The organism is Paracidovorax sp. MALMAid1276 (genome assembly GCF_049198005.1).
GTDB lineage: Bacteria > Pseudomonadota > Gammaproteobacteria > Burkholderiales > Burkholderiaceae_C > Acidovorax.
The window spans coordinates 1-112,375 of the sequence record NZ_JBMIRS010000094.1 but is presented as its reverse complement, the minus strand read 5'-3'; the positions used below and the strand labels follow the sequence as shown (position 1 = coordinate 112,375).

Below are 112,375 nucleotides of genomic sequence, written 5' to 3'. Positions count from 1 at the left end.
GCTGGCGCCGACCGACGCCCGCGTGCTGCAGCGCATGGTCGAACCCGGCCAGATCGTGCAGCCCGGCAGGGCGCTGGTCAGCCTGGCGCTGGCAGGGCCGACCCAGCTGGTCGCGCCGGTGGACGAGCGCTTTCTCGACCAGCTGCGGCCCGGCCAGCAGGCGTCCGTCGTGGCCGACGCCTTCCCCGCACAGCGTTTTGCCGCCCGCGTGCTCAGCCTGGCGCCGGCGGTGGACGCGCAGCGTGGCGCCATCGAGGTCAAGCTGGCGCTTCAGGGCCCCGCGCCCGACTTCCTGCGCGAGGACATGACCCTGTCGGTGGCGGTCGAGACGGCCCGCCGAGCATCCGCACTGGCGCTGCCGCAGACGGCGCTGCGGCTCCCGGCCCCGCAGGGCACGCCGCGCGACGCAACGGCCCCCGCCGAGGACCAGGCCGAGGTGCTGGTCGTGCAGGGCGGGCGCACGGCCGCGCGCACCGTGCGCCTGGGCCTGCGCACGCTGGACGCGGTGGAGGTGCTGCAGGGCCTCGAAGCGGGCGCGCGGGTCGTGCGCGATGCCCGCTCGGTGGAGCCGGACACCCGGGTGCGCGCGCACACTGAGCCCTGGAGCAGCGGCATGGCGGGCCCCTCCAGCCTGCCACCGGCCGCGGGCGCGGGGGCGGGTGCAGCCGGAGCCGCAATGACCAACGCGATCGGGCGCTAGCCCGTCGATCTACGGTGAGCGGCGCTGCATGATGTTCTGGCCAGGCTTCGAGATGCGCGTGGCGCTGCGCTTCCTTCGCGAGGGCGGCATGCAGACTGCGCTGATCATCGTGGGCGTGGCGGCGGGTGTGGCCGTCGTGGCCTACATCTCGGCGCTGATCAGCGGCCTGCAAAGCAGCACGCTGGCCAAGACGCTGGGCACCCAGGCCCACATCAGCGTGCGTGTGCCCGATGACGAGGTCACGCCAGCCGCCGCACCAGCGCCCGGCACCACCGTGTTGACCGACATCCAGCCCCGTGCGCAGCGCGTGCGGTCCATCGCCAACTGGCAGGCGCTGTTGCCGCTGCTGGAGGCGGTGCCGGGCGTCGCCGGCGTGTCGCCGCTGGTGGCGGGCACCGGCCTGGCGCTGCGGGGCGAGGCTGCCCAGTCGGTCGCGCTGACCGGTGTGGACCTGGACCGCTATGACCGCATGGTGGGCCTGCGCGCGCGGGTGGTCAGCGGCGAGGCCCGGCTGGCGCCCGGCGAGGCCGTGATCGGGCGCGAACTGGCGCGCGACCTGGGCCTGCGCGTGGGCGACCGGCTCACGGTGCAGACCGGCAGCTCCAGCGATTCGTTGCGCGTGACGGCGCTGGTCGATCTGGGCGTCAAGGACCTGAACCGGCGCACCGTGATCGTGCCGCTGCGTGCCGCACAGAACCTGCTGGCCCTGCCCGGCGGCGTCACCGGCCTGGACCTGACGCTGCAGGACGTGTGGGCCGCGCAGGCGCTGGCCGAATCGCTGCGGGCGCGCTTTCCCGTCAAGGTCGAGAGCTGGCAGGAGAGCAATGCGCAGCTGGTGTCGGCGCTCAATGCGCAGTCGGTCAGCACCGGCATCATCCGCGGCGTGGTGCTGGCCGTGGTGGTGCTGGGCATTGCCAGCGTGCTGGTGGTGTCGGTCGTGCAGAAGCGCCGCGAGATCGGCATCCTGCGCGCCATGGGCGCCACGCGCGGACAGGTGCTGCGGCTGTTTCTGGTGCAGGGCGCCGTGGTGGGTGCGGTGGGCTCGGTGCTGGGCCTCTTGCTGGCGGTGGCGCTGATCGCGGCGTTCACCGCCTTCGTCCGCGGATCCGACGGCCTGCCGCTGTTCAACATCCACCTGCCGCTGGCCACCGCCGTGCGCGTGGCGGTGCTCGCCACCGTCTGCGGCGTGCTCGCGGCCATTGCACCGGCCCGCCGGGCCGCCCAGCTGAACCCGGCGCAGGCCATCCGCCTGTGACGCCACCCCGGTGAACGCCCCGCCCGCCACCCCCGCTGCGCCGGCCGGCAGTGCCGCTCTGATCGCACTGGACGGCGTGCGCAAGTGCTACAACGTTGGGCTGCCCAGCGAGGCCGAGGTGCTGCATGGCCTGGACCTGCAGGTGCAGTCCGGCGAGTTCATCGCGCTGATGGGGCCCTCGGGCTCGGGCAAGAGCACGCTGCTGAACATCCTCGGGCTGCTGGAGCCGATGACGGCAGGTCGCTACGTGCTCCAGGGCGAGCCGGTGCAGGGCCTGGACGACGCCGCGCTCACGCTGCGCCGGCGCCACACGCTGGGCTTCGTGTTCCAGTTCCACCACCTGCTGCCGGCCTTCTCGGCCCTGGAGAACGTGACGCTGCCGGCGCTGATGGGCGCCGGGCAGGTCAGCGCGGCCCGGCGCGAGCGCGCCCGCAGCCTGCTCGACGCCGTGGGCCTGGCCGCTGCCATGAACAAGCGGCCTGGCGAGTTGTCGGGCGGCATGCAGCAGCGGGTGGCGATTGCACGGGCGCTGATCATGGAGCCCGCGCTGGTGCTGGCCGACGAGCCCACCGGAAACCTCGACACGGCTTCGTCCGACGAGGCCTTCGCCCTGCTGCGCCGCATCCACCGCGAACACGGCACGACCTTCGTCGTGGTCACCCACGACTCCCGGCTTGCGGCGCGCTGCGACCGGCTGGTGGAGCTGGTGGATGGGCACATTGCGCGGGATGGGCCGGTGGGCGGCTGAGCCTGCGCGACCGCCGCACGCCATCCCTCCGGGAGCGCCTGGCTGCGCGGACGCGAGTCGTGCCCGCGCCGTGGTGCGTCCGTCCTGCACACCGTGGGAGCCAGACGGCCGGCGTTCGGGGCCGCGCGGATGGATGCAAGCCCCGGACCGCGGCCCTGGGGGCGAACCGGTGCCGGTCTTGCGATCGGCAACAGGTGCGACGGGGCGCGTGTGTCCCTGCGTGCCGAGGCGGGTGTAACTCTTTGAAAACGTCGCTGTTCTGTCATGCATTCTTGTGCAGCATGCGCGACGCAAGCCGGATATTCGGCTTCGAACGCTTCAACCTCCAGTCATTTCATTCATGCCAGAACACACACATTCCCGGTTCGTTGCGCTTCACCCCTCGACGCCTACGCGGCGGCAGTTTTCCGGGTACCTCGCCGGGTCCGGGCTGCTCGCGCTGGCCGGGTGTGGCGGGGGCGGCGGCGGCAATGCGGCGGTCGATCTGCCGCGCATCACGGAACAGCCTCAACCGCAAGCCGTCGCGGCCGGTGCGAGCGCGACCTTCCGCGTGCAAGCCGTGGGCGTGGACCTTCAGTACACCTGGCGCCGGAACAGCGTCGATATTCCCGGCGCGTCTGCCAGCGTGCTGCAATGGACGGCGAGCGCGGCGGATGACGGCGCTCGCTTCTCGGTCGTCGTCGGCAATGCGGCGGGCCGGGTGGAGTCGCAGCCCGCGCTGCTGGCCGTGTCCATCGGAGCAACGGCAGGCCTGTCGGTGGTGGCCGGGGCCATCGGGGGGGCCGGCTACCTGGACGCCACCGGTGCGGCCGCCCGACTGACGAATCCGTTGGCTATCGCGCGCGGGCTGGCGGGCGACGTGTACGTCGGGTGTGGCTATTCCCTGGCCAAAGCCTCTGCGGATGGCAGCGTCCGATTCCTGGGCGAACTCCCGTACGGTGCCATGGCCTGCAACAGCAAGGGCGAGTTGTTCACCTGCATTCCCTTTGACCATGGCGTGCACCGGCTGGTCGAAGCGGGCACGCCGACCTGGGTGCGGGTGGCAGGCGATCCGGCGGGCAACCCCGGATGGGTGGACGGGGGCGCGGCCGAATCGAGGCTCTCATTTCCCACCAGCCCCGTGTTTGACGAGCAGGACAACCTGTACCTGCTCGACTCCGGCAACCGGGCCATCCGCAAGATCTCGGCGACGGGCCAGATCAGCACCCTGGCGGGGCATCCCGGCAATACGGTCTCGTTAGACGGGCAGGGAACCGCTGCAGGGTTCGCGTTGCCCCTGGCGCTGGTCCGGCTGCGGGACGGCACCCTGCTGGTGGCGGATGGCAGCCGCTGGCGCAAGGTCACCCCGTCGGGCGCCGTCAGCACGCTGGCAGGCTCCGTGCCCGCCGGCATCGTGACCCGGTCATTGCGCGCAGGGCCGGACGACCGCCTGTTCGCTGTCGAAGGAGGGGGTACTCAGGGCACGCGCGTGGTTCAGGTCGAACTGCAGGGCACGGTGAAGCCCATTGCAGGAACCCTGGAGGCCGGATACGTCGAGGGCGCGGGCGCCGATGCGCGGTTCGGCGCCAATGCCTTGATCGATGTGCTCGGAGACGACCTGCTGGCGCTGGCGGACATGGACAACCATGTGGTGCGCAAGGTGCAGGTCTCGTCCGGTCAGACGTCTTCATGGATCGGTGCGGCATCCAATGCGGCTCAGCGCAATGGTGTCGGCGAGCAGGCGCGCCTGACCGACGTCTCGGCCGGCTGCAGGGATGCCGTCGGCAACGTGTACCTGCTGCAGCGCACCCGGCGCGAACTGCGCCGGGTGGAGCCCGGCGGCTCGGTCACGACGCATTTTGAAAATTTCCCGTCCGACGGCGCGGTGGTGATGGACGCTGCTGGCTATTTTTATGGTGTGCGCAACCGCGCCATCTACCGCGTGTCACCGTCGGGCGTGGAGCAACTGTGGGCCGGGCAACCGGGCCTTCTGGGCTATGCCGACGGAGTCGGTGCCGACGCGCAGTTTGCGAGTCCCCGCGGCCTTGCCCTCGACAGCCAGGGCAACCTGTGGGTGGGAGACGAGCCGGCCCCGCTAATGGGGAACCCATTGGCGCCCACGGTCGGCTACCAGTTCGGTGGCACCATCCGCAAGATTGCCCCGGACCGGCGCGTGACCACGGTGTGCGGCGTGCCGGGCAAGCAGTACGACTTTGCCGAGGCACGTCCGCTGATCGAGGCCCGGCGCACGGGCGTGCCGGCGGTTGATCTGTTCATCTCGCCGCGCAGCCTTGGTGTGGACGCGTCGGGTCGCGTCTGGATCGTGGACGATGGCGACGTGCTGTGCTACTCGGCAACCGGAACCTTCCAGTTCCGGCTGGCGCTGCAGCCCGCTGGTGCGGCGCCCGCCGCTGGGCCCGCCAGGATGCTGGCGCTCAGCCCGTCGGGCGAGGTCTACGTCGTGTGCGCGGGAATCGATCTGCGCAGCGGCTGGACGCTCTGGCGGGCGGTGCTGTCAGGCGCCGGGTGGGCCAGCACGCGCGTGGCTGGATCCTCCGAGCCCTATCGGCTGGGGATTCAGGCGGGGGCCTTGCCAGGTACGCTGGGGACCGTGCAGGCCCTGGTCTGGACCGGCCCGGCGACGGTGCACATCAGCTCGGAGAATGCGCTGCTGCGCCTGTCGCACCCGGTGTGAACGCTGGTTGGTCCGGCGCGGTGCGGAGGGCGGATGCCGTCAGCGATCCGCCCACGCACCCCCGCACGATCAGCACCTGCGCCGCGAAGTAGGTGCCCAGCACCCACACCTGCGCCATCGGCAGGGGCTGCACGAAGCGGTTCGTGGCCAGCAGGGCGTCGCTGAGCATGAACAGGCCGGCGCCGATGGCGACCATGCGGGACGCCGGGTCGCGCAGCACCGTGCTGCGGCCGATGGCCTGGGCGGCCATCAGCGCGATGACCAGCACATAGGCTGCGACCGGGCCGCGCAGGCCCGGCGGCAGGCCCCCGGTCCACAAAAAGGCCAGCATGGCCGCGCCGATCGTGAGCGTGGCCACCAGTGCACCGCGGTGCGGGAACCAGCGCTGCCCGCGCCGCAGCAGCGCCAGGTAGGCCAGATGCGCCAGCAGAAAGCTGACCAGGCCCGGCACGAAGAAGCCATTGAACATCAGCAGCACATCGCCCGCGAGCGACGCGGTCAGTCCGAGCAACAGCCAGCGCGGTGAAAAATGCGGGTCAAAACCGGCCTTTCCGCTGGTTGGTATTGATTTTGTTGCTACATAAATGATGGCAATAACCAGCGTCAGCGGCTTGAACACCCAATGCCACTGCAGCAGGCCCAGCGCGCTGGTGGCGGTGGCCAGTGCGGCGCTTTGCACCATCAGGGCCAGCAGCCAGTGCAGCCGCCCCTGCATCATCGCGCCCAGGGCCCACTGGGCCGCCAGCAGCGTGGCAAACCACACGGCGTTGTGCGCCAGCGGCGCGCGGTCGGCCTGCCACAGAAAGGCCGCCACGCCGGCCAGCATCAGCGCAAACTGCACGCCGGCCCACCACTGCAGGCCGCGGGCCAGGGGCGGCTCGTAGCGCTGCACGTCGGCCAGCGAAAACGCCGGCTTGGGAAAGCGCTCCGCCACGTCGGCAGGCCGCCAGCCCGGCGGCTTGACCCAGACCTTGAGCTTGTCGCCCCAGCGGCGCGCATGCCAGCTGTCGTGCGCCAGCCCTGCGTACACCTGGGCGTTGGCCCACAGCGGGTCCCAGCTGTTGAGCAGGCCGCGCGTGCCGTACACGCATTTTTCGGTCTCGTCCTCGTCCTTGAAGGTGCCGAAGATGCGGTCCCACACGATCAGGATGCCGCCGTAGTTCTTGTCCAGATACGCGTCGTTCACGGCATGGTGTACCCGGTGATTGCTGGGGCTGCAGAACCAGCGGTCGAACCAGCCCAGCCGGCCGACCTGCTCGGTGTGCACCCAGAACTGGTAGAGCAGGTCGATGAGGGCGACCGCGGCAAACACCAGCGGCGGCACGCCGGCCAGCGCCATGGGCACGTAGAAGATCCAGCCCAGCAGCGCGCCCGAGCTGGTCTGGCGCAGCGCGGTACTCAGGTTGTAGTCCTGGCTCTGGTGGTGCACCGCATGCGCGGCCCACAGCACGGCCACCTCGTGGCCCATGCGGTGCAGCCAGTAGTAGCAGAAGTCGTAGAGCAGCAGCGCCAGCAGCCAGCCGGGCAGACTGGTCCAGAACGCGTCGTTGCGCCACAGCGCCACATGCTCGAACAGCGCGGTGTAGATGCCGATGCGCAAGAGCCGCGTGAAGACGGCGCTGGTCTGGCTCAGCATTCCCAGGCTGATGCTGCTGATGGCATCCGCCAGCCGATAGGTGTTGCGCTGGCGCCGCCAGCCCACCGCCAGCTCGATGGCGATCAGCAGGAAGAACACGGGGGTGGCGAGGACGATGATTTGGCTGGGGCTCATGGCAGAGAACGAGAAAAGGCTCAGTGATTCTTGCCCTGATCGGTTCGGCGTCCCTATGGCATCAACCCTCATGGGCCGCTCTATCACCCTCCGTCCTCCCAGTGGAGATTCGGCTTGCTGATCTGCCAGCCCGCTAGCCGGTCAAGGCGACTTCCGCCTGCGCGGACCGTGCGACGTCCGCAAAACCTCGCCCGTTCAACCGATCAAACTCCGGCCGCCCATGGCGTGGCGAGAGCAGATGAGCGCATCGCGACAACCGTGCACCGCCTCAGGGGGGGGCTCTAGGGTAAGTACGGACTGCATTTGAATTGTCAACGTATACATTATTAAATTCAAAAGTGAATGCACTGATTGATACTTCGCCATGCTCTTTGATTCGCAGCCGATTTCTTCCTTAGGGCCTCTCGATGAGGTGGCCTGGACAGGCATGGATCTCCACCGTCCTGAGTGCGTGCTCACCAATGCGAAGGGCGACATTTACACAGCTGATTGGCGCGGCGGTGTGGCCCACATCCATCCCCATGGCGGCCAAAGCTTCTACCCTGCGCAAGCTGTGGATGGAGAAGTGCTCAAGCCCAACGGCATCGCCTTGCTGCGCGATGGCAGCTTCTTGTTGGCGCACCTGGGGGCGGAGCGCGGCGGCATTTTTCACCTGAAGCGCAACGGCATCACCGTGCCCTGGCTGCGGCAGGTGGGGGGCGTCGAGCTGCCGCCCTGCAACTTCGTGGTCGAGGACGCTTCAGGACGATTCTGGGTGACGGTCAGCACCCGCCAGTCACCGAGGGCGCTGGGCTACCGCAAGTCCTGCAATGACGGCTTTGTCGTGCTGGTGGATGCCAAGGGTGCACGCATTGTTGCGGACGGCCTTGGCTACACCAACGAATGTGTGGTGGATCGCACCGGCCAGTGGCTCTACGTGAATGAAACCTTCACGCGCCGCCTCTCGCGTTTTGCCATCCGGGCGGACGGCAGCCTGGGTGAAAAGGAAGTGTTTGCGGAGTTTGGCGCGGGCACGTTCCCCGATGGGGTGGTGCAAGACGCTGACGGAGGCTTTTGGGTGACAAGCATTGTCAGCAACCGCGTGATTCGCGTATCCCCCGAGGGGCGGCAGGAGGTATGGCTGGAGGACAGCGATCCGAACCACCTGGCTTGGGTGGAGGCAGCCTATCAGGCCAACGAAATGGGACGCCCTCATCTGGACGATGTGAAGTCCCGCCATTTGCGCAACATTTCCAGCCTGGCCTTCGGTGGCGCCGACATGCGCACCGCTTATCTGGGCTGCTTGCTGGGCGATGCCTTGCCCACATTTCGCATGCCGGTTGCCGGCCATCCTCCCATCCACTGGAGCTACCCATGACACGCGCCACCGCCGCTGATTCCGCAAGCCTTTCCATGGTCGATGCTGCCTACCGGGATATGCACCGCCGCATCCTGGACAACATTTGGGCCCCGGGCTACCAAGCACTGGAGCAGGAGATCGCACTGCAACTGGGCATGAGCCGCACCCCGGTGCGGGAGGCACTCATTCGGCTGGAGAAAGAGGGTCTGGTGGCCGTGATCCCGCGCAGAGGCATGCGCGTGTTGCCGGTATCACCGACGGACATGTGCGAGATCTATGAAATTCTTGGCGCTCTGGAGAGCGCCGCCGCCGAAAAGCTGGCTGCGCGCAAACCCACCGATGCGGAGCTGGAGCCTCTGCTGGTCGCTACGCGTGATATGGAGAAAGCGCTGGCTGCAGACGATCTGGATGCCTGGGCCAAAGCCGACGAAAGCTTCCACGAACAACTGGTCACCATGGCTGGCAACAAGCTGCTGGCGGATGCCGTGTTCAGCCACTGGGACCGCGCCCACCGGGCCCGGATGTTCACCCTGCGTCTGCGGCCAAAACCCGTCAACTCCACCCAGGAGCACATGGCGCTGGTAGAGCGCCTGCGCGAGGGTGACGCAGCTGGTGCGGCGGCCGTCAACCGTGAGCACCGCCAGCGCGCGAGCCGCGAACTGCTTTCCATCTTTGAACGCTTCCGCCTGCAGCAGATGTGAAGCGACCCCACGACATTCCTCATCCCACATCGACACCATGGAATCCAGTTACCACATTGCCGTGCTGCCCGGCGACGGAATAGGCACCGAAGTCATGCGCGCCGCCGAGCAACTGATCGTGGCACTCGAGTCGCGCATAGGCGTGCGTTTTGCCATGGAATACCAGCCTGCTGGCGCGCAGCATTACCTGGAGCGCGGCGTGGCTCTTCCTGAGTCCACCCTCAAGGTGTGCGACAAGGCCGACGCCATTCTGTTTGGTGCCATGGGCCTGCCGCATGTGCGCGGCACGGATGGCACTGAAATCATTCCTCAGCTTGATCTTCGTTTTCATTTCGATCTCTATGCAGGGGTACGGCCCATTCGAACCTTCAAGGGCCTGCCCACGCCCCTGAGCAACCCCAAGGCCCAAGACATCGACTTCGTGCTGGTGCGTGAAAGCACCGAGGGCCTGTTCTATGCCCGCGGCCGAGGCGACGTACGCCAAGCGGATGGAGTGACCAGCGAGGTGTACGACACCATGAAGATCACGCGCCAAGGCACCGCGCGCATCTGCGAATTCGCCTTCAAGCTTGCCCAGCGGCGGGCCGCCACCAAGGGCCGCAGCGCAAGAGTGACCAACGTCGACAAGGCCAATGTCTTCTCGTCCATGGCCTTCTGGCGCGGGGTGTTCAGCGAGGTAGCCCTCAAGTACCCGGACGTAGCCTCCGACCACGCCTACGTGGACGCCATGGCGCTCAATCTGGTCATGAAACCGTGGACGTACGACGTGATGGTCACGGAGAACATGTTTGGAGACATTCTCTCTGACCTGATTGCCGCCTTGGTGGGCGGCATGGGCATGGCGCCCTCGGGCGATATTGGCGACCGGCACGGGTTGTTCCAACCGGCGCACGGAACGGCGCCAGACATTGCCGGCCAGGGCAAGGCGAACCCCACGGCCATGATGCTTTCCGCCGCAATGATGCTCGATTGGCTTGCGGATCGTGCGGGAGACCCGCGTTTGGCGGACGGTGCAGCGCTGATTGAAAACGCCGTGGAACAGGTGTTTGCGGACGGCAGCGTGCGCCCCATGGAGTTCGGAGGCCCTCATGGCACGGCGGAGGTTACCCGCGCGGTGGTGGCCGCGCTGATGAAGACCTCGGCCAAGGTGTGATTCATGACATCGTTGAACTCCTCTGCCAGCGCGATGACCGTGCGCCGCCGCATTGCGGTGGTGGGGTCGGGCTTCTTCAGCCAGTTCCATCTGGAGGGTTGGACGGGCCTTGCAGACGCGCAGTTGGTAGGTCTGTGCGATGCCGATGTTCAGAAGGCTGAGTCCTTGGCGCGGCGATTTGGCATTCCACGCACTTTTACGCGCGTGGAGGACATGCTGAATGCGGTGGCGCCGGACGTGGTGGATGTCGTCACCCCTCCGGCGAGCCATGCCGAGGTGCTTGGGGCCGTGTTTGCGCACCGCCTGCCGGCCATCTGCCAAAAGCCGTTCGGATCCAACTATGCAGAAGCACTGGTGCTGACCGCGCGTGCGCGCGATGCGGGACAGCCTTTGGTGGTGCACGAGAACTTCCGCTTCATGCCCTGGTTCCGCGAAGCCCGTCGGCTCATTGACTCGGGCGCCCTGGGGGCGTTGCACAGCATCAGCTTCCGCTTGCGGCCTGGCGATGGCCAGGGGCCCCGCGCCTACCTGGATCGCCAGCCGTATTTTCAGACCATGCCCCGCTTGCTCGTGGTGGAGACCGCCATCCATCTCATTGACACCTTCCGCTTCCTGATGGGCGAAGTGACTGCCGTGTACGCCCGGCTGCGCCAGCTCAACCCCGTGATACAGGGCGAAGATGCAGGCCTCATCACCTTTGAGTTTGAAGGGGGGAGCGCCGGACTGTTTGATGGCAACCGCCTGAACGACCACGTGGCCTCCAACCCGCGCCGCACCATGGGCGAGATGTGGCTGGAAGGCTCGGCAGGCGTGCTGCGGTTGGATGGCGAGGCGCGCCTGTGGTGGAAGCCCCATTCAGGCCCCGAAACGGAGCACATCTATCACCGGGGCACCGAATTGAGCTTTGGCGGTGGAGCCTGCGCCGCTCTGCAGAGGCACGTGCTGGACTGCCTGGCCACCGGCACGACGCCCGAGAACACAGCCTCGGACTATCTCTACAACCTGCGCGTGCAGCAGGCGGTCTACGCCTCGCATTCTCGCGGTCAACGCATCGTTCTCAGCGAGTTCGATCCATTGGAGCCCATTCCGGCACCTTTCACACCATTCAAGCACAAGGAGACAGCATGACAGCCAAAAAAAATCTCGTTCGCTTTTCGTTTGTCCTGGTGGGCGCGGCCTTCGCTGCGTTTGCGCAGGCGCAAACGGTGCTGAAGTTCAGTCACACCGATCAGCAGCAGGGTGCTCGCCATGCGGCGGCTCAGGTATTCGCCAAAAAGGTGGAGGAATACACGCAGGGGCGCTACAAGGTTCAAGTGTTTTGTTGCAGCCAGCTGGGCAACGATCCCAAGAACATCGAACAAATGGCCTTGGGTGGCATTGACTTCACGGTGTCTTCCACGGGATCGTACGCGCCACACATTCCATCGCTCAACCTCACCATGCTGCCTTTCATTCTGGACAGCTATGAGCAGGGCTGGAAGTTCTACGACGAGTCCAAGTGGTTGAAGGAGCAGTTCGACAAAGCTCCTTCCAAAGGTTTTCGGTTTCTGGCCACCTGGGAGGCGGGTTTTCGCAGCATGACGACCAAGGACGCGCTCAGTAGTCCGGAAGACGCCAAAGGAAAAAAGCTGCGCACCTTCCCCAATGAAATGATGCGATGGACTCTGGAGGCCATGGGGTTCGGCATTCAGATCATGCCGTTGCCGGAGGTCTACCTGGCGATTCAGCAGGGAGCGGTGTCGGGGCAGGAGAACCCGATCGACACCATCTACTCCAACAAGTTCTACGAAGTGGCGCCCAACGTCACGCTGACCAATCACGTGTACAGCCCCATCCCGCTGGCCATCTCCGAGAAGACATGGCAAAAGCTGTCTCCGGCTGACCAACAGGCCATCTCCAGAGCCGCCACGGAGACCGCACCGTTCGCCCGCCAGATGATCAAGGAGAACGACGAGAAGATGCTGGCCGACATGTCGGCCAAGGGCGCCAAAGTCAACCGCAAGCCGAACGTTGACGCATTCCGCAAGGCCGTGGACCCCGTTTACGGCAAAGCGCGCGAAAAGTACGGCGCCGACGTAGACGCGGTGCTGGCGGATGCTGCGGCGATCCGCAAAGCCGTTAAATGACGGAGGAGCGCGCGTTATGAGTGACACCTCCCTGGACCATCTGTCCCACGAGGCGCCGCTGCGGCCTACCCCGGTACCTTTGCCCCTCCCGCTGTATTGGCTCGGCAAGGTGGTGGACGGCTCGGTGATCTGCATCGGCGCGTTCATGATTACTCTGGTTTTTGTCAACGTCGTGCTGCACGCATTCGGCAAAGACCTCGCGTGGGTCACTGAACTGGGTGAACTGCTGATGGTGTGGGTCACATTCTTGGGAGGTGCCTCCGCAGCCCAGCGTGGGGCACACATGACCATTACGGAATTCCTCGACAAACTTGACCCCGCTGGCCGTCGCCTGGCGGATATGGCAGTGCAACTGGTGTGCCTGGTGGTGCTGACCTTCTTGTTGTACTACGGCTGGCGGATCGTGGCCGAGAGCTGGAACAACACGCTCACGACCCTGCTGTGGCCCATGGCATGGCAGTACATGCCTTTGCCGCTGGGTGCAGGTCTGATGCTGGTCTTCACCGCATGGGACTTTGTGCTGACCCTGCGTGGCGTGCCACGCGACCATCGCTACCCCGCGGACGAGTAACCCTCAAGAGCATCCCAACATGTTGTCCCTCGTCATCTTCTCCTTGTTCTTCGTACTGGCGCTCGCGGGTATTCCGCTCATGTATGCGCTGTTGGCAACGACCTTGGGTGTCATCGCAACGTACGGCATGTCGCACCCGTTGGAGACCATTTTTCTCTCGTTCATTGGAGGGGTGGAGCCCTTCATTCTGATTGCGGTACCGCTGTTTGTCTTTACCGGCGAGCTGCTGGCGCAGGGCGGTGTAGGCGCCCGCATTGTGGACTTTGCCAAGGTACTTTTCGGCTGGCTGCCGGGCGGCCTGGGTGTGGTCACCGTGGTGTCGTGCTTGCTGTTTGGAGGGGTCTCGGGGTCGGCGATTGCCGACACCGCAGCCATTGGATCGCTGGTGATCCCTTCCATGGTGGCACGCGGCTATTCGCGCGGCTTTGCAGCGGCGCTGTTGTCGGTGGCAGGCACGCTGGCGCTGCTGATGCCTCTGTCCATCCCGTTTCTGGTCTACGCCTTCGTGTCAGGCGTGTCCATGCGCACCCTCTCCATGGCCGGGCTGCTGCCCGCACTCGTCTCGGCAGCGGCGCTGATTGCGGTGTGCATGTGGTACGGCAAGAAGACGGGCTGCGACAACGGCGACCGCCGCGCCTCGTTCAAGGAGATCTGGGCAGCGACGCTGTCCGCAGGTCCGGCGCTCATCATGCCTGTCTTCATCGTGGGCGGAATCTGGTCGGGCTATTTCACGCCCACCGAGTCAGCTGCGGTGGCTGTGGTGTACGGCTTGGTGGTCTCCATGTTTTTCTACAAGGATTTGAAGTGGGAGCAGATCCCGAAATTGCTGCTCAAGGCTTTCATGACCAGCGCCACGGTGATGCTGGTGATCGGAGCTACGGGCGCGCTGGCCTGGCTCATCACGGTAGAGCAGGTGGCCCAACAATTGGCGGACTGGGTGGGATCCGTGGCGCACCAGAAGTGGGTGTTCCTCATCATGCTCAATGTGGCTCTGGTGCTTTTAGGCATTTTCATTGAGCCGCTACCGGCATTGCTCATGGCGGCCCCCTTGTTTTTGCCGCTTGCCATGGCTTTCAAGATCGATTTGGTCCACATGGGCGTCATCATGACCGCCAATCTCGCCATCGCGCTGTACACCCCGCCCGTGGGGGGGACGCTTTTCGTAGCGGCAAAGTTGGCGAAAGCGGGAATCGGCGAAATTACAAAACACCTGTGGCCGCTGATGGCAGCAACCTTCATGGTCGTGCTGCTCATCACCTATGTGCCCTGGCTCACCTCATGGTTGCCGCGCCTGATTGCGAGCTTGGGTTGAGCCGCTTGACTTTCCGGGGGCGCAACGGGGCCCTCGGGCGCAAACCATCACTTTCCAGCATCGAATCAAGTAGCACCATGGTCATCGTCACTGTCACTTTCCATGTCAAGCCCCCGCACCTCGCGAAATTCCTGCCTGCCATGCAGGCCAACGCGCGAGACTCCCTGGCGAATGAGCCCGAATGCCACCAGTTCGACGTGTGCGTGGCGTTGCACGAACCCTCACACATCTTCCTCTATGAGGTCTATGAGTCTGCGGAGGCATTCCAGGCGCACTTGGCCATGCCGCACTTCAAAACATTTGACGCCTTGACTGCTCCTTGGGTGGAGAGCAAGACGGTTCAGATCTATGAACGCGTGTAGCGGGTTGCACTGCGAGTTACCGAGCATGCAGTCGTGTGCTCAAGCCCTTGTCGGGGCTGCAGCTTTGCTCCCACCTGCCAAAGGTTTTTTGTGAGCCCCATTTTCTTTGCACCAAAGGTATTTGCCATCGCCGAGCCGCCGATGGCCCTCCTGATCTGAGCCGTGAAAGACCTCTCACGACCTGCCCTGTTGACAGCGCGCTCGCTGGCGCGCCGTATTCAATCTGTGGAGACCCACGATGCCAAAACCACCTGCCGGCCCGCTGTTCTTGCGTTGCGTCATTCTGGCCACTTGGCTGGCTGCCATTCCGCTCCACACGCTGGCCAAGGACCTCGTCATTGGCCAGGTGGCTCCGTTTGGAGGCCCGCTGGCAGTGTCTGGGCGCGACTTCAACCTGGGAGCGATGATCGCGTTCGATGAGATCAACGCCGCCGGCGGTGTCTCTGGCAACCGGCTCCGGCTTGTTTCGCGCGATGACGGCTATCGAAGCGCCGAGACGGTGCGCTTGGTGGAAGAGTTGATCGAGCAAGAAGCGCCTGTCGCATTGATCGGAATGTGGGGCGCCGAAAACATCGAGGCAGTGCTTCAAAAAGACCTTCTGGAGAAGGCCGATTTGCCTGTGCTGGGTGTGCGTTCGGGCAACGCGGCCCTGCGCGCCAAAGGCGCACTGTTCCATGTGCGAGCCAGCTACCGTGACGAAGTACAGCGTATCTTGGACCAGATGCACACCATGGGCTCGGAGCGCGTGGCCGTGATCTACGAAGACACCGACTTCGGCCGCGAAGCCTGGGCCGACGCTCAGGCGGCCTTGGCCAAGCGCCAGATCACACCCGTGGCGGTGGCTATGCAGCCGCGCAATGATCTCAAGGTGGAAGCGACAGTAAAAAAAATAGTCGCTGCGGCGCCGCAGGCGGTGCTGTTGGTTAGCAACACGCCCGTGGCAGGGGCGATGGTCAAAGGTCTGCGCGCCAAGAATCTGCCCGCTTTCGTCTTCGCCACCTCTACCGTAGACGCGGAGCAACTGGTGGCCCAACTGGGCGCAGAAGCCTCCGGCGTCGCAGTTGCTCAGGGGGTACCCAACCCGTACAAGGCCACGGCGCCGATTGCCATGGACTTTCGCCGCCGCATAGCCTCGCTGGGAATCGACCCAGCCCGTGCCAACTTTGCTTCGCTGGAGGGCTACATCGTCGCTCGCATCTTGGTTGAGGGCCTGCGCCGCTCGGGCAAAAATCCGCAGCGCAAGGATCTGGTTCGTGGGCTGGAAAGTCTTCGCCGCACTGACCTGGGGGGCTTTGTCGTGGACTTCGGACCCGGCCAGCGTGAGGGGTCACGCTTTGTGGACCTCTCACTCATCGGCACCGATGGCCGCATTCGTCAGTAAACGCAGGAGGCAGGCATGATGCAGGTGACTCGCTCTTTGTTTTTGAGCCTGGGATTCGCTGGCGCGCTGTTGCTAGGCGGTCCAGCTTTCTCCCAGGCGGGGGCCGAGGCTCGCGTCCTCAAGCTCAACCACACCGACACACCTTCGGGAGCCCGCCATCAGGCCGCTGAGCTGTTTGCCAAGCGCGTGGAGGAGCTCACTCGCGGCAAATACCGCGTGCTGGTGTTCCATTCCGGCCAACTGGGCAACGATCCGCAAAGCATCAAGGCCGTGGCCGAGGGCCGGCTTGATTTCACCGCCAGTGCCACCGGCAGCTTTGCGAGCTTGGTGCCCGAGCTCAACCTCACGGCCCTGCCCTACCTGGTGGACAGCTATGAGCAGGGCTGGCGCCTCTATGACAGCTCGCCATGGCTGCATAAGCAGTTCGGCAAGATGGCGGCCAAAGGCGTACGCCACGTGGCCACCTGGGAGGCAGGCTTTCGCAGCTTCACCACACGCTCGCCCATGACGCGGCCTGCAGACGCTGCGGGCAAGAAAATGCGTGTCTTTCCCAACGACATGATCAAGTGGATCATGGAGTCCATAGGCTATGAGCCGGTGGTCATCCCTGTCACCGAGGTCTATGCCGCCATTCAGCAGGGCCAGGTTGAGGGGCAGGAAAATCCGATAGATACGATACGCGCCTTGCGTTTTCATGAGGTGGCACCCCATATCGTGCTCACCCAGCATGTGTATAGCCCATTGCCTTTTGTGGCTTCCGAGGCACTATGGACAAAGCTCAGTGCGGCCGAGCGCGACCAATTCAGCATTGCCGCACGCGAGGCTGCCACACTGTCGCGCAGGCTAGTGAAAGAGGCCGACGAGCGCAACCTGGAAGCCATGGGGCGTGCGGGAGCCAAGGTCATACGCCCCGACCTGGCAGCCTTTCGCAAAGTGATGTCTGGCGTGTATGCGCGGGCCGAGAAGGTGTATGGCGCAGACGTGCAGGCCATTCTGAAGGATGCCCGAAGCGATAGCGTTGCGGCAGGCCGGTGACAGTCACGGCCGCCAGCGAACGGGGGAAATTGCGATGACCGTGAATGATGAGCGACGTATGGACTAGCGTGGGTGGCGGGTCCTTTTTGGAGGGAGTGGCGCCACGCAGCATGCCGTGTTCATCGACGCTGTTGGCGTATCGCCGCGCAATGCCGGGGGAAGGGCAGCAGGGCCACGGCAGGCCGCAGACGGCGGGCTGGCCGGCGTGGCACATGGCACGCGCCCCATGCACAGATACCACGTGGATCCAGACAACACAGTGTGCACGAAAGCGAGCTGCGCCGACTCGCGCACGTCGCGCGCACGGCCAGCGTCCTTGGTCCGTCCGTCGGCCGATAGTGAGTTGCAAGGGTTCAGGAATGCGTCTCGTCGCGCGCGGCCTGGCTGTCCAGGTGCTGGGTGTCTGCCCAGCCCACCAGGCTCAGGCCGTCGGGCGTCCACAGCAGGCGGTTGATGGCCGCGTTGGCCAGTTGCCAGGTGCGGGGCGCCTGGATGTCCTGGCGCGTGGCCAGGCGGTACAGCACGTCCAGCACGCCGCCGTGGGCCACCATCACCACCTGCTCGCCCACATGGCGCTCGGCCAGCGCGCTCACCGTGCGCTCGATGCGTTCGCGCAGCGTGACCAGCGATTCGCCGCCCTCGGGGGTGTAGTGCGGGTCGCGCTTGCGCCAGCGGCGGGCATCTTCGGGCAGCTCGGCCTCGATCTCGGCAAAGGTGCGGCCCTGGAAGTGGCCGAAGCTGCGTTCGCGCAGGCCCGTGTGCGGCGTCAGCGGCGCCCCTGTGGCGCGGGCCACGGCCTGGGCCGTGGCGTGTGCGCGCTGCAGGTCGCTGGTGTAGATGGCGGCCACGGGCTCGTCGGCCAGCGCCCGGCCCACCTGTTCGGCCTGCCACAGGCCGGTGTCGTTCAGCGGAATGTCGAGGTGGCCCTGGATGCGGGTGTCCACGTTCCAGGCGGTCTCGCCGTGGCGGATGGCAACGATGCGGGTGGCTTGCATGCAGTGGGGGCTTTCAAGAGAACGGGCCGCGCGGTGCCACAACCCTGGCAGGGGTCAGCGCGGTGCTGCGGAGGGCGTGACGGTGCCGGGCACGGCGGGCACAGCGGGTGAGAGGGGCAGCCGCACCTGGCGGGCACCCTGCGGCGGTGTGGGAAAGCCTTGCAGTGCGGCGTCCAGCAGCACGCCGTACACGGCCGGGTCGCTGACCCAGACATCCTCGTGCACGGCCGAGGTCTCGTACACCACGGCCTGCGTGCGGGCGTCGCGCATCACCAGGCTCACGGCGCGGCGGTGCAGTGGCGTGGGGCCGCCCATGCGCCACAGGCCGCCCACCCCCCAGCCCCGCCCGTGCCAGCCGCCCCAGGCCCAGGGGCCGTGCATGCCGTAGGGTCCGTAGGGCGCGTCCCAGGGGTCGAGGCGCGGAACGGTGTCGGCCTGCAGGCCCAGCTGCACCAGCACACCGGGGGCCGCGTCGTCGCGGCGCAGGCCGGCACGCGCCAGCGCCTGATCCGCCAGAGCGGCGATGCTGTCGAAGGAGGGGGTTTGCTGGGAGGGCAGGCGCTCCAGCCGGTAGGTCGCAGGGCTGGGTACGGCGTTCAGGGTGGTAAAGCTCTGAACCCGCCCATCCACCACGCGGGGAGTGCTGCAGCCAGCCAGCAGCGCGGCGGCTGCCACGGCCAGGGCCACGCAGGCAAGCCGCAGAAATCGGGGCATGTGCACCTCGAAGGGCAGCAACGCCGTGGATGTAAGAGACGAGGGTGTCAGGGCGGTGTGTGTGAGCGATGTCATGGCAGGGGCTCCTCCGGGCTGCGGGGCGGGCTCAGCTTTGCAGCCGGTGTGGCTGCCGCCTGGGGCCCGCGCCGTGGTGTTGGGAGTGCCGCCACCTGCGCGAGGTTCACGTCAATTGCACCACCTGAACACCTGGTAACAACGACAGCGGCGCGGGCGCGGCGAACTCTTCCTTGTCGAATGCCTTGTCGCCGTTCTCGTTCGCCTCGCCGGTGGCCCGGGCGTTGCGGAAGTCGTAGAGCCCGCCGTCCAGCAGGTGCGACGGCACCACGTTCTGCAGCGCGGTGAACATGTTCTCGACGCGGCCGGGGAATTTCTTCTCCCACTCGCGCAGCATCTCGCCCACCTGCTTGCGCTGCAGGTTCTCCTGGCTGCCGCACAGGTTGCAGGGGATGATGGGGAAGTCGCGGTGCGCCGACCAGCGCGCGGTGTCCTTCTCGGCCACATAGGCCAGGGGGCGGATCACCACATGCTTGCCATCGTCGCTCACCAGCTTCGGGGGCATGCTCTTCATCTTGCCGCCAAAGAACATGTTGAGCAGCAAGGTCTGCAGGATGTCGTCGCGGTGGTGGCCCAGCGCGATCTTGGTGCAGTCCAGCTCATCGGCCACGCGGTAGAGAATGCCCCGGCGCAGGCGGCTGCACAGGCTGCAGGTGGTCTTGCCCTCGGGGATCAGCTTCTTGACGATGCTGTAGGTGTCTTCGTTCTCGATGTGGAAAGGCACACCGGTGCTGGCCAGGTATTCGGGCAGCACATGTTCGGGGAACCCGGGCTGCTTCTGGTCGAGGTTGACGGCCACCAGGTCGAAGTGGATGGGCGCCCGGGCTTTGAGCTTGAGCAAAATGTCCAGCAGCGTGTAGCTGTCCTTGCCGCCGGACATGCACACCATGACCTTGTCGCCCTCTTCGATCATGTTGAAGTCCACGATCGCCTTGCCGACCTCACGGCACAGGCGCTTTTCGAGCTTGTGGGTTTCACGCTCGATCTTCAGGTCGTGGCGCGGTGCGGCGGCGGAGGGGGCGGCGGCCACGGTGGGGGATTCGGCTTCTGTCCAGGCGGTACTCATCCGCCAATTGTCTCATTCCCGCCGTTTTGTCGGCAGCGGCGGGTGGGGCTCACCACTGCCCGGTTTCCATCCGGATGGCCACTTCGCAGTCGTCAAAAATTTCCAGCTTGGCAATCTTCACGCGCACGCCGAGCACGCCGGGCAGCTGCATCAGGCGGTGGGCCAGCTTGCCGATCAGGGTCTCCAGCAGGTTCACGTGCTCGGCCGTGCACTCGTCGATGATGATCTGGCGCACCTTGCGGTAGTCCAGCACATGGCTGATGTCGTCGTCGTGTGGCAGCAGGGGCTGCAGGCCCTGGTTCAGCTCGGCATCCACCTGGATGGGCTGGGGGGCGGTGCGCTCGTGGTCCAGGATGCCCAGGTTGGCGTCAAAGCGCAGGCCGGTGAGCGTGAGGATCTGGGTGCCGCCCGGAGTGTCGTCCATGGGTGAAGGTGCTTTCTGCTGGAGCCTGCGCTCACATCAAAGAAAAATCGCGGTCAAACTTCATCAGGTGCTGGCCACCGTCCACCAGCAGCGTGGTGCCGGTGATGGACCGGTTCTCCAGCGCGAACTTCACCGTGCTGGCCACATCGTCGGCGGTGGACGAGCGGCCCAGGGGCGAGAGCGCATGCAGCTGGGCGAACCGTTCGTCGCTGAGCATGTGGCTGGTGAGCGTGAGGCCCGGCGCCACACCCACCACGCGCACGCGCGGCGCCAGCGCCATGGCCAGCATGGTGCCTGCGGCTTCGAGCGCCGCCTTGGAGAGCGTGTAGCTCACAAAATCGGGGTTCTGGTTCCAGAGCTTCTGGTCCAGCAGGTTGACCACGGCGCCCTGCGCGCTGGCCTCGCCCGCCGCTGCGCGGTCGCTCAGGTGCCGGTGCAGGGCCTGGGCCAGCAGCACCGGCGCGGCCGTGTTGCTGCGCACGTGTTTCTCCAGCGCGGCAAAGCCGAAGGTCTCGGCGTTGTCGTGCTCGAACAGCGAGGCGCTGTTGACCACCGCATCCACGCGGCCGTAGTGCTCCACCACGCGGGGCAGCAGGCCGCGCACGGCGGCCTCGTCCTCAAAATCTGCATCAAAAAGGGCGCTACCGCTTGTCATTGCTGTGCAGGCAGCTACGGTATCCATAGCATCCTGCTGTGACGAGCGGTAGTGCACGGCCACCTGCCAGCCGCCCGCCGCCAGCGCCAGCGCGATGCTGCGGCCCAGGCGCCGGGCGGCGCCGGTGACCAGCACGGTGCGGGCAGGGGAGGGTGGGGGCGTGGAGACCATGTGGGGGACAATGCGGGCCGTGACCCAAAGACCCGACAGTTTAACGACCGCCCTGCACCGGCACATCGCCCAGGCCATCGCCGCCGAGGGCGGTTGGCTGGGGTTTGACCGCTTCATGGCCCTGGCCCTTTACACCCCCGGCCTGGGCTACTACGCCAACGACTCCACCAAGTTCGGCACCATGCCCGCATCGGGCAGCGACTTTGTGACCGCGCCCGAGCTGACCCCGCTGTTCGGCCAGACGCTGGCCGCGCAGGTGGGCGAAGCGCTGGCGCACACCGGGACCGACGAGGTGTGGGAGTTCGGCGCGGGCTCGGGCGCGCTGGCGCTGCAGTTGCTCGACACGCTGGGCGACCGCGTGCAGCGCTACACCATCGTCGACCTGTCGGGCAGCCTGCGCGCGCGCCAGCAGGCCCACCTGGTGGCCCACGCGCACAAGCTGCGCTGGGTGGATGCGCTGCCCGAACAGTTCAGCGGCGTGGTGGTGGGCAACGAGGTGCTGGACGCGATGCCGGTGCAGCTGCTCGCCCGCCATGGCGGGCGGCAGGGCGGCAACGACGGTGACGGGTGGCACGAGCGCGGCGTGGTGGTGGCCGAGGACGGCCGCTTTGTCTGGGCCGACCGTCCCACCCCCCTGCGCCCGCCGGTCGACATCGAGGGCCCGCACGACTACCTGACCGAGATCCATGCCCAGGGCGAGGGCTTCATGCGCATGCTGGCCGACCGGCTCGTGCGCGGCGCGGCCTTTCTGCTGGACTATGGCTTCGGCGAAGCCGAGTACTACCACCCGGAGCGCCACATGGGCACGGTGATGTGCCACCAGGGGCATCTCGCCGACGGCGACCCGCTGGTGGACGTGGGCCGCAAGGACATCACCGCCCACGTCAACTTCACCGCCATGGCGCTGGCGGCGCAGGAGGCCGGGCTGCACGTGCTGGGCTACACCACGCAGGCGCATTTCCTCATCAACTGCGGCCTGCTGCCCGCCATGGAGCGGCAGCCGCAGGCCGAGCGTGCAACGGCGGCCAAGCTGATCATGGAGCATGAAATGGGCGAGCTGTTCAAGGTGCTGGCCGTGGGCGCAGGCGATCCGTGGGAGCCCATGGGGTTTGCGCGGGGAGACCGGTCGCACCGCTTGTAGAGCGTGGGATTTTTTGCTATTGAAAAGTGAGCTGTCAGCGCTTTGTGGATAAGCGCTGAGGCCTGTTTTTGCTTGAATTTTCTGGGCTTGGCAGGCTCAGCCCGGGCGGTCGGACGGTGAGCGCGCCAGATCAATGCCCGCCGCCAGCGTCAGCTCTGCGCCAGCGTCAGCCCGTCGCTGCCGTCCTTGAGCCCTACCCCCGTCAGCGCAAGGCGCCGCGCCTCGCGGCACAGCCACCACAGCCGCGCGGCCGCGGCGGTGGGCGCCAGCCCTTCGGTCCGCACGTTGGAGATGCAGTTGCGCTCGGCATCGCTGCGCCCCACCTGCGGGTGCCAGGTCAGGTAGATGCCCAGGCTGTCGGGCGCGCTCAGGCCCGGCCGCTCGCCGATCAGCACCGCCACCAGGCGCGCGCCCAGCAGCGCGCCCACTTCGTCGCCCAGCGCTACCCGCGCCTGCCGGGCGATCACCACCGGGCCGATGCCCCAGTCCGCAGGCGCCTGTTCGCAGATGGCCGCCACCAGCGGCGGCGCATGCCGCGCCACGGCCAGCGACGACAGGCCGTCGGCCACCACCAGCAGCAGGTCGATGGGGGCGCGGGGCTCGGCAGCGCCCGCGCCCAGCGCGTGCGCATCGGCGTCGCACAGCCGCCGGCCCAGGTCCGGGCGCAGCAGATAGGTCGGGCGGTCGTGCGCGGCGCTGTGCACCTGCAGCGTGCTGCACCCCTGGGCCTGCAACTGCGCGGCCAGGCCTTCGGCGTCCAGCGGGATGTGCACGGCGTCGCGCGCCTGCGCATGGGCCAGCCCAAAGCGCAGCAGCTCGGCCGTGGGCAGGGCGGCGCCCGTACGGCCCAGGGCCAGGCGGGCCTGCGTGTGGGCGCGCAGGTCGCTCCAGGGGTCGGGTGGAATGGCAGGGGCGGGTGCGGGATTCATCGGCAGCCTCGGGGTGGTGTGGTGCGCTCGGGCGGCTGTTCAGGGCGACACCTTCAGCCGTCGCATCTGCGCCAGCGCCGGGTGGTGCTCGGTCGCCTGCAGCAGCCGCCCGTTCTCGTCCGTGATGTGCATGCGCTCCAGCCAGGCTGCGAACTCGGGCGCACAGCGCAGCCCCAGCAGGTCGCGCAGATAGAGTGCATCGTGGAACGAGGTGCTCTGGTAGTTGAGCATGATGTCGTCCGCCCCCGGCACGCCCATGATGAACGTCAGGCCCGCCGTGCCCAGCAGGGTCATCAGCGTGTCCATGTCGTCCGAGTCGGCCTCGGCATGGTTGGTGTAGCACACGTCGCAGCCCAGCGGCACGCCCAGCAGCTTGCCGCAGAAATGGTCTTCCAGCCCCGCGCGGATGATCTGCTTGCCGTCGTACAGGTATTCCGGCCCGATAAAGCCGACCACCGTGTTGGTCAGCAGCGGCGCAAACGCTCGGGCCACGCCGTAGGCCCGCGCCTCGCAGGTCTGCTGGTCCACGCCGTGGTGCGCGTTGGCCGAGAGGGCGCTGCCCTGGCCGGTCTCGAAATACATCACGTTGTCGCCGATGCCATCCTCCCCAAAATCTGCGCCCCGGCGCAGCGACAGGGCCGCTGCGCGCGCCTCCTGCAGCAGCGCCAGCGTGATGCCAAAGCCTCGGTTGGCCGCCTCGGTGCCCGCGATGGACTGGAACACCAGGTCCACCGGCGCGCCGTGCTCGACCATGCGCAGCGTGTTCGTCACATGCGTCAGCACGCAGCCTTGCGTGGGGATCTGCAGCGAGGCGATCACCTCGTCCAGCATCTGCACCAGTCCCGTGAGTGCGGCGACGCTGTCGGTGGCCGGGTTCACGCCGATCACCGCGTCGCCCGCGCCGTACAGCAGCCCGTCGATCATCGACGCCGCGATGCCGCGCAGGTCGTCCGTGGGGTGGTTGGGCTGCAGCCGCACGGCCAGGCGGCCGGGCAGGCCGATGGTGTTGCGAAAGCGCGTGACCACGCGGCACTTGCGCGCCACCGCGATCAAATCCTGGTTGCGCATGAGCTTGCTCACGGCGGCGGCCATCTCGGGGGTGATGCCGGGCGCCACGGCGGCGAGCGCGGCGCTGTCGGTCTCGTGCGCCAGCAGCCAGTTGCGGAAGTCGCCCACGGTGAGGTGGGCGATGGGCGCAAACGCCGCGGTGTCGTGCGTGTCGACGACGAGTCGGGTGACCTCATCGGTCTCGTAGGGAACGAGCGCCTCGCTCAGGAAGCGGCGCAAGGGCACGTCGGCCAGGCACAGGCGAGCGGCCATGCGCTCCACGGCCGTGGTGGCGGCCACGCCGGCCAGCACATCGCCCGAGCGCAGGGGCGTGGCCTTGGCCAGCATGTCGCGCAGGCCGCCGAACTGCCAGCGCTGGCCGCCCAGGATGACGTGATCGCTGCCTGCCATGGGTGGAAGAGGGTGTTCAGAAGTCGGGTGCGGAAATGAGCGATGGGCTGCAAGTGCCGTGCCACATTCTCGCGTGCCGCGAGATCCTGTGCACCTACACTTGCGCCACCATGCTCCGCTGGTTTCTCGTCATCTTTCTGGCCCTGATGCTGATCAGCTGGCTGTCGCCCCTGCTGCGTCGCATGGGGTTCGGGCGCCTGCCGGGCGATCTGCGGTTCCGGTGGCTGGGGCGCGACTGGGACGTGCCCCTGGCGTCCACGCTGCTGTTGAGCTTTGTGGTCAGCCTGCTGGCCAAGTGGCTTTAGGTTACCGGTTACCGGTTACCGGTTACCGGCTACCGGAGTCTGGTCACAAAGGCTGCAGCGCCGCAGCGCGAAGACGCTGCCCCCGCTGCTCAAGCGCCCGCAGATTGCAGTGCGCTGAGAAAGCTCTGGCGCCACCAGTGCACGTCGTGCTCGCGGATGCGCTCCATCAGTTTCTGGTGCCGCGCCTGGCGTTCGGCCAGCGGCATCTGCAAGGCCTGCTGGATGCTGTCTGCCATGCCCTGGGTGTCATAGGGGTTCACCAGAAGCGCTTCCTTGAGCTGCTCGGCCGCACCGGCAAAGCGCGACAGCACCAGCACGCCCGGGTCGTCCGGGTCTTGCGCCACCACATATTCCTTGGCCACCAGGTTCATGCCGTCGCGCAGCGGCGTCACCAGGCCCACCGAGGCCGCCCGGCACAGCCCGGGCACGCGCTTGCGCGCCACCATGCGGTGGATATAGCGCACCGGCATCCAGTCCAGCTCGCCATAGTCGCCATTGACGGACCCGCACAGCCCTTCCAGCTCCTGCCGCAGATCGGCATAGGCATTCACGTCATCGCGCGTGGGCGAGGCGATCATGATGAGGGTGGAGCTGCCGCGGTTCTCGGGATAGCGGTCGAGCAATTCGCGGAAGGCCCGCACGCGCTGCGGAATGCCCTTGGAGTAATCGAGCCGGTCGATGCCCATGAGCAGCCGGCGGCGCGAGTATTCCGCGCGCATGCTCTCGTAGGTTTCCACGGCTTCGCTGGCCTGGGTGAGCCGGGTGAACTCTTCCACGTCGATGCCGATGGGAAACGCCTGCACCGCCACCGTGGCGCCAAAGGCACGAACGCGGGTGTCGTCCACTTCTTCAGCGCTGCCCTCGTTGCGCACATAGCGCTTGAAGTGCGACACATCGGCCTCGCTTTGCAGGCCCACCAGGTCATAGGCGAACAACGAGCGCATGAGCCACTCATGCTGCGGGATGGCCGCCATGATGAGCGGCGGCGGCATGGGGATGTGCAGAAAGAAGCCCATGCGCTGCTTGCAGCCCATGGCGCGCAGCTCGGCCGCCAGCGGAATCAGGTGATAGTCGTGGATCCAGATCGTGTCGTCGTCGCGCAGCAGGGGCAGCAGCTTGCGCGCAAACAGCTTGTTCACCCGCCGGTAGCCCGCGATGTAGCTGGCGTCAAAGTCTGCCAGGTCGAGCCGGTAGTGAAACACCGGCCACAGCACGCTGTTGCTGTAGCCCTGGTAGTAACTGTGGTGGTCTTCGCTGCACAGATCCAGGGTGGCCAGCGTGACCGGGCCGGCCTGCCGCGTGTGCAGTTCGCCCTCGCCCGGCGTGCCGTTCTCGGCCACGGTGCCGCTCCATCCAAACCACAGGCCGCCGGTCTGGTTCAGCGCCTCCCCCAGTGCCACGGCCAGGCCGCCCGCTGCGGGCTTGCGAGGGTCTGCCAGGCGATTCGATACCACTACAAGTCTACTCATCCTGCCATCATCCTTGCAATTTGAAACAACCGGTGTCGGACGTGGGCTCAAATCACCGAGTCCCAGGGCTCCGAAAGTCGCACGGCGGCGTTGATCACGCCCACCATGGAATACGTTTGCGGGAAGTTGCCCCACATTTCGCGGGTCTCGGAATGCGTGTCTTCCGACAGCAGGCCGAGCGGGTTGCGTGCGGCCAGCATCGCCTCGAAGATGGCGCGCGCCTCGGCCTTGCGCCCGATGCGGGCCAGCGCATCAATGCGCCAGAAGGTGCAGATGTTGAAGGCTGTCTCGGGCTTGCCGAAGTCGTCTGCGGCCTCGTAGCGGCGCATGTAGGGGCCGTCGCACAGGCTCTTCTCCATGGCCTCCACGGTGCTCACGAAGCGCGGGTCCTTGGGGTCGATCAGGCCCACCTCGGCCATCAGCAGCACGCTGGCATCCAGCTCGTTGCCGCCAAAGCTCTCGGCAAACGCCTGCCGCTCGGGGCTCCACGACTTCTCCAGGATCTCGGTGCGCATGCGCTCGGCATGGGCGTGCCAGTAGGCCGCGCGGTCGGGCAGCTGCAGCGCCGCAGCCACCTTGGCCAGGCGGTCGCACGCGGCCCAGCTCATCAGGGCCGACGAGGTGTGCACGCGTGCACGCGTGCGCAGCTCCCACATGCCGGCGTCGGGCTGGCCATAGACGCGGATGGCCTGCTCGCCCACCCGTTCAAGCCGCGTGAATTCGGCCACGCCCGCGCGGTGCAGCAGCCGGTGGTCGTGGAAGGCCTGTGCGGAACCGAGCACGATGTTGCCGTACACATCGTGCTGGAAATGCTCTGCCGCCTGGTTGCCCACGCGCACGGGGCCCATGCCCCGATAGCCGGCCAGCTGCGGCATGATGGATTCGGGCAGGTCCTTCTCCAGCCCGATGCCGTACAGCGGCTGGATGTGGCCATCGCCGCCTTCCACCACCACGTTGCTCAGCCAGCGCAGGTAGTCCTCCATGGTGCCCACTTCGGAGATGCTGTTGAGCGCGCGCACCACGAAGAACGCATCGCGCAGCCAGCAATAGCGGTAGTCCCAGTTGCGCCCGCTGTGGGCCGATTCGGGGATGCTGGTGGTCATTGCGGCCACGATGGCGCCGGTCTCTTCGTACAGCGAGAGCTTGAGCGTGATGGCCGCACGGATCACGGCGTCCTGCCATTCGAGCGGCACGGCCAGCGAGCGGCTCCAGCTGCGCCAGTACGCGGTGGTCTCCTGCTCGAACCGCCGCGCGGTGTCGGCGATGCCCTCGGTCAGCGTTTCGTCTGCGCCCAGAAGGAAGTTGTGCTCGTGCGCCATCACGAACGGCTGGCCCGACAGCACGTGCGACACCGGCGCGTCGGTCGACAGGCGCAGCGTCATGTGCTCGCCCACATAGCGGATATGGTTGCTGCCCCGCGTGATGGCGGGTTCGCTGCGGCCCCAGTCGTAGCGCACATTGAGCACCACCCGGATGCGCGGCGCGCCCTCGATCACGCGCACGCGGCGCACCAGCGTCATCGGCCGGAAGTAGCGTGAGCGGCTGAAAAAGCGGGGCGCAAAGTCGGTGATCTCCACACCGTGGCCCGCCTTGTCGAACAGCTGGGTGCGCAGCACTGCGGTATTGGGCTCGTACCACTGGTGCGCCGACGCCAGGTCTTCGAGCTCGATGGCGAAATGGCTGCCTTCGTCGCCCGGCTGCAGCAGGGCGTTGAACACCGGGTCGCCGTCGAAGCGCGGCAGGCAGCACCACACCATGCGGCCCTGGCTGTCGATGAGCGCACTGATGGCGCAATTCCCGATCATGCCCAGCGCGAGAGAGGCGGGCGGGGTGGGGGTGGCTGCTTCGTTCATGCGGGTCGCTCCCATTGGGTTCTGGCGGAAGACAGCCAGCCGCGCAGTGCGGCCGGCGTCATGCATCGGTGCTGTGCGGCCGTGGGGCCCTCGCCCACCTTGATGCCGAAGCCGCCCAGCGAATGCACGGCGGCAAATCCGGCTTCGTCGGTGATGTCATCGCCCACGAACACGGGCGTGCGCCCTGCAAACGGCGGCTGGGTCATGAAGTCGATGATGGCCTGGCCCTTGTGGATGCCGCGGGGCTTGACCTCGAACACGCACTTGCCCCGCAGCAGCTCCACACCATCGAGGTGCTGGATGGCGAGCAGGAGTGCCTCGTGGCACAGATCTTCCAGGTGTGGCGCCAGCCGGTAGTGCAGCGCGACGCTCGCGCGCTTGGGCTCCACCAGCAGGCCGGCGTGCTGCTCGGCCAGCGCCTGTGCCGCGCACAGCACGGGGGCCAGGTCGGGCGGCTCGATGGAGGGGCGGGCGGGCGCATCGCCCAGGCGGTATTGCGCGCCGTGCTCGGAGGCAAGGGGCAGGCGCAGCGGCGCCAGAAAGGTGTCGATGTCGATCTCACGGCGGCCCGTGACGATGGCCAGCGCCCCGTCCAGGTGGCGGTGCAGCGCATCGAGGGTGGGCACCAGGCCGGACGCGATGCGCACCGCTTCGGGGCGCGGCGCCATCTCGGTGAGGGTGCCGTCAAAATCAAGGAACAGAGCGTGGGCAGGTGTCAGAAGGGGCAGCAGCTGCATGGGGCAAAACCATAGCAGATTGAAGGAAGGTGGAGCATGGGCCCTGGTTGTTTCAAGTCTGCTACTCGCACGTACGCACTCGCAAGCACTCGCACGCGCCACGGGCGCAATCAAACCCGGAACCAGGCGCCAGCAGCGCATGCTTGAAAACCACAGGGGAAGCCCACACCATACCTGCAGGCCACCGGGTGCCGCACAGGACCCCGCGCCGCCTGGGCGTAGTCCAAGCGCGCGATCTGGAGCATCTGTGCATCGGTGCACCCGGGGGCGTTGTTCTGTTCACTTCCATCCTCTGCCCGCTGGCCCGTGCCGCGTAAAGCCATGACCCAAGCCCTGCACATCGTCTGCCCCCACTGCCACACCACCAACCGCGTGCAGGCCGCCGACCTGGGCAAGGCGCCCGATTGCGGGCAGTGCCACCAGGGCCTGTTTGCTGGTGTGCCGCTTGAGCTGGATACCGCCAGCTTCGACAAGCATGTGGCGCGCAGCCATATTCCGGTGGTGGTGGACTTCTGGGCGCCCTGGTGCGGCCCCTGCCGCCAGATGGCCCCGGCGTTTGCCCAGGCCGCGCGCGAGCTGGAACCCCGGGTGCGCCTGGCAAAGCTCAACACCGAAGATCACCAGGCGGTGGCAGCGCGCCACGGCATTCGCAGCATCCCGACCATGATCGTCTTTCAGCAGGGGCGCGAGGTGGCGCGTGTCTCCGGCGCGCTGGCAGCGGCGGACATCGTGCGCTGGGTGCAGACGTCAGCGGGTTAAGCGGACCAGTGCCCGGTCCAGCGAGATGTTGCCCGCACCGCGCCCCACCAGGTACAGCATCAGGCCCGCCCACGACAGGTGGGTCGGCCAGGCGTCGGGGTAGACAAACAGCTGGATGACCAGGGTCATGCCCAGCAGCGACAGGGCGGCGAACCGGGTGAAAAGGCCCAGCACCAGCAGGATCGGAAACACGTGCTCCGCCACGGTGGCCATTTGTGCGGCCAGCTCGGGTGGCAGCAGGGGGACCTGGTACTCGTAGCGGAACAGCGCATACGCGCTGTCGGAGATGCTGAACCAGCCGTCGACCTTGGTGCGTCCGGACATCCAGAAAATCGCCGCCACGGCGATCCGGTTGACCAGCGCCAGCAGGCTGTGCGGTGTGAGCCACGCGGCGGTGTCGGTCAGCCGGGCCCACACGGCGCGCGGGCCATGGCTGTCGTCATGGTGGAGGTGGGTGGTGGTGTTCATGGTGTTCTCCTGAAACGATGGCCTGTGAAGCTCCCTGGTGCAAGTGCGGGCGATGCGTGCGTCACGCCTCGCCGGTCTGTGGCAACGGTGGCGCGGGCCCGGTCTGGGCCACCAGGCCCCGGTGGGTGAGCGCGCCGGCATCGAGCAGGTCGCCCAGCAGCAGGCCCAGGTCGATGCCAGGCTCTGCCGTCAGGGCGGCGGTGGCTGCGGCTTCGAGCGGCATGCCCGCAGCGCAGGCGTCCAGCAACGCGCAGCCCGCCCTGGGCAGCGACCGCCAGCCCACGGCGGCTTCTGGCCGCGTGAGGAGCCCGCCGTCTCCCTTCCATTCCAAGCCATCGGGCACGGGCAGGCCGTCCCGGTGGTGCTGCCACAGCGCATAGGCGGGGTGGTCGGCGCACCAAGCCCAGCGGGCGGCAGGGTGGGGGTGCAGGCGCAGCGCCGCCAGCGCTTGGGGTGGCTGGCGCGCCCACCAGGCGCGGTCTGCGGCGGGGGCGTCCGCCGCCAGGTGGCATTCGGTCCAGCACCGGTCCAGCGCCGCCACGCCACCCAGATAGGGCAGCCCGGCGGCGGGTGCGAAACCGGCCAGAAAGTCGGCAAACCCCGCGCCATAGTCCATCAGCCGCCCATCGCCCGGAGGCTGTGCGCGGGCGTACACCGCGGCAGCGGCACGAAACCAGTCATCGCCGACGAGCTGGCTCACCGTGGGGTAGCTCGCCTGCAAGGCGTCGACACAGGCCTTGAGCACGGTGTTGCGGTACACGGCGAAGCCGGGCTGCGCCTGCAGCGCCATCAGCCACGGCGCCGCCGGGGCCTGGCCCTGAAGTGCGCCCGAAAAGCCGTCCTGAAACGTGCTCAGCTGCATGGCACCTCCCCGGGCACCCTGGGCTGCTCGGCCTCCTCGGCCTCTTCGGCCCGTCCGGCGGCCGCAAGCACGCCGTGGGCCTGGTCGCGCTCGGCCAGCAGTTCGGCAAACGAGGGCAACTGGTCGTCACGCTCTATCAGCGTGGCGATGGGGCCGGTGCGTGCAATGACCTGTTCATACAGCTGCCAGACGGCGGGTGCCACGGGCGCGTCGTGGCTGTCGATGAGCAAGGCGATACCGTGTGCCGGGTCGGCGTGGTGGCCGGCCAGATGGATCTCGGCCACCGCGTGCAGCGGAAAGTCGGCCAGGTAGTCCTCGGCCGAGTAGCCCAGGTTGTTGGCGCTGACATGGACGTTGTTCACATCCAGCAGCAGGGCGCAGCCAGTGCGGCGCACCAGCTCGGCCAGAAATTCGGTTTCGGCCCAGTCGTGGCCGTCGATGTGCAGATAGTGCGAGGGGTTTTCCACCGCAATGGGCCGCTGCAGCGCTTCCTGCGTGCGCGCGATGTTGTCGGCTATGCGTTGCAGGGCCGCATGCGTGCGCGGAAACGGCAGCAGGTCGGGCAGATACTGCCCGCGCCAGGTCGACCAGGCCAGGTGTTCGGACACCAGCACGGGGTCCACGCGGCGCGCCAGGGCTGCGAGGCGGCCCAGATGGTCTGCGTCGGGCGGTGCATCGGCGGCCAGCGACAGCGAAACCCCGTGCAGCGCCACCGGGTGGCGCGCGCGGATGGCCTCCAGCCAGGCCAGGCGTGGGCCGCCGGCGGCCAGGTAGTTTTCGGGGTGCACCTCCCACCACAGGCCGGGCGCGCCGCAATGCAGCGCATCGCCGTAGTGCTGCGGCTTGAGGCCCAGGCCGGCGGTGAGAAGGTGCGGGGCCATGGTTCAGCGCCTGGTCGCGTTCTTGCCGGGCTCTCAGGCCTTGATGGGTGTCAGCGAGCCCATGCCCTTGGGTGTCTTGATGGTGGTGCAGGTGCCTGCAGGCACATACTTCCACGCGTTGCCTTGATAGTCCATCTTGGACGAGCCCGCGCAGGTGGTGCCGGGGCCGGCGGCGCAGTCGTTCTTGCCAGCCATCGAAACGCCGTAGCATTTCTCCATGGCGGGCTTGGCGCCTTCTGCGGGCTTGTTCTGTGCCAGGGCGGCGCCAGAGGCAGAGGCCAGGGTGGCGAGAGCGATGGCGCCGATGCTGAGGGTGCGTGATGTCATGAGCTTCTCCAATCAAAAAGAAAGACAGGGGGGACGACCGGGCCGTTTCGACCCGGTCTGCGTTGTAATTCGGGCGGCGCTCGGTGCCGGTTACAGCGCGTGTGCCACAAGCCTGTTTTTTTGCTGAGGCTGTAACCTGATGCCGCTTTCTTCCGAATTCCCAGGAGGGAGACACCATGGTGATTGTTGAAGAGCGCTTGCGGGGCCTGCTGCTGCAAGGGCTTGAGGCCGATGCGGCCGCCTACCAGTGCTTTTTGAAGGAGCTGGGTGCGCACCTGCGTGCCTTCTTGCGGCGCCGCCTGGCGCAGCGGCCCGACGAGGTCGAAGACCTGGTGCAGGAGACGCTGCTGGCCGTGCACAACCAGCGCCACACCTACCGGCCCGACATGCCGGTGACGGCCTGGGCGCACGCCATCGCGCGCTACAAGCTCATCGACTGGCTGCGCTCGCATGCCGCCAAGGAGGCGCGCAACGACCCGCTGGACGACGTGGGAGAGCTGTTTGCCCACAGCGACAGCGAGGCCATGGAAGCGCGGCGCGACCTGGCGCAGCTGCTGCAGACGCTGCCCGACAAGCAGCGCCTGCCGATCGAGTATGTCAAGGTAGAAGGGTTGTCGGTGGTCGAGACGGCGCGCCTCACGGGCCTGTCGGAGTCGGCCGTCAAAGTCGGCGTGCACCGGGGACTCAAGGCCCTGGCCGCCAAGATCAGAGGTATGGCATGAACACGGATGAATTGATCCACCTGCTGGCCGCAGACCAGCGCCCCGTGCAGACGGTTTCCATCGAGCAGCGTTTCGCGATGGCCGGCGCGCTGGGGGTTGCCGGGGCAGCGGCGCTGATGCTCGCACTGTTCGGACTGCGGACCGACCTGGCCGCAACCCTGGCGGTGCCGATGTTCTGGGGCAAGCTGGTGTTTGCGGCCGCCCTGGCCGCCGCCGGGCTCGCCCTGCTGCACCGCATGGCCCGCCCGGGCATGCCGCTGGGTCGCTCCGCGCTGTGGCTGGCCGTGCCGCCGCTGGTGCTGTGGGCCCTGGCCGTGATGGCGCTGGCGCAGGCGCCGGCCGCAGACCGGGTGCCCCTCATCCTGGGCAGCACCTGGCGCGGTTGCCCGTTCAACATCGCCGCGCTGTCGGTGCCCGCCTTTGCGGCGGGGTTCTGGGCGCTCAGGGGCGCGGCGCCCACCCGCCTGGCCTGGGCGGGCGCGGGCGCGGGCCTGCTGGCCGGGGCGCTGGGCGCGCTGGTGTATGCGCTGCACTGCCCCGAGATGGCTGCCCCCTTTCTGGCGGTGTGGTACGTCGCGGGCATCGCGATTCCCACTGCGGTGGGCGCGTTGCTGGGGCCGCGTTTGTTGCGCTGGTAAGGGGTGTGCCCGGCGGGCCCGGGTGTGTGCGGCGTTTGCAGCGTGCGCAGCTTCAGGGCGCGGCCTGCATGTCCAGCCACTGCGCCACCGCCGCCACCCGCGCCAGTTCGATCTGCTTGCCCACCTGCGGTCCGCTCAGCCCCTTGGCGGCGGCCTGCGCGACGATCTCGCGCGTGGACACCGCTTGCACGGCGCCCAGCACCGCCAGCAGGCGCGGCCGCTGCGGGTAGGCCGATTCTTCAAACCCCAGACGCCCGCGCGCATCGCATTCGCAGGCCAGCAGGATGTCGGCAAACCGCGCCGGCTTGCGGATCGCGTCGCAGCGCTCCAGCAGACGCACCAGCGCGGCGGCAGACAGGTCCTGGCTGCGGTGGATGTTGCCGTGCTCGCGCGCCACCACCTCCGCCGTTTCGCGGCACTCCACCGGCACGCGCAGGCGCTCGGCCACATCTTTCAAAAGGGCTACGCTGCGTTCCTCGTGGCCGATGTGGCGCGGCAGCACATCGGCCGGCGTAGTGCCCTTGCCCAGGTCGTGCGCCAGACAGGCAAAACGCACGGTGAGCGGCGCCGCCAGCCGCGCCGCCATGTCCAGCACCATCATCAGGTGCACGCCGGTGTCCACCTCGGGGTGGTACTCGGCGCGCTGGGGCACGCCCCACAGGCGCGCCACCTCGGGCAGCAGCACGGCCAGCGCACCACATTCGCGCAGCACCTCGAACATGCGCGAGGGTTTTTCTTCCATCAGCCCGCGCGCCAGCTCCTGCCACACGCGCTCGGGCACCAGGTGGTTCGCCTCGCCGTGTTCGACCATCTCGCGCATCAGCTGCATGGTTTCGGGCGCCACCGTGAAGTCGGTGAAGCGCGCCGCAAACCGCGCCACGCGCAGGATGCGCACCGGGTCTTCGCGGAAGGCGTCGGTCACGTGGCGCAGCACACGGGCTTCGAGGTCCTTGGCGCCGGAGTAAGGGTCAAAAATGGCCCCAGCGCTTATCCCATCTGGGGTTGCAGCTATCGCATTGATAGTAAGGTCGCGGCGGGACAGGTCTTCTTCCAGCGTCACATCCGGATCGCTGTGCACCACAAAGCCCCGGTAGCCCCGCCCGCTCTTGCGCTCGGTGCGGGCCAGCGCATATTCCTCGCGCGTCTGGGGGTGCAAAAACACCGGAAAGTCGCGCCCCACAGGCAGATAGCCCTGCGCCAGCATCTGCTCGGGCGTGGCACCCACCACCACCCAGTCGTGGTCATTCACCGGGCGGCCCAGCAGCTTGTCGCGGACGGCGCCGCCCACCATGTAGATTTGCATGGGGTGAGTTTAGAGGGGCTTGATTTCCGATAATCACAACCATGGAATCTATCGACCATGCCGAGCCCCCATATGCAGAGCCGCAACGCCAGGTACAGCGCTGGCTGGGACGTTGCATGTTGTCGTTGCAGCAGTCAGAACGCTTTTTGAAGGCAGTACTGCACGACGCAGAGGTCACTGCTGTCCATTCCGGGCGTGCAGGTGATGGAGCCGCCGTTTATGAAGAGAGCCGTGCATTTAAAAAGGAGCGCTTGGCTTCCATGACCTTAGGGGGCTTGGTCTCGGCGTTTTTTGGTGAGGTGGTCTCGGATACCGAGGCGCCTTCCGAGGGATTGAAAGAGCCCGCACTACCTGATGACCGCTTTTCAGTTCGTTTCAGCTTTCGAGTGTCGCTGTCGTCTCAAACATTTGAGAAACTGCAGGCATCGATGCGTGAGATGGTGTCGCTGCGCAATGAATGGGTGCACCACCTTGTCGATCGGTTTAACCTGACGAGTGTGGAAGGTTGTGCGCAAGCTCTGGAGCATCTGCAAACAGGCTACGAGACTGCTGAGCGCTTTCGGCTTGAGATTCAGGGAATTGCCAAAGTCATGGTCGAACACCGGCGAAGCGCGGCGGAGTTTTTTGCCAGCCCTGCGGGGCGCGCCGCTATTTTTGGAGAAAAAATCCCGCTGGAATCGACCTCGTTATTCCACGCGTTGCGCGGCGCGATGGATGGCGTGGTCTTGAACGATGACGGAACCGTGCCTCTCAGCGAGTTGCTCGAAAAGCTGCGTTCGTCGCACCCCGATGAAATGCCGGAGAACTACGGCTATGCCAGTTGGCAGCAGGTAATTCACGAATCCCGCATTTTTGGCATGGTGAGGCGCGATCCAGAGGGGCGAAAAATCACGCCGCGTGTGAGATTCAACGGGAGCTCTGCACAAGGCATGTGAAACGCAGAATTTCGCATTCTCAGGAATCACCATGTCCCCATCGTCTGACCTCACCCACCTCACGATTGCCCAGCTCAACCCCGACGGCAGCGTCCCCGTGCCGCCGGCGCCGGATGCCGAAGCCAACGCCGCCGCCGAGGCTTTGCAGCGCGAGGCGCAGTTCGAGGCGCTGAAGGCGCAGGTGGAAGCCTTGCAGGAGATTTTGGCCAAGCCGCTCAACGACATCCTGGCCGAGCACGACAAGTTCAAGGAGATGGCGGCCGCGTGGGATTCCTTCGGCGCCATGTGGATGCTGTCGCAGCGCGCCATGCGCCGCGTGGCGCTGGACCTGGCGGCCCCGCAGGGCGTGAGCGAAGCCGAGGTGGTGGCCCGCGCGCTGGCCTATGCCAACCAGGTGCTCAACACCGAGGACGAAGACCTGGGCGGCTCCATCGCCCCGGCCCAGCTGGCGCACATTGCGCGGCACAAGGCGTTTTTGCGCAAGCAGTTTCGGTGATGGAGGGGCGTGACGTCAGCGCTTGAAGCCCGCTTCCCGCTGATTGCGCACCGCCAGCACAAAAACGGTGTCGATTTGCGCCACGTAGTGGTACAGGGCCACATACCCGCGAGAGGCCCGACCAATCACCAGTTCGCGCTTGCCGCCTTGCACAGGCCGACCGATCTGTGGGCTGTGAGACAGGATCTGCAGGGCGTCCACGATGGCGCCGATGCGTTCGGGAGCACTGCCGGGGTCGTACTGCGCGATGTGATCGAAGAAGCGGTCGAATTCGTCCAGCACCTCCGGCGCCAGCTCGATGCGGGTCATGCCTTGGCGGCGGGTTTGCGAGGCTGCTGGCCGTCGGCTCGGGCCGTCAGATAGGTCTTGGCGTCGTCCCAGGCCACGGTCTTGCCGCCAGCGCGGATGCGCGCCCAGCGCTCGTCGGCCAGGGCGTGGAATGCGTTGTCCTGCTCCACTTGCTCCACCTTCTGGGCCAAGGCATCCAGGATGAAAGCGTGTGCCGTCTTGCCGACCTGCGCGGCAGCGGCATTGATGCGGCTTTTCATCTCTTCTTCAAGGCGGATGGTGGTGGTGGACATGGAGGACTCCTGCAGGCCTCGCAATGTAGCACATTCGTGCTACATGGGTTAACTGATCTTCAAGCAAACACCGGCCTGAAAAAACTCCGCTCATAGCTCACGATGCACCCCGTCTCCTCGGCGTAGCGGAACGCCGCCTGGCATTCCGCGTCCTGCACCGACGCCTCGCGGTAGCGCTCGTAGCTTGCAAGGCTCTCAAACGTGAACAGCGCCAGCGCGATGTTGTTGGCGCCCTCGCTGGGCATGAAGTAGCCGTGGTGCTGGCCGCCGAATTTCTCGACCAGCGGAATCCACAGTTTTCCGTAGTGCTCAAACTCCTTGAGCTTGCTCGTGTTGAGCACGTAGCGCAGGTAGATGGTGACGGCCATGGGGTGCTCAGTCCTCGGTGTGGCGCAGGCGGTAGGGCTCTTCGAAGTCCAGAAAATCCTTCTCTGCCAGGGCCTCGTCGATCCAGGCCTTCACACCCGGCAGGGCGCGCACGCGGTCCACATAGGCCTTGATGGGGGCGGGCACGGGCAGTGCGTAGGTGTGCAGGCGCATGCACACGGGCGCGAAGTAGGCATCGGCCACGCTGAATTCACCAAACAGCAGGGGGCCGCCGTGTTCCTGCAGCAGGGCGCTCCACATGTCCACCAGTCGCTGCACGTCGGCGCGCACGCCGGGCTTGTCGCGCCAGATCAGGGCGCCGGTGTCGGCCAGGTCGGCCTCGATGTTCATGGGGCAGTTGCCGCGCAGCGCGGTGAAGCCGCTGTGCATCTCGGCGCACACGCTGCGGGCGCGGGCGCGCGCCCGGGGGTTGGCGGGCCACAGCTGCTTGTCAGACCAGGTTTCAGCCACGTATTCGGCGATGGCCAGCGTGTCCCACACCACCAGGTCGCCGTCCACCAGCACCGGCACCTTGCCCGTGGGGCTCACGGGGCCCAGGGTGCGCTTGAATTCCGAGTCGGCCTCGAAGCTGTCGAAGCGCACCACCACTTCGTCAAACGCAATGCCGGCCTGCTTGAGCAGCACCCAGGGGCGCATGGACCAGGACGAGTAGTTCTTGTTGCCGATGTAGAGCTTGGGCATGAAAGGCACCTGAAAAAGTGAAAGGTCAGCCTGCCATGCTAGCCGCTCGGTGCTGCGCCAGCGATGCCAAAACGCGGCCCCAATGATGCGCAGCACGCATCACCGGCCCCGAAGCGCCGACCTGCGCAGAATCACACCGGCCAGACCACGCCGTTGTCGTTCAGGATGGCGTCCAGCGGCAGATCGAACTCTTCGGGCTCGAACTCGTCAATGAACCCATTGGTGAAACCGAGTCCGACGGTGAACGGTTGGGGCTGCAGCGTGGCCAGGGTGCGGTCATAGAAGCCACCGCCGTAGCCCAGCCGGTAGCCCCCGGCGGCATAGCCCACGCAAGGCACGAACAGCAGCGTGGGCACAATGACCTCGGTGTCCTTGGGCTTGGGGATGCCGTAGGCGTCTTCCTCCATGGGGCAGCCGGGGTACCAGGCGTGGAAGGTCAGGGTCTTGTGCTGCTTGTTGACCACGGGCAGGCCGATGCGGCGGCGCAGCGGTTCGTCCAGCAGCTCGCCGTCTTCCTTCCAGCGGTGCAGGGCCGGCAGGGGGTCAAATTCGCCCTTGATGGGCCAGTAGGCGCCGATCACGGTGTCAGGCCGGTTCACCAGCCAGATGCGCATCACCTGCTGCAGCAGGTCGGACCGCTGTAGGCGGTCGGGCAGGTTGAGGCGTTCTTCTACCAACGCGCGCCGAAGGGCTGCTTTGTCCATCACATAATTCCCCCATGCAATTGTTTCGAATTCTGACACCGCTTGTCGCCAGCGCCGTGCTTGCCACGGCGGCCCCTGTTGTCCACGCGCAGAACGGCAAGGGGGACGACACCCTGCTGGAGATGCAGCAGGCGTTCCGCAAGGGAGATCGCAACAAATTGGCCCAGCTGCTGCCCGCCGCACGCGGCCATGCGCTGGAGCCCTGGGCCGCCTACTGGGAGCTCAAGGCGCGCCTGCCCGAGGCCCAGCCCGCCGAGATCCAGGCCTTCATGCAGCGCTACGCCGGCAGCTACCAGGAAGACCGCATGCGCAACGACTGGCTGCTGCTGCTGGGCCAGCGGCGCAACTGGGCGCTGTTTGCCGAGCAGCACCCCCACTTTCGCATGTCGGACGACCGCGAAGTGCGCTGTTATGCCCTGCTGATCGATCAGATCAAAGGCACGGCGCCAGTCAACGTGGGCGAAGAGGTGCGCAGCAACTGGTATGCGCTGCGCGACGCCGACGACGGCTGCACCCACGCGGCCCGCGAGCTGTATGGCTACAAGAAGCTCAGCGACCTCGACATCTGGCGCAAGGCGCGCCTGGCGGCGGAGGCCAACCGGCCGCGCGCGGTGCGCAATGCGGTCGAAATCGTCTCGCCGGATTCGCTGCCCCAGCTCAAGGACGTGCTGGACGCGCCCACCAAGTATTTGCTCTCGCGCGCCACGGCGCAGGGCAATGCGCGGCAGGAGCTCGTGCTGCTGGCCCTCATCAAGCTGGCGGGCGGCGACCCCGACGGCGCCGCCCGCCAGCTGGACAGCAAGTGGAGCGTGCACCTGTCGCCCGAAGAGCGCAACTGGGCCTGGGGCGTGATCGGCAAGTCTGCGGCGCAAAAGCTCTCGCCCGGCGCCGCAGGCTACTTTGCCAACGTGACCAAGGACACCGACCTGAACGACGACCTGCTGGGCTGGAAGGTGCGCGCCGCGCTGCGCGCCAGCCAGTGGAAGGCCGTGGGCAAGGCGGTGGACGCGATGAGCCCCGATGCCCGCCAGGACAGCACCTGGGTGTACTGGAAGGCGCGCGCGCTGCTGGCGGGCAAGCCCGGCGACGCCGAACGCGCCGAGGCCCGCCAGTTGCTCGAAGGCATTGCCAGCACGCGCGGTTTTTATGAAATGCTGGCCATGGAAGAGCTGGGCCTGCGCATCACCACGCCGCCCGCGCCCGCGCCCCTCACGGCCGAAGAAAAAGCCGCAGCGCGCATGAACCCCGGCCTCAACCGCGGCCTGTACGCCATCCTGCTGGGCCTGCGCAGCGAAGGCGTGCGCGAATGGAACTACACCACCAACCTGCACCAGAGCGGCGGCATGGGCGACCGCGAACTGCTGGCCGCCGCCGACTTCGCCTGCCAGCGCGAGGTGTGGGACCGCTGCATCAACACCAGCGAACGCACCCGGAGCGTCGTCGACACGCAGCAGCGCTTTCCCACGCCGTTTCGCAGCGCGGTGGTGGAGCGTTCGAACGGCATCGGGCTGGACCCTGCCTACGTCTACGGCCTGATCCGCCAGGAGAGCCGCTTCATCATGGACGCGCGCTCGCACGTCGGCGCCTCGGGCCTGATGCAGGTCATGCCGGCCACGGCCCGCTGGACAGCCAAGAAGATCGGGTTGGCCGACTTCACCCCCGACCAGATCAATGACCGCGACACCAACATCACCATCGGCACGGCCTACCTCAAGCTCGCGCTGGATGACTTTGCGGGCTCCATGCCCCTGGCCGCCGCCGCCTACAACGCAGGCCCGGGCCGCCCGCGCAACTGGCGCAACGGCCCGGTGCTGGACGCCGCCATCTGGGCCGAAAACGTGCCCTTTGCCGAAACCCGCGACTACGTGAAGAAGGTGCTGGCCAACACCACCAACTACGCCGCCATGCTCACCGGCCAGCCCCAGTCGCTCAAGGGCCGCCTGGGCACCGTGGGCCCGCGCGATGCTGCGGCGCCCCAGGTGAACAAGGACCTGCCCTGACCCGGACCGCGCTTGCGGCCGCCTGCCGGCAGCGGGCAAACGTAAAACGGCCAGAACAGCGGGTTGCTATAAAAAAGATAGCTATTAGCGCTTTGTGGATAAGCGCTGAAGGCGATTTTGATGGATATTTTTTGGAGGGGTAACGATGCGCCGATGGACTGTGATGACGATGGCCGCTGCCGCAGCGGCGCTGTGGGTGGCGAGCGGGGCTGCCCAGGCGCAACCCGTCTACAAGTGGGTGGACGAAAACGGCAAGACCCATTACGGCTCGCAGCCCCCACCCGCCAAGCAGGACGCCGAGCCCCTCAAGCTGCACGGCAACAACGGCAGCACATCGTCATCGTCGTCATCGTCGTCATCGTCGGGCAAGGGCGGCGCGGGCGCGCGTGCCCAGCAGGAGTACAACCCCGACGGCACCAAGAAGATTCCCAAAGAAGTGGCGGAGTTCGGCGAGGCCCTCAAGGAATCGCTGGGCAAGGTGGATGGCAAGCAGGTGCCGCTGAACTGCGCCGCCGCCGTCGACAACATCCGCCACCAGGCCGACCAGATGCTGGAAGTGGGCCAGAAGAACGTGCGCGACGGCTACATGAAGCAGGCCGACTTCGACAAGACGGCCCCCAAGATCCGCGAGGCCCGCGGCAAATACAGCGTGTCAGACTGCCAGGCCTCGTCGGGCAACAAGAAATCGTTCTACCAGTGCATGTCGAGCAGCTACAACCATGTGACGGGGTGCGACAAGCAGTTCAAGCATTGATGGGGCGATGCGGGGCCGGGGGCTGGAAACACAAACCGGCGCCTGCTTGCGGCCAGGAGCTGCCACTCGAAACTTGGCTTGCCTTCAGCCTCACGATACGGGATTTACTAACATGACGAGACGTAGGCAGCTCCAGGGCATTGCCTTGGACTTACTTGGATCATTCATAAGTCGAAACAATTACGTGGCGGGATACTGGGGCATTGGTCGCCTGTGCCAGCTAGCCTATAGCTGTCAGACTGCGGAGGTCAGTCTCAATCTTGTCGCCGAGACCATCAATCCTGCAAATGCAGCCTTTGACAAACTCTTGGCAGGCTACGCCATGCGACTTAAACGTCATCTGGATGCGCGGCATATCACTCACACTCGGATTACGCGCACGACGATCCATCTTAACTTTGACCCGGCGCCTCCTCAGGATCGGACGATTCCGATCACCACGTGGGGCAAGCTCTACAGCGCGCTGGTTGTCATTGAGGACGACACGGGGAAGAGCTACGAGGCCATGGCCTATGGGTACTGCGCGCCGCATGATCGGGCGAGAGAATTAAGAAGTGGTGGCGAAGCGCGGTACTAGAGACATGCAGCGACCATGGATTTCCGAGCGACCGCAACGGGCCCAAAGCTGTCTCACCCCACCCCACCCCACCCCACCCCACCCACCCCACCCCACCCCACCCCACCCCACCCCACCCCACCCCGGCCAAGCCACATCACGCGTTGTGCAGCATCTCCCCCCGCCGCAACGCCGCCCCTGACCGCACCAGCTCATCCACCAGGCTCAACAGCCACTCGCCCTCGGCCTGATCGCCGAAATGCCGCTGGCGCAGCATGCCGAAATACGGCGTGCCCCGCGCCCAGGCCGTGAGGTCGGGCAGGGTGATCTGCTGCCATTCCAGCAGCTTGTATTTCAGCAGCACCTTGGCGGCATACAGCGCGTGTTTGCCGGGGTTGCGCACAAAGCCGTCCAGGCGGCGGCGGGCGCCGTCGAGGGCGCGGGGGGCGTCGGCAAACACGGGGCCGTGGCCGGGGATGACGACCTGGGGCGACAGCTTTTCGATCACGTCCAGCGTGGCGGCGACGTCGGCAAACGCGTCATCACCTTCCAGCTCGGGGAACACCACGCCAAAGCCGTTTTCCCACAGCGCGTCGGCCGAGATCAGCACCCGGCCCTGGGGCTCGAACAGCACCACCGAATGCGGGTCGTGCCCCGGCGCGGCATGCACCTGCCAGGGCTTGTCGCCCAGCAGCACGCACGAGTCGGGCATCAGCAGGGTGTCGGCCCGAAACGGCGGGCATTCCTGCCCCGTGGGGGTATAGCTGAGCGCGTAGGCGTCCCACTGGCGCACGTGGTCGGCCTGGCCGGGCGGGATGGCGGTGAGCGCACCGGGCCAGGCCTTTTGCAGCGCGGCGTTGCCGCCGCAGTGGTCGCTGTGCAGGTGGGTGTTGAGCACGCGGTCCAGCGCGCGGCCCGCGAGCGCACTGCGCACCAGCTCCACGGTCTGGTCGGCATGGCTGCAATAGCCGGTGTCCACGATGGCCGTGTCGTGGTGGCCGATAAAGAGGATGTTGTTGGCCGACAGCCAGCCGCGCTCCAGCACGGTGATTTCGGGGGGGAGCAGGTCGTGGGGCGCGGAGCTGGGCATGGGACGGCAAGTGGTGACGGCGCAGCGTACCGCAGTGCGCCGCGCGGCGCGTTCTCCAAAACCCGCAAAGGTGCGCGGCGCGGCACGCGCAGCGTGTCACAGGTTGTAGCGCCCCGGGGAGATGATTCCGTCCGGGTCCAGCAGCAGCTTGAGCCTTCGGGCCAGGTCCAGGCCGGGTTGCGGCTCGGAGCCCTGCAGCGTGTGAAAGGCCTGCGAGCCCACGCGATACGGCACGATGCCCAGCTTGCGTCCTTCTGCGAACAGGGTGTTGAAGCAGCGCCAGGCGCGCTCTGTGTCGGCGGGCGAGCGGCCGTCGAAGAGCAGCGGCACCGAGCTGTCGAAGCAGCGCTCCGACAGGCTGGTGAGGGTGATCAGTGGCTCGAAGCCGTGTGCCAGGCACACGCGGTGGACCATGGCCTCGAAGGCCAGCACGGTGTCGGGCAGCATGGGCACCAGGGGGGCGTACCAGATCAGGCCGCGTTCACCGGTTTGCAGGCCGCGCGTCAGGTCGGGCGGCAGGGGGGTGCCGGTCTTCCAGTAGGGCAGGCGCAGCGCCAGGTCGTCGGGCGTCCCCTCCATCAGGTCGAGCGCACTCAGCATGCGCGCAGCCTGGTCCTGGCCCAGGCCCAGCCATGCGCCCACGCGTGGAAATCGCTGCGCCAGGCCCTGCAGCAGCGCGGCCTTGCGCCGTGTGAGGCGCAGGCTGCGCCCGCTGCAGGGGGCAAATGCGCGCCGGATGGCCGCGATCGCCGCGCGGGCCACGGGGGCTTCGCTGTAGACGCTGCCCACGACCAGGTAGGCGCCCAGGCGGTGGGCCTGCAGCAGGGCCGCCACTTCCTGCGGCTGCAGGGGCTCGCCGCGTGCCAGCGCGTCTGCGGGGTAGGGGCAGGCCATCGACGCCAGGCGGTAGCCGTTGAGGATGTTGACGCCGCCCATGACGCCGCCCATGGAGCGCAGCAGGCCGCGCAGCGTGACGATGGCCGGTGCCAGCTGGTCCGGCCGGTCCAGAAAGATGTAGAAGGCTTCCACATGCGGCGGGCGCCGGGCCAGCGCAATCGTCATCTGCGTGACGACGCCGAAATTCGACTGCGAGAACAGCCCGTCCAGATAGGGGCCGATGCCCCACTTGTAGGCGGGCACCATGCGCTCGCCGCCCAGGCTGGCCAGCCGGGGCCGGTACAGGCTGCCGTCGGCCAGTACGGCTTCGAGGCCCATGACGGCGCCGAAGTGGTCCGCGTGCGGCGTGATGCCGTAGCCGCGTTCGAGCGCGTTGCCCACCAGGCTGGTGCTGGTGCCGGCGCCGGTGGTGGGCACCATGAGCGGCAGGCCGAGCTGGTCCAGGTGGGCGCGCAGCTGCCCCTGGGTGACCCCCGGCTCCAGGGTCACCGTGCCCAGTTCGCCGTCCACCGCCAGGATGCGGTTGAGCCGTGACAGATCCAGCACCACGCAGTGGTCTGAGGGCGGGCTGGCGCCGCCATAGCCCCAGTTGCGCCCGGTGCTGACCGGGTGCAGGCGAATGCGGTGGCGCGCCGCAATGCACACGGCGTGCGCCACGCCCGACGCGGCGGCGGGGCGCAGTGCGGCCGGGATGCTGCGGGTGCTGCCCGGGCCGTAGCGCTCGGCCGCTGCCGGGGCCGTTAGCACGGCGTCGTGGCCCAGCGTGGCGCGCCATTCGGCCAGCGCGCGGTCCAGGGCCTCGCCTTGCTGCGGCAGCGCGCTCAAGGCGCCACTCCCTGCTGCGCCAGCGCCGCGCGGATGCGCTCGCGGATGCCTTGCTCCTCGGCGTTCGAAAAGCTGTGCGAGAAGAACGGTGGCGGCTCGCCCGGCCCGCGGTGGCCGCGCGACCGCAGCTGACGCCCGAGCTGCGCGAAGTCGCCCACGAGCAGCACGCCGGGCGCCTTCACGCGCGGGTTCTCGGCCTTGGCGCCCTGGTCGGCAAAGCCCAGCACCCGCTTGTAGAACGCCACATGGCGGGGGTTGACCTCTACCACGGCATGCGTGGCGTGGTTGACCTGGTGCGCAAAGATGAACGCCACGTGGAACATGGACGCGAGCGTGGCGGGCATGGGCGCGTGGGGCGCGGTGGCCAGCTTGGTGAATTCGCACAGCAGCGCCCCCCGGGCGCGGAACACGTCCAGCGGCGCCTTGAAGCACTCGTCGGACAGCAGGCCCTGGCGGGTGTCGATCTGCACCGTCAGGGTGCCGATCACCTGCTGCTCCTCGTAGGCCACGATGGTCATGCGCTCTGGCGAAAGGGTGAGCGTCTGCGAGCCATAACCCCGCTGTTGATAGCGCCGGTTCAGCAGGCCCAGGGCATCCTGCAGCACCGATGAGCGCCGCGCGACGCGAATCTTGAAGCCCTGGCCGGGCGCGTACGGCACCAGATCAGGGTGCATGAACAGGGTGCTCGACGGCGCGTCGCGCTTCGCGCGCCCGGTCAGCGTCTGGACCAGGCGCTGAATCGCCGGGGCTGGGCCGTGATCACGCATGGCGCGCTCCTGCAAGGGCCAGCCTTTCGGCCACGGGCACCACAAAGCGGCGGCCCAGAATGCCCACCGACATCCACATCGTGAGCGACCAGAACGGGATCGGCACGGCGCCTGACGCCAACGCGGGGTAGTGCCACAGGCCCGTGGCCAGGCCCACGCCCTCCACCACCGCGCCCAGGGCCACGGCGCTCGCGGCGTAGGTCAGGTCAGCGCGGGTGTGGAACATCGCCAGCAATACTGCGCACGACACCGACGACGCCACGGTGAGGGCCTGCGTGTCGCTGCCGAACACGGAAAACGCCAGCACGGTCAGCAACAGGCCAAGCCAGGCGGCACGGCCCAGCGGAACGCTGTGCTGCGGCTCGCCCACAAAGCGCACGAGGTGCAGATACCACCCCATCCACAGCAGGGGTTCGTGCCAGGGCATGAGCAGGAAGTCCTGCTGGCGAAAGGCGAACGCGCCCGAGCGCAGGGCCATGTAGTTCTGGGCCACAAAGAAGGGGCCGACCAGGGCAAACATGGCCCATTCTCGCCGCTCAATGGGACGCAGCACCAGCGCCCACTGCAAGGGCAGCACGATGGCCAGCAGCCACGAGGCGTCGACAAAGCCGATCTGCAGCAGGGTGAGGGCGAGACTGGCGGCAATCACGGCGCGCTCGGGCGTGCGCCTCAACGCGGTGTCCATGGTGCGCGGCGGGGTGTTGAAGGTATGCGGAGCGCGGGACGAGGGCACGAAGGGCCGGGGGCCGGGCAGGAGAGAGCGGACATGGCCCGATTTCAGGCCAAAACGGGCGCCCGGGCCATAGCACTGAGCGGCTAAGACTTAAGTCTTAGTCGTAGTCGTCATCGCAGTTTCAGTTGCAGTTGCAGTTGCAGTCGCACTGCGGTCGAGCAGATGCAGCAGCAGGGCACGCAGCTTGCCCGGACGCACCGGCTTGTGCAGCACGGCATGCCCGCTGTCCTGGGCTTCGCGCAGGCGTTCGGGCGCGGTGTCGCCCGTCACGAGAATGCCGGGAACCGGGCGGCCGCAGAACTGCACCACCTTGGCGATGGCCTGCGCGCCGTTCTCTCCGCCGCGCAGGCGGTAGTCGCTGATCACCACCTCGGGCAGCGGCGCGCCCGCACGCAGCCGGTCCAGCAGCTCGTCGGCGCTGGCCGCTGCGGTCCAGGTGCAGCCCCAGTGCTCGAAAAGCTGGCGCATGCCCTCCAGCACGATGGGGTCGTCGTCGATGGCCGCAATCGATCGCCCGCGCAGCGACTGCAGCCCGGTGCCGGGCAAGGGGGCCGCCGCGCGTGCGTCCGGCGCAGCCGCCGGGGCGGCTGGGGCGGCCGGGCACACCGGAACCGTGACGGTGAAGGTGGAGCCGCAGCCCGGGGCCGAGCGCAGCGAGACGGGGTGGTCCAGCATGCGGCTCAGCCGGTCGACGATGGCCAGGCCCAGGCCCACGCCGTGGCTGCGGTCGCGCTCGGTGTTCTGCACCTGGTAGAACTCCTGGAAGATCTCGCGGTGCAGCGCTGGGGCGATGCCGGGCCCGCTGTCGCGCACCTCGATGCACACCGCGCCGGCGCGCGCGCGGCAGGCCACCAGCACCGTGCCGCGCTGTGTGTGCTGGATGGCGTTGCTCACCAGGTTGCGCAGCATGCGGTCGAGCAGCGCAGCATCGCTGCGCACGGTGGTGCCTGGCCCCGGGCCGTGCAGCGCAAAGCGCAGGCCCTTGCGCTCGGCCACGGGCGCAAACTCGGCCTCGATGCGCGCCAGCGTGCGCCACAGCGCCATGGGCTGCACCTCGCAGGGGATCACCCCGGCATCGAGCTTGGAGATGTCCAGCAAGGCGTTGAACTGCTCTTCCAGCGTGTGGATGGTGGCGGTGATGCTGAGCAGCAGGGGCTGCGAGGCGGCGTCGTCGATGCGCGGGCGCAGCGACTCGAACAGCAGGCCGAGGGCGTGCATGGGTTGGCGCAGGTCGTGGCTGGCTGCCGCCAGAAAGCGCGACTTGGACAGGTTGGTGTAGTCGGCCTGCTCCTTCTGCAGCCTCAGCGCATCGATCAGGTCCATGTTCTCGAAGCGCAGCGTGAGCGAGCGCTCGATCATGGCGTGCACGTTGTGCGCGAACGCCAGCGTGGCGAAGGCCAGCGCCAGGGTCAGGCTGACAAACAGCACCCGGGCGCCAGGCTCCATGCCCGCCACGCCCAGCAGGGTCAGGCCCAGCATGGGAACGATGTAGCCATAGAACAGCCGCCGGTCCGTGGACAGGAAGGCCGCCCCGCCAAAGGCCATGCCCGTGATCGCCGGAAACAGCACCTGCTGCACCTGGTTGGCGGGCACCAGAGAGGGGGCAAGCCCGGCCGCTCCCCAAAGGATTCCGGTGCCCCAGGCGATGAGGGCGAAGCGCTGCTGGGCCGCGTCGACGTCTTGCGGCGCGGGGGTGGAGACCAACAGGCGGTGGTGCAGGTAGTCCCACACGCCCTTGGCCGTGAGGGCGGCCCCCGCCGCGCACCACGCGATCAGGAAAGCCGGTGGCACGGTGCCCCGCAGCGCGGCGGCCACCAGCAGGCACAGGCCCAGGTTCGCACTCAGCGTGAAGGGGTAGTTGCGGTAGATCAGCCGCGCCTGCTCGGCGCGCATGCGGGCGGTCCAGGCGTCGTCGCGCATGGTGCGGGCCGCTCAGGACGGGCCGGTGCCGCGCTGGAACAGCGCCACGATGGCCTGCGCGCGCGAGCTGACCTGGAGTTCGCGCAGGATGGCCGTCACATGCACCTTGACGGTGTTCTCGGTCAGGTTCAGTGCGCGCGCGATCTGCTTGTTCGACTGGCCCTGCGCCATCAGCTGCATCACCTGCTGCTGCCGCTCGGTCAGGCCCAGGCCGGCGTCGCGGGGCGGCGGCGCAGGGGCAGGGGCAAAGGAATCGCCGTCCTGCAGCAGGTGCGACGGCAGGTAGGCGTCGCCCGCCAGCACCACGCGCAGCGCGTGCTCCATCACCTCGGCGGACGAGGCCTTGGGAATGAAGCCGAGAGCCCCCAGGCGCAGCGCCTCCTGGGCATCGTGCCGGTCTTCCGAGGCGGAGACCACCACCACGGGCAGGGCCGGAAACTGCGCGCGCAGCGTGGCCAGCACCTTCATGCCATCGAGCCCGGACAGGCGCAGGTCGAGCAGCACCAGGTCCAGGTCATCGCCCAGCAGCGGGCGGGCTTCGTCGAAAGAGGCGCATTCGAGCACCGTGGCGGCCGGGTCCAGCCGCGCCACGATGCCCTTGAGCGCCTGGCGAAACAGGGGGTGGTCTTCCAGGAGCAGGAACTTCACGGTTCTCGGTAAAGGGCAGCGTCGTGGGCGGCGGCAGGGCGCTGCGAGCGCAATGTAGCACCTGCGCCCGGGCCCTGGCCGCTCCCGCAGCCCCCTGCGCTCCCGTCCCGGGCTGCAGGGCGGCGAGCCCTGGGGGCTGCGCCCGGGGCCCTGCGGCTCAGGCCGTGGGCGCGCGCAGCTCGCGCCGCAGGATCTTGCCCACGTTGCTCTTGGGCAGTTCGTCGCGGAACTCGATGTACTTGGGGCGCTTGTAGCCGGTCAGGTTGTCCTGGCAGTAGCGCGCCACGTCTTCCTCGGTCAGCGCGGGGTCGTTCTTGATGATGAACACCTTGATCGCCTCGCCCTGCTTTTCGTCGGGGATGCCGATGGCCGCGCATTCCACCACGCCGGGGCACAGGCTGATGACCTGCTCCAGCTCGTTGGGGAACACGTTGAAGCCGCTGACCAGGATCATGTCCTTCTTGCGGTCGATGATGCGGGTGTAGCCCTTCTCGTCCATGATGCCGATGTCGCCCGTGCGCATGAAGCCGTCCGCGGTGAAGGCCTTGGCGTTTTCGTCGGGCTGGTTGTAGTAGCCCGTCATCACGTTGGGGCCGCGGATGCAGATCTCGCCCGATTCGCCCTGGGGCAGGCTGTTGCCTTCGTCGTCCTTGATGGCAATGTCGATGCCCGGCAGCGGCAGGCCGATGGTGCCGCTGAACTCGGTGTTGTTCACCGGATTGTTGGTGCCGATGGCGCAGGTCTCGCTCATGCCCCAGCCTTCGATCATCGTGCTGCCCGTCACCTTCTGCCATTGCTTGGCCGTGCCTTCACTGGCGGCCATGCCCCCGGCCTGCGAGACACACAGATGCGAGAAGTCCAGCGTCTTGAACTGTGGGTTCTGCAGCAGCGCGTTGAACAGCGTGTTCACGGCGGGCAGCATGTGGAAGGGGCGCTTCTTCAGCTCGGCCACAAACTTGGGGATGTCGCGCGGGTTGGGGATCAGCGTCATGCTGGAGCCCTGGCGGATGGCCAGCAGGCACAGGGTGAGTGCGAAGATGTGGTACAGCGGCAGCGCGGCAATGCTGTTGGCGCGGCTCAGGTCGCCCACCTTCGCCAGCGCCGGGCTGAACCAGGCCTCGGCCTGCAGGGTGGCGGCGACGATGTTGCGGTGGGTGAGCACGGCGCCCTTCGACAGGCCGGTGGTGCCGCCGGTGTATTGCAGAAAGGCGATGGAGTCGAGCGTGGCCTGGCTTGCGGCCAGCGACTTGTGCTCGCCCATCGACAGCGCCTTCTTGAATGGGACCACCTTGCGTCCGCCCGACAGCGGCAGCTCGTAGGCGGGCACCATCTTGGCCAGGTGGCGCACGGCAAAGGTGATCCAGTGCCCGAACCAGAAGCCCAGCAGGTCGCCCATGGAGGCCATCACCACATGCTGCACGGCGGTGCGGTCGATGACCTCGGCCAGCGTGTGGGCGAAGTTTTCGAGGATCACGATGGCCGTGGCGCCCGAGTCCTTGAGCTGGTGCTCCAGCTCGCGCGCGGTGTACAGCGGGTTCACGTTCACGCAGGTGTAGCCGGCGCGCAGCACGGCGGCCATGGTGACGCCAAATTGCGGGATGTTGGGCAGCATGATGGCCACGCGTGCGCCGGGCGCCAGGCCCAGGCCCTGCAGATAGGCCCCAAGGGCCGCCGAGCGGCGGTCCAGCTCTCCGTAGCTCATCCACTGGTCCATGCAGACCGAGAACGGGCTGTTGGCGTGCTTGCGGAACGACTCCTCCAGCATATGGGCTACAGAGCGGTATTGCTCGGGGTTCACGTCGTGCGGGACGCCCGGGGGGTAGCTCTTGAGCCAGATCTTTTCCATGCGCTAGTTTCCTTCCCTTGCTGCTGCTGCTTTGAGCTTGCTTGATGCCTGATGCCTGATGCATCCACGGCGCCTGATGCGCGGTGGGCACCGATTGTGGAAGGCGCCCGCGCGGCGGGCTATCGGGCTTGTCCTAGTGTGTTTTCGAGCTGCGTCCCGCAGGTGACAGGGTCGGCGTCAAACAGCAGGTCCATCAGCGCGCGCTCGCGCTGCTCGATGGCGGCCAGAAACTGCGCCACCCCGCCGCGCTGGCGCGCAAGCTGGCCGAAGGTGTCAAAGCCCGCTTCCAGAAACTTCTGCAGCGCACCCATGCCGGCGGCCTGGGCCGGGGCGCGCATCATGCGCAGCATCATCCTGAGGCCCGGTGTGCGGGTGAGGCGCGCCAGATCGGTGCCCATGGCCAGCACCCGCTGCAGCTGCTGCTGCCGCGCGGGGCGATCGCCCACGGCCCGCCAGGCGGCGGCATAGCGGGCGGCGTCGGACGGCGGCGTGGAGCCCTGGGAAGACGCCTGCTGCCAGGCACGGCCCATGGCGTGGTCCAGCGCCTCGGTCTGTGCATGCAGCACGGCCAGGTCCACGGCGGTGGCCACGACGGGCTGGGGGAACATGGTCTGCAGCGTGCCCGCAATGCGGCCGAACTGCTGGTCGCGCTCGGTGTAGTCGCTGTCGCTGTACAGCTCCACCAGAAAGAACCGCGCCGCCGGCCCGAACGCGGGCGAAGCCATCAGGTCGGCATAGGTGCCCCGAAAGCGCTGCGCCTGCACGGCCTTGACGCGGCCCACGGCGGCCCCGAGCGCCGGGTCGGCCGTGCGTTGCTCGCGCAGCGCGGTCACGTGGGCAATGGCGTCGCGGATGGTCTGGGCTGCGTCCATGGGGTGGGTCCTGGGTGGGCGGGGCTAGGGATGGCCTGCATAACTCCCTGCGGTCGGTGGTAACGCGGTCTCGGGCGGTCCGCCGCGTTGCTTTTCTTGCCAATAGCAGGGCTATTGGCTGCAAAAAGACGCCTTGCGACCCATCCCGATCCGCACTACCACCGACTCGCAAGGGTTACGCAGGACATCCCTAGCATTCCGATCCCCTACAGCGCCTGACGGCCCCGCCGCAGGTGCGCCCCAACAGCCCGCCTGCCATGTCTGACGCAAACCCCACAGCCGCTGCCCTCCACCCGTGCCTCAGCTGCGGTGCCTGCTGCGCGAGCTTTCGCGTGGACTTTGCCGTGTACGAGATGCAGGCCATGGGCGGCACCGTGCCCGACGATGCCGCGCTGGATGTGAACGGCAGCACCTGCCGCATGCGGGGCACGGAGCAGGTGCCCATCCGATGCGCCGCGCTCACCGGCCAGGTGGGCCGGCAGGTGGCCTGCAGCATCTATGACCTGCGCCCTGCCCCCTGCCGCGAATTTGCGGCGGGCGACTACGCCTGCCACAAGGCGCGGGCACGGCACGGACTGGCGCCGCTGGCGGAAGGCCCCAGCTTGTGAGGTGACACCCTCCAGCAGCCGGGCCACTGCCCGAATCAAATAGTTTAGACCTCAACAAAAATCGGCTGAGTGTTGGAAATAACCGACACCACGGGTTTTTCGGGACACGCAAACTTCGTCCCATGCCAACGCCTTCCACCCCCCATGCCGCCCGCAGGCTCTGGGACATCTCGCCGCCCGTGCACGCGGGCAGCCCCGTGTTTCCGGGCGACACGGCCTACAGCCAGCAGTGGTGCGCCACCATCGGCCCGGGCTGCCCGGTCAATGTCAGCGCCATCACGCTGTCGCCCCACGTGGGCGCGCATGCCGATGCACCGCTGCACTACGACGCAGCGGGCGCCACCATCGGCGACGTGCCGCTCGATGCGTTTCTCGGCCCCTGCCGCGTGATCCATGCCATCGGCTGCGGGCCGCTCATCACCTGGGATCACATCGCCCACGCGGTGGACGGCACCCTGCCCCAGCGCGTGCTGGTGCGCACCTATGAACGCATGCCCGTGGACCGCTGGGACGGTGAACTGGCCGCCTATGCGCCCAACACCATCGAGCGCCTGGCCGATCGGGGCGTGCTGCTGGTGGGCATCGACACCGCCAGCATCGACCCGGCCGACAGCAAGACGCTCGACAGCCACCAGGTCATCCGCCGCCGGGGCCTGCGCGTGCTCGAAAACCTGGTGCTCGACGCCGTGCCCGAGGGCGACTACGAACTCATCGCCCTGCCCCTGAAGCTGACCACGGCCGATGCGTCACCCGTGCGCGCCGTGCTGAGGGCGCTGTAGCTCGATTTCTTCAAGCATTTTTGGCCCCCAGCGCTTATCCAGTAAGCGCCAACAGCTATCAAAACAGAAGCAAACCCGTTCCAACATTATGACCACCACCCTGCAAGACTGCCGCGCGCTGGACGCGCAAGACCCCTTGGCGCCGCTGCGCGACCACTTCGCCCTGCCCCCGGGCGTGATCTACCTCGACGGCAATTCGCTGGGCGTGGCCCCCAAGGCCGCCGCCGCCCGCGTGGCCGATGTGGTGAACCGCGAATGGGCCACCGACCTCATCCAGTCGTGGAACACCGCCAGCTGGTTCGACCTGCCCCAGCGCCTGGGCAACCAGCTGGCCCCGCTGATCGGTGCGGGCAAGGATGAAGTGGTGTGCACCGACACCACGTCCATCAACCTCTACAAGGTGCTGAGCGCGGCGCTGAACATCGCCCGCCAGGACAGCCCGGCGCGCCGCCGCATCGTCAGCGAGCGCAGCAACTTCCCCACCGACCTCTACATTGCCGAAGGCCTGTGCAAGGAGCGCGGGCTGGAGCTGCTGCTGGTGGAGCCCGAGGAGATTGCCGCCGCACTCACCCCCGACGTTGCCGTGCTGATGCTCACGCACGTGAACTACCGCACCGGTGCCATGCACGACATGGCGGCCACCACCGCTGCGGCGCACGCCCAGGGCATCTTGTGCGTGTGGGACCTGGCGCACAGCGCGGGCGCGGTGCCGGTCGATCTGAACGGCGCGGGCGCGGATTTCTCGGTCGGCTGCGGCTACAAGTATTTGAACGGCGGCCCCGGCGCCCCGGCCTTTGTGTGGGTGCATCCGCGCCATGCCGACCGCTTCTGGCAGCCGCTGTCGGGCTGGTGGGGCCATGCCGCACCGTTTGCCTTCACGCCCGACTACCAGCCCGCGCCGGGCATCACGCGCTACCTGTGCGGCACGCAGCCCATCATCAGTTTGTCGGCCCTGCAGTGCGGGCTGGATGTGTTCACCGCCGCGCAATCCCTGGGCGGCATGGCCGCGCTGCGCACCAAGTCGCTGGCGCTGACCGACCTGTTCATAAAGCTGGTGGAAGAGCGATGCGCCGGCCACGGCCTGGGCCTGGCCACGCCGCGTGACCATGCCGAGCGCGGCTCGCAGGTGTGCCTGACGCGCGACGAAGGCGCGGGCGTGAACGGCCAGGGCAGCGGCGCCTACGCCATCGTGCAGGCGCTGATTGCGCGCGGCGTGATCGGGGACTTCCGAAAAGGGGACGGAGGCCAGGGCCGCCACAAGGACATCCTGCGCTTTGGCTTTACGCCGCTGTACCTGGGCTTCGAAGACGTGTGGAACGCGGTGGAGCACCTGCGCCAGGTGCTGGAAAGCGGCGAGTGGCAAAAGCCTGAGTTCAACCAGACCCACGCGGTGACCTGATCATGTGCCCCTTCTCCCACTCCAACACACCGGCCGAATCCAACGCCGGCGACAGGGCAGCGTCTGCCCTGCCCGAATCCATCGTGCACGAAGAGCGCGCCCAGCTCGACTTCAGCCAGAGCATGAGCTATGGCGACTACCTGCAGCTCGATGCCATCCTCACCGCGCAAAAGCCGCATTCGCCCGCGCACGACGAGATGCTGTTCATCGTGCAGCACCAGACCAGCGAACTGTGGATGAAGCTGATGCTGCACGAGCTGCGCGCGGCCATCGGCCACATTGCGCGCGACGAGCTGCCGCCCGCGTTCAAGATGCTGGCGCGCGTGAGCAAGATCATGGAGCAGCTGGTGCACGCCTGGGACGTGCTGGCCACCATGACCCCGCCCGAGTACAGCGCCATGCGGCCTTACCTGGGCCAGTCCAGCGGCTTCCAGAGCTACCAGTACCGCTGCATCGAGTTTGCGATGGGCAACAAGAACCGCGCCATGCTCAAGCCCCACGAGCACCGCGCCGACCTGCTGGCGCTGGTGCAGGCCGCGTACGAGGCGCCGTCGCTGTATGACGAAGCCCTGCGCCTGCTGGCCCGGCGCGGCCTGGCCGTGCCCGCCAGCCACACCGAGCGCGACTGGACCCAGCCGTATGTGGAGAACGATGCGGTGGAACAAGCCTGGCTCACGGTGTACCGCAACCCCGAGCAGCATTGGGACCTGTACCAGCTGGGCGAGGAGCTGACCGACCTGGAGGACGCCTTTCGCCTCTGGCGCTTCCGCCACGTGACCACGGTGGAGCGCGTGATCGGCTTCAAGCGCGGCACCGGCGGCACGGGCGGCGTGAGCTACCTGCGCAAGATGCTGGACGTGGTGCTGTTTCCCGAGATCTGGAAGCTGCGCACCGACCTGTGAGGGGTGCGGCGCGGGCACAGCCTGCCAAGTTGCACGGGTTCAGTCCCCCACCTTGTAGAACGTCTGCCCGCCCGAGATCTGGTACACCGCCGCGTCCACCTGCAGGCTACGCTCGTTGAACAGGTCGAACTGGGCGTTCCAGCCGCCGTCCGGCGGCGTTGAAAGCAGGGCGGATGTGACCAGCATCGACCGCTGCGTGAGCGTGCCCTGGGTGGTGTTCACCTCCCACCGCGCGGCGCCCTGCAGGCCGCGCAGCGGGGGCGGTGTGCCGATGCCGATGGGCAGCTGCATGGCCCGCGCCGGAAACGCCAGCAGCACGCGCGGCCCCGCCTGCTGCACGTTGAGCACGGGCCGCTCCGCGCCCAGCGCGGTGCTGCTGCCCTCGATGCCCAGCCGGTCGGTGGCCACGCGCCGGGTCTGCGCGGGGTTGCGCACATCAAACAGCGCCAGCGGAACCCCGGCCTCGGTGCCGCCGTCCGTCACATCGCGCCCCACGCCCAGCAGCCAGCCGCCCGGCAGCGCAAACAGGTGCCGGGTGTAGCCCTGCGCGGCGATCTCTCCCGCCATGGAGGGATTGCTCGCGTTGGCCAGGTCCAGCACATACACCGGGTCTGACGGGAGGAACGTGGCGGCATAGCCACGCGCGCCCGCAAAGTGCACGGTGTCGATCTGTTGCCCGGCCTGGCCCGTGGGCGAGAGCCGCTGGCGGATGGGCAGCTTGGCCAGCAAGGCCAGGCGGCTGTCGCCCGGCGGGTCGCGCAGCACCGACAGCACGGCCGTGGACACGGGCTTGGACTGGATGGTGACCGGCGGCGCACCGCTTTGCCCGGTCTGCCCGGTAAAGGTCACCACGCGCAGATCGCCCTGGTATTCGTTCATGCGCTCGCCCAGGCGGGTCATGTCCCAGCCCAGGTGGCCGTCCACCACACCCGATGCGCTGTAGTCCACCTGGCCACCGCGCAGCGCGAACTTGTGGATGTCGGTGCGGCTGCCGACCGGAAACACCATGTTGATCACGTCGCCGCCATAGCGGTACTGCCGCGAGCTGGCCACGTAGACGCTGCTGGCCCCCAGGTACAGGCCCTCGCTGCCGCCCGCAAAGCAGCGGCTGGTGCGCGCAAGGCCCGACGATGCGAGGTCGATGGCCGTGATGGTGGTGAGCTGCAGGTTGAGCGAGGCATTGCCCGGCTGCAGCAGGCAGTCGGCTTCGGTCACCAGCAACTGGGGCTGCCCGTTGTCCACCCGCAGCGTGGGCAGGATGTCGGTCGCCTTCAGGTCTTTCAGCGCGGCCTCCAGCTGCGGCGCAGTGGCACCTGCCGGCACGGTGAAGCGCGTGAGGTCTGGCGACCAGGTGGTGACGATGTACAGCGTGTTGCCCACCAGGCGGCTGCCCAGCACCAGGCCGTCAATGCGCATGCGCTTGAGCTGCGCAGGCACCACATCCTTGCCGATGGAAAACACGTCGAGCGACAGCGTGCGGCTGTATTCGGGCACCACCGTGGTGTCGGCCGCGCCCTCGGCGGCCGCCTGGCGGCCCGCAGCAGGCGCCGTGAACGGAACACCGGGCTGGCGGCCCACATAGGGGTCTTGCTGCGAGATCACGGCGGCGCGCGTGCCACCGCCCGCCACGTAAAAGCCATAGGGCACAAAAGTCTCGTCCAGCGCCACCCGGCCCACGCTGCGCAGGCTGTGGTCCGGCAGCCGCGCCATGGCGGAGAAGCGGGGCGGCTGCTGCTCCAGCGCCGCCCCCGAGCCCGTGGTGTGGGCGCGGTGCAGCGCATACAGCATGGTGCCGTCGGCCTTGACGAGCCCGTCCTCCTCCACCTGCGGCCCCACCAGCGGCGTGCCCGTGTTCACCACCACCGAGCCCGCGCGGCCCGGGTCGCTGACCGTGGGCAGCGTGATGACCGTGCCCGGCAACCCCGCAGCCACGCGCTGCGCCACCTTGGTCCTGAAAAAGCCCACCAGCTCGCCCGAGCGCACGGCCTGCAGCCGCGCCTCGTTCGGCGTCTGGGGGCCGCCGGGCTCGCCCGCCCCGCCGCCACAGCCCGCCACAAAGGCCGCAGCACACAGCGCGCCCCAGCCCATCCCCCATGCCATTCCACGTTGTTTCATTTGGTGATTTCTCCGTCCAGATAGGTATCTGTGGCGCGGCGTGCGCTCAGGCGCTCTCTCAATCCGGTGTTGCGTCGTCCGTAAGTACATGGTGCACACCCGCCACAGATAAGTGGGATAATATCCCACGTAATTTACAGCGGTCAACCACATCACAATGGCGGCTGTTTGCCCGCCTGCGCGGCGCCGCCTTTTTGTTGTCTTCGTGTTCGTTCACCATGCCTTCCCGTTCCGCCATTGTTCTCGCCTGCGCCCTGCACGTGCTGCGGCCGCTGGCGCGCCTGCTGCTGCGCAATGGCGTGGCCTACCCGGCGTTCGCCGCAGCGATGAAGAAGGTGTTTCTGGATGCCGCGCACGCCGAGCTGCAGGACAGCGGCAAGAAGCCCACGGACAGCGCGGTGAGCCTGATGTCGGGCGTGCACCGCCGCGACGTGCGCAACCTGGGCCGGCTGGCCGAGCCCGCCGATGCCGAGGACGCTGGCGAAACCCCGCTGAACATGGCCAGCCAGGTGGTGGCCCGCTGGCTGAGCCAGCCCGACTGCCTGGACGACGAGGGCCAGCCCCGCCCGCTGCCCCGCGCCGGTGGCGGCCCGCATTTCGACGCCCTGGTGGCCAGCATCAGCAGCGACGTGCGCCCCCGCGCGGTCCTGGACGAACTGCTGCGCCTGGGCATGGCCGAAGAAGACCTCGGCAGCGGCGAGGTGCGGCTGCTCATCACCGGATTTGTGCCGCGCCAGGGCTTTGCCGAAATGGCGCAACTGATGCAGCACAACGTGCACGACCACCTGGCCGCGGCCGCGCTGAACCTGCAGGGCGAACACAACTACCTGGAGCAGGCGGTGTTTGTGGACCAGCTCAGCGAGGAATCCACCCGCCGCCTGCACGCCGTGGCAGCGCGCGCCTGGCGCCAGGCCTTCAAGACCGTGATGACCGAGGCGCAGGCCCGGTTCGACCACGACCAGCAACACACTGCCCCCGGCAAGCGCATTCACCGCGCGCGCTTCGGCAGCTATTTTTATGCCGCAGACAACGATGAACACCCTTCTTCCTGAGCTGGCCCTGCGCGCCGTGCGCGCCTTCACCCTGCTGTTGGCACTGGCGCTGGCCGCCTGCGGGCCCGGCACGGGCGGCACCGGCACGGGCCCCGTCACGGGCGTCTATTCGTACGCGGGCCCCGGCTTCAGCGTGGGCGCGCCCTGCGCGGACGACTGCCCCCGGATCACCCTGCGCCTGGAGCCCGAACGCGTGGAGTTCACCGCGCTGTGCCTGCGCTTCGTGCATGAAGGCCCCTGGCAGCCGGACGCCGAGGGCGCGGTCACGTTGGAAGGCACGCTGGAAACCACGGAATGGCTGAACGGCCAGCCGCGCATCACCCGCAGCCCCGCCGTGCTGCGCCTGCAGTTCAGCAGCGCCACCGCCGCCGAACCCCGCGAGGTGTCCCTGACGCTGCGCGACGCCACCGGCGCCAACCTGGTGACGCCCATCACGCTGGAGCAAGGCACACAGGCCGCCGCCCCCAGCGGGTGCAGCGCGGGGCTATAGGCAGACAAGCCCCGGCTTAGCCACCGAGGGCGTTGCACCGGGGCAAAGCGGGATTGGGGCACAAAAAAAGCTGCCAGCGCTTGCTGGACAAGCGCTGGCAGCTATCGTTTTTGATTTTGTGCCCTGCAAAGCGGGCGATGGCCCCGGCTGCATCACCCACGCGGTGGGCAGCGCAGCACGCCGGGTGAAAAAGCGCCAGAAAGTCAGCGGCCCGAGACCAGCATGGGCCGGCCGCGGCACCAGATCGGGGTGAGGTAGCCGATCTGGATGGTCATCTCATTGCCGTCGCCACGCACCGTGGTGGGGCCGTTGCTATAGGCATAGCCGCTGTCGGTGGCCTGGGCAGGCAGGCCCACCGTCCAGCCGTTGCGCACCAGCACGCCCATGTTCTGCTCGGGGAAGAACTGCATCTCCACCTTGTCGCCATTGCCGCACGCAAACTGCATGCTGCCGGTTTCGTTGAACGACACCTTCTGCGCGGGGGCGGTGGCGCAACCTGTGGCCAGCAAGGCAACCAGCACGCTCGAACCCAGTGGTACCAACTTCTTCATCCGTCAAACTCCTTCACTGCCAACCCCGGCCGGGGGCCCGCCGACGGGCCCTGCACGGCGCACAAGCACAAAGCTTGCCAACTTCCACCAATGGGAACAAACGCCGCGCAGCGGCCGCGGGACACACCCCAAAGGGTGCCCCAGCCCACTGCCTGCGTCGATTGGGGTGATCCCTCCTAGGGATTGCCATAACCCGCTGCCCACCCCCTCCTTGAGCCTTCCAGGCCCTCCGGCCCCAGACAAACAAACGATGCCCAGGGAAGCCGGGGAGTCTGGCGAGCCGGTATTGCGCCCCCATGACACGCCAAAACCGCACCAGAACGCACGGGAATAGGCGCTGGGCTGGCAATGCGCCACAGCACCGCGAGCCCGTCTTCCGCGACGGGAGACCCCGGCGATGGAGATGTCGCCCTGGGGCAGACACCGGCCGCCGGAACACTTACGCTTGATGGTCCGGCCCCTGGCCCGCCTCCGACCGCTTGTTTTTCAGCTTTCTCCTTCTGTCTCTTCGCCTGCCCTCCCGCCCCGTGCCAGCGCCCTCCGCCCCTTCCTCCGCGTCGTCCCCACCACCCACAGCTGCCCACCCCGTGCAGGCCCCGCCCCTGCCTGGCCGCACGGCATGGGTCATGCTGCTGGCGCTGATCTCGGGCTTTGGCCTGAGCCAGGCGTTTCGCACCATCACGGCCATCATGGCCACAGGGCTGCAGGCCGAGTTCAGCCTCTCGGCCCAGGCGCTGGGCGTGTTTGCAGGGGCGTTCGCGTTTGCCTTCGGCACCATGCAGCTGTTCATGGGCGTGGGCATCGATCTGTATGGCGTGCGGCGCACGCTGCTCTCGGCGTTTCCGCTGGCCATTGCGGGCGCGCTGCTGTCCGCGCTGGCGCCGGGCTATGGCACGGTGCTGCTGGGCCAGGTGCTGATCGGCGTGGGCTGCGCGCCCGCGTTTTTGGTGTGCACCGTGTTCATTGCGCGGTACTTTCCGGCCACCCGCTTTGCCATGGTGTCGGGCGTGGCCATGGGCGTGGGCGGGCTGGGCATGCTGTTCACCGGCACGCCGCTGGCGTGGCTGGTGCAGCACTCGTCGTGGCGCGTGGGGTTTGCCGTGCTGGCGGGGCTTTCGGTGCTGGCCTGGCTGCTGATCTACTGGAAAGTGCACGAGCCCCCGCTGCCGGACCACAGCGGTGCAGCGCCGCGCGAATCGGTGGGCGCGGCGGTGCGCGGATTTGGCGCCCTGTTTCTGCTGCCGCACACGGCCGGCATCATGCTGTTGGCGCTGACGACGTATGCCTCGTTCCTCACGCTGCGCGGGCTGTGGCTGGGGCCGCTGCTGATCGAGCGGCACGGCTACAGCCTGGTGGCCAGCGGCAATGTGGCCATGCTGTCGTCGCTGGTGTCGCTGTTCACCCCGGCGTTGTTCGGCCGGCTGGACCCGGGCCCGGCACGGCGGCGGCGCTGGATCACCGGCTTCACCGTGCTGCTGGCCGCCCTGTTTGGCGCCGTGGGCCTGCTGCACGCCGAATGGCTGGACGTGTCGGGCTCCATCGCCGTGGGCCTGCTGTCGGGCTACATGGTGCTGCAGTACGCCGACGTGCGCTCGTCCTACGCCCCGGCCGTCACCGGCCGCGCCATGGCCGTGTTCACCATGGCGCTGTTCCTGGGCGTGGCGCTGATGCAGTGGGCCACCGGCCTGGCCGCGTCTGTGGCCGCCGCGAACGGAGCCGACCCCTATGTGGCCGTGATGCTCACGATTGCGGGCATGCTGGCCGCCGGTGTGCTGGCGTTTCGCTGCCTGCCCGCGCCACCGGCCACGCCTGCAGCAAACCAAACAACAACTCCATCACGGTAAAGCCCAGCACGATCACGTTGGCGCCGTGGGCCACGGCATAGATCTGCCAGGCCGCAAACAAAAAGCGCGCCACACCGTCCAGCCGCCCCAGGAGCAACGTGGGCGTGACGATGCGCGCCACCGACCACACCACCACCACCGAGCCCAGCAGGTTGGCCAGCAGCAAGTGCGTGCCGTCCAGCGGGTGCAGCGTGCCCGGAAGACCCAGCGCCTGCGCCAAGGCGCCCAGCTGCGCGTAGAGCCACACAAAGGTCCACGGCAGCGCAAACGGCCAGGTGACGAGCAGGTCGTACCACGCGCTGGCGCGCACGATGCGCGTGTAGCGGCGCAGAGACATGGCAGGAAATACGAAAAAAGTGGAAGCGATGGTGGTGGCAGACATGGTTGTGCAGTCGCGCAAGGTAATGAACAAGCTGCCAGCTTGCGGCCTGAAGTACGCTTCAGGGTCAAGCAGTTTGTGCCACCTTTGTTGAAAACGTGTTGTCATTCCGCCTGGAGCGCTTGCATGCACCTACCCCCACTCGCCACCTTGGTGCAGCCCGCAGGCACCCAACGCTGCGCACCCTCGCAAGTGCCACCAGAAGGCACCTACCCCACTCATCCCCAGGACCAATCCCCATGCTGATCGGTGAACTGGCCGCCGCCTCGGGCCTCAGCCGCGAGGCCCTGCGGTTTTACGAACAGCAGGGCCTGATCCGCGCCCGGCGCCTGGGCAACGGCTACCGCGACTACCCGCCCGAGGTGGTGGCGCTGGTGCAGTACATCCGCACGGCGCAGCAGCTGGGCTTCACACTGGCCGAGATCGGCGACCGACTGCCCGCCATCTGGGACGCCCCCGAGCCCGGCCCGCTGGTCAACCAGGTGCTCGCCAGCAAGCTGGGCGAGATCGACGCGCGCATCGCCGCACTGCAGGCCCTGCGCCAATCCCTGGCCGAACGCGTAGCCGCCGATTGCCCGTTGCAGGCGGCGCAGGGTTCATAGTGCCTCACCGGCCTTTTATTCCAAGCAAAATTAGCCTCCAGCGCTTATCCAGAAAGCGCCAAAAGCTATATTTTTTATAGCAAAATCTCTCAAACCGCAGGCGGCGGCACCTGGTGCAGCACCGTGGCGTTGTTGCCGTAGGCGTCCACGCCTTCGATCTGCACCCCAAAGCCCCACAGCCGGGCCACGTGCTTGAGCACCTCCTGCGTGTCGTCGCCCAGCGGGCGGCCCTGGTACTGGGTGTGGCGCAGGGTCAGGCTGCGGTCGCCGCGCAGGTTCACGTTCCAAACCTGGATGTTGGGCTCGCGCGTGCCCAGGTCGTATTGCTGCGACAGGGTCTGGCGCAGGTTGCGGTAGCCGTTTTCGTCGTGGATGTCGCTCACCAGCAGCTCGCTCTGGCGGGCGTCGTCGTGCACGGCGAACAGGCGCATCTCGCGCATGAGGTGCGGGCTGAGGTATTGGCCGATGAAGCTCTCGTCCTTGAAGTTGCGCATGGCGTGGTCCAGCGTGGGCAGCCAGGGGGTGCCCGCGATGTCGGGGAACCAGTGGCGGTCTTCCGCCGTGGGGTTCTGGCAGATGCGCTGGATGTCGCGGTACATCGCAAAACCCAGCGCATAGGGGTTGATGCCGCTGTAGGCGCGGTGCCCCACGGGCGGCTGGTAGACCACGTTGGTGTGCGAGCCCAGCCATTCGATCATCACGCCGTCGCTCAGGTGGCCCTCGTCATACAGCGTGGTCAGCAGCGTGTAGTGCCAGAAGGTGGCCCAGCCTTCGTTCATGACCTGGGTCTGGCGCTGCGGGTAGAAATACTGCGCAATCTTGCGCACGATGCGCACGATCTCGCGCTGCCAGGGTTCCAGCAGGGGGGCATGTTTTTCGATGAAGTACAGGATGTTTTCCTGCGGCTCCTGGGGGAAGCGCGTGTTCTCTTCCACGGCGCCTTCCTTGCCGGGGCGGGTGGGCAGGGTGCGCCACAGCTCGTTGACCTGCTGCTGCGCATAGGCCTCGCGCTGGGCGCGCTCCTGCCGCTCGCGCGCCAGGGTCTTGCGCGAGGGGCGGCGGTAGCGGTCCACCCCGAAGTTGGCAAGCGCGTGGCACGAGTCCATGAGCTGCTCCACCTCGGCCAGGCCATAGCGGTCTTCGCACTGCGCCACATAGTCCTTGGCGTACACCAGGTAGTCGATGATGCTGGACGCATCGGTCCACATGCGGAACAGGTAGTTGCCCTTGAAGAAGCTGTTGTGCCCATAGGCCGCATGCGCAATCACCAGCGCCTGCATCGCGGTGGTGTTTTCTTCCATGAGGTAGCTGATGCAGGGGTTGGAGTTGATGACGATTTCGTACGCCAGCCCCATGTGGCCGCGCCGGTAGCGCCGCTCGGTGGCCAAAAATTCTTTGCCGTAGCTCCAGTGCCGGTAGTTCACGGGCATGCCCACGCTGGAATAGGCGTCCATCATCTGCTCGGCGGTGATGATTTCGAGCTGGTTGGGGTAGGTGTCGAGGCCAAAGCGCTCGGCCGTGGCGGCGATGGCGGCGTGGTAGCGCTCGATGAGCTCAAACGTCCAATCACTTGGGTCGGGCAGCGGCTCGCTGGGTCGCTTGCCCGCAGGCAGCGGCTGGCCGGGCACGCTGCGGTGGCGGCGCTCGCCCACGGCGGCCGCCTTCCAGGGGTTGTCGCTCACGCGGCGCTCCAGCACCGGGTAATGCGCGATGCCGTGGGCCATGGGCCCGCCCGGGTCGCGGTCGCGGTCTTGGGGGTCGTCGTTCATGCCTGCACCCCTTCCTTCTTGAACAGCTCGCGGAACACCGGGTAGATGTCGCTGGGCTGGCCCACCTTGCGCATCGCAAAGTGCGGGTACAGCGGCAGCAGCTGGCTGTATTCCTCCCACAGGTTCTGCTCTTCCTGCGCCACCTGCACATAGGCAAAGTAGCGGGCCACGGGCAGGATGCGGTCGGCCAGCAGGTCGCGGCAATTGCCGCTGTCGTTGCTGAAGTTGTCGCCATCACTGGCCTGGGCCACGTAGATGTTCCAGTCGCCCACGGGGTAGCGCGCGCGGATAATCTGATCGAGCAGCACCAGCGCGCTGCTCACCACGGTGCCGCCGCTTTCGGTGGAGTGAAAGAACTGGTCTTCGGTCACCTCGGCCGCCTGCGTATGGTGGCGGATGAAGACGATGTCGATGGTTTCGTAATGCCTTGTGAGAAACAGGTACAGCAGGATGAAAAAGCGCTTGGCCAGGTCCTTGCGCGCCTCGTCCATGGACCCCGACACATCCATCAGGCAGAACATCACGGCCTGGCTGCTGGGCACGGGCACCGGCGTGCGCGCGCGAAAGCGCAGGTCGATGGGGTCGAGAAACGGAATGCGGCCCACGCGCTGTTGCAGCGCCGCAATGCGGCCCTGCAGCTCGGCCAGCACTTCGCTGGTGCCGTCGTCCTGCGCCAGCAGCGCATCCAGCTGGGCCTGCAGGCTGTGCAGCTCGCCCTGCGGCGCCTTGCCCAGCGCAATGCGCCGGCCCAAAGCACCGCGCATGGTGCGCACCACGGCCAGGTTGTTGGGCGTGCCGTCCTGGCTGTAGCCGGCGCGGCGCGACTTCCATTTCGGGTTCTCGCCAATGTGGGTGCGCAGCAGGTGGGGCAGCGCCAGGTCTTCAAAGAAGATCTGCATGAACTCTTCCTTGGTCAGCGTGAAGGTGAAGTCGTCTTCGCCCTCGCCGCTGTCGCTGGCCTGCGAGCCACGCCCCCCTGCCCCGCCCTGCGGCCGCTGTATGCGGTCGCCGCGCACATGGTCGGTGTTGCCGGGGTGCACCGTGTCGCGGATGCCGCCCTGGCCGTGGTGGAACAAGGGCTCGCTGATGTCCTTCTTGGGGATGGTGATGTTCTCGGCCTGCTCGATGTTGCGGATGTCGCGCTCGGAGACAGCACGGCGCACCGCGTCGGCGATCTGCTCCTTGTATCGCCGAACAAAACGCTCGCGGTTGCCCACCGATTTGTTCTTGCCTGCGAGCCGGCGGTCGATGATTTGCAATGGCATCTCCTTGCTCCTTGGCCCCCGGGCGCCGCACCCGCGGCGTTACCGGGCCTTCAGCTGCTCTTGCGCACGCGCAGGTACCACTCGCAGAGCAGGCGCACCTGCTTGGGCGTGTAGCCCTTGTCCACCATGCGGGTGACGAAGTCTTCGTGCTTGCGGGCCTCTTCGGCGCTGGCCTTGGCGTTGAAGCTGATCACGGGCAGCAGCTCTTCGGTGTTCGAGAACATCTTCTTCTCGATCACCAGGCGCAGTTTTTCGTAGCTGGTCCAGCTGGGGTTCTTGCCCTGGTTGTTGGCCCGGGCGCGCAGCACGAAGTTGACGATCTCGTTGCGGAAGTCCTTGGGGTTGGCGATGCCTGCGGGCTTCTCGATCTTTTCCAGCTCGGCGTTGAGTGCGCTGCGGTCGAAGACCTCGCCGGTGTCGGTGTCGCGGTACTCGTTGTCCTGGATCCAGTAGTCCGCATACGTGACGTAGCGGTCGAAGATGTTCTGGCCGTACTCGCTGTAGCTCTCCAGATACGCGGTCTGGATCTCCTTGCCGATGAATTCGGCGTAGCGCGGCGACAAAAACTCCTTGATGTAGCCGGTGTATTTGGTCTCCAGCTCGGCGGGGAACTGCTCACGCTCGATCTGCTGCTCCAGCACATACATGAGATGCACCGGGTTGGCCGCTACCTCGGCGCTGTCGAAGTTGAACACCTTCGAGAGAATCTTGAACGCAAAGCGCGTGGAGATGCCGGTCATGCCTTCGTCCACGCCGGCGTAGTCGCGGTATTCCTGGTAGCTCTTGGCGCGCGGGTCGGTGTCTTTCAGGCTCTCGCCGTCGTACACCTGCATCTTGCTGAAGATGCTGGAGTTCTCGGGCTCCTTCAGGCGTGTGAGGATGGCGAACTGCGACATCATCTTGAGCGTGCCGGGCGCGCACACGGCGTTGCCCAGCGACGACTCGCGGATGAGCTTTTCGTAGATGCGGGTTTCCTCGCTCACGCGCAGGCAGTACGGCACCTTGACGATGTAAATGCGGTCGAGAAACGCCTCGTTGTTCTTGTTGTTGCGAAAGGCCTTCCACTCGCTCTCATTGCTGTGGGCCAGCACCACGCCATCGAACGGAATCGCGCCAAAGCCTTCGGTGCCTTTGTAGTTGCCTTCCTGCGTGGCCGTGAGCAGCGGGTGCAGCACCTTGATGGGCGCCTTGAACATTTCCACAAATTCGAGCAACCCTTGGTTGGCCAGGCACAGACCACCGCTGTAGCTGTAGGCGTCGGTGTCGTCCTGCGCAAAGCTTTCCAGCTTGCGGATGTCGACCTTGCCCACCAGGCTGGAGATGTCCTGGTTGTTCTCGTCACCCGGCTCGGTCTTGGCGATGCCCACCTGCTTCAGGATGCTGGGGTAGCGCTTGACGACGCGGAACTGGCGGATATCGCCACCGTATTCTTCCAGCCGCTTCACGGCCCAGGGCGACAGCACGCGCTGCAGGTAGCGCCGGGGGATGCCGAACTGCTCTTCCAGCACGGGGCCGTCCTCCATCGCATCGAACAGGCCGAGCGGCGACTCATTGACCGGCGAGCCCTTGAGCGCATAGAAGGGCACCTTCTGCATGAGGTATTTGAGCCGCTCTGCGATGGAGCTTTTTCCGCCACCCACGGGGCCCAGCAGATACAGGATCTGCTTGCGTTCTTCGAGCCCCTGCGCAGCATGGCGGAAGAAGCTCACCACCTGCTCGATGGCATCTTCCATGCCATAGAACTCTGAAAACGCGGGGTAACGCTTGATGACCTTGTTGGCGAAGATGCGCGACAGGCGCGGGTCATTGCGCGTGTCCACCATCTCGGGCTCGCCGATGGCAGCCAGCATGCGCTGCGCAGCGGTGGCATACGCCATCGGGTCGCGCTTGCACTCGGCAAGGTACTCGTCGACGGACATTTCTTCTTCGCGGCCACGGGCGTAGCGCGCGGCGAAATTGCTGATGGCATCCATACGGCCTCCTGTGAGGGCATGGCCTGTGGGGCGCAGGCCGTGCCACGGGGTTGCACGGGAATTCGCTAACCGGCTTGGCTCTTTTTAGCACCACACACTGCGCTTGAACAGCGAATTCGTGGAGCCATCCGTTGCCTTTTCGGCGCATTGCACACACACCGGTAGAGCGTGGCACACTGCGCAAGTTCACCCCGAAATTGTTTCGCGTGCCCATGAATACCCTGACAACCGGGGCCGATTTTTGGGGTGCCTGCACCCATGCCTGCCCGCGTTGCGCGGGGCGTTGGGCAAGGCCTACAACGGTGGCTCGCCCACGCCTTCGCCCCGGTACAGCCAGGGCACATCCAGCACACGCTCGCCCAACAGGCGCAGCGACCAGTCCCGCCCCCAGCGCACCAGGCCCGTGGCATGAAAGACGCGCCCGTTGCGCACGGACCGGGCCTGCACGCGCGCGTTGCGCTGCCAGCGGTTGAGGGCATAGCGCCTCAGTTGCAGCGGCACCTCCAGATCGTGCATGGAGAGCGCGCGCTGCAGCTCCACCGCATCTTCAATGGCCATGCCCGCACCCTGTGCGAGATAGGGACGCATGGGGTGGGCCGCATCGCCCAGCAGGGCCACCAGGCCCCGGGCCATGTCGTCGGCGCTGCGCAGCGGGGGGCGGTCGCACAGCGGCCACAGGCGCCAGCCCGTACCACCCGCCTCACCGACGTCACCCACGTTGCGCACCAGGTCCTGCAGCGCGGTGCAGGTGCCCTGCAGCGCGTGGTCCAGCCCCTGGGCCTGTGCGGCATGGTCCCAGTCTTCCAGATCGCTGGGCACAGGCCCCTGCACGATGACCACCAGGTTCAGCAGCTCGCCCCGGCGCACGGGGTATTGCACGGCGTGCAGGCGCGGCCCCAGCCAGGCGGTGACCTGCGCGGTGCGCAGCGCGGCGGGCAGCGCCTGCTGCGGCACCAGCGCACGGTAGGCCAGGTGGCCGGTCACACGCGGCGCTGCCGCGCCCAGCAACTGGCTGCGCGTGCGGCTCCACAGGCCGTCCGCGCCGATGAGCGCGTCGCTCTCCACGGCCTTGCCCCGGCGGGTGCGCACGGTCACCACGCCGTCGGCATCGTCAAAGGCGTCGATGGCTTCGTCCAGATGAAGCTGGGTGGGGGTGGCCTGCTGGACGGCCGCATGCAGCAGGCCGTGCAGGTCCGCACGGTGGAGGGTGGCGTAGGCCGCGCCATAGCGCTCCACCGCCGTGGCGCCCAGCGCCAGCCGGGCCAGCTCCTGGCCGCTCACGGCGCTGCGCACCCGCAGGCTGTCCGGGAAGGCGGCCACCGCCTCCAGCGCGCCCTGCAGGCCCCACGCCTGCAGGCAGCGCACCACGTTCGGCCCGGCCTGCACGCCCGCCCCCACCTCGCTGAAGGCCGCCGCGCGCTCGAACAGCCGCACGTCCCAGCCGGCCTTCGATGCCGCAAGCGCCGCCGCCAAACCGCCAATGCCGCCCCCGGCCACCACCACCTGCTTTCTCATCGCCAGGCTGCTCCCTCATGCGAGAAACACGCCCGCTCGAAGGGCTGCAGCAACATCACGAAGGCGGGAGTGTGGAAGGCACAGGTCATGCGGCCATTGTGCGCCGCGCAGGCCGGCATGCGGGCCCGGCCGCCCCGGCCCGCGCAGCCGGTGGGGGTCATAGCGCTGGCCGCAGCGCGCGCTCCAGCACCTCGGGCGGCATGGGCCGGCCGAACAGGTAGCCCTGAAACGACTTGCAGCCGTGGCGCTGCAGAAACTCCAGCTGCCCTGTGGTTTCCACCCCTTCGGCCACCACAGCCAGGTCCAGGCTGTCGGCCAGGGCCAGGATGGTGCGCACGATGGCCGCATCGTTGGGGTCGGTCTGCAGGTCGCGCACAAAGCCCTGGTCGATCTTGAGCTGGTCCAGCGGCAGGCGCTTGAGATAGCTCAGGCTCGAATAGCCGGTGCCAAAGTCGTCCAGCGAGAAGCCCACGCCAAAGCGGCGCAGGTATTCCATGCGCGCAATGATGTCCTCCACGTCGGCCAGCAACAGGCTCTCGGTCAGCTCCAGCTTCAGCCGCTCGGGGTTGGCACCACTGGCATTCAGCGCACCCAGCACCTGCTCCACAAAATCGGGCTGGCGAAACTGCCGCACGCTCACGTTCACCGACAGGAAGAACTGCCGCGTGAGCGCGCTGTGCGACCAGGCCACCAGCTGGGCGCAGGCCGCCTCCAGCACCCACTGCCCCAGGGGCAGGATCAGGCCGGTCTGCTCGGCCAGCGGAATGAATTCGGCCGGCGACACCAGGCCCCGGCGTGGATGCTGCCAGCGCACCAGCGCCTCTGCGCCCTGCAGACGGCCCATTCCGTCGACCACGGGCTGGTAGTACAGCACCAGCTCGCCCTGCTGCAGGCCCCGGCGCAGGTCGGCCTCCAGCGCCGCGCGGTGGGTGGCGGCGGCCTGCATGTCAGGGTCAAAAAAGCGCTGGGTGTTGCGGCCCGCAGCCTTGGCCTGGTACATGGCCAGGTCGGCGTGCTTGAGCAGTTCGTCCACCGAGTGCGCCTGCACGCCAAACAGCGCGATGCCGATGCTGGGCGTGCTGTGGTGGCTGGTGTCGCCCAGCACATAGGGCTTGCCCAGGGAGTTGGCGATGTGGCTGGCCACCAGCGCGGCCTCGGCACTGGCATGGTGGGCATCCTCGCTCAGGCCCTCCACCAGCACCACGAATTCGTCGCCACCGAAGCGGGCCACGGTGTCGACCTCGCGCACGCAGCCCTTGAGGCGCTGCGCGGCCTGCACCAGCAACTGGTCGCCGGTATCGTGGCCCAGGGTGTCGTTCAGGTCCTTGAAGTTGTCGAGGTCGATGAACAGCAGCGCACCTTGCGCGTTGCTGCGCTGCACAGCCGCCAGCGCACGCTGCAGCCGGTCGACCAGCAGGCGGCGGTTGGGCAGGCCGGTGAGCGCGTCGTAAAACGCCAGTTGCTCGATCTGGCTTTCCACCCGCTTGCGCTCGGTGATGTCGCGGCCCACGCCCCGGTAGCCGCGCAGGGCGCCGTCGCTGCCAAACACGGGCACGCCGCTGACGGAAATCCAGTGCATGCTGCCGTCCGGGCGCTGGCGCTGCAGCTCCAGGTCGCGAAACGGCTGCTGCGCCTGCAGCACGGCGCGGTGTGCGGCCCAGTCGGTGTCGCTCATGTTGAGCGCGCCAATCTCCCAGCGCGTGCGGCCCATCACGCTGGACAGCGGGATGCCGTTGACGCTCAGGTCGCCAGCCAACTGCACGAAGCGGCCCTCGGCGTCGTGCTCCCAGTACCAGTCGGACGACAGGTCGGACAGCGAGCGGAACCGCGCCTCGCTTTCGCGCAGCTCGTTCTCCACGCGCACATAGTCGCTCACGTCGGTGAAGGTGCGCACCAGTCCCCCATCGGGCAGCGGCGATGTGCGCACCTCGAAGGTACGCCCGTCGCGCGTGGTGCGCCAGTACACGGCCGGGGCCGCATCCCTGGCGCCGCCCGCCACGTAGCCATGACCGCGCCGGTCCACCAGGCTGTAACCCTCGCCGAAGTCGCCGCGTTCGGCCTGCACGCTCGTCAGGTCGGCCAGCGTGGGGCGGGCGGCCATCAGCGATTCCGGCAGGTTCAGTAGCTCCAGCACGCGTTCGTTGTAGACCGTGATGCGCCCGTCGGGCCCGGTCTTGAAGATGCCCTGGCTCATGCTGGCCAGCGTGGCCTGCAAGGCCGAGCGCTGCTCCTGCAGCATGGTCAGCGCCTCCTGCCAGATGCGGGCGTCCACCATGCGCACGGGCTGGCCCTTGCCGTTGCCGCTGCTCTGGATGAGGGCCGCCAGGCGATGCAGCAGCTCGCCGAGATGGGCCACGCCGTCGGGCTCCGTGTCGCGCAGCACGTAGTCTCCGAGCCCGCAGCGGAAGGCGCGTGCTGCCAGGGCTTCCTGGGCGGCATCGATGCACATCAGCACGGGGCAACCGGCGCACAGCTCCAGCAGGCTGGGCAGCTCGTGCACCGTGGGACGCAGGCACAGCACCACGGCGGCCCACGACTGCGAGGCCAGGGGCGCCAGCGCGGTCTCCGGGGTGGGGCTGTTCACCACCCGCCAGTCGGGGTGGCGCGCGGCCATCATCCGGCGGGCGGCGGCGGCATGCTGGGTGTCGCTGTCCACCCAGAGGATGCCGGTGCCGTTCACGCCGCGTCCCCCGCGCCGCCCGGGGCGGGCGCGGCCGCCCGGGCCTGCGGGGTGCCATGGGTCGAAGCCGGTGCAACGGCCGGGTGGCCCAGGTCGTGTTCGCGCACGAACATCTCGATGGAGCTGGGCCGCCCGAACAGATACCCCTGGAACCCCTCGCACCCGTGCAGCCGGAGGAACCCCAGCTGCCCCGTGGTCTCCACCCCTTCGGCCACCACCTCCAGGTCCAGGCTCTTGGCCAGCGCCAATATCGTGCGCACGATCGCCGCGTCGTTCGGGTCCGTCAGCACGTCCCGCACGAAGCTCTGGTCGATCTTCACCTGGTCCAGCGGCAGCCGCTTGAGGTAGGACAGGCTGGAGTAGCCGGTGCCGAAGTCATCGAGCGCAAACCCCACCCCTTCGCTCTTGAGCTGCACCATGCGCGCGATGGTGTCTTCCACGTCGCCCAAGAGCAGGCTTTCGGTGAGTTCGAGCTTGAGTTTTTTCGGGTCGGCGTTGTGGCTGCGTAGCGCGTGCAGCACTTCGGCCACGAAGCCGGGCTGGCGGAATTGCCGGGCGCTGACGTTGACGGCGATGGACAGGTGGGCGGTGCTTTTGTGCTGGCCCCAGCGCGCGAGCTGTTCGCAGGCGGTCTGCAGCACGTATTGGCCCAGGGGCAGGATGAGGCCGGTCTGCTCGGCCAGGGGGATGAATGCTGCGGGGCTGATCATGCCGCGCTGGGGGTGGCGCCAGCGCACGAGGGCTTCGGCGCCCAGCAGCTGGGCGTGGTGGTCGACCACGGGCTGGTAGTGCACGAGCAGTTCGCCCCGGGCCAGGCCCTGGCGCAGGTCGGCTTCGAGGTTGGAGCGGGCGTTGACGGCGGCCTGCATGTCGGGGTCGAAGAATCTCTGGGTGTTGCGCCCTGCGGCTTTGGCCTGGTACATGGCCAGGTCTGCGCGTTTGAGGAGTTCGTCGACGGTGAGGCGGGTGTCGCCAAAGAGGGCGATGCCGATGCTGGGGGTGCTGTAGTGCTGGCCGCCGTCGAGTTCGAAGGGCTGGTTCAGGCTGGCCAGGAGTTTTTCTGCGACGGTTTCGGCCTGGCCGGCGGCGTCCTGCAGTTCGCTGCTGAGGTTGTCGAGCATGACGACGAATTCGTCGCCGCCAAAGCGCGCGACGGTGTCGGCCTCGCGCACGCTGCCCACCAGGCGGGCGGCCACCTGCGACAAAAGCTGGTCGCCCATGTCGTGGCCCAGGGTGTCGTTGAGGTCTTTGAAGTTGTCGAGGTCGATGAACAGCAGGGCGCCCTGGTTGCGGGTGCGCTGGCAGGCGGCGATGGAGCGCTGCAGGCGATCGAGCAGCAGGCGGCGGTTGGGCAGGCCGGTCAGGGCGTCGTAGAAGGCCAGGCGTTCGATCTCTTGCTCTGCACGCTTGCGGTCGGTGATGTCCATGGTGAACCCGTGCGACACCACCGAGCCGTCCGCCTCGCGGTGCGGGATCGCATTGGTCATGTGCCAGCGGGTGCTGCCGTCGGGCATGCGCACGCGGTATTCGCACTGCCAGGGCACCAGCTTGCGCACCGAGTTGATGGCCGAGCGCTGGACCTGGGGCAGGTCTTCGGGCTCCACCCGGTGCATGAGCACGCCATGGTCGGCCGTGACCTCGTGCGGCTCCACCCCCATGAACTCGCGCACGGCATCGCTGATGTACTGCACGCTGGTGCCGCCATCGGCGTGCAGGCGGTATTCGTAGATGAAACCCGGGATGCGGCTGGCGATGCGCTGGATGAACAGCAGCTGCTCGCGCAGCTGCTCGGCAGCGCGGTGCTCCTCGGTCACGTCCTGCACCACGCCCATGACCACCTGCACCCCGTCGCGCGGCAGCGTGCGCTGCACGCGCGAGCGCATCCAGCGCACCTCGCCATCGGGGCGCCGCCAGCGGTATTCCACATCCGCCCCATGGCCCCGCTGGCGCACGCGTTCGAACGCGGCGCGGTCTTCGGGCAGGATGCCGCTCACGGCGCGCTCGGGGTCCACCCATTCCTGCTGCTCGAAGCCAGCGATGTGGCACAGCCCGGGCGACCACAGCAGCACGGTCTCGCCCGGGTCTTCAATGCGCCGCCAGTGGCCGGCGCGGGCCAGACTCTCCATGGTGTTGAACACGTCGGTCTGCTCGCGCAGCTCGCGCCGCGCTTCTTCCAGCGCGCGTTCGGAGGTGTTCAAGGCCGCACGCAGTGTTTCGGCCTCGGTCGCGTCGCGCACCGTCACCACGATGCAATCGGGGGTGACACGGCGGGCCGACAGGTCCCACGCCACCAAGAGGCGGCCCGGCTCGCGCACCACCTGTCGGCATTCCAGCGGCGCACCCAGGTGCACCACGCCCTGCAGCTGCTCCACCAGCGACGTGTGGGCCAGTTGGTCGAACACCTCGCTGGCCAGCGCGCCGGGCGTGCGCACCGCGCCCAGGCCGGGCATGCGCCGCGCCGCACCGTTGGCGGCCAGCAACTGCAGCTGGCCCTGCTGCAGCCGAAACTCCATCAACGCCACCGGCAGGGCATCGACGAGGGCTTGCAGGCGCGCCTGCGCCAAGGGCTCAATGAGTCCCTCGCCCTCGGGAGCGAGGAGGTCGGCCAACAGTTCGGAGGAAATCACAGCTGCCCTGAAACCTTGGAATCCATGGGGTTGGGAGAGACGCCTTCACAACACAGGACGGCGCCTGCCATTGGCACCAGCTGCCAGCATACAGCCAAGAATATGTCCAAACGTAACAAAGCCGTGTAACCAGGGCCGCATGGACCCAGGGGAAACCCGATGACCGAACTGCTAAAGTCCTCGCCTCATTTTTGAGAAGCGCCCTGCATGTCCGACACGTTTGAGCATCACACGCCCATGATGGCCCAGTACCTCGCCCTCAAGGCGGGGCACCCCGAGACGCTGCTCTTCTACCGCATGGGCGACTTCTACGAGGTCTTCTGGAAGGACGCCGAGAAGGCCGCGCGCCTGCTGGACATCACGCTCACGCAGCGGGGCCAGTCGGGCGGGCAGCCGGTGGTGATGGCGGGCGTGCCCTTCCATGCGCTCGAGAACTACCTCGCACGCCTGATCAAGATGGGCGAGTCGGTGGCCATTGCCGAGCAGGTGGGCGAGGTGGGCGCCACCAAGGGGCCCGTGGAGCGCAAGGTGGTGCGCGTGGTCACGCCCGGCACGCTGACCGACACCGAACTGCTGTCCGACAAATCCGAATCGCTTTTGATGGCGGTGCACCAGGCGCCGCGCGCGCGCTGCGGCCTGGCCTGGCTGAGCGTGACGCAGGGCCGCGTGTTTCTGGCCGAATGCGCCCATGACGAACTCGGCGGCTGGCTGGCCCGCGTGGCGCCCAGCGAGCTGATCTACAGCGCCGGTGTGACCGACCGCTTCGAGCAGCAGCTGCAGGTGCTGCGCCAGGGCGGCGCCTTCCACTGCCCGATGAGCCCCAGGCCCGACTGGCAGTTCGACAGCGCCCTGGGCGAGCGCAAGCTGCTCGAAAACCTGGGCGCGGCCAGCCTGCAGGCCTGGGGCGCGCAGGACCTGGGCGAGGCGCACGCCGCCGCCGCCGGGCTGCTGGCGTATGCCGAACACACGCAGGGCCGCACGCTCACGCACGTGCACAGCGTGCAGGTGCAGCGCGGCGACGACCTGATCGACCTGCCCGCCACCACGCGCCGCAACCTCGAACTCGTCAAGACCCTGCGCGGCGACGATGCGCCCACCCTGTTCTCGCTGCTCGACACCTGCATGACCGGCATGGGCAGCCGCCTGCTCAAGACCTGGCTGCTGGAGCCGCGCCGCGACCGCACCGAGGCGCGCCAGCGCCTGTCGGCCACCACCGCCTTGCGGGGCGCGGGGGGTGCGGGCGGCGGCAGCGGCCCCTGGGCCACGCTGCGCGGCGAACTCAAGGGCGTGAGCGATGTGGAACGCATCACGGCGCGCATCGCGCTGCGCCAGGTGCGCCCGCGCGAGCTGGTGGCGCTGTGCAAGACGCTACAAAAATCAGAGCTATTAGCGCTTTCTGCGCAAGCGCCAGAGCCGTTTTTGGCTGAAATTTTTACCAACCTGCACCCGCCCGAGGGCTGCACCGCCCTGCTGTGCGCCGCCATTGCCGAAGAGCCCGCCGCCCTGGTGCGCGACGGCGGCGTGATCGCCAATGGCTTCGACACCGAGCTGGACGAGCTGCGCGCCATCCAGACGAACTGCGACGACTTCCTGCTGGAGCTGGAAACCCGCGAGAAGGCGCGCACCGGCATTCCCAACCTGCGCGTGCAGTTCAACAAGGTGCATGGCTTCTACATCGAGGTGACGAGCAGCCACGCCACCAAGGTGCCCGACGACTACCGCCGCCGCCAGACGCTGAAGAACGCCGAGCGCTTCATCACGCCCGAGCTCAAGGCCTTCGAGGACAAGGCCCTGTCGGCCAGCGAGCGCGCCCTGGCGCGCGAGAAGTGGCTGTACGAGCAGATCCTCGACCAGCTGCAGCCCCACGTGCCGCAACTCACGCGCCTGGCCCAGGCGCTCGCCACGCTCGACGTGCTGTGCACGCTGGCCGAGCGCTCGCTCACCCTGAACTGGTGCGCACCGCAGTTTGTGCCCGAGCCCTGCATCGAGATCGAAGGCGGCCGCCACCCGGTGGTGGAGGCGCGGCTGGCCGAGACATCGAGTGGCAGCTTCATCGCCAACCACACGCGGCTGAACGCCAACACGCGCATGCAGGTCATCACCGGCCCCAACATGGGCGGTAAGTCGACCTACATGCGCCAGGTGGCGCTGATCGTGCTGCTGGCCAGCATGGGCAGCCACGTGCCCGCCGCCAGCTGCCGCCTGGGGCCCATCGACGCCGTCCACACGCGCATCGGCGCAGCCGACGACCTGGCCAACGCGCAGTCGACCTTCATGCTGGAGATGACCGAGGCCGCGCAAATACTGCACGCCGCCACGCCGCACAGCCTGGTGCTGATGGACGAGATCGGCCGGGGCACCAGCACGTTCGACGGCCTGGCGCTGGCCAGCGGCATCGCCACGCACCTGCACGACAAGACCCGCGCCTTCGTGCTGTTCGCCACCCACTACTTCGAGCTGACCGAGCTGCCCGCCCGGGCGCGGCACGCCATCAACATGCACGTGAGCGCCGCCGAGAGCGGCACCGACATCGTCTTCTTGCACGAAATCCAGCCCGGCCCGGCCAGCCGCAGCTATGGCATCCAGGTGGCCAAGCTGGCGGGCATGCCCTCGCCCGTGCTGCACCACGCGCGCCACGCGCTCGCCGCCCTGGAAGAGCGCGCTGGCGAGGACGACCTGCAGGTGGACCTGTTTGCAGCGCCCCCGGCGCCAGAGGGCGCAGGCGCCAGCCCGCTCGAAGCCGCCCTGTCCGCCATCCACCCCGACCAGCTCAGCCCGCGCGAAGCGCTGGATGCGCTGTACCAGCTCAAGAAGATGGTGTCAGAGGGCTGACGGGCGTCGGGGCTTTGCAGCCCCGGCGGCGCGCCAGGCGCCAGGGGGCGGCAGCCGCCGGGGCCAGGGCAGGGCCGCCTGCACGCTCACAGATCCCGCGCCACCTGACCGAACTGCCCGAGCATGAAGAGGATGAAGGGCGGCACGCACTGCATGTGTCCGGCGGGCTGCGCACTGCAGTCCGTCAGGCTGACGCGATCGCCCGCGCCACGCTGGTGCATGGCGCGCACGGTGCTCACAGCGCTGGAATAGGGCACGGTGCGGTCGTCGCGCCCGTGGTAGAGCCGCACGGGCACGCCGGGGCTCCAGTCGTACACATTGCTGTGGTCGGAGAGGTAGCGCACGTCATCGGCCAGGAAGCGGTCGATGAAGCGGGTGTCGTAGGCCACATCGGCGTCGCCCGGTATCAGGGCGCGCAGCAGCAGCCTGCGCACCTCGCGCTGCACGCTGCCGCCCAAATACCGAAGCAGCCCCGGGTTGAGCAGCGCGCCCAGGGCAGGCTGTTCCTGGCGTACCAGGTCCACGAGTCCGTCCATGGTGGCCTGCACGTTGTAGGGCCCCGCCCCGACCACCGCCATGCGCAGTTGCTGCAGGTGGGGCGAGCCGCTCTCCTGCAAAGCGCGGTGCGCGGCCATGGTCACGTACCCACCTTCCGAATACCCCGTCAGAAAGAGCTGGCCGTTGTCGGCCACCTGCGCCTGGGCCCGCCAGGTGCGCGCCGCTGTCAGGAAATCTGCGGTGGCCGCCGCCGACGGGCGCGACAGCAGGTAGGGATGGGGGGTGTTGCGGGATGCGCCAAACCCCACGTAATCGGGCGCGAGCACGATATAGCCCTGCGATGCGAGCACCACGGCCACCTCGGACGCCACCGCGTTGTTGCTGGGCGCCTCGGCGTCGCGAAAGATGGTGCCGTGCTGGTAACTGAGCACCGGGCTTGCGGCGCCCGGGGGTTTCTGCGGCACGCTGACCAGTCCCGACGCACGCACCTCCTTGCCGTCGGCGTCCTGGGTGATGTATTCGATGCGGTAGGCGGCCACGCTGTAGCGCGGCACCACACCCTCGGCCAGCGATTCCTTGCCCGCCACGGCGGCGGATATGTCTGCCACCGGGATGCTGCGCAGCAGGGCTGAGGACTCCAGCTGGCCCGACCGCAACGGTGCCGGCACCGGCTCGGCCGGTGGTGCGGGGCTGTCGCCACCCCCGCCACAGGCCGCCAGCGCCGCTGCACACAGACCCGCCAGAACGCGGGGCACGTGCGCCCGCAACACGCTTGCCAACCCACCATCGCGCGCGGCACCTGACACACCCGGCGCGTTGCGGTCGGCGCAAGCGGGGCGTCCGAGCAGGCCCACCGACCGCGGGCGGCGGCGCCACAGAGCAAACGTACGAGTCGACACAGCAGATTCCCTTTGAGATGAACCGGCGGATGATAGGTCTGCCGTGCCGACGGCGCCGACGGGCACGGCAAAGCCCCTCGCACCGGGTGCCGGGAGCGGCCCGTGGATACATTCACCCCGCAAAATATTCATCAAAATACCTGCCTAACGCTTATCTACAAACGATTTATTGCTATCAATTTTTCATTGATGGTCTGCCACGGTGCCGCGCGTTGCAGCCCCCCGCCCGCAGTGCTTGGCAGCACATCGCACTAAACTCGCGGGTTCTCTCGTTTCAGTGATCCCACTTTTCCCATGACGTATTGCGTCGCCATCAAACTCAACGCCGGGCTGGTTTTTCTGTCCGACTCCCGCACCAATGCCGGTCTGGACCAGATCAGTTCGTTCCGCAAGATGATGGTGTACGAGCGGACCGGCGACCGCTTCATGGTGCTGCTGTCCGCAGGCAACCTGTCGATTTCGCAGTCGGTGCGCGAGATCCTTCAGACCGAGCAGATCAAGGACTCCGAAAGCGGCGAGGTCATCACGATCTGGAACGCCAGGAGCATGTTCGACGCGGCCCGCGTGCTGGGTGCGGCGGTGCGCCATGTGCACGAACGCGATGGTGCGGCGCTCAAGCGCTCAGGGGTGGACTTCAACGTGTCCATGGTGTTCGGCGGGCAGATCAAGGGCGAGGGCATGCGCCTGTTCCAGGTGTACTCGGCCGGCAACTTCATCGAGGCCACCACCGAGACGCCGTACTTCCAGGTGGGCGAGTCGAAATACGGCAAGCCCGTGCTCGACCGCGTGCTCACCCCCGAAACCCCGCTGGACGAGGCTGCCAAGTGCGCGCTGGTGTCCATGGACAGCACGCTCAAATCCAACCTGTCGGTGGGCCTGCCGCTGGACCTGGTGGTCTACGAGGCCGACCGTTTCGCCACCGACAAGATCGTCTGCATCGACGAGCACAACCCCTACTTCCGCATGCTGCACGACAACTGGGGGCTGAAGCTGCGCCAGGTGTTCGACAGCATCGAAGACCCGGCCTGGGCCGGCGGCTCGACCGATGTGCCCATCATGGTGAACCCCGCGCGCAGCAAGCCGCTCAAGAAGATCACCAACCAGACGGACCGGCTCATCTGAGACAGCGCGAACGGGCCCCGTCCGCCCGCCCGCCCGCCCGCGCCGGATTCATTCACTGCTTCGGAGCGATGGGGCAGCAGGCGCGGCGCACGGCGGCCGACCCTTCTGCCTCTGCCCACGCTTTTCCTGCGCCCTCCTCCATGCTCCCGATTGTTTTCTCGCACGCCAACAGCTTTCCTGCCAGCACCTACCGCGTTCTCTTCGGGCACCTGCAGGCCCGGGGCATTGCGGTCCATGCCGTGGAGCGCTACGGCCACGACCCCCGCTACCCCGTCACCAGCAACTGGCCCCATCTGGTGCAGCATCTGGCCGACTACGCCACCGAACAGGTCGAGCGCCTGGGCGAGCGGGTGTTCCTGGTGGGCCACTCGCTGGGCGGCTTTCTGAGCGTCATGGCGGCCGCCCGCCATCCCCATCTGGTGCGCGGCGTGCTGCTGATCGACTCCCCCCTGATCGGCGGCTGGAAGGCCAATGTGGTCGGCGTGGCCAAACGCGCCCAGGTCGTGGGCTCCATTTCACCGGGCCGTGTCAGCCGCCAGCGCCGCTTCAGCTGGGCCAGCAACGAGGAGGCGCTGGAACACTTCCGCAAGAAGAAGGCCTTTGCGCGCTGGGACGCGCAGGTGCTGCAGGACTACATCACCCACGGCCTGCAGGACCACGAGGGCAAGCGCGTGCTGGGGTTTGACCGGGCGGTGGAGACCGCCATCTACAACACGCTGCCCCACAACCTGGCGCGCCTGCTCGCGGCCCACCCCCTGCAGTGCCCCGCAGCCTTCATCGGCGGGCGCGGATCGGACGAGATGCGGCAGGTGGGCATGGCCATGACCATGCGCATCACCCAGGGCCGCATCACCATGCTGGACGGCAGCCACCTGTTCCCCATGGAACAGCCCCTGGCCACCGCAGCGGCCATCGAGGCGGCGCTGCTGAACCTGGCGGCCATCCACCCACCCCAAGGCTGAGGTGCCGCGTCGGCCATGGGCACGTGCGCGCTGGGCCGACAAACGCTGCTAACACGCAACAACCGGTGCTGATCGCCGGAAAAGTGCGGTCAATTCGCGTGCAGCCATGCGCAAACAGTGTTCGCCCTGCGGGGAGCAATCCCCTACACTGGCGGGTTGTTACAGCGTGATACACCCGCCATGTCCATTCCGTCCCGTTGGGCCTCGCGCCTGCCTGTGCTGAGCTATGTGCTGCTGGCCGCTTACCTGATCCTCATTGCGTTTCGCACCCACAACGACACCACCTTGGCGCTGGTGGTGGCGTCGGTGGTGATGTTCGCCTGCTGCTGGGCCAGTGCCACCCACTTGCTGGGCGCAAGGCCCACGCTGCAGTTCATGGCGATTGCCGTGTGTTTTGGCTGGTTTGCCGAACAGATGGGCTCGTCCCACGGCTGGTTCTTTGGCGAATACACCTACACCGACGTGCTGGGCCCGCGCCTGGGCGACGTGCCCATCGTGATTCCGCTGATGTGGTTCTCGCTGACCTATTCGTGCTACGTGATCGCCAACCTGATCGTCTGGCAAAGCCCCGTGGACGGGGCGCAGGGCCTGGGCCATGCCGCCGTGCTGTCATTTCTGGCGGCGATGATCGTCACGGCGTTCGACCTGGGCGCCGACCCCTACCTGGTCTACACCCTCAAGGCCTGGATCATGACCAAGACCGATGGCGCCTGGTTCGGGGAAACCGTGCAGGGCTTCGTGGGCTGGATGTTCGTTTCGTTCGTGATCATCATGGGCTTTCGCCTGTCGGTGCGCAAGCTGGCGCTGCAGCCGTCCAGCCCCTTTCTGCGCCGCCACGCGCTGGTGCCGCTGGCTCTGTATGGCAGCAACATGATCTTCCAGATGATCCTGGGCAACCCGGTGGAGATCCGCTCCATTGCGCCCTTTGCGATGGGCATTCCGCTGCTGTGTGCGCTGGCGGGCTACCAGCGCTGGACCGCGCCAGCCAGGGCCGCCGCATGACCGCGCACGGCACGGCCACCCCCGCCCGCCAGAGCGTGACGGACGCTGCGCTGGCGGCCATGCAGCACCAGGCCGACCCGCTGGCGGACCAGACCATGGCGGACATCCTGGGCGATTGGCCTGCGGCCGACGTGGGGCTTGATGCGCCGCAGTGGGACCGCATCGACACGGTGAACCAGCTGTTTGCGCAGTGGACGGACAACGCAGCGCTCAACGGCTGGACGGCCCAGGGCGCGGGCGTGGATGCCGCCATGGCCCAGGCACTGAACCACTATGTGCAGACCGCCCAGGTGCTGCGCCCATGGGCCGACGCGCGCAAGATCGAGCGGGCCGAAAAGATCTTCATGGAGCACGGCGCGCTCTCGTGCATCCTGCTGTTCTGCGCCAGCCTGCCGGAGTGCTATGTGGTGCCCGATCTCTCCAGCGTGCTGCACACCTCGGGCCAGCTCGAGCAGAACGCCGAGTACCGCATCCGCTCCACGGCCGCCATGATCTTCCCGGTGATGATGCACGGCGGCCTGTCGCAGCGCGGCGCCGGCGTGGCGCAGGTGCTCAAGGTCCGCCTGATCCACGCGACCATCCGCAACCTCATCCTGCACGGCAGCCCGCAAGACGCGGCCCGGCAAGTGCAGGCGGGCGGCGAGGCTCGCATCGCCCCGCAACCTCCGCTGGCCGTGGGCGGGCGCCCCGCGATGTTCCATACGCTGTTTGCACGCGGCTGGAACGTGAACGACCAGGGCCTGCCCTGCAACCAGGAAGAGCTGGCCTACACGCTGCTCACCTTCGGCTATGTGTTCCTGCGCAGCATGCGGCGTCTGGGTATCGGGCTGCCACGCGCCGACGAGGAAGCCTACCTGCACGCCTGGAACGTGGTGGGCCACATCCTGGGCATTGACGATTCGCTGATGGTGGACACCATGGACGCTGGCGAGCGGCTGCTGGCGCGCATGCAGGCGCGCGGCCGCGCCCAGCCGGTCACACCCGACCCGCGCCCCGCACTGGGCCGGGCGCTGATGCTGACGATGGAAAACAGCCTGCCCTGGGCGGTGGTCAAGCCTTTCCCCGAGCTCATGACCCGCTACCTGTGCGGGCGCGCCACCGCCGAAGACCTGGGCCTGACCCGGCCCGTGCCCTGGCTGTCTGCCCTGCTGTTCTGGTGCGTGCTGATACTGGCGCGTGCCGTCGATCGGGTGGTGCGGCTGGTGCTGCCGCGCTTTTCCATCGTGCGGGCACTCACCCGCGTGCTGGGCTACCACTTCATGAGCCGCGTGCTGATGAGCCAGACCCGCCCGCTGCAGCTGCCCACCGAGCTGCTCAGCCAGGTGGACGACGTGGTGCACACCTGGAGCGACGACCCCCACGCACCGCGCTGGCTGAACCGGCTGGAAGACCGGCTGACCACGCACGGCAGCTGGAGCCGGGGCCTGGCAGACGACAAGGCCCGCGCGACGCCGCCGGGCGCTGTGCAGCCCTCGCCCTAGCCGCAGCCCGCCACACCCATGCATTCCCGCTCACGGCCGTCGCTTTGGCCCTTGCTCAACGTGCAAGGGGCCGTGCGCCTGCATGGGCCCATGCGGTGGCTGCGTTGGCTGCGTTGGCTGCTGTGGCTGCTGCAGCCACTGCTTACGGCGCAGCATCGCCGTTGGGGACGCCGTCTGGCCCGTGGGGTGGGCGCGCTGCTCCTGTGGTTTGCACTGCCCGCTGCCGTGGCCGCAGCCTCGCCGCTGGTGCTGACGCAGGGCGGGGCGCAGGTCAACGCCTGGGAAGCCATCACGCTCCAGGCCGACCCCACCTTTGAGCGCACCGCCGAAGACATGCTGGCCCGGCTCGGCGAGTTCGAGGCGCCGACGCGGCGGGGCGGGTCGCTGGGCGTGCACCGGGCCGCGATGTGGCTGCACATTCCACTCATCGCGCCCGAAAAGCTGCGCACGCCCTGGATGGTGGACCTGGGCTACAGCTCGCTGCAGGCCGACATCTACCTGGCCAGCGGCGGCAAGGTGCTGCAGCAGGTGCGAAGCGGTCAGCCCGCGCAACGCCAGATCGCAAGCCGCACCCCGGCCATGGCGTTTCAGCTGGAGCCCGGACAGCCCTACGACCTGCTGATCCGGGTGCAGGCCAGCGGGCCGATGATCCTGCCCATCACCCTCGGAGAAATGCCCGACCAGATGCACCAGGCCCTGGGCGAGCAGATGCTGCAGGGCCTGCTCAACGGGCTGGCGTTCTTCCTATTCATGTACAGCCTGACGCAGTGGGCCACGCAGCGCGACCGCCTGTTTGCCTATTACGCGCTGGTGGTTCTGGGCAGCGCGGGGTTTTCCATCCAGTTCTTTGGCATAGGCGACCAGTTTCTGTGGCCCGGCAACACGTGGATGGCCCGGCGCGGCGGCCTGGTGGCCGGCCTGCTGGCGCTCGTGGGTTCGTTTCTGTTCCTGCGCGAGGCCCTGGCCCCAAGCCGCCACAGCCGGTACGCGCGGGCCATGCGGGCGGGTGCGTTCGCCACCGCTGCGGTGTGTGCAGGCGTTGTGGTCGGCGTGGTCAGTGCGCCTGCCGCCATCGCCTACATGAGCGTGGTGGGAATGCTCCCTTCGCTGCTCAGCCTGCCGGCCGCCCTGCGCAAGGTGCGCCAGAAAGACCCGATCGGTGCCACGCTGCTGGCGGCGTGGGTGGTTTATGGGGCCGCTGCCGCGCTGATGGTGTGCCTGGTGCAGGGCTGGGTGCCCGCCAACTTCTGGACCGTGCATTCGTTCCAGCTCGGTGCAACGGTGGACATGCTGCTCTTCCTGCGTGTGATGGGCCTGCGCGCCAACGCCCTGCGCGCGCAGGCGCAGGAGGCCCTGCGGGAGCGCGACCTCATGCACTCCCTCGCGCACAGCGACCCGCTGACCGGGCTGTGCAACCGCCGCGGCCTGCAGAGTGCGCTGAACCGGGCCCTGTCGGACTGCGGCCCCGCCAACCTGGTGGCGGTCTATCTCATGGATCTGGACGGGTTCAAGCCCGTCAACGACGTGCATGGGCACGACGTGGGCGATGACCTGCTGGTGGCGGTGGCCCACCGGCTGCAAGCGAACGTGCGTCAGGACACCGACCTGGTGGCCCGACTGGGGGGCGACGAATTCATCATCATGGCCCGCCACCTGCCCACCGCCGAGGATGCGGAAAACCTGGGCCGGGCACTGCTGCGTGCTTTCGAGGCTCCGTTCGTGCTCAGCCATCTGCGGCTGCGCGTGGGCCTGACCATCGGCTACGCGCTCGCCCCGGCCGACGCGCTGGAGCCCCAGGACCTGATCCGCCGGGCCGACGCCGCGATGTACGCAGGCAAGCAGGCCGGCAAGCGGTGCATTCGCCGCGACCCCAGCCCCTGGGCCCTGGCCCAATGAAGACGGCCGCCATGAGTCTCGCCCCCTCACGAGACGCCGCTCCACGTCAGGCCGTCCCACGTGCGGCAGCGGCGCGAAGCCTATACTGGACTGCCCCCGCCACCCTCTCGCCCCCCCTTTCCCCCATGCCAACCCGGCTCTGGCTGCGCTGTCTGACCTGCCTCATGCTGCTCTGGGCGCTCGTCGCCAGCCCCGGGGCGTTGGCCGGCGCCGCCCCGCTGGTGCTGAACGATGACAGGGGCTCCATCGACGCCTGGCCTGCCGCGACCCTGCTGGTGGACCCGAGCCGTGAACTGGCGGTGGAGGACGTGATGGCGCGGCGCCACCAGTTTGCGCTGCCACCCACCGTGGGCGCCACGCTGGGCATGCGCTCGGATGCGGTCTGGCTGCGCATCCCGTTTTCCGTGCCGACGGCGTCCCGGGGCGAATGGATCCTGGACTTCAACCATGCGGACCTGAACCACATCGACGTCTACCTGACCACCGGCGGCAGCGTGGCGCAGCGCGCCACCCTGGGCAGCCTGCAGCCCTATTCCGAGCGCCCGCTGCAAAGCCGCTCGCATGCCGCGCCGCTGCAGTTGCTGCCCGGGCTGGAGTACGAGCTGCTCGTGCGCATCGAGACCCGCGGCGCAATGATTCTGCCGATCGCCTTCCACACCCCCGCAGCCATGCTCAGCAAGGCCGTCAACGAGCAGATGCTGCAGGGCGTGCTCACCGGCCTGGCACTGTGCCTGCTGGTCTACAGCGTGGCACAGTGGATCAGCCTGCGCGAGCCTCTGTTCATCCAGTACGCGCTGCTCACCTCGGGCAGCCTGCTGTTCTCGCTGCACCTGTTCGGCGTGGGCCGGCAATACCTATGGAGCCACAGCCTGTGGTACGAGGTGCACGTCGCGGCGCTGGCGGCGCTGCTGGCCACCGGGGGTTCGTTCTTGTTCATCAGCCAGGCGCTGGCGGGAGACCGCCCCGGCAGCCGGTTCCTGCGGGCCATGCGCGCGGGCGCCGTGCTGTGCGCCGTGCTTGCGGTGGCCTATGCAGTGGATGCCATCTCCACCCGCGCCATCGCTGCCATCGTGAGTGTTCTGGGCCTGGTGCCGGCGCTGATGGGCATTCCCGGCGCCGCGCGCCGCGCCGCGCGGGGCGATGGCGTGGGCACGGCCCTGTTGTTGGCCTGGCTGATCTATTTTGTCTCCACCGCCACGGTGATCGGGGTCATCAACGGGTGGGTGCCGGTCAACTTCTGGACGCTGCACTCCTTCCAGTTCGGTGCCACGCTGGACATGCTGCTGTTCATGCGCGTGCTGGGCCTGCGCACCAAGGCGCTGCGCCGGGAGGCGCTCGATGCCAACCGCGAGCGCGACGTGATGCACTCGCTGGCGCACACCGACCCGCTGACCGGCCTGCCCAACCGGCGCGGGCTCAACATCGCACTGTCGTCCGCGCTCTCGCGGTGCGGCCCCGACAAGCTGCTCGCGGTGTACGTGATGGACCTCGATGGCTTCAAGCCCGTGAATGACCAGTATGGCCACGATGTGGGCGACGAGCTGCTGATCGCCGTGACGCGCCGGCTGCAGGGCCATGTGCGGCAAAGCGACGTGGTGGCGCGCCTGGGCGGCGATGAGTTCGTGGTGATGACCGGACAACTGAGCAGCGTGCAGCAGGCGCAGGAGCTGGGCAACAAGCTGCTGGATGCGTTCCGCTCGCCGTTCTCGCTGGGCAACAGCGTGCAGGTCGAAGTCGGCCTGACCATTGGCTACGCGATCGCACCCCACGACAGCAGCGATGCTGTGGGCCTGCTCAAGCTCGCGGATGCTGCCATGTACACGGGCAAGCAGGGTGGCAAGTTCTGCGTGCGCCGCAACACGGGCGACCTGGCGCTGTCCTCGGCCTGACCGCTGCGGCGCGCCGCCCGTTGCGGGCGATTGCGAACTGGTCAAACGCACAGGCTTCGGTTACACACGGGGCTCCGCGTTTTTCACAAAGGATCGCTTTCCATGGCCCATCGCAAAAGCCCTGCCCGTATCGCCAAGGATGCGCGCGTCGCGCACTTCCGCTCGCTCGCCGCGCAGAACACCGCCCCCACCGCCGCCAGCCATGCGCTGCCCTGGGACGCCGTGGCCCAGCTGGAAAGCCGGCTGGTCGGCCGCGTGGTGCTGCCCTCCAGCCCGGACTATGACAAGGCGCGGCAGGAATCCAACCCCGCATTCCAGGCCTACCCCGAGCTCATCGTGTACTGCGCCTGCGAGAGCGACGTGCTGGAATGCCTGGCGGTTGCGCGAAGGTTTGGCCTGTGGGTGGCGCTGCGCTCCGGCGGGCACAGCACGGCGGGCTACTCGGTCAACAACGGCATGGTGGTGGACCTGAGCGACATCCAGGGTGTGGTGCTCGACCCCTCCACACAGCGCGTGCACGTGCGGCCGGGCACGGACTTCGACCACTTCAACGGCGCCATGAACAGCACGGGCTGGCACGTGCCCACCGGGGCCTGCGGCAGCGTACGGGTGGGCGGGTTCGTGCAGGGCGGAGGCTATGGCTACACCTCGCGCGCCTTCGGCATCCAGAGCGACCTGGTGGAATCGTTTCGCGTGGCGCTGGCCGATGGCAGCATCGTGACGGCCAGCGCCCAGGAGCACGCCGACCTGTACTGGGCCATGCGCGGCGGCACCGGCGGCAACTTCGGCGTGCTGCTGCAGGTGACCTACCGCATGTTTGCGCTCGACCAGGTGTGGGCGTGGTCCATCAGCTGGGACGAGGCCCATGCCGCCGAAGTGCTCACGCTGATGCAAAAGAGTTTCATGAAGACCGGCGCCCCCGACGCACTGGGCTACATGATGAACCTGGGGTTCCAGAACGGCGTGCCGGTCTACATGGTGCAGGGCATGTTCTGCGGCCCGCGCGAGGCGGGGCTGCAGGCGATCGCGCCGCTGCTCGCCATTCCCAGCGCGCAGCTGCTGGTGGACAAGACCGGCACCTACCCGGAGATGAACACCTGGCTGGAAGACCACCCCTACACGCTGCCCGACAACCTGCCCGACAACGCGGCAGAGACCAAGGCCAGCGGCTACATCAGCGCCCCGCTCACCCCGGCCGACTGGCAGCGCATCATCAGCTTCTTCAAGACATCGCCCAACGCGTATTCGCTGGCCTACCTGGAGCCCTACGGCGGCGCCATCAACCGCTACCCGGTGCTGGGCAGCGCATTCGTGCACCGCAACGTGGACGCCGACCTGGTGGTGGACGTGTTCTGGACCAGCGCTGAGGAGCGCACGCAGATGGAGGCGTGGCTGGCGCAGTTCATGGCGCAGTTTGGCGGGTTCATGAACGGGCATGTGTACCAGAACTACCCCGACGCCAGCCTCAAGGACTTCGCCAACGCCTACTGGGGGCCTGCCTACCCCGGGCTGCAGGAGGTCAAGGCGCGCTACGACCCGACCAACTTCTTCCACTTCCAGCAGAGCGTCTCGCTGCCCTGAGCCCGCAGCCGCCGAGACGTCGGCGGCGCGCCGCGGCCTGCGGCTTCAGCTGCAGGCCAGCTGCGCGTAGTGCAGGCGACCCTTGCCGGCGCGCTTGGCCGCATACATGGCCTGGTCGGCGCGGCTCATGAGGTCGTCCATGTCGATCTGCAGGGGCGGGTTCAGCGCGATGCCGATGCTGGCGCCGATGTGCAGGTCGCGCCCGTCCACCGTCATGGTCTGGTGCAGCGCGTCGATGATGCGATGGGCGATGTGGTCCGTCACCTCACGCGAGACCTCTCGATCGAGCATGACGAGAAACTCGTCCCCGCCCAGCCGCGCCAGCGTGTCGCCGGCGCGCACCGTGCTGGCAATGCGCTGCGCAACGATGCGCAGCACTTCGTCCCCGGCCCGGTGGCCCTCGGTGTCGTTGACGCTCTTGAAGCCGTCGAGATCAATGAACAGCAGTGCCACCGCCCCGGCGGTGTGCTGCGCCTGGTGCAGCGACTTCTCCAGCCGGTTCTGGAAGGCCGCACGGTTCAGCAGTCCCGTGAGCGAGTCGTGGTTGGCCAGGTAATGTTGCTGGCGCGCGATCTGGATCTTGGCTGAAACGTCCTGCACCAGCGCCATGATCGACGTGACGTGGCCATCGGCATTGGTCAGCGCCGAGTTGAACCATTCGCAGTGCACCTCGGTGCCGTCATCGCGCACCAGGCAGGTCTCGGCCCTGTTTTGCGATTCTTCGCCCGACTGCAGCCGCCTGAGCGCCTGGCGCAGGCTGTCATCGCCGGGTGCGAGCGCGAGCAGCTCGGTCAGAAGCCGTCCTTCCAGGCCGGCCACATGCAGCCAACCCATCAGCTGCACGGCCCGCTGCGAGCAATGCAGCAGCTGCAGGTTGTGGTCCATCTCGATCACGGCGAGCGGGCTGTTTTCCATGTGCGACGACAGGCGCTGGTTGGCCGCGCGCAACGCATTCATGGTGACCTGCAGCTCGTGCACGTCGAGCGCCGTGGTGATGAAGCCGTCGATCTCGCCACGCGCGTTGTGCCAGGGGGTGAGGCAGATGGTGCGCCACTCGTCCGTGCCATACGGCGTGCGCAGCATGCGCTGGTACTGCACGCGCTCGCCGTTCAGCACGCGCTCTACAAAGGGCGTGAACCGCTCGACCTCCTGCGCTCCATACACCTGCACCAGGGTCTTGCCCACCAGCTGGTCCGGCACCGTGCCAAACCACCGCGCATACTCCTCGTTCGCGTAGATCATGACCAGATCCCGGTCCAGCACGGCCATGGTGGCGCCGGCACTGCGGGTGATCAGGTCCAGCAGCTCGTCCTTGGACCAAGCAGCCCTGCGCGGGGCGAGCAGGGTGGAAGGCGACAACTCCGGCGGGTCTGGCGTCATGCGGCGAATGCCCCTTGGGGGTCGGTCATCAACAGGGAAGCGGCCAGCGGGTTGGAGGGGCACCTGCGAAACACTGCAGCCATCCTTGCCGCGCATCCCGCTGACGCACCGGCGATCCGCCGGTTTCTTTGACACAGCGGGCCTCGGCAGCTTATCACCATCGGCCAGCCCGTCAGCCCGTCAGCCCGTCAGCCCGTCAGCGGCAGCAGCGATAGGCCAGGCCGACCGACACGGAATATCCGGTGGGATCGACCACGACCGGGCTGCGCCGGGCATCGCCCTGAAGCCGGGAGACCCGGGCCGCTCCATACACCACCCAGTGGCGGTTGATGGCCGACATCACTTCGACCCCGGCGTCGACGCTGTAGACCCCGCCGCCCGGACTGAAGGCGGGCAGGCCGGTGGCGCTGTTGGCAGGCACCCCGAAGTGCCCCCGCAGATAGGTCTTGTCGCCCATGCTCGCTCCGGCGCCGAAGGTCACTCGGGTCTGCTCGGTCACGGGCCAGGCGTAGCCCATGCTGACCGACGCCTGCGCTCCGCCGTCACGCCCGAGCAGGTCCTGGGAGACGCCCACCCCCACGGACAGGCGATCGGTGAGCGCATACCCGCCGCTGACCCGGGCCCGCAGCGTGGAGCGCACGGATGGCAGACCGACCAGAATGGAAGCGTCCGAGCCGTCGCGGCCCTTGTCGATGCGCAGCGAGGCGCTCACATGGAAACGGTCGCTTTCCGCCAGCGTGGCACTGGCACCCGATTCTCGCGGGCGCAGCCCGTGGCCCATGAAAGCGCTGCCGCGCGAGGTGCTGAGCCGGAACCGACCATACTCCACCGCCCAGGCCGGGCGCAGGCTGTTCTTGCGGCCCGCGCCGCCGGCGTAGTCGGGGCTGGTGCTGATGATGGCGCCCAGCGCGTAGTTCAGCACGGGCGGCGCGGCCTGTGCCTCGTCCTGCGGCGGGTCGTCGGCGGCCAGCACGGCGGGCGCATGGCACAGGCACCCCAGTGCTGCGACGCCCGCCAGGGCGCGGAGGTGCAACGGCGAAAGTCGGGGGTGCAGGGGGTTCATGGGCGGATTATCCGTCGACCCAGCGAACCCATCCAGTCCAGGATGTCACCAGTACGATGACGCCAAAAACAATGCGGTAATAGGCGAATGGCACGAAACTGTGCGAGCTGATGTAGCGCAGCAGCCAGCGCACGCACAGCCAGGCGCTGATGAACGAGAACACCAGCCCCACCGCAAACATCGGCAGGTCGGCCATCGACAGCAGCGCGCGCTCCTTGTAGAGGCTGTAGGCCCCCGCACCGATCAGCGTGGGCATGGCCAGAAAGAACGAATAGTCGGTGGCCGCCTTGCGCGACAGGCCCAGCAGCATGCCGCCGATGATGGTGGCGCCGCTGCGGCTGGTGCCGGGCACCATGGCCAGGCACTGCACCAGGCCCACCTTCAGCGCGTCGAGGGGCGTCATGTCGTCCACCGATTCGACGCGCGTGGCGGCTGGCGAACGGCGCTCGGCCCACAAAATGATGAAGCCGCCGATGATGAAGGTGGTGGCCACGACCACCGGCGTGAACAGGTGCGCCTTGATGGCCTTGCCGAACAGCAGGCCCAGCACCACCGCCGGGAAGAACCCGATCAGCACGTTGAGCGCAAACCGCTGGGCCTGGCGCTCGGTGGGCAGGGCCACCAGGGTGGCGCGGATCTTCTGCCAATAGACCAGGATGACCGCGAAGATGGCGCCCGTCTGGATGGCGATGTCGAACACCTTGGCCTTGGCGTCATCGAACCCCAGCAGCGACCCCGCGAGGATCAGATGCCCGGTGGACGAAATGGGCAGGAATTCGGTCAGGCCCTCGACCACCCCCATGACGGCGGCCTTGACCAGCAGTAGAACGTCCACACGGACTCCTTGACGAAAATTGAAACAAAAATGGGCTCCAGCGCTTATCTGACAAGCGCTAGCAGCTATCAAAACAGGAGTATATGCGCTGCAGCCAGCGGTGCCCTCACGCGGGGGATGGCCACGGCGCCTGCCAGCCGCCTCCCAGCGCCTGCACCAGCGCGACCGCCGCCAGCTGGCGGTTGACCTGCAGCTGGAGCAGAGCGCGCTGCGCGGACAGCAACGATACCTGGGCCGTCACCACCTCGGTATAGCCCACCTGCCCTTCGCGGTAGCGGTTGAGCAGCTGCTCGGCCGTGCGCTGCGCCGCCGCCACGGCCTCGCGGCGCAGTGGCTCCTGCTCCTGCAGGGTGCGCAGCCCGGTCAGCTGGTCCTCCACGCCCTGAAACGCCGTCAGCACGGTCTGCCGGTACACCGCCACGCGGGCCTCCCACGCGGCCTGCGCCTCGTCCACGCGCGCCGCCCGGGCCCCTGCGTCAAACAGCGTCTGCGCCACCGACACGCCCAGCGACCAGACCAGGTTGGAAGCCTTGAACAGGTCGCCCACGCTGGTGCCACCCGTGCCCAGCGATGCGCCGAGCGACAGGTTCGGGAAAAACGCCGCGCGCTGAATGCCGATCTGCGCGTTGGCCGCCGCCACGGCGCGCTCGGCGGCGGCGATGTCGGGCCGGCGCTGCAGCAGGCCCGATGGAACGCCGACCGGCACTTCGGGCACACGGGCCACCCAGGGCCCCGGGGGCAGCGAAAAGTCTGCCGGCGCACGCCCAGTCAGCACGGCCACCGCGTGCTCCAGGCGGGCCCGGGTCTGCCGCACGGTGGCCAGGTCCGCGCGGGCATTGGCCAGCTGGGTCTGCGCCTGCAGCACGTCGGTCTGCGCCACCACGCCCGCCGCATAGCGGTTGCGGGCAATGGTGAGGCTGCGGTCATACCCCTCGACGGTGGCCTGCAGCAGCTCGGTCTCGGCGTCGGCTTCCCGCAGCTGGAAATAGGCCGACGCCAGCGCCCCCAGGGCCGACAGGCGCGCAGACGCCAGGTCGGCCTCGCTCGCCTGCGCACTGGCCCGGGCACCGTCGACGGCACCCTGCAAGCGCCCCCAGAGATCGGGCGCCCAGTCCACGCCCAGGGCCGCCTGGGTGGTAGTGCCCGGCCGGGTCGATCCGTCGCCCCCCGCGCGGGTGGCGCTGCCCGACACGCTCACGGCAGGAAACAGGCCCGCCCGCTGCTGGCGCACCACCGCCTGCGCCTGCGCATAGGCGGCCACGGCGGCGGCGATGTTCTGGTTGGACACCTGCACCTGCTGGGCCAGGCGGTTGAGGTCCGGGTCGCCGAACAGCTCCCACCAGGGGCCACGCTCCAGCGTGTCGGCAGGCGCTGCAGGCGCCCAGGACGCTCCGGCTTCCTTGAAGGCCGCAGGCATGGGAAGCAGCGCTGGCGGCGTGTGCGCGGGCGGCGCCGCGCAGCCCGCCAGCAGGGCGGCAGCGACGGCGGCCACGGAGGCGGCAGCCCGGCGCACCGGCCGTGGTGCCGGCCTGCGCGGGGGTTGGAAAGAATGGGCTGGGTGTTCAAGCGTCATGGTGCGCCATTCAGGCGGCCGCGCCGGGGGCACCGGCGCGGCTCAGGTGTTGTTCGTTCGGGGCCGGCTTGCGCAGCCTGTCCAGCAGCACATAGACCACGGGCGTGGTCAGCAGGGTCAGCAGCTGGCTGGCGATGAGGCCGCCGATGATGGCCACGCCCAGCGGCTGGCGCAGCTCCGAGCCCTGGCCGAAGCCGATGGCCAGGGGCAGCGCTCCCAGGGCGGCGGCCATGGTGGTCATCAGGATGGGGCGAAACCGCAGCATGCAGGCCTCGCGGACGGCCTCGAGCGCGCTCAGGCCCCGCGCACGCTCGGCTTCCAGGGCAAAGTCGATGATCATGATGGCGTTCTTCTTCACGATGCCGATGAGCAGGAACACGCCAATCAGCGCAATGATCGTGAACGGCATGCCGAACAGCAGCAGCGCCAGCACCGCGCCCACGCCCGCCGAGGGCAGCGTGGTCAGCACGGTGATGGGGTGGATGAGGCTCTCGTACAGCACGCCCAGCACGATGTAGATCACCACGATCGCCGCGAAGATGAGAAACGCCTGCTGGCCCTCGGACTCCTGCGCGCTCAACGCCGTGCCCTGGAAGCTGCCGCGCACATTGGTGGGCATGGCGATGTCGGCCTCGGCCTGCGCAATCGCCTGCTGCGCCTGGCCCAGCGAGGTGCCGGGATCGATGTTGAACGAAATGGTGGTGGCCAGTTCGCCGTCCTGGTGGCTGATGGACGTGGGCGACGCCCGCTCGACCACCCGCGCCACGGCGCTCAGGGGCACCATGGTGGCCGCAGCCGTGCTGATCACGTTGCCGGTGGAGGCGCCCCGCTGCCCCGGGTTGGCGGTGGTGCCGGCCTGGCCGGTGAGGTTGGAGGCGATGTAGATGTCGCTCAGCGCCGGGGGGCCCCGGGTGTACTCGGGCGCCCATTCCATGATCACCGCATACTGGTTGAGCTCGCCGTAGATGGTGGCCACCGACCGCTGGCCGAATGCGTTGTACAGCGCGTTGTCGATGGCGGCTGCGCTCACCCCCAGGCGCGAAGCGCTCGCGCGGTCCACCTCCACATAGGCTTCCACGCCGTTCTCGGCCTGGTCGGTGTCCACATCCTTCAGCAGCGAATCTTCCCGCAGCCGGTCGGCCAGACGGGTCGCCCAGAGCTTGAGGTCGGCCAGGCTGTCGCTCTTGAGCGTGTACTGGTAGGTGGAGTTGCTGGAGCGTCCGCCCATGCGCAGGTCCTGCACCGGGTTCAGGAACACCCGAAGCCCGGCGATCTGGTTCAGCTGGGGTCGCAGCCGCGCGATCACGGCGGGCGTGGAATCGGTGCGCTGCTTGAGGGGCTTGAGGTTCACGAACATGAAGCCGCCGCCCGCGCGGCTGCCGCCGGAAAACCCCACCACGGTGTCCACGGCCGGATCCTTGCGGATGATCTCCACCGCCTCGCGCAGCTTGCGCGCCAGCGCATCGGACGAAATGCTCTGGTCGGCACGCAGTCCTGCGCTGAGCTGGCCATTGTCCTGCTCGGGAAAGTAGCCCTTGGGAATCTTGCTGAACAGGTACACGTTCAGGCCGATCACCGCCAGCAGGATGAGCACCACCAGCCCCTTGCTGGCCAGCGCCCAGTCCAGGCTGCGGCCGTAGGCGCGCAACGCGATCGCATAGCCGCTCTCGGCCCAGCGGGACAGGCGCGACGGGGGCTTGTCGTTGGCGGGGTCGTGGGCGCGCAGCAGCCACGCGCACATCATCGGCGTGGTGGTGAGCGAGATCACCAGCGAGATCATCACCGCCACCGACAAGGTGACGGCAAACTCGCGGAACAGCCGCCCCACCTGCCCGTCCATGAACAGCAGCGGGATGAACACCGCCACCAGCGACAGGCTGATGGACAGCACGGTGAAGCCCACCTCGCGCGCGCCCTGCAGCGCGGCCTGCACCCGCCCCATGCCAGCCTCGATGTGCCGCATGGTGTTTTCCAGCACCACGATGGCATCGTCCACCACGAAGCCGGTGGCCACCGTCAGCGCCATCAGGCTCAGGTTGTTCAGGCTGAAGCCCAGGAAATACATCACGCCAAAGGTGCCCAGCAGCGACACCACCGTGGCCACGGCCGGTATGACGCTGGCGCGGGCCTTGCGCAGGAACAGCCCCACCACCAGCACCACCAGCGCGATCGAGACCATGAGCGTGAGTTCGATCTCCTTGAGCGAAGCGCGGATCGAGTTGGTGCGGTCGGACGCCACGGCCACCTGGATGTCCTGCGGCAACTGCGCCTGCAGCTCCGGCAGCAGCGCACGCACCGCGTCCACCGTCTCGATGATGTTGGCGCCGGGCTGGCGCGTGACCAGCACCACGATGGCGGGCTCACCGTTGAACAGGCCCAGCGTGCGGCGGTTCTCCACGCCATCCACCACCCGCGCCACATCGCCCAGGCGCACGGCCGCACCGTTGCGCCACGCGATGACCAGCGACTGGTATTCGGCCGCCCTGCGCGCGGGCGATGGCGTGTAGATCTGCAGGCGGCGGCCGTCGCCTTCGATGGCGCCCTTGGGACGGTTGGCGTTGGACGCCTGGATCGCCGCGCGCACGTCTTCCGTGCTGATGCCGTAGCGGTTCAGCGCAAACGGCAGCAGCTCCACCCGCACCGCAGGCAGCGAGCCGCCGCCGATCTCCACCTCGCCCACGCCGTCCACCTGCGACAGCCGCTGGCTCACCACGTTGGACACCGCGTCATAGATCTCGCCCGGCGTGCGCGTCTTCGAGGTGAGCGCCAGGATGATGACCGGCGACGTGGCCGAGTTGCGCTTGCGGTAGGTGGGGTTGCTGCGCAAGGTGGCGGGCAGGTCGGCGCGCGCGGCGTTGATCGCCGCCTGCACCTCGCGCGCGGCAGCGTTGAGGTCGCGGTTCAGATCGAACTGCAGGCTGATGCGCGCCGAGCCGTTGGAGCTGGTCGAGGTCATTTCGTTGACCCCCGCGATCACCCCCAGCCGCCGCTCCAGCGGGGTGGCCACGCTGGTCGCCATGGTTTCCGGGCTTGCGCCCGGCAGGCTGGCCGACACCGAAATGGCCGGGTAGTCCACCTGCGGCAGCGGCCCCACCGGCAGCACGAAAAACGCGGCGATGCCGGCCAGCGCCAGACCCAGCGTCAGCAGCACCGTGGCCACCGGCCTCTCGACAAAGGGGCGCGAGAGGTTCACGGCGCCTCCCCGGGCTGCAGCGGGGCGGCTGCAGTGCCGCGGCCCGTGAAGCGGCGGCCCAGCCGGTCAAACGCCAGGTAGATGACCGGCGTGGTGAACAGCGTGAGCAGCTGGCTCACCACCAGCCCGCCGAAAATGGCGATGCCCAGCGGGCGGCGCAGCTCTGCACCATCGCCCCAGCCCAGCATCAGCGGCAGCGCCGCAAACAGCGCCGCCAGCGTGGTCATGAGGATGGGCCGGAACCGCAGCAGCGCGGCCTGGTGGATGGCCCGCGCAGGCGCCATGCCCTGCTGGCGTTCTGCGTCGATGGCGAAGTCGATCATCATGATCGCGTTCTTCTTGACGATGCCGATCAAGAGGATGATGCCGATGATGCCGATCACGCCCAGGTCGTTGCCGCTGAGCATGAGCGCCAGCAGCGCGCCCACCCCCGCCGACGGCAGGGTGGAGAGAATCGTCACCGGGTGGATGTAGCTCTCGTACAGCACGCCCAGCACGATGTACACGCACACCATGGCCGCCAGGATGAGCCAGAGCTGGCTGGACAGGGACTTTTCATACGCTCCGGCCGCGCCGATGAACTCCATCGACAGCCCGGGCGGCATGCCCATCTCGCGCGCGGCCGCGCGGATCGCCTGCACCGCGCTGCCCAGCGACACGCCTTCGGCCTTGTCGAACCCCACCGTGGCGGCGGGGTACTGGGCCACGCGTGTGATCTGCAGGGGCGCGAGCTGCTCGCGGACGGTGGCCAACGCAGACAGCGGTGTGGGCGCGCCAGAGCCGGTGCGCAGCTGCAGCGTGCCCAGTGCCTCGGGCGAGCTGAGGTGCTCCTGCTGCGCCTCCAGGATCACGCGGTACTGGTTGGTCTCGGTGAAGATGGTGGACACGATGCGCTGGCCGAACGCGCTGTAGAGCGTGTCGTCCACGCTGCTGGCCGTGACCGACAGGCGCGAGGCCGTGTTGCGGTCGATGTCCACATAGGCCGACAGCCCCTGCGCGCCCGCGTCGGTGGTGGCATTGCGCACCTGGGGCACGGTCTTCAGGCGCTCGACCAGCTGGTGCGCCCATGCGTTGACCTGCGCAGAGTCCACCCCGCCCAGCGACAGGCGGAACTCGGTCGGGCCGGTTTCCGCGTCGATGGTGAGATCCTGCGTGGGCTGCAGGTACAGCGTGACGCCGGCCACCGAGCGCACCCGCTCGCGCAGCCGGTCGATGATGTCCTGCTGGGCGTCGCGATCGGGCCGCAGGTTGATCAGCATGCGGCCCGCGTGGAGCATGGTGTTGTTGGCGGCGTCCACGCCCACGAAGGCGCTGAGCGACTCCACGTCCGGGTCCTGCAGGATGGCGCGCGCTGCGGCCTGCTGCAGCTCGCTCATGCGGGCATACGACACGTCCTGCGAGGCCTCCACGCGGGCCTGCAGCTGGCCCGTGTCCTGCGTGGGAAACAGCCCCTTGGGAATCGCCACATACAGCAGCGCCGTCAGCACCAGCGTCAGCACGGCCACCACCAGGGTGGCACCCTGGTGGCGCAGCACCCACTGCAGCCAGCGGTCATAGCCCGCGATCACGCGGTCGAAGCCCCGGTGGATGCGCCCCGCCAGGCCGGTGGGCCCTCCAGCAGGCTCGGCCCGCAGCCAGCGCGCCGCCATCATCGGCACCAGCGTGAGCGACACCACGCCCGAGATCAGGATGGTGATGGCCAGCGTGACGGCGAACTCGCGGAACAGCCGCCCCACCACATCGCTCATGAACAACAGCGGTATCAGCACCGCGATCAGCGACACCGTGAGCGAGATGATGGTGAAGCCGATCTGCGTGGCGCCCTTGAGTGCGGCCTGGAACGGCGGCTCACCCTTTTCGAGGTAACGCGCGATGTTCTCGATCATCACGATGGCGTCGTCCACCACGAAGCCCGTGGCAATGGTCAGCGCCATCAGGCTCAGGTTGTTCAGGCTGTAGCCCAGCAGGTACATCACCCCGCAGGTGCCGACCAGCGAGATGGGCACCGCCAGGCTGGCGATGACCGTGGCGCGCACGCTGTGCAGAAAGAAGAAGATCACCAGCACCACCATCAGCACGGCCAGCGCCAGCTCCATCTGCACATGGTGCACCGAGGCCCGGATGCCCTTGGTGCGGTCCGACAGCACCTGCACCTTGAGCGACGCGGGCAGGCCCGCCTGCAGCTCGGGCAGCTGCTTCTTGATGTTGTCCACCGTGGCGATGACGTTCGCGCCCGGTTGGCGTTGCACATTGAGGATGATCGAAGGCGTCAACATGCCCCCCTCGCCCCCCGACGGCGCGCCCGCCCACGCTCCCAGCCGGTTGTTCTCGGCGCTTTCCACCACGCGCGCCACCTCCACCATGCGCACGGGTGCGCCGTTGCGCCAGGACACGATGAGGTTCCTGTAGTCGTCCACCGTCAGCAGCTGGTCATTGGCATTGATGGTGTACGAGCGCTGCGGCCCGTCGAAGCTGCCCTTGGCGCTGTTGGCATTGGCCGATGTGATCGCGGTGCGCAGGGTGTCGAGGCCGATGCCGTAGGAGGCCAGCGCCTTGGTGTCGGCCTGGATGCGCATGGCCGGCCGCTGGCCACCGGCCAGCGACACCAGGCCCACCCCGCCCACCTGGCTGATCTTCTGCGCAAGGCGGGTGTTGACCAGGTTCTGCACCTCGGTCAGCGGCAGCGTGTCGGAGCTGATCGCCAGGGTGAGCACCGGGGCGTCGGCCGGGTTGACCTTGGCATACACCGGCGGCGCGGGCAGGTCGGCCGGCAGCAGCGAGTTGCCCGCGTTGATGGCGGCCTGCACTTCCTGCTCGGCCACGTCCAGCGCCAGCCCCAGGCCGAACTGCAGCGTGATGATGGACACCCCGGACGCACTGGTGGATGCCATGCGCGTGAGCCCGGACATCTGGCCGAACTGGCGCTCCAGGGGCGCGCTCACCGTGCGGCTCATGACCTCGGGGCTGGCGCCGGGGTACAGCGTCTGCACCTGGATGGTGGGGTAGTCCACCTCCGGCAGGGCCGACAGCGGCAGAAAGCGGAAGCCCACCAGCCCCGCCAGCACGATGGCCACCATCAGCAGCGCGGTGGCCACCGGCCTTTCAATGAACGGACGCGAAGGACTCATGCTGTCCCTTCAAGGATTCTGTGCAGGGCGCTGGCGCCGCGGGCCCCCTTCGCCGGGCGCTGAAGCGCCGCCGCGCGGTGCGGAGGCCCCATTGCGCGCGCCCCGGGCGCCCCCGGCCCCCGGGGGCCTGGCGGCACCGGGCAGCTGCACGGCCATGCCGTCCTGCAGGCGGTCGCCGCCCTCGGTCACCACACGCTCACCCTCCTGAAGGCCTTCCGCGATGGCGACCAGACCCACAGTGGCCTGGCCGCGCTTGACCTTGCGCAGCGATACCTTGCGGTCATCGTTGATGACATACACATAGTCGCCATTGGCGCCGGTGCGCACGGCCGTGACGGGCACCACCACCGCAGGCACATTGCGCAGCAGCAGCTGCACGTTCACGAACTGGTTGGGAAACAGCGTGCCCGCCGCATTGTCGAATCGGGCCTTGGCCTTGACCGTGCCGGTGGTGGTGTCCACCTGGTTGTCCAGCGTGGAGAAGCGGCCCTTGTCCAGCTCGGCCTTGCGGGTGCGGTCCAGCGCCGTCACCGCCAGCGCGGCGGACCCGGCCTGGGCGGCCAGGATGTCGCTCACCCGGTCCTGGGGCACCGCAAACTGCACGTCGATGGGCGCGACCTGGGTGATGGTGGCAATGCCCGAGGCGTCGCCCGACGTGACGTAGTTGCCCGCGTCCACGCTGCGCAGGCCGATGCGCCCCGTGGCTGGCGCGGTGATTCGGGTGTGGTCGAGGTTCAGCCGGGCCACACCCTCCTGGGCGCGGTCGGTCATCACGGTGCCTTCGAGCTGCTTGACCAGCGCGGCCTGGGTGTCCACGTCCTGGCGGGCAATGGAGTCCTGGGCCAGCAGCGTGCGGTAGCGCGCCAGCGTGAGGCGGGCGTTCTCCAGCTGCGCCTCGTCGCGCTGGCGGGTGCCCTGCGCCTGCAGCAGGGCCTGCTCGAAGGGCCGGGGGTCGATGCGGGCCAGCAGTTGCCCCTTCCTGACCGTCTGGCCTTCGGTGAACAGCACCTCGGTGAGCATGCCCGAGACCTGGGGGCGCAGTGTGACCGTGGTGGCCGGAATGACCGTGCCCAGCGCGTCGATGATGACCGGCAGCTCGGCCTTGCGCGCAACGGCGTCTCCCACCGTCACCAGCGGGCGCCCACCACCGGGGCCACGGCCCGGTCCACCGCCGCCTTCCCCCTGGCTGCGCTGAACGAGATACCACGCGGCCCCGCCCACGGCCGCCACCAGCAGCAGCGCGACCAGGCTGCCCACCCAACGGGTCTTGCGCGGTGGTGGCGACGACGGAGGCAAGGGGGGTGCCGAGGACGGGGAGCGGGACGGAGGCTGCGGCGCGTGGGCTTCTGGCGGGTTCATGGCGGTCCTGGGAACGGTACGGGGCGGCACCCCGAACGCCATTGTGGGACGGGTGCGCGCCGCACCGGATCGTAGATGGACATTGCGCGCTTCGCCTTGAAGGCTCTGCGAAGAAAAGTAAACCTTGGGGTCAAGAACGGCCGCAAGTCCACCTGGCCCAGGATGTCGCCGGCGGCGGCGCGGGTCGCCCGCCAGGCTGCGGTTCGCGCCGCCCACCCGCAGCTCGCGCATGCGGCAGCGCATTTCGTCGCACGCCGGTGGCGGCGCAGGCAGCGTGCCGGCACAGTCCGGCCCATCGCAATGCCCCCCCACCGGACCTCGCCATGTCACTGACCCCTGCCATCGCCATCCACCTGGCCGCTGCCCTGGCGGCCACCGCCATCGGCCCGCTGGCCCTGTGGGCGCGCAAGGGCCGCCAGCAGCGCCCGCGCCTGCACCGTGCTGCGGGCTATGCCTGGGTCACGCTGATGGCGGCGACCGCCGTGTCGGCGCTGTTCATCAGCGGCACCGTGGGCCCGCGCCTGGCCGGCTTCGGCGTCATCCACCTGCTGGTGCCCGTCGTGCTGTTCGGCCTGGTGGGCTCGTTCATCTACCTCGCGCGCGGCAACATCGCCGCCCACCGCAAGACCATGCAGGGCCTGTACTTCGGCGCCTGCCTGACGGCTGGGGCGTTCACGCTGGTGCCCCAGCGCACGCTGGGCAACGCCCTGTGGTCCGCACTGGGCCTCATTTGACAGTCCGCCCCCTCCTTCATCCACTTTCTCAGGAGTTTTCAACATGCTGATCCCGCTGCTCGTCCAACAGCCCCAGATGCTGGGCGCCATCATCCAACGCACGCCCACCTGGGTCTGGGGCCTGCTGGCCGGACTGCTGTGGCTGGGCGCCAGCCAGCTGCGTGCGCGCCAGGTGGGCCTGGTGCGGACGATGATGACGCCCCTGGCCATGACGGCCCTGTCGGTCTACGGCGTGGCGTCGGCCTTCGGCCCCGCCGGGCAGGCCGCCGCAGCAATGGGCAGCTGGTTCGTGTCGGCCACGGCCCTGGCCGCGCTGGCCCTGTGGTTCCAGCCCATGCCCCCCGCCGGAACGCAGTACCTGCCGCAGACCCGCCGCTTCTGCATGCCCGGCAGCGCGATGCCGCTGGCGCTCATCCTGGGCATCTTCCTGACCAAGTACTTCGTGGGCGTGGAGCTGGCCCTGCAGCCAACGCTGGCCGCCAGCAGCGAATTTGCCCTGCAGATCGGCACCCTGTACGGCGTGTTCAACGGCCTGTTTGCCGCCCGCGCCCTGCGCCTGTGGCGGCTGGCCCGGGGCGCCGCCGCGCAGCAGCCGTACCGCGCGCTGGGGCTGCACTAGTTCCCCTTCCATCTTGTTCGCGCCCTCTTCAACCGTTTCCTTCCCTCACCAGGACGCCCTCATGCCCTCCACCACCCTCCCCGACCCCTGCGCACGCCCCAGCGCGCGCCACGCTGCCGACACCAACGAACGCCTGGCTCGGCGCCGCGCGGCCGCCAAGCTGGGCTGGCTGACGCACGCCACCGTCTATGCACTGGTCAACACGCTGCTGCTCACGGTCTCGCTGGCCGGCGGCCGGGGCTGGGCCCTGTTTCCGCTGCTGGGCTGGGGGCTGGGCCTGGCGGTGCATGGCGCCGTGGTGTTTCTCGCCACGGGCGGCGCCGGCATCTACGACCGCATGCTGCGGGCCGAGCGCGAGCGCATTGCGCGGCAACCCGGCGCTGGCCGCTGAACCCTGAGGAGCACACCCCCATGCGCTGCACCTCCCTGCGTTTCACCCGCCTTCTCGCGGCATGCCTTGCCGGCAGCTTCGTGGCCCTGGTCGCTACCACCCCGGCGCACGCCGGCCTGGGCCTGGCCGTGCTGCCCGGGCCGCCGGGCGATGGCCCCGTCACGGTGTTCTATCCCACGCCCAAGGCCGACCGGCCCGTGCAGCGCGGCCCCTTCACCGTGCTGATGGCGCCGCAGGCACCGCCCGCGCCCGGCAACGGCCGGCTGGTGGTGGTGTCGCATGGCTCGGGCGGCAACCCGTGGACGCACACCGATCTGGCGCGCGCCCTGGTGCGGGCGGGCTTTGTGGTGGCCATGCCCGAGCACCAGGGCGACAACGTCCGCAATGCGGCCGACGCCGGCCCGGTGAGCTGGAAGCGGCGCCCGGCCGAGGTGTCCCGCGCCATCGACGCCGTGGCCGCCGCACCGCAGTTCGCCCCACTGCTGCAGCTGGACCGCGTGGGCGTGGCAGGCCAGTCGGCCGGGGGCCACACGGCCCTGAGCCTGGCCGGCGGGGTCTGGTCGCCCGCGCGCTTCCTGGCCCACTGCCAGGCCCACATCGCGGAAGACTTCAACGCCTGCGTGGGCACCTACACCCTGCTGACCGGCGGGCTGCTGGACGGCGTCAAGAAGGCCGTGGCCCTGGGCGCGCTGCGCCAGCGGTTCGACGACGCGGAGCCCGTGCGCCACCACGACCGGCGCATCGCCGTGGCCGTGGCCGGCGTGCCGGCGGCCGCGGATTTCGACCTCGAATCGCTGCGCACGCCCCGCATTCCGCTGGGCCTGGTCACGGCGGGCCGCGACGTGTGGCTCACGCCGCGCTGGCATGGCGAGGCGGTGGCCGCCGCCTGCACGCCCTGCACGCGCATCGCCCACCTGCCCGAGGCCGGGCACAGCGTGCTGCTGTCGCCGCCCCCGCCGCCGCAGGTGCTGGGCACCACCGTGCGCCACCTGCTGGCCGACCCTGAAGGCTTCGACCGCGCCGTGCTGCCCGCGCTGGACGAACGCATCGTCGCCTTCCTGTCCCGGCACTTGCTGCAGGCGCCGGTGCAGGCTGCGGCACACTGACGCACCGCGCACCATGCGGATCTTTCCACCCTTCCTTTTCAGGCCGCGCCGCCGCGCCACCATGCTTGTGACCATCACCCTGGCCCTCACGGCCGCGCTCATTGCGCTGGCCTGTGCACTTGCCTTCGGCGGGCCGCGCGACATCGCCCCGCTGGCGAGCATCAACGACCCGTTCAGCGGGGTGGATTTCAGCGATGTCCCGCGCGTGCAGCGCTACACCGCGCGCGACGGCACCTCGCTGGCCTGGCTGCACTACCCGCGCGCCCCGGGCACCGGGGCCTCTGGCGCGCCGCTGCGGCGGGTGGTGCTGGTGCACGGCTCGTCCTCGCGCGCGCGGTCGCTGCATGTACTGGCACGCGCGCTGGCGGCGCAAGGCCACGCGGTGGCCGCGCTCGACATGCGCGGCCATGGCGATTCCGGCACGCGCGGGCAGCTGGCCTACATCGGGCAGCTCGAAGACGATGTGGAAGACTTTCTGAATGCCGTGCCCCATGCCGGTCCGCAGACGCTGATGGGGTTTTCTGCCGGCGGCGGGTTCACCCTGCGCTTTGCCGGCAGCAACCGGCAGGCGCGCTTCGACCACTATGTGCTGCTTTCGCCCTTCCTGCACCAGGACGCGCCCACGGCGCGGCCCGATGCGGGCGGCTGGGCGTCCGTGGGCATTCCCCGGCTGGTGGCGCTCACGCTCTTGAACCGTGCGGGCATCAGCCAGTGGAACCACCTGCCGGTGCTGCGCTTCGCGCTCGACCCGGCGGCGCGCGCGGGGCTGACGCCCAGCTATTCCTACACCCTGGCGATGAACTTCCGCCCGCACGAAGACTACGCCGCGGACATCCGCAATGCCCGGGGCAGCCTGCGCATCGTGGCCGGGCAGGACGACGAGCTTTTTCATGCCGACCGCTACGCCGCGCTGTTCGCCGATGCCGGCAACCCCGCGCCAGTGACGCTGGTACCCGGCGCCGACCACATGGGCCTCACGCTGAGCGCCCCCGCCGTGGCCGCCGTGGCACAACACGCCGCCCCCCTAGAATCCCCGCAGCCTTGACCCGCCCACCTTTTCGACCCACCCCATGCCTTCTCCCCTGAGCCCTGAAGAGATCGACGCACTGGCGCGCCGGCGCGCCAACGCCAAGCTGGGCTGGTATGTGCACGCCGTGGTCTTCGTGCTGGTCAACACCGTGCTGTTCGCGCTGTCTGGCCGCGGGTTCGGCACGCGCCCCTGGTCGGTCTACCCCCTGCTCGGCTGGGGGCTGGGGCTGGCGCTGCACGGGGTGTCGGTGTTCCTGCTGGGGGGTGGCAGCGGCCTGCGCGAACGCATGGTGCAGCGCGAGCGCGAAGCCCTGTTGCGGGAACAGCAACAGCAGGGCCCGCAGCCCCCCCGCGACTAGGCCGGTGTGAGCCCGGTGTGAGCCCCTTTCCATGACGCTGCGCCGCCCGTTCAACGGCATCGCCAAGCTGCGCCACCTGCTGCAGGTGCTGGCTTTCACGCTGGTGGTCGCCACCCTGCAGTACGCCTTCATGCCCGACAAGCCCTATGGGCCACCGGTGGTGTATTCGGTGCTGATCGGCAGCATCACCTGGGCCCTGATCGACCTGGGGCGAGAGTTCGTGCCCTCGGCTGCCGAAACCGGCTGGCCGCAGGGCTGGCACGGATTCGCGCTGGTGGCGGCAGGCATCGTCCTGGGCTACGTGGCCGGCACATGGCTGGCCGACACGCTGTGCGTGCACTACTTCCGCTTCTACCCGGCCGGGGCCGCGCTGTCGGGCGCCGACCAGCGCACGTCCATCCTCATCACCGCCATCGCGGGGCTGGTGGGCTGTTATTACTTCTATGCCATCAACAAGTCCGCGTATCTGCAGGACAAGATGGCCGAGGCGCGACGGCAGGCGAACGACGCGCGCCTGAAGCTGCTGGAGACGCAGCTGGAGCCGCACATGCTGTTCAACACGCTGGCCAACCTGCGCGTGCTGATCGGCACCGACCCGGCCCGCGCCCAGCACATGCTGGACCGCATGATCGGCTATCTGCGCGCCACGCTGGCCGCATCGCGCAGCACGCTGCACCCGCTGGCCGACGAGTTCGCGCGGCTGCAGGACTATCTGGAACTGATGGCCGTGCGCATGGGCCCCCGCCTGGCCTACGCGCTGGAGCTGCCCGAGGCGCTGCAGAACGTGCCCGTGCCGCCGCTGCTGCTGCAGCCCCTGGTGGAAAACGCCATCCGCCACGGCCTGGAGCCCCAGGTGCAGGGCGGCCACATCACCGTGCGCGCCAGCACCCACAGCGGCCCGCGCGGCCCCCTGCTCGCCATCGACGTGACCGACACCGGCGTGGGCCTGCCCGCCACGCTGCCCGCCCCCGGGCCCGGCCGGAGCTTTGGCCTGGCACAGGTGCGCGAGCGCCTCGCCACCCTGCATGGCAGCCAGGGCACTCTCGAATTGATAGCTACCAGCGCAGGTGGGACAAGCGCTAGAGTCGTATTTCCCTTAGAACATCCTGCGAGCACCGCATGAACCCCACCCCGCCCCGCGCCCTGATCGCAGAAGACGAGCCCCTGCTGGCCGCCGCGCTGCAACACGAGCTGGCCCAGGCCTGGCCCGCGCTGCAGGTGGCGGCCACCGTGGGCGACGGCCTGTCGGCCGTGCAGCAGGCGCTGGCGCTGCAGCCCGACGTGCTGTTCTTCGACATCCGCATGCCGGGCCTGTCCGGGCTGGAAGCGGCCGCCGAACTGGCCGACGCCTGGCCTGCGGGCAAGCCCTTCCCGGCCCTGGTGTTCGTCACGGCCTACGACCAGTACGCCGTGCAGGCCTTTGAAGCGCAGGCGGTGGACTACCTGCTCAAGCCCGTACAGCCTGCGCGCTTGCAAAAAACAGTGCAAAAACTGCACTCAGCGCTTTCTGGTAAAGGCCCGGAAGCTATCAATTTAGAAGCAACCATGGCGCAGCTGCGCCACCTGCTGGCCGCCCCCGGCGTGGCCGCGCACCCCCCTCTGGCCACCGATGCGCCCCATGCGCAGCCTGCGGCCGCCGCCCCCCTGCTCACCATGATCCAGGCCAGCAGCGGCAGCCAGATCCACATGGTGCCCGTGGCCGAGGTGCTCTACTTCGAGGCGGCCGACAAATACGTGCGCGTGCTCACGGCCGCGCGCGAATTTCTCATCCGCACCCCGCTCAAGGAGCTGACGGCGCAGCTGGACCCGCAGGTGTTCTGGCAGGTGCACCGCAGCACCCTGGTGCGCGCCAGCCGCATCACCACCGTCACGCGTGACGAGGCCGGCAAGCTGCACCTGGAGCTGGCAGGCCGCCCCGAGAAGCTTGCGGTGAGCCGCCTCTACGCCCACCTGTTCAAGGCGATGTAGCCGACGGCCGGGGCCAACCGGGTTCTACCCGGGCAGGTCCACCACCGTGCCCCACGGCACGCCCGGCAACGCCTCGTAGTGCGCCACCACCACCACCCGGCCCGGCTGCGCGGCCACCTGGGCCAGTGCCTCCGTCAGGTACGCGATGGAGGGCTTGTCGAGCCCGCCCACGGGCTCGTCGATCAGCGTGAGCGCCGCGCCCGACGCCAGGGCGCCCGCCATCAGCACCTTGCGCTTGCTGCCGGTGGAAAGGGCATAGAACGGCTTGGCCAGATGCTCCTGCAGCGCAAACCCGTCGATGTGCGCGGCAAGCGCTGCAGCGTCCCACTGCGGATATTGCGCGAGCAGGCCGTCCAGCCACGCCTGGGCCGCCACCGCGTCGCCCTGCCCGGCGCGCGGGTCGGCCCAGAACACCTGCCCGCCAGCGCGGGCCGCGCCGCCCTGCAGCGCAATGTGCCCGGCCTGCGGCGTCAGCTCACCCGCCAGCAGGCGCAGCAGCGTGGTCTTGCCGCTGCTCTCGTCGCCGCGCACCAGCACCAGACCGGCGGGGCTGGTGAACGAAACGCCTTGCAGCACGGCGCATTCGGGATAAGCAAACCGCAGGCCCTGCACCTGCAACATCCAAGCCTCGGCCACAGCACATCCTTGAAGAGAAAATGAACGAAAGCGCCGGATTGTAGAAACCGGGCCCCGCATTCAGGCTTCTCTCGACATCCCCATGCAGCACCCCCTTCAATACCTTGACTTCGACTACAGCGAAGACGCCGACGGCATCGGCACCCTCGACGCCATGGCCAGCGTCGCGCCCGCCCAGCTCGGCGCCCTGCACGGCGAAATCCGAGCCGTGCTGGCATGGGCCCACGCCCAGTGGCCGGGCGGCTGCGGCCCCCTGGATGAAGGCGGGCTGTGGCACTACGACCTGCAGGGCGCCCAGGAAGTGAGCACGCCCCTGGCGCTGCAATTCGACGAGGTGACAGGCCATTTGCAAGCCACCCCCGGCACCCCGGCCCCGCCGCGCACCCAGATCACCCTGACGCTGAGCGGCGGGCCGGAGTTTTGCAACGCACTGCGCGAGGCGTTTGGCGTGGACTGACTGAGTGGCTGGCTGACTGAGGACGGGCTCTTTGCCCGCAGTTGCGCCCAAAAGCCCCACGTTGCGCACAGGTAAGCGGCAGTAGCCACCCGCCCGTACGGTGGGCCGCTACATTGCAACTCTTTCGTTCAACTTGAGACTGGAGAGTCAGATGCTGTTACGCCGCCAATTCCTGGGTGCGGGCCTTGCTGCCAGCGCCGCCATCTACGCCACCGGCTCGTGGGTTCCGGCCTGGGCCCAGAATGCCTCCGGCCTGGGCTCGCCCACGCTGCCCAGCCCCGGGTTCCGGCGCCAGAAGGTGGGCGACGTGGAGGTCATTGCCTTGAGCGATGGCATCACCCGCCGGCCCCTGGGCGAGGAGTTCGTGAAGAACGCTCCGCTGTCCGAGGTGCGCGCCCTGCTGGCGTCGCAGGGGCTGCCCACGGACTACATCGACGTGCCGTACACACCGTTTCTGGTGGTGGCGGGTGCGCGCAGGATCCTGATCGACACCGGCCTGGGCGAGTTTGGCGGCCCCACCACCGGCAAGCTGCTGGAGAACCTGCAGGCGGCGGGCCTGCAGCCCGCGGACATCGACACCATCCTGATCAGCCACTACCACGGCGACCACATCAACGGCATCCGCAACAAGGCCGGTGCGCTGACCTTCCCCAAGGCCAAGGTGATGGTGCCTGCGGCAGAACACGCGTTCTGGATGGACGACGCCCGCATGGCCGCTGCGCCTGCGGGGCTCAAGGGCGCGTTCGACAATGTGCGCCGCACCTTCTCCACCCTCCCGGCCGACGTGCTGGTGCCTTTTGCCGCCGGGGCCGAAGTGGCGCCCGGCATTCAGTCGGTGGCCGCCTATGGGCACACGCCGGGCCACACGCTGTTCGAGCTGAACTCTCGGGGCCAGACCTTCTTCTACGTGGCGGACCTCACCAATGTGCCCGCACTCTTTGCGCGCAATCCGGACTGGGCGGTGACGTTCGACATGGACGCTGAGGCGGCACGCAAGGTGCGCCGCGAGGTTTTCGCGCGCATCACCGCCAGCAACGCCATGCTGGGCGGCTTCCACTTTCCGTTTCCCGCCATGGGCCGCATGGCGGCGTCCGGAGCCGGCTATGCGTTCGAGCCTGCCAGCGCCTGAGCCCCGCGCCAGCCGCCGCGCGCTGCTGGGGGCGGCGGCTGCGGGCGCGGCGCTGGCCGCCGTGCATGTGCGCACATGGGCCGCGCAGGATGCGGCGGCCGAGGCGCTGCTGCGCCAGGGCGGCGTGGTGGCGGCCTTTCGCCATTCGCTGGCGCCGGGCACCTTCGATCCGCCCGGGTTTCGCCTGGACGACTGCCGCACGCAGCGCAACCTGAGCGAAGAAGGCCGCGCCCAGGCCCGCAGCGTGGGCCGGTGGTTCCGGCAGCGGCAGTTGCGGCCGGACAAGGTTCTGTCGAGCCCCTGGTGCCGCTGCGTGGACAGCGCGACCCAGGCCTTCGGCAGCCCGCCCGAGGTGTGGGCGGCACTGGGCTCGCCCCACGGCCGCCCGGAGACCGCCGGTGCACAGCACCTGCGCGAGCTGCGCGCGGCGCTCTCTGCTGCGTCGGCGCGCAGTGGATCGTTCGAGGTGTGGTTCACCCACATGTTCGTGCTGTCGGAACTGGCCGGCGTGAACACGGGGTCTGGCGAAGCGCTGATCCTGCGCGCGGGGCCCGACGGCCGCGCCGAGGTGCTGGCGCGGCTGGTGATCCCCTGATCCGCGCCTTCATCGGGCAGGCAGGTGGGCGGCTTGCCTACAGCGCGCTGGCGGGGTCGCGGCTAAGGTGGAAGGGATGCTGCCGTGCCCGCCCCACACCCTGGGAGGCGCGGCGTGATTACCTCCCTCCCACCCCAGACCGGACCCCCATGGCAACGCCTACGCTTTCGCTCGCCCCAGACACCCGGCATGCGGACCTGACGCAGGTCCCATACCACTCCCTCACCACCTCCACGCCGGCCCGCGTGCGGATGGAGCTCGCGATCGAACTCGCCTACCAGGTCGACGACCCGTGCGGCGCCGATTTCGTGTTCAACATTCACGCGGCGCACACCGCCAGCCAGACCGTCTCCCACGAACGCCTCCACATCAGCCAGCCGGTGGCGCACCAGGTGCAAACCGATGCCTGCACAGGCACCCGGTATCTGCGCCTGCGCGCCCGGCCCGGGCCGCTCACGCTGACCTACGCCGCGACGGTGGACATCGCCCACCACCGCGCCGACTCCTCGGCCGTGCCCGAGGTGCCGGTGCAGGAGCTGCCCCTGGACGTGCTGCGCTACATCTTCCCCAGCCGTTACTGCCAGTCAGACCGGCTGCTGCGGCTGGCCGCCAGCGAATTCGGCCACCTGCCGCCGGGCCATGCCCGCGCCCAGGCCATCTGTGAATGGGTGCGCAACCACGTCACGTTCGCCTCCAACACGTCCGATTCGACCACCTCGGCGGTCGACACCTTGATCGAGAAGGTGGGCGTGTGCCGCGACTTCGCGCACCTCATGATCGCGCTGTGCCGTGCCAGCAACCTGCCCGCCCGGTTTGCCACGGGCACCGACTATGGCGCCGACCCCGCCCTGGGGCCGCCGGACTTTCACGCCTATGTGGAGGTCTACCTGGGCGGCCGCTGGTATCTGTTCGACCCCTCCGGCACGGCCATTCCGATGGGGATGATGCGGTTCGGCACCGGGCGCGACGCGGCAGACGTGGCGTTTGCCACAATCTTCGGTGCCGTGCAGTCACAGCCCCCGGTCATCCGCACCACCGCCATCGAGGACCCCACGCAGGGCTTCGTGCTGCCCAGCCATGTCAGCGAAGCCCTGTCGACCGATGACGGCACGCCGCCGCCACCGCAGGCGCCGCTGGCCCTTGCGCCAGCGGCCAAACCGGGCCCGGCCCGGGCCGGAAGACGAGCACCATCGGGTGTGACCTAAAATCGCTCCTTTTCCACTTTTCTTCTCAGAGATTCACCATGGGCAACAAGATCGTCACCGAAGCAGACCGCAAGCGCACTCCTCCTCCCACTCCCCTGCCCGGCGTGTCGCTGCACACCCCCGGCCGTGGCCAGCGCGTGAGCCGCGAGCGCGGCGTGGCAACCCGCAGCAAGAAGAACCCCGGCAAGCGTTCGAAGAAGGGCGGCTGAAGCCTTTCAGCACCCGGAGCCCCGCGGCCGCCACGCATGGCGCCGAACGCACCCAAAGCCCTCCCTGCGAGGGCTTTTGTTTTTTGTGCGTCCCGGCGACGGGCGTTAGCAGGGCGGCATCGGGGCGTGGCCCCCTCGCCCGGCATCGCAGCCAGCCCAGCTGGCTTACCATCCGCCCATGCTCACCGTCCACCACCTCGAAACCTCGCGCTCGCAGCGCGTCCTCTGGCTGCTTGAAGAACTGGGCGTGCCCTACGAACTCAAGGTCTACCCGCGCGACAAGGCCACGCGGCTGGCACCGCCCGAGCTCAAGAAGATCCACCCGCTGGGCAAGTCGCCGGTGATCACGGACGGGGACGAAGTGATCGCCGAGTCGGCCGCGATCATCGAATACCTGGTGGAGACCTATGGCGCACAGGCCGGCGGCGAGCTGGCCCACCTGCAGCCCGAACGCGGCACGCCCGCACACCGCCAGTGCCGCTTCTGGATGCACTATGCCGAGGGTTCGCTGATGAACTGGCTGGTGATGAAGCTGGTGTTCATGACCATTCCCACGCAGCCCATGCCCTTCTTCGTCAAGCCCATCGCCAAGGCGCTGTGCGGCAAGGTGCAAGGCAAGCTCATCGACCCCAACGTGAACACCGCGCTCGACTTCATGGAGCAGCACCTGGCCACGCACCGCTGGTTTGCGGGGGACCACCTGAGCATGGCCGACTTCCAGATGAGCTTTGCGGTGGAGGCGGCGCTGTCGCGCGCCAGCCATGCCCGCGACTGCCCCCGCCTGCAGGCCTACCAGCAGCGCATGCAGGCACGCCCGGCCTACCAGCGCGGCATTGCCAAGGGCGGTCCGGTGGTGATGGGCGCCTGAGAGCCTGTTCAATGCCTTTTTGAAGATCGCATTGGAGTGCAATCGGTATGAGTGG

Annotated in this window: 100 protein-coding genes and 1 pseudogene (1 of these 101 cut by a window edge); 54 read left to right on the top strand and 47 right to left on the bottom strand. The window is 68.1% G+C overall.

Translation table 11 applies throughout. From position 1 onward, the window contains the following. From ACOQFS_RS06510 to ACOQFS_RS06495, 4 genes are all read left to right on the top strand, one after another. A protein-coding gene (locus tag ACOQFS_RS06510; RefSeq protein ID WP_421562084.1) for an efflux RND transporter periplasmic adaptor subunit crosses the window boundary here: on the top strand, window positions 1-700 show its 3' portion. Its footprint begins 644 nt before the window's first position; only the last 700 of its 1,344 coding nucleotides appear in the window; the start codon falls outside the window, past its left edge; the stop codon is at window positions 698-700. A 28-nt stretch (window positions 701-728) separates the two neighbouring features. Next, window positions 729-1,955, top strand: a complete 1,227-nt coding sequence (locus ACOQFS_RS06505; RefSeq protein WP_421562083.1) for an ABC transporter permease — start codon at window positions 729-731, stop codon at window positions 1,953-1,955. 10 nt (window positions 1,956-1,965) lie between these two features. After that, window positions 1,966-2,703, top strand: a complete 738-nt coding sequence (locus tag ACOQFS_RS06500) for an ABC transporter ATP-binding protein (protein ID WP_421562082.1) — start codon at window positions 1,966-1,968, stop codon at window positions 2,701-2,703. Window positions 2,704-3,043: 340 nt separating this feature from the next. Further along, entirely contained in the window at window positions 3,044-5,377 is a 2,334-nt protein-coding gene (locus ACOQFS_RS06495; protein ID WP_421562081.1) for a hypothetical protein, read from the top strand. Here the strand turns inward: ACOQFS_RS06495 and ACOQFS_RS06490 are convergent. Beyond that, window positions 5,334-7,148 (bottom strand): lysoplasmalogenase family protein, encoded by a 1,815-nt coding sequence (locus ACOQFS_RS06490; RefSeq protein ID WP_421562080.1) that lies wholly within the window; start codon window positions 7,146-7,148, stop codon window positions 5,334-5,336. The two genes, ACOQFS_RS06495 and ACOQFS_RS06490, sit on opposite strands and share 44 nt — an antisense overlap. A 427-nt stretch (window positions 7,149-7,575) precedes the next feature. On the opposite strand from ACOQFS_RS06490, the gene ACOQFS_RS06485 reads away from it, so the two are divergent. The 10 genes from ACOQFS_RS06485 to ACOQFS_RS06440 all read left to right on the top strand — a co-directional run bounded on the left by ACOQFS_RS06485 (window position 7,576) and on the right by ACOQFS_RS06440 (window position 17,128). Further along, entirely contained in the window at window positions 7,576-8,505 is a 930-nt protein-coding gene (locus ACOQFS_RS06485; RefSeq protein ID WP_421562079.1) for an SMP-30/gluconolactonase/LRE family protein, read from the top strand. Next, window positions 8,502-9,188, top strand: a complete 687-nt coding sequence (locus tag ACOQFS_RS06480) for a GntR family transcriptional regulator (RefSeq protein WP_421562078.1) — start codon at window positions 8,502-8,504, stop codon at window positions 9,186-9,188. Before ACOQFS_RS06485 ends, ACOQFS_RS06480 begins: the two co-directional genes overlap by 4 nt. 37 nt (window positions 9,189-9,225) lie before the next feature. Next, the gene (locus tag ACOQFS_RS06475) at window positions 9,226-10,341 is read left to right on the top strand and encodes an isocitrate/isopropylmalate dehydrogenase family protein (protein ID WP_421562077.1); all 1,116 of its coding nucleotides are present in this window, start codon (window positions 9,226-9,228) and stop codon (window positions 10,339-10,341) included. A gap of 3 nt (window positions 10,342-10,344) precedes the next feature. Continuing rightward, window positions 10,345-11,469 (top strand): Gfo/Idh/MocA family protein, encoded by a 1,125-nt coding sequence (locus ACOQFS_RS06470; protein ID WP_421562076.1) that lies wholly within the window; start codon window positions 10,345-10,347, stop codon window positions 11,467-11,469. Then, window positions 11,466-12,467: a TRAP transporter substrate-binding protein gene (locus ACOQFS_RS06465; RefSeq protein ID WP_421562075.1), complete on the top strand. Its 1,002-nt coding sequence runs from the start codon at window positions 11,466-11,468 to the stop codon at window positions 12,465-12,467. The genes ACOQFS_RS06470 and ACOQFS_RS06465 overlap by 4 nt, the downstream gene beginning before the upstream one ends. A 16-nt stretch (window positions 12,468-12,483) precedes the next feature. Next, window positions 12,484-13,038, top strand: coding sequence for a TRAP transporter small permease (locus ACOQFS_RS06460; protein ID WP_421562074.1), 555 nt, complete (start codon window positions 12,484-12,486; stop codon window positions 13,036-13,038). Further along, window positions 12,998-14,350: a TRAP transporter large permease gene (locus tag ACOQFS_RS06455; RefSeq protein ID WP_421562073.1), complete on the top strand. Its 1,353-nt coding sequence runs from the start codon at window positions 12,998-13,000 to the stop codon at window positions 14,348-14,350. The genes ACOQFS_RS06460 and ACOQFS_RS06455 overlap by 41 nt, the downstream gene beginning before the upstream one ends. Window positions 14,351-14,427: 77 nt before the next feature. After that, entirely contained in the window at window positions 14,428-14,712 is a 285-nt protein-coding gene (locus ACOQFS_RS06450) for a putative quinol monooxygenase (RefSeq protein ID WP_421562072.1), read from the top strand. Between the two features lie 238 nt (window positions 14,713-14,950). Further along, window positions 14,951-16,093, top strand: coding sequence for an ABC transporter substrate-binding protein (locus ACOQFS_RS06445; RefSeq protein ID WP_421562071.1), 1,143 nt, complete (start codon window positions 14,951-14,953; stop codon window positions 16,091-16,093). A gap of 15 nt (window positions 16,094-16,108) precedes the next feature. Beyond that, entirely contained in the window at window positions 16,109-17,128 is a 1,020-nt protein-coding gene (locus ACOQFS_RS06440; RefSeq protein ID WP_421562070.1) for a TRAP transporter substrate-binding protein, read from the top strand. A 353-nt stretch (window positions 17,129-17,481) separates the two neighbouring features. Here ACOQFS_RS06440 and ACOQFS_RS06435 read toward each other — a convergent pair whose 3' ends face one another. From ACOQFS_RS06435 to ACOQFS_RS06415, 5 genes are all read right to left on the bottom strand, one after another. Then, window positions 17,482-18,123: a histidine phosphatase family protein gene (locus tag ACOQFS_RS06435; RefSeq protein WP_421562069.1), complete on the bottom strand. Its 642-nt coding sequence runs from the start codon at window positions 18,121-18,123 to the stop codon at window positions 17,482-17,484. A 54-nt stretch (window positions 18,124-18,177) separates the two neighbouring features. Further along, window positions 18,178-18,837: a DUF4136 domain-containing protein gene (locus tag ACOQFS_RS06430; protein WP_421562101.1), complete on the bottom strand. Its 660-nt coding sequence runs from the start codon at window positions 18,835-18,837 to the stop codon at window positions 18,178-18,180. A 181-nt stretch (window positions 18,838-19,018) separates the two neighbouring features. Continuing rightward, window positions 19,019-19,978 carry a tRNA 2-thiocytidine(32) synthetase TtcA gene (ttcA, locus tag ACOQFS_RS06425; protein WP_421562068.1) on the bottom strand — a complete coding sequence of 320 codons (960 nt, stop codon included), beginning with the start codon at window positions 19,976-19,978 and terminating at the stop codon, window positions 19,019-19,021. 49 nt (window positions 19,979-20,027) lie between these two features. Further along, on the bottom strand, window positions 20,028-20,402 hold the full coding sequence (locus ACOQFS_RS06420) for a dihydroneopterin aldolase (protein WP_421562067.1): 375 nt from the start codon (window positions 20,400-20,402) through the stop codon (window positions 20,028-20,030). A 31-nt stretch (window positions 20,403-20,433) separates the two neighbouring features. Further along, complete coding sequence (locus tag ACOQFS_RS06415) at window positions 20,434-21,228, bottom strand: SDR family oxidoreductase (RefSeq protein ID WP_421562066.1); 795 nt, start codon at window positions 21,226-21,228, stop codon at window positions 20,434-20,436. Window positions 21,229-21,238: 10 nt separating this feature from the next. Between ACOQFS_RS06415 and ACOQFS_RS06410 the strand changes: the two genes are divergently transcribed. Next, complete coding sequence (locus tag ACOQFS_RS06410; protein WP_421562100.1) at window positions 21,239-22,369, top strand: class I SAM-dependent methyltransferase; 1,131 nt, start codon at window positions 21,239-21,241, stop codon at window positions 22,367-22,369. A gap of 149 nt (window positions 22,370-22,518) precedes the next feature. Here the strand turns inward: ACOQFS_RS06410 and eutC are convergent, their stop codons facing one another. Together eutC and ACOQFS_RS06400 are read right to left on the bottom strand one after the other, a co-directional pair. Then, window positions 22,519-23,298: an ethanolamine ammonia-lyase subunit EutC gene (gene eutC / locus ACOQFS_RS06405; RefSeq protein WP_421562065.1), complete on the bottom strand. Its 780-nt coding sequence runs from the start codon at window positions 23,296-23,298 to the stop codon at window positions 22,519-22,521. Between the two features lie 39 nt (window positions 23,299-23,337). Beyond that, window positions 23,338-24,756, bottom strand: coding sequence for an ethanolamine ammonia-lyase subunit EutB (locus ACOQFS_RS06400; protein WP_421562064.1), 1,419 nt, complete (start codon window positions 24,754-24,756; stop codon window positions 23,338-23,340). A gap of 110 nt (window positions 24,757-24,866) precedes the next feature. Between ACOQFS_RS06400 and ACOQFS_RS06395 the strand changes: the two genes are divergently transcribed. Then, window positions 24,867-25,061, top strand: a complete 195-nt coding sequence (locus ACOQFS_RS06395) for a DUF2905 domain-containing protein (RefSeq protein WP_421562063.1) — start codon at window positions 24,867-24,869, stop codon at window positions 25,059-25,061. An 89-nt stretch (window positions 25,062-25,150) separates the two neighbouring features. On the opposite strand, the gene otsA is transcribed toward ACOQFS_RS06395, so the two are convergent. Genes otsA through otsB form a run of 3 tightly spaced genes read right to left on the bottom strand, consistent with a single transcriptional unit; the run spans window position 25,151 to window position 29,120 of the window. Beyond that, the gene (gene otsA, locus ACOQFS_RS06390; RefSeq protein ID WP_421562062.1) at window positions 25,151-26,530 is read right to left on the bottom strand and encodes an alpha,alpha-trehalose-phosphate synthase (UDP-forming); all 1,380 of its coding nucleotides are present in this window, start codon (window positions 26,528-26,530) and stop codon (window positions 25,151-25,153) included. A 47-nt stretch (window positions 26,531-26,577) separates the two neighbouring features. Further along, window positions 26,578-28,383, bottom strand: coding sequence for a glycoside hydrolase family 15 protein (locus ACOQFS_RS06385; RefSeq protein WP_421562061.1), 1,806 nt, complete (start codon window positions 28,381-28,383; stop codon window positions 26,578-26,580). Continuing rightward, complete coding sequence (gene otsB / locus ACOQFS_RS06380) at window positions 28,380-29,120, bottom strand: trehalose-phosphatase (RefSeq protein WP_421562060.1); 741 nt, start codon at window positions 29,118-29,120, stop codon at window positions 28,380-28,382. Before otsB ends, ACOQFS_RS06385 begins: the two co-directional genes overlap by 4 nt. Before the next feature lie 321 nt (window positions 29,121-29,441). Here otsB and trxC point away from each other — a divergent pair, with 321 nt between their 5' ends. After that, the gene (gene trxC / locus ACOQFS_RS06375) at window positions 29,442-29,879 is read left to right on the top strand and encodes a thioredoxin TrxC (RefSeq protein ID WP_421562059.1); all 438 of its coding nucleotides are present in this window, start codon (window positions 29,442-29,444) and stop codon (window positions 29,877-29,879) included. Here the strand turns inward: trxC and ACOQFS_RS06370 are convergent. The 4 genes from ACOQFS_RS06370 to ACOQFS_RS06355 all read right to left on the bottom strand — a co-directional run bounded on the left by ACOQFS_RS06370 (window position 29,868) and on the right by ACOQFS_RS06355 (window position 32,417). Continuing rightward, entirely contained in the window at window positions 29,868-30,347 is a 480-nt protein-coding gene (locus tag ACOQFS_RS06370) for a DoxX family protein (protein WP_421562058.1), read from the bottom strand. The two genes, trxC and ACOQFS_RS06370, sit on opposite strands and share 12 nt — an antisense overlap. A gap of 61 nt (window positions 30,348-30,408) precedes the next feature. Beyond that, window positions 30,409-31,209, bottom strand: coding sequence for a DNA-binding domain-containing protein (locus ACOQFS_RS06365; RefSeq protein ID WP_421562057.1), 801 nt, complete (start codon window positions 31,207-31,209; stop codon window positions 30,409-30,411). Further along, entirely contained in the window at window positions 31,200-32,090 is an 891-nt protein-coding gene (locus ACOQFS_RS06360; RefSeq protein WP_421562056.1) for a DUF692 domain-containing protein, read from the bottom strand. Before ACOQFS_RS06360 ends, ACOQFS_RS06365 begins: the two co-directional genes overlap by 10 nt. A 33-nt stretch (window positions 32,091-32,123) precedes the next feature. Next, the gene (locus ACOQFS_RS06355) at window positions 32,124-32,417 is read right to left on the bottom strand and encodes a DUF2282 domain-containing protein (protein ID WP_421562055.1); all 294 of its coding nucleotides are present in this window, start codon (window positions 32,415-32,417) and stop codon (window positions 32,124-32,126) included. Between the two features lie 170 nt (window positions 32,418-32,587). Here ACOQFS_RS06355 and ACOQFS_RS06350 point away from each other — a divergent pair. Both ACOQFS_RS06350 and ACOQFS_RS06345 read left to right on the top strand, forming a co-directional pair. After that, window positions 32,588-33,139 (top strand): annotated as a pseudogene (locus tag ACOQFS_RS06350) (sigma-70 family RNA polymerase sigma factor); the annotation flags it as partial. Beyond that, window positions 33,136-33,777 (top strand): NrsF family protein, encoded by a 642-nt coding sequence (locus tag ACOQFS_RS06345; RefSeq protein WP_421562054.1) that lies wholly within the window; start codon window positions 33,136-33,138, stop codon window positions 33,775-33,777. The pseudogene ACOQFS_RS06350 and the gene ACOQFS_RS06345, both read left to right, overlap by 4 nt. A gap of 52 nt (window positions 33,778-33,829) precedes the next feature. Here ACOQFS_RS06345 and ACOQFS_RS06340 read toward each other — a convergent pair whose 3' ends face one another. Then, a complete protein-coding gene (locus tag ACOQFS_RS06340; RefSeq protein ID WP_421562053.1) occupies window positions 33,830-35,080 on the bottom strand; it encodes a multifunctional CCA addition/repair protein in 1,251 nt (416 codons plus the stop codon). A gap of 41 nt (window positions 35,081-35,121) precedes the next feature. Between ACOQFS_RS06340 and ACOQFS_RS06335 the strand changes: the two genes are divergently transcribed. Together ACOQFS_RS06335 and ACOQFS_RS06330 are read left to right on the top strand one after the other, a co-directional pair. Further along, the gene (locus ACOQFS_RS06335) at window positions 35,122-36,015 is read left to right on the top strand and encodes an OST-HTH/LOTUS domain-containing protein (RefSeq protein WP_421562052.1); all 894 of its coding nucleotides are present in this window, start codon (window positions 35,122-35,124) and stop codon (window positions 36,013-36,015) included. Between the two features lie 31 nt (window positions 36,016-36,046). After that, window positions 36,047-36,511 carry a hypothetical protein gene (locus ACOQFS_RS06330; RefSeq protein ID WP_421562051.1) on the top strand — a complete coding sequence of 155 codons (465 nt, stop codon included), beginning with the start codon at window positions 36,047-36,049 and terminating at the stop codon, window positions 36,509-36,511. A gap of 15 nt (window positions 36,512-36,526) precedes the next feature. On the opposite strand, the gene ACOQFS_RS06325 is transcribed toward ACOQFS_RS06330, so the two are convergent. The 5 genes from ACOQFS_RS06325 to ACOQFS_RS06305 form a co-directional block, all read right to left on the bottom strand. Continuing rightward, window positions 36,527-36,820: a type II toxin-antitoxin system RelE/ParE family toxin gene (locus ACOQFS_RS06325; RefSeq protein WP_421562050.1), complete on the bottom strand. Its 294-nt coding sequence runs from the start codon at window positions 36,818-36,820 to the stop codon at window positions 36,527-36,529. Then, window positions 36,817-37,092 (bottom strand): DUF1778 domain-containing protein, encoded by a 276-nt coding sequence (locus ACOQFS_RS06320; protein WP_421562049.1) that lies wholly within the window; start codon window positions 37,090-37,092, stop codon window positions 36,817-36,819. Before ACOQFS_RS06320 ends, ACOQFS_RS06325 begins: the two co-directional genes overlap by 4 nt. A gap of 59 nt (window positions 37,093-37,151) precedes the next feature. Continuing rightward, the gene (locus ACOQFS_RS06315; protein WP_421562048.1) at window positions 37,152-37,460 is read right to left on the bottom strand and encodes an NIPSNAP family protein; all 309 of its coding nucleotides are present in this window, start codon (window positions 37,458-37,460) and stop codon (window positions 37,152-37,154) included. A 7-nt stretch (window positions 37,461-37,467) separates the two neighbouring features. Then, entirely contained in the window at window positions 37,468-38,160 is a 693-nt protein-coding gene (locus tag ACOQFS_RS06310) for a glutathione S-transferase family protein (RefSeq protein ID WP_421562047.1), read from the bottom strand. Between the two features lie 131 nt (window positions 38,161-38,291). Beyond that, window positions 38,292-38,864 carry a 5-formyltetrahydrofolate cyclo-ligase gene (locus ACOQFS_RS06305; RefSeq protein ID WP_421562046.1) on the bottom strand — a complete coding sequence of 191 codons (573 nt, stop codon included), beginning with the start codon at window positions 38,862-38,864 and terminating at the stop codon, window positions 38,292-38,294. A gap of 14 nt (window positions 38,865-38,878) precedes the next feature. Between ACOQFS_RS06305 and ACOQFS_RS06300 the strand changes: the two genes are divergently transcribed. From ACOQFS_RS06300 to ACOQFS_RS06290, 3 genes are all read left to right on the top strand, one after another. Next, a complete protein-coding gene (locus ACOQFS_RS06300) occupies window positions 38,879-40,864 on the top strand; it encodes a transglycosylase SLT domain-containing protein (protein ID WP_421562045.1) in 1,986 nt (661 codons plus the stop codon). 145 nt (window positions 40,865-41,009) lie between these two features. Further along, window positions 41,010-41,618: a DUF4124 domain-containing protein gene (locus ACOQFS_RS06295; RefSeq protein ID WP_421562044.1), complete on the top strand. Its 609-nt coding sequence runs from the start codon at window positions 41,010-41,012 to the stop codon at window positions 41,616-41,618. A gap of 145 nt (window positions 41,619-41,763) precedes the next feature. Beyond that, window positions 41,764-42,195 carry a hypothetical protein gene (locus ACOQFS_RS06290; RefSeq protein WP_421562043.1) on the top strand — a complete coding sequence of 144 codons (432 nt, stop codon included), beginning with the start codon at window positions 41,764-41,766 and terminating at the stop codon, window positions 42,193-42,195. A gap of 136 nt (window positions 42,196-42,331) precedes the next feature. On the opposite strand, the gene ACOQFS_RS06285 is transcribed toward ACOQFS_RS06290, so the two are convergent. The 8 genes from ACOQFS_RS06285 to ACOQFS_RS06250 form a co-directional block, all read right to left on the bottom strand. Beyond that, entirely contained in the window at window positions 42,332-43,264 is a 933-nt protein-coding gene (locus tag ACOQFS_RS06285) for an MBL fold metallo-hydrolase (RefSeq protein ID WP_421562042.1), read from the bottom strand. Window positions 43,265-43,360: 96 nt separating this feature from the next. Beyond that, window positions 43,361-44,986, bottom strand: coding sequence for an FAD-binding oxidoreductase (locus tag ACOQFS_RS06280; protein WP_421562041.1), 1,626 nt, complete (start codon window positions 44,984-44,986; stop codon window positions 43,361-43,363). Continuing rightward, window positions 44,983-45,753: an N-acyl amino acid synthase FeeM domain-containing protein gene (locus tag ACOQFS_RS06275; protein ID WP_421562040.1), complete on the bottom strand. Its 771-nt coding sequence runs from the start codon at window positions 45,751-45,753 to the stop codon at window positions 44,983-44,985. The genes ACOQFS_RS06280 and ACOQFS_RS06275 overlap by 4 nt, the downstream gene beginning before the upstream one ends. After that, entirely contained in the window at window positions 45,746-46,438 is a 693-nt protein-coding gene (locus ACOQFS_RS06270; protein ID WP_421562039.1) for a hypothetical protein, read from the bottom strand. The genes ACOQFS_RS06275 and ACOQFS_RS06270 overlap by 8 nt, the downstream gene beginning before the upstream one ends. 138 nt (window positions 46,439-46,576) lie before the next feature. Beyond that, complete coding sequence (locus ACOQFS_RS06265; protein WP_421562038.1) at window positions 46,577-48,406, bottom strand: hybrid sensor histidine kinase/response regulator; 1,830 nt, start codon at window positions 48,404-48,406, stop codon at window positions 46,577-46,579. A gap of 12 nt (window positions 48,407-48,418) precedes the next feature. Further along, window positions 48,419-49,054, bottom strand: coding sequence for a LuxR C-terminal-related transcriptional regulator (locus ACOQFS_RS06260; protein ID WP_421562037.1), 636 nt, complete (start codon window positions 49,052-49,054; stop codon window positions 48,419-48,421). A gap of 157 nt (window positions 49,055-49,211) precedes the next feature. Then, window positions 49,212-50,900, bottom strand: coding sequence for an AMP-binding protein (locus tag ACOQFS_RS06255; protein ID WP_421562036.1), 1,689 nt, complete (start codon window positions 50,898-50,900; stop codon window positions 49,212-49,214). A gap of 119 nt (window positions 50,901-51,019) precedes the next feature. Continuing rightward, a complete protein-coding gene (locus ACOQFS_RS06250) occupies window positions 51,020-51,772 on the bottom strand; it encodes an FFLEELY motif protein (protein ID WP_421562035.1) in 753 nt (250 codons plus the stop codon). Window positions 51,773-52,029: 257 nt separating this feature from the next. On the opposite strand from ACOQFS_RS06250, the gene ACOQFS_RS06245 reads away from it, so the two are divergent. The 4 genes from ACOQFS_RS06245 to kynA all read left to right on the top strand — a co-directional run bounded on the left by ACOQFS_RS06245 (window position 52,030) and on the right by kynA (window position 55,460). Then, window positions 52,030-52,380 carry a YkgJ family cysteine cluster protein gene (locus ACOQFS_RS06245; RefSeq protein ID WP_421562034.1) on the top strand — a complete coding sequence of 117 codons (351 nt, stop codon included), beginning with the start codon at window positions 52,030-52,032 and terminating at the stop codon, window positions 52,378-52,380. A 122-nt stretch (window positions 52,381-52,502) separates the two neighbouring features. Beyond that, window positions 52,503-53,159 carry an arylformamidase gene (gene kynB, locus ACOQFS_RS06240; protein WP_421562033.1) on the top strand — a complete coding sequence of 219 codons (657 nt, stop codon included), beginning with the start codon at window positions 52,503-52,505 and terminating at the stop codon, window positions 53,157-53,159. Window positions 53,160-53,247: 88 nt separating this feature from the next. Then, window positions 53,248-54,558, top strand: a complete 1,311-nt coding sequence (gene kynU / locus ACOQFS_RS06235; protein ID WP_421562032.1) for a kynureninase — start codon at window positions 53,248-53,250, stop codon at window positions 54,556-54,558. Window positions 54,559-54,560: 2 nt separating this feature from the next. Then, on the top strand, window positions 54,561-55,460 hold the full coding sequence (kynA, locus tag ACOQFS_RS06230; protein WP_421562031.1) for a tryptophan 2,3-dioxygenase: 900 nt from the start codon (window positions 54,561-54,563) through the stop codon (window positions 55,458-55,460). Between the two features lie 39 nt (window positions 55,461-55,499). Here kynA and ACOQFS_RS06225 read toward each other — a convergent pair whose 3' ends face one another. After that, entirely contained in the window at window positions 55,500-57,575 is a 2,076-nt protein-coding gene (locus ACOQFS_RS06225) for a beta-propeller domain-containing protein (protein ID WP_421562030.1), read from the bottom strand. Window positions 57,576-57,793: 218 nt separating this feature from the next. On the opposite strand from ACOQFS_RS06225, the gene ACOQFS_RS06220 reads away from it, so the two are divergent. Both ACOQFS_RS06220 and ACOQFS_RS06215 read left to right on the top strand, forming a co-directional pair. Beyond that, entirely contained in the window at window positions 57,794-58,627 is an 834-nt protein-coding gene (locus tag ACOQFS_RS06220) for a DUF6502 family protein (RefSeq protein ID WP_421562029.1), read from the top strand. Further along, entirely contained in the window at window positions 58,608-59,117 is a 510-nt protein-coding gene (locus tag ACOQFS_RS06215) for a hypothetical protein (protein WP_421562028.1), read from the top strand. Before ACOQFS_RS06220 ends, ACOQFS_RS06215 begins: the two co-directional genes overlap by 20 nt. A 203-nt stretch (window positions 59,118-59,320) precedes the next feature. Here ACOQFS_RS06215 and ACOQFS_RS06210 read toward each other — a convergent pair whose 3' ends face one another. Further along, complete coding sequence (locus ACOQFS_RS06210; protein ID WP_421562027.1) at window positions 59,321-59,668, bottom strand: MliC family protein; 348 nt, start codon at window positions 59,666-59,668, stop codon at window positions 59,321-59,323. A gap of 626 nt (window positions 59,669-60,294) precedes the next feature. Between ACOQFS_RS06210 and ACOQFS_RS06205 the strand changes: the two genes are divergently transcribed. Next, entirely contained in the window at window positions 60,295-61,512 is a 1,218-nt protein-coding gene (locus tag ACOQFS_RS06205) for an MFS transporter (RefSeq protein ID WP_421562099.1), read from the top strand. Here ACOQFS_RS06205 and ACOQFS_RS06200 read toward each other — a convergent pair. Next, complete coding sequence (locus tag ACOQFS_RS06200) at window positions 61,409-61,849, bottom strand: hypothetical protein (protein ID WP_421562026.1); 441 nt, start codon at window positions 61,847-61,849, stop codon at window positions 61,409-61,411. The genes ACOQFS_RS06205 and ACOQFS_RS06200 overlap by 104 nt on opposite strands. A 281-nt stretch (window positions 61,850-62,130) precedes the next feature. Between ACOQFS_RS06200 and ACOQFS_RS06195 the strand changes: the two genes are divergently transcribed. Continuing rightward, a complete protein-coding gene (locus ACOQFS_RS06195) occupies window positions 62,131-62,493 on the top strand; it encodes a MerR family transcriptional regulator (protein ID WP_421562025.1) in 363 nt (120 codons plus the stop codon). Window positions 62,494-62,582: 89 nt separating this feature from the next. On the opposite strand, the gene ACOQFS_RS06190 is transcribed toward ACOQFS_RS06195, so the two are convergent. The 6 genes from ACOQFS_RS06190 to ACOQFS_RS06165 all read right to left on the bottom strand — a co-directional run bounded on the left by ACOQFS_RS06190 (window position 62,583) and on the right by ACOQFS_RS06165 (window position 74,322). Continuing rightward, entirely contained in the window at window positions 62,583-64,262 is a 1,680-nt protein-coding gene (locus ACOQFS_RS06190; RefSeq protein ID WP_421562024.1) for a SpoVR family protein, read from the bottom strand. Then, window positions 64,259-65,527, bottom strand: coding sequence for a YeaH/YhbH family protein (locus tag ACOQFS_RS06185; protein WP_421562023.1), 1,269 nt, complete (start codon window positions 65,525-65,527; stop codon window positions 64,259-64,261). The genes ACOQFS_RS06190 and ACOQFS_RS06185 overlap by 4 nt, the downstream gene beginning before the upstream one ends. A gap of 50 nt (window positions 65,528-65,577) precedes the next feature. Further along, a complete protein-coding gene (locus tag ACOQFS_RS06180) occupies window positions 65,578-67,500 on the bottom strand; it encodes a PrkA family serine protein kinase (RefSeq protein WP_421562022.1) in 1,923 nt (640 codons plus the stop codon). A gap of 294 nt (window positions 67,501-67,794) precedes the next feature. Further along, the gene (locus ACOQFS_RS06175) at window positions 67,795-69,015 is read right to left on the bottom strand and encodes an FAD-dependent monooxygenase (RefSeq protein WP_421562021.1); all 1,221 of its coding nucleotides are present in this window, start codon (window positions 69,013-69,015) and stop codon (window positions 67,795-67,797) included. Between the two features lie 157 nt (window positions 69,016-69,172). Then, entirely contained in the window at window positions 69,173-71,695 is a 2,523-nt protein-coding gene (locus tag ACOQFS_RS06170; RefSeq protein WP_421562020.1) for a putative bifunctional diguanylate cyclase/phosphodiesterase, read from the bottom strand. Then, window positions 71,692-74,322 carry an EAL domain-containing protein gene (locus ACOQFS_RS06165; RefSeq protein ID WP_421562019.1) on the bottom strand — a complete coding sequence of 877 codons (2,631 nt, stop codon included), beginning with the start codon at window positions 74,320-74,322 and terminating at the stop codon, window positions 71,692-71,694. Before ACOQFS_RS06165 ends, ACOQFS_RS06170 begins: the two co-directional genes overlap by 4 nt. Window positions 74,323-74,529: 207 nt before the next feature. Between ACOQFS_RS06165 and mutS the strand changes: the two genes are divergently transcribed. Then, window positions 74,530-77,154, top strand: coding sequence for a DNA mismatch repair protein MutS (gene mutS / locus ACOQFS_RS06160; RefSeq protein WP_421562018.1), 2,625 nt, complete (start codon window positions 74,530-74,532; stop codon window positions 77,152-77,154). An 86-nt stretch (window positions 77,155-77,240) separates the two neighbouring features. Here the strand turns inward: mutS and ACOQFS_RS06155 are convergent, their stop codons facing one another. Beyond that, on the bottom strand, window positions 77,241-78,551 hold the full coding sequence (locus ACOQFS_RS06155) for a lipase family protein (protein ID WP_421562017.1): 1,311 nt from the start codon (window positions 78,549-78,551) through the stop codon (window positions 77,241-77,243). A gap of 294 nt (window positions 78,552-78,845) precedes the next feature. Here ACOQFS_RS06155 and ACOQFS_RS06150 point away from each other — a divergent pair, with 294 nt between their 5' ends. The 7 genes from ACOQFS_RS06150 to ACOQFS_RS06120 all read left to right on the top strand — a co-directional run bounded on the left by ACOQFS_RS06150 (window position 78,846) and on the right by ACOQFS_RS06120 (window position 88,484). Beyond that, window positions 78,846-79,673: a peptidase gene (locus tag ACOQFS_RS06150; protein WP_421562016.1), complete on the top strand. Its 828-nt coding sequence runs from the start codon at window positions 78,846-78,848 to the stop codon at window positions 79,671-79,673. A gap of 140 nt (window positions 79,674-79,813) precedes the next feature. Further along, a complete protein-coding gene (locus ACOQFS_RS06145) occupies window positions 79,814-80,635 on the top strand; it encodes an alpha/beta hydrolase (RefSeq protein ID WP_421562015.1) in 822 nt (273 codons plus the stop codon). Between the two features lie 180 nt (window positions 80,636-80,815). Then, window positions 80,816-81,637: a carotenoid biosynthesis protein gene (locus tag ACOQFS_RS06140; protein ID WP_421562014.1), complete on the top strand. Its 822-nt coding sequence runs from the start codon at window positions 80,816-80,818 to the stop codon at window positions 81,635-81,637. Beyond that, on the top strand, window positions 81,634-83,118 hold the full coding sequence (locus ACOQFS_RS06135) for an oxygenase MpaB family protein (protein WP_421562013.1): 1,485 nt from the start codon (window positions 81,634-81,636) through the stop codon (window positions 83,116-83,118). The genes ACOQFS_RS06140 and ACOQFS_RS06135 overlap by 4 nt, the downstream gene beginning before the upstream one ends. Window positions 83,119-83,136: 18 nt before the next feature. Continuing rightward, entirely contained in the window at window positions 83,137-85,014 is a 1,878-nt protein-coding gene (locus tag ACOQFS_RS06130; protein WP_421562012.1) for a diguanylate cyclase domain-containing protein, read from the top strand. 125 nt (window positions 85,015-85,139) lie between these two features. Continuing rightward, complete coding sequence (locus ACOQFS_RS06125; protein WP_421562011.1) at window positions 85,140-86,903, top strand: diguanylate cyclase domain-containing protein; 1,764 nt, start codon at window positions 85,140-85,142, stop codon at window positions 86,901-86,903. 102 nt (window positions 86,904-87,005) lie between these two features. After that, the gene (locus tag ACOQFS_RS06120) at window positions 87,006-88,484 is read left to right on the top strand and encodes an FAD-binding oxidoreductase (protein WP_421562010.1); all 1,479 of its coding nucleotides are present in this window, start codon (window positions 87,006-87,008) and stop codon (window positions 88,482-88,484) included. A gap of 45 nt (window positions 88,485-88,529) precedes the next feature. Here the strand turns inward: ACOQFS_RS06120 and ACOQFS_RS06115 are convergent, their stop codons facing one another. The 7 genes from ACOQFS_RS06115 to ACOQFS_RS06085 all read right to left on the bottom strand — a co-directional run bounded on the left by ACOQFS_RS06115 (window position 88,530) and on the right by ACOQFS_RS06085 (window position 101,015). Beyond that, window positions 88,530-89,864, bottom strand: coding sequence for a diguanylate cyclase domain-containing protein (locus ACOQFS_RS06115; RefSeq protein WP_421562009.1), 1,335 nt, complete (start codon window positions 89,862-89,864; stop codon window positions 88,530-88,532). A 196-nt stretch (window positions 89,865-90,060) separates the two neighbouring features. Next, entirely contained in the window at window positions 90,061-90,927 is an 867-nt protein-coding gene (locus tag ACOQFS_RS06110) for a MipA/OmpV family protein (RefSeq protein WP_421562008.1), read from the bottom strand. Between the two features lie 7 nt (window positions 90,928-90,934). After that, on the bottom strand, window positions 90,935-91,762 hold the full coding sequence (locus ACOQFS_RS06105) for an undecaprenyl-diphosphate phosphatase (RefSeq protein ID WP_421562007.1): 828 nt from the start codon (window positions 91,760-91,762) through the stop codon (window positions 90,935-90,937). A 106-nt stretch (window positions 91,763-91,868) separates the two neighbouring features. Then, on the bottom strand, window positions 91,869-93,335 hold the full coding sequence (locus tag ACOQFS_RS06100) for an efflux transporter outer membrane subunit (protein ID WP_421562006.1): 1,467 nt from the start codon (window positions 93,333-93,335) through the stop codon (window positions 91,869-91,871). A 10-nt stretch (window positions 93,336-93,345) separates the two neighbouring features. Next, window positions 93,346-96,528: an efflux RND transporter permease subunit gene (locus ACOQFS_RS06095; RefSeq protein ID WP_421562005.1), complete on the bottom strand. Its 3,183-nt coding sequence runs from the start codon at window positions 96,526-96,528 to the stop codon at window positions 93,346-93,348. Then, complete coding sequence (locus ACOQFS_RS06090; RefSeq protein WP_421562004.1) at window positions 96,525-99,656, bottom strand: efflux RND transporter permease subunit; 3,132 nt, start codon at window positions 99,654-99,656, stop codon at window positions 96,525-96,527. Before ACOQFS_RS06090 ends, ACOQFS_RS06095 begins: the two co-directional genes overlap by 4 nt. Before the next feature lie 9 nt (window positions 99,657-99,665). Continuing rightward, window positions 99,666-101,015 (bottom strand): efflux RND transporter periplasmic adaptor subunit, encoded by a 1,350-nt coding sequence (locus ACOQFS_RS06085; protein ID WP_421562003.1) that lies wholly within the window; start codon window positions 101,013-101,015, stop codon window positions 99,666-99,668. Window positions 101,016-101,338: 323 nt separating this feature from the next. Between ACOQFS_RS06085 and ACOQFS_RS06080 the strand changes: the two genes are divergently transcribed. The 8 genes from ACOQFS_RS06080 to ACOQFS_RS06045 all read left to right on the top strand — a co-directional run bounded on the left by ACOQFS_RS06080 (window position 101,339) and on the right by ACOQFS_RS06045 (window position 107,221). After that, the gene (locus ACOQFS_RS06080) at window positions 101,339-101,749 is read left to right on the top strand and encodes a DUF2306 domain-containing protein (RefSeq protein ID WP_421562002.1); all 411 of its coding nucleotides are present in this window, start codon (window positions 101,339-101,341) and stop codon (window positions 101,747-101,749) included. A gap of 43 nt (window positions 101,750-101,792) precedes the next feature. Next, the gene (locus ACOQFS_RS06075; RefSeq protein ID WP_421562001.1) at window positions 101,793-102,368 is read left to right on the top strand and encodes a DUF6622 family protein; all 576 of its coding nucleotides are present in this window, start codon (window positions 101,793-101,795) and stop codon (window positions 102,366-102,368) included. Window positions 102,369-102,429: 61 nt separating this feature from the next. After that, a complete protein-coding gene (locus tag ACOQFS_RS06070; protein WP_421562000.1) occupies window positions 102,430-102,759 on the top strand; it encodes a 2TM domain-containing protein in 330 nt (109 codons plus the stop codon). A gap of 20 nt (window positions 102,760-102,779) precedes the next feature. Further along, complete coding sequence (locus ACOQFS_RS06065) at window positions 102,780-103,865, top strand: alpha/beta hydrolase family protein (RefSeq protein WP_421561999.1); 1,086 nt, start codon at window positions 102,780-102,782, stop codon at window positions 103,863-103,865. A gap of 61 nt (window positions 103,866-103,926) precedes the next feature. After that, window positions 103,927-104,910 (top strand): alpha/beta hydrolase, encoded by a 984-nt coding sequence (locus ACOQFS_RS06060; RefSeq protein ID WP_421561998.1) that lies wholly within the window; start codon window positions 103,927-103,929, stop codon window positions 104,908-104,910. A 25-nt stretch (window positions 104,911-104,935) separates the two neighbouring features. Beyond that, entirely contained in the window at window positions 104,936-105,253 is a 318-nt protein-coding gene (locus tag ACOQFS_RS06055) for a 2TM domain-containing protein (RefSeq protein ID WP_421561997.1), read from the top strand. A 31-nt stretch (window positions 105,254-105,284) separates the two neighbouring features. Next, complete coding sequence (locus ACOQFS_RS06050) at window positions 105,285-106,376, top strand: sensor histidine kinase (protein WP_421561996.1); 1,092 nt, start codon at window positions 105,285-105,287, stop codon at window positions 106,374-106,376. Next, window positions 106,373-107,221: a LytR/AlgR family response regulator transcription factor gene (locus tag ACOQFS_RS06045; protein ID WP_421561995.1), complete on the top strand. Its 849-nt coding sequence runs from the start codon at window positions 106,373-106,375 to the stop codon at window positions 107,219-107,221. The genes ACOQFS_RS06050 and ACOQFS_RS06045 overlap by 4 nt, the downstream gene beginning before the upstream one ends. Before the next feature lie 24 nt (window positions 107,222-107,245). On the opposite strand, the gene ACOQFS_RS06040 is transcribed toward ACOQFS_RS06045, so the two are convergent. Further along, entirely contained in the window at window positions 107,246-107,857 is a 612-nt protein-coding gene (locus ACOQFS_RS06040) for an ABC transporter ATP-binding protein (protein ID WP_421561994.1), read from the bottom strand. A gap of 82 nt (window positions 107,858-107,939) precedes the next feature. On the opposite strand from ACOQFS_RS06040, the gene ACOQFS_RS06035 reads away from it, so the two are divergent. From ACOQFS_RS06035 to ACOQFS_RS06010, 6 genes are all read left to right on the top strand, one after another. Beyond that, entirely contained in the window at window positions 107,940-108,314 is a 375-nt protein-coding gene (locus ACOQFS_RS06035) for a hypothetical protein (RefSeq protein ID WP_421561993.1), read from the top strand. Between the two features lie 151 nt (window positions 108,315-108,465). Next, complete coding sequence (locus ACOQFS_RS06030) at window positions 108,466-109,443, top strand: MBL fold metallo-hydrolase (protein WP_421561992.1); 978 nt, start codon at window positions 108,466-108,468, stop codon at window positions 109,441-109,443. Then, the gene (locus ACOQFS_RS06025; RefSeq protein ID WP_421561991.1) at window positions 109,418-110,038 is read left to right on the top strand and encodes a histidine phosphatase family protein; all 621 of its coding nucleotides are present in this window, start codon (window positions 109,418-109,420) and stop codon (window positions 110,036-110,038) included. Before ACOQFS_RS06030 ends, ACOQFS_RS06025 begins: the two co-directional genes overlap by 26 nt. A 251-nt stretch (window positions 110,039-110,289) precedes the next feature. After that, window positions 110,290-111,243, top strand: coding sequence for a transglutaminase-like domain-containing protein (locus ACOQFS_RS06020; RefSeq protein ID WP_421562098.1), 954 nt, complete (start codon window positions 110,290-110,292; stop codon window positions 111,241-111,243). 38 nt (window positions 111,244-111,281) lie between these two features. Then, complete coding sequence (locus tag ACOQFS_RS06015; protein ID WP_421561990.1) at window positions 111,282-111,452, top strand: hypothetical protein; 171 nt, start codon at window positions 111,282-111,284, stop codon at window positions 111,450-111,452. Between the two features lie 178 nt (window positions 111,453-111,630). Further along, the gene (locus ACOQFS_RS06010) at window positions 111,631-112,320 is read left to right on the top strand and encodes a glutathione S-transferase family protein (RefSeq protein WP_421561989.1); all 690 of its coding nucleotides are present in this window, start codon (window positions 111,631-111,633) and stop codon (window positions 112,318-112,320) included. The last annotated feature ends 55 nt before the right edge of the window (window positions 112,321-112,375 follow it).

What these genes read in the sequence shown, in the direction of transcription:
- ACOQFS_RS06505 (WP_421562083.1), top strand. Translation starts at nt 729, where the DNA reads ATGATGTTCTGGCCAGGCTTCGAGATGCGCGTGGCGCTGCGCTTCCTT.
- ACOQFS_RS06495 (WP_421562081.1), top strand. Translation starts at nt 3,044, where the DNA reads ATGCCAGAACACACACATTCCCGGTTCGTTGCGCTTCACCCCTCGACG.
- ACOQFS_RS06490 (WP_421562080.1), bottom strand. Translation starts at nt 7,148, where the DNA reads ATGAGCCCCAGCCAAATCATCGTCCTCGCCACCCCCGTGTTCTTCCTG.
- ACOQFS_RS06485 (WP_421562079.1), top strand. Translation starts at nt 7,576, where the DNA reads ATGGATCTCCACCGTCCTGAGTGCGTGCTCACCAATGCGAAGGGCGAC.
- ACOQFS_RS06480 (WP_421562078.1), top strand. Translation starts at nt 8,502, where the DNA reads ATGACACGCGCCACCGCCGCTGATTCCGCAAGCCTTTCCATGGTCGAT.
- ACOQFS_RS06475 (WP_421562077.1), top strand. Translation starts at nt 9,226, where the DNA reads ATGGAATCCAGTTACCACATTGCCGTGCTGCCCGGCGACGGAATAGGC.
- ACOQFS_RS06470 (WP_421562076.1), top strand. Translation starts at nt 10,345, where the DNA reads ATGACATCGTTGAACTCCTCTGCCAGCGCGATGACCGTGCGCCGCCGC.
- ACOQFS_RS06465 (WP_421562075.1), top strand. Translation starts at nt 11,466, where the DNA reads ATGACAGCCAAAAAAAATCTCGTTCGCTTTTCGTTTGTCCTGGTGGGC.
- ACOQFS_RS06460 (WP_421562074.1), top strand. Translation starts at nt 12,484, where the DNA reads ATGAGTGACACCTCCCTGGACCATCTGTCCCACGAGGCGCCGCTGCGG.
- ACOQFS_RS06450 (WP_421562072.1), top strand. Translation starts at nt 14,428, where the DNA reads ATGGTCATCGTCACTGTCACTTTCCATGTCAAGCCCCCGCACCTCGCG.
- ACOQFS_RS06445 (WP_421562071.1), top strand. Translation starts at nt 14,951, where the DNA reads ATGCCAAAACCACCTGCCGGCCCGCTGTTCTTGCGTTGCGTCATTCTG.
- ACOQFS_RS06440 (WP_421562070.1), top strand. Translation starts at nt 16,109, where the DNA reads ATGATGCAGGTGACTCGCTCTTTGTTTTTGAGCCTGGGATTCGCTGGC.
- ACOQFS_RS06435 (WP_421562069.1), bottom strand. Translation starts at nt 18,123, where the DNA reads ATGCAAGCCACCCGCATCGTTGCCATCCGCCACGGCGAGACCGCCTGG.
- ACOQFS_RS06430 (WP_421562101.1), bottom strand. Translation starts at nt 18,837, where the DNA reads ATGCCCCGATTTCTGCGGCTTGCCTGCGTGGCCCTGGCCGTGGCAGCC.
- ttcA (WP_421562068.1), bottom strand. Translation starts at nt 19,978, where the DNA reads ATGAGTACCGCCTGGACAGAAGCCGAATCCCCCACCGTGGCCGCCGCC.
- ACOQFS_RS06420 (WP_421562067.1), bottom strand. Translation starts at nt 20,402, where the DNA reads ATGGACGACACTCCGGGCGGCACCCAGATCCTCACGCTCACCGGCCTG.
- ACOQFS_RS06415 (WP_421562066.1), bottom strand. Translation starts at nt 21,228, where the DNA reads ATGGTCTCCACGCCCCCACCCTCCCCTGCCCGCACCGTGCTGGTCACC.
- ACOQFS_RS06410 (WP_421562100.1), top strand. Translation starts at nt 21,239, where the DNA reads ATGCGGGCCGTGACCCAAAGACCCGACAGTTTAACGACCGCCCTGCAC.
- eutC (WP_421562065.1), bottom strand. Translation starts at nt 23,298, where the DNA reads ATGAATCCCGCACCCGCCCCTGCCATTCCACCCGACCCCTGGAGCGAC.
- ACOQFS_RS06400 (WP_421562064.1), bottom strand. Translation starts at nt 24,756, where the DNA reads ATGGCAGGCAGCGATCACGTCATCCTGGGCGGCCAGCGCTGGCAGTTC.
- ACOQFS_RS06395 (WP_421562063.1), top strand. Translation starts at nt 24,867, where the DNA reads ATGCTCCGCTGGTTTCTCGTCATCTTTCTGGCCCTGATGCTGATCAGC.
- otsA (WP_421562062.1), bottom strand. Translation starts at nt 26,530, where the DNA reads ATGAGTAGACTTGTAGTGGTATCGAATCGCCTGGCAGACCCTCGCAAG.
- ACOQFS_RS06385 (WP_421562061.1), bottom strand. Translation starts at nt 28,383, where the DNA reads ATGAACGAAGCAGCCACCCCCACCCCGCCCGCCTCTCTCGCGCTGGGC.
- otsB (WP_421562060.1), bottom strand. Translation starts at nt 29,120, where the DNA reads ATGCAGCTGCTGCCCCTTCTGACACCTGCCCACGCTCTGTTCCTTGAT.
- trxC (WP_421562059.1), top strand. Translation starts at nt 29,442, where the DNA reads ATGACCCAAGCCCTGCACATCGTCTGCCCCCACTGCCACACCACCAAC.
- ACOQFS_RS06370 (WP_421562058.1), bottom strand. Translation starts at nt 30,347, where the DNA reads ATGAACACCACCACCCACCTCCACCATGACGACAGCCATGGCCCGCGC.
- ACOQFS_RS06365 (WP_421562057.1), bottom strand. Translation starts at nt 31,209, where the DNA reads ATGCAGCTGAGCACGTTTCAGGACGGCTTTTCGGGCGCACTTCAGGGC.
- ACOQFS_RS06360 (WP_421562056.1), bottom strand. Translation starts at nt 32,090, where the DNA reads ATGGCCCCGCACCTTCTCACCGCCGGCCTGGGCCTCAAGCCGCAGCAC.
- ACOQFS_RS06355 (WP_421562055.1), bottom strand. Translation starts at nt 32,417, where the DNA reads ATGACATCACGCACCCTCAGCATCGGCGCCATCGCTCTCGCCACCCTG.
- ACOQFS_RS06345 (WP_421562054.1), top strand. Translation starts at nt 33,136, where the DNA reads ATGAACACGGATGAATTGATCCACCTGCTGGCCGCAGACCAGCGCCCC.
- ACOQFS_RS06340 (WP_421562053.1), bottom strand. Translation starts at nt 35,080, where the DNA reads ATGCAAATCTACATGGTGGGCGGCGCCGTCCGCGACAAGCTGCTGGGC.
- ACOQFS_RS06335 (WP_421562052.1), top strand. Translation starts at nt 35,122, where the DNA reads ATGGAATCTATCGACCATGCCGAGCCCCCATATGCAGAGCCGCAACGC.
- ACOQFS_RS06330 (WP_421562051.1), top strand. Translation starts at nt 36,047, where the DNA reads ATGTCCCCATCGTCTGACCTCACCCACCTCACGATTGCCCAGCTCAAC.
- ACOQFS_RS06325 (WP_421562050.1), bottom strand. Translation starts at nt 36,820, where the DNA reads ATGACCCGCATCGAGCTGGCGCCGGAGGTGCTGGACGAATTCGACCGC.
- ACOQFS_RS06320 (WP_421562049.1), bottom strand. Translation starts at nt 37,092, where the DNA reads ATGTCCACCACCACCATCCGCCTTGAAGAAGAGATGAAAAGCCGCATC.
- ACOQFS_RS06315 (WP_421562048.1), bottom strand. Translation starts at nt 37,460, where the DNA reads ATGGCCGTCACCATCTACCTGCGCTACGTGCTCAACACGAGCAAGCTC.
- ACOQFS_RS06310 (WP_421562047.1), bottom strand. Translation starts at nt 38,160, where the DNA reads ATGCCCAAGCTCTACATCGGCAACAAGAACTACTCGTCCTGGTCCATG.
- ACOQFS_RS06305 (WP_421562046.1), bottom strand. Translation starts at nt 38,864, where the DNA reads ATGGACAAAGCAGCCCTTCGGCGCGCGTTGGTAGAAGAACGCCTCAAC.
- ACOQFS_RS06300 (WP_421562045.1), top strand. Translation starts at nt 38,879, where the DNA reads ATGCAATTGTTTCGAATTCTGACACCGCTTGTCGCCAGCGCCGTGCTT.
- ACOQFS_RS06295 (WP_421562044.1), top strand. Translation starts at nt 41,010, where the DNA reads ATGCGCCGATGGACTGTGATGACGATGGCCGCTGCCGCAGCGGCGCTG.
- ACOQFS_RS06285 (WP_421562042.1), bottom strand. Translation starts at nt 43,264, where the DNA reads ATGCCCAGCTCCGCGCCCCACGACCTGCTCCCCCCCGAAATCACCGTG.
- ACOQFS_RS06275 (WP_421562040.1), bottom strand. Translation starts at nt 45,753, where the DNA reads ATGCGTGATCACGGCCCAGCCCCGGCGATTCAGCGCCTGGTCCAGACG.
- ACOQFS_RS06270 (WP_421562039.1), bottom strand. Translation starts at nt 46,438, where the DNA reads ATGGACACCGCGTTGAGGCGCACGCCCGAGCGCGCCGTGATTGCCGCC.
- ACOQFS_RS06265 (WP_421562038.1), bottom strand. Translation starts at nt 48,406, where the DNA reads ATGCGCGACGACGCCTGGACCGCCCGCATGCGCGCCGAGCAGGCGCGG.
- ACOQFS_RS06255 (WP_421562036.1), bottom strand. Translation starts at nt 50,900, where the DNA reads ATGGAAAAGATCTGGCTCAAGAGCTACCCCCCGGGCGTCCCGCACGAC.
- ACOQFS_RS06250 (WP_421562035.1), bottom strand. Translation starts at nt 51,772, where the DNA reads ATGGACGCAGCCCAGACCATCCGCGACGCCATTGCCCACGTGACCGCG.
- ACOQFS_RS06245 (WP_421562034.1), top strand. Translation starts at nt 52,030, where the DNA reads ATGTCTGACGCAAACCCCACAGCCGCTGCCCTCCACCCGTGCCTCAGC.
- kynB (WP_421562033.1), top strand. Translation starts at nt 52,503, where the DNA reads ATGCCAACGCCTTCCACCCCCCATGCCGCCCGCAGGCTCTGGGACATC.
- kynU (WP_421562032.1), top strand. Translation starts at nt 53,248, where the DNA reads ATGACCACCACCCTGCAAGACTGCCGCGCGCTGGACGCGCAAGACCCC.
- kynA (WP_421562031.1), top strand. Translation starts at nt 54,561, where the DNA reads ATGTGCCCCTTCTCCCACTCCAACACACCGGCCGAATCCAACGCCGGC.
- ACOQFS_RS06225 (WP_421562030.1), bottom strand. Translation starts at nt 57,575, where the DNA reads ATGAAACAACGTGGAATGGCATGGGGGATGGGCTGGGGCGCGCTGTGT.
- ACOQFS_RS06220 (WP_421562029.1), top strand. Translation starts at nt 57,794, where the DNA reads ATGCCTTCCCGTTCCGCCATTGTTCTCGCCTGCGCCCTGCACGTGCTG.
- ACOQFS_RS06215 (WP_421562028.1), top strand. Translation starts at nt 58,608, where the DNA reads ATGAACACCCTTCTTCCTGAGCTGGCCCTGCGCGCCGTGCGCGCCTTC.
- ACOQFS_RS06210 (WP_421562027.1), bottom strand. Translation starts at nt 59,668, where the DNA reads ATGAAGAAGTTGGTACCACTGGGTTCGAGCGTGCTGGTTGCCTTGCTG.
- ACOQFS_RS06205 (WP_421562099.1), top strand. Translation starts at nt 60,295, where the DNA reads ATGCTGCTGGCGCTGATCTCGGGCTTTGGCCTGAGCCAGGCGTTTCGC.
- ACOQFS_RS06200 (WP_421562026.1), bottom strand. Translation starts at nt 61,849, where the DNA reads ATGTCTCTGCGCCGCTACACGCGCATCGTGCGCGCCAGCGCGTGGTAC.
- ACOQFS_RS06195 (WP_421562025.1), top strand. Translation starts at nt 62,131, where the DNA reads ATGCTGATCGGTGAACTGGCCGCCGCCTCGGGCCTCAGCCGCGAGGCC.
- ACOQFS_RS06190 (WP_421562024.1), bottom strand. Translation starts at nt 64,262, where the DNA reads ATGAACGACGACCCCCAAGACCGCGACCGCGACCCGGGCGGGCCCATG.
- ACOQFS_RS06185 (WP_421562023.1), bottom strand. Translation starts at nt 65,527, where the DNA reads ATGCCATTGCAAATCATCGACCGCCGGCTCGCAGGCAAGAACAAATCG.
- ACOQFS_RS06180 (WP_421562022.1), bottom strand. Translation starts at nt 67,500, where the DNA reads ATGGATGCCATCAGCAATTTCGCCGCGCGCTACGCCCGTGGCCGCGAA.
- ACOQFS_RS06175 (WP_421562021.1), bottom strand. Translation starts at nt 69,015, where the DNA reads ATGAGAAAGCAGGTGGTGGTGGCCGGGGGCGGCATTGGCGGTTTGGCG.
- mutS (WP_421562018.1), top strand. Translation starts at nt 74,530, where the DNA reads ATGTCCGACACGTTTGAGCATCACACGCCCATGATGGCCCAGTACCTC.
- ACOQFS_RS06150 (WP_421562016.1), top strand. Translation starts at nt 78,846, where the DNA reads ATGACGTATTGCGTCGCCATCAAACTCAACGCCGGGCTGGTTTTTCTG.
- ACOQFS_RS06145 (WP_421562015.1), top strand. Translation starts at nt 79,814, where the DNA reads ATGCTCCCGATTGTTTTCTCGCACGCCAACAGCTTTCCTGCCAGCACC.
- ACOQFS_RS06140 (WP_421562014.1), top strand. Translation starts at nt 80,816, where the DNA reads ATGTCCATTCCGTCCCGTTGGGCCTCGCGCCTGCCTGTGCTGAGCTAT.
- ACOQFS_RS06135 (WP_421562013.1), top strand. Translation starts at nt 81,634, where the DNA reads ATGACCGCGCACGGCACGGCCACCCCCGCCCGCCAGAGCGTGACGGAC.
- ACOQFS_RS06130 (WP_421562012.1), top strand. Translation starts at nt 83,137, where the DNA reads ATGCATTCCCGCTCACGGCCGTCGCTTTGGCCCTTGCTCAACGTGCAA.
- ACOQFS_RS06125 (WP_421562011.1), top strand. Translation starts at nt 85,140, where the DNA reads ATGCCAACCCGGCTCTGGCTGCGCTGTCTGACCTGCCTCATGCTGCTC.
- ACOQFS_RS06120 (WP_421562010.1), top strand. Translation starts at nt 87,006, where the DNA reads ATGGCCCATCGCAAAAGCCCTGCCCGTATCGCCAAGGATGCGCGCGTC.
- ACOQFS_RS06115 (WP_421562009.1), bottom strand. Translation starts at nt 89,864, where the DNA reads ATGACGCCAGACCCGCCGGAGTTGTCGCCTTCCACCCTGCTCGCCCCG.
- ACOQFS_RS06110 (WP_421562008.1), bottom strand. Translation starts at nt 90,927, where the DNA reads ATGAACCCCCTGCACCCCCGACTTTCGCCGTTGCACCTCCGCGCCCTG.
- ACOQFS_RS06100 (WP_421562006.1), bottom strand. Translation starts at nt 93,335, where the DNA reads ATGACGCTTGAACACCCAGCCCATTCTTTCCAACCCCCGCGCAGGCCG.
- ACOQFS_RS06090 (WP_421562004.1), bottom strand. Translation starts at nt 99,656, where the DNA reads ATGAGTCCTTCGCGTCCGTTCATTGAAAGGCCGGTGGCCACCGCGCTG.
- ACOQFS_RS06085 (WP_421562003.1), bottom strand. Translation starts at nt 101,015, where the DNA reads ATGAACCCGCCAGAAGCCCACGCGCCGCAGCCTCCGTCCCGCTCCCCG.
- ACOQFS_RS06080 (WP_421562002.1), top strand. Translation starts at nt 101,339, where the DNA reads ATGTCACTGACCCCTGCCATCGCCATCCACCTGGCCGCTGCCCTGGCG.
- ACOQFS_RS06075 (WP_421562001.1), top strand. Translation starts at nt 101,793, where the DNA reads ATGCTGATCCCGCTGCTCGTCCAACAGCCCCAGATGCTGGGCGCCATC.
- ACOQFS_RS06070 (WP_421562000.1), top strand. Translation starts at nt 102,430, where the DNA reads ATGCCCTCCACCACCCTCCCCGACCCCTGCGCACGCCCCAGCGCGCGC.
- ACOQFS_RS06065 (WP_421561999.1), top strand. Translation starts at nt 102,780, where the DNA reads ATGCGCTGCACCTCCCTGCGTTTCACCCGCCTTCTCGCGGCATGCCTT.
- ACOQFS_RS06060 (WP_421561998.1), top strand. Translation starts at nt 103,927, where the DNA reads ATGCTTGTGACCATCACCCTGGCCCTCACGGCCGCGCTCATTGCGCTG.
- ACOQFS_RS06055 (WP_421561997.1), top strand. Translation starts at nt 104,936, where the DNA reads ATGCCTTCTCCCCTGAGCCCTGAAGAGATCGACGCACTGGCGCGCCGG.
- ACOQFS_RS06050 (WP_421561996.1), top strand. Translation starts at nt 105,285, where the DNA reads ATGACGCTGCGCCGCCCGTTCAACGGCATCGCCAAGCTGCGCCACCTG.
- ACOQFS_RS06045 (WP_421561995.1), top strand. Translation starts at nt 106,373, where the DNA reads ATGAACCCCACCCCGCCCCGCGCCCTGATCGCAGAAGACGAGCCCCTG.
- ACOQFS_RS06035 (WP_421561993.1), top strand. Translation starts at nt 107,940, where the DNA reads ATGCAGCACCCCCTTCAATACCTTGACTTCGACTACAGCGAAGACGCC.
- ACOQFS_RS06030 (WP_421561992.1), top strand. Translation starts at nt 108,466, where the DNA reads ATGCTGTTACGCCGCCAATTCCTGGGTGCGGGCCTTGCTGCCAGCGCC.
- ACOQFS_RS06025 (WP_421561991.1), top strand. Translation starts at nt 109,418, where the DNA reads ATGCGTTCGAGCCTGCCAGCGCCTGAGCCCCGCGCCAGCCGCCGCGCG.
- ACOQFS_RS06020 (WP_421562098.1), top strand. Translation starts at nt 110,290, where the DNA reads ATGGAGCTCGCGATCGAACTCGCCTACCAGGTCGACGACCCGTGCGGC.
- ACOQFS_RS06015 (WP_421561990.1), top strand. Translation starts at nt 111,282, where the DNA reads ATGGGCAACAAGATCGTCACCGAAGCAGACCGCAAGCGCACTCCTCCT.
- ACOQFS_RS06010 (WP_421561989.1), top strand. Translation starts at nt 111,631, where the DNA reads ATGCTCACCGTCCACCACCTCGAAACCTCGCGCTCGCAGCGCGTCCTC.